This is a genomic window from Streptomyces sp. NPDC015171 (genome assembly GCF_043079545.1).
Classification (GTDB): Bacteria; Actinomycetota; Actinomycetes; order Streptomycetales; family Streptomycetaceae; genus Streptomyces.
The window spans coordinates 1-115,343 of sequence record NZ_JBIBUO010000011.1 but is presented as its reverse complement, the minus strand read 5'-3'; the positions used below and the strand labels follow the sequence as shown (position 1 = coordinate 115,343).

Genomic DNA, 115,343 nt, shown 5'->3' with positions numbered 1-115,343 from the left:
AGGCCGGTACGGCCGAACGGCGCAGTGTCTTCGAGGTCTTCACCCGGCGGCTGCCGGACGGGCGCCGCTACGGCGTGGTGGCCGGCACCGGACGCGTCCTGGACGCGGTGGAGAACTTCCGCTTCGACCCCGCCGTCCTCGGCTTCCTGCGCGAGCGGAAGATCGTCAACGAGGAGACCCTCCAGTGGCTCGCCGACTACCGCTTCGGCGGGGACATCTGGGGCTACCCGGAGGGCGAGGTGTACTTCCCCGGCTCGCCGATCATGCGCGTCGAGGGCAGCTTCGCCGAGTGCGTCCTGCTGGAGACGGTGATCCTCTCCATCCTCAACCACGACTCCGCGATCGCCGCCGCGGCCTCCCGGATGTCCTCGGCGGCCGGCGACCGCCCGCTGATCGAGATGGGCGCCCGGCGCACCCATGAGCTGGCCGCCGTGGCCGCCGCCCGCGCCGCCTACGTGGGCGGCTTCGCGACCACCTCCGACCTGGCCGCCGGCTTCCGCTACGGCATCCCGACCGTCGGCACCTCGGCGCACGCCTTCACCCTGCTCCACGACCACGAGCGGGACGCCTTCCAGGCCCAGGTGGACACCCTCGGCCGGGGCACGACCCTGCTGGTGGACACCTACGACGTCGCCGAGGCCGTCCGCACGGCGGTGGAGGTGGCGGGCCCCGAGCTCGGCGCCGTCCGCATCGACTCGGGCGACCTGCTGCTGGTGGCCCACCGGGTGCGCCAGCAGCTGGACGAGCTGGGCGCGACGCGGACGAGGATCGTCGTCACCTCCGACCTGGACGAGTACGCCATCGCCTCGCTGGCCGCCGCGCCGGTGGACGCGTACGGCGTCGGCACCCAGCTGGTCACCGGCTCCGGGCATCCGACCGCCTCGATGGTGTACAAGCTGGTCGCCCGTGCCGAGTCCGCCGACCCGGACGCACCGCTGGTGCCGGTCGCGAAGAAGTCCAGCGGCGGCAAGACCTCCGTCGGCGGGCGCAAGTGGGCCGCGCGCCGGCTGGACGCGGAGGGGGTCGCGGAGGCCGAGGTCGTCGGCACCGGGCCGGTCCCGGCCGGGCTGGCCGACCGGCAGCTGCTGGTCGAGCTGGTCAAGGGCGGCGAGGTGGTCGCCCGCGAGCCGCTGGACGTGACCCGGGACCGGCACAGCGCGGCCCGCGCCAGTCTGCCGCTCTCCGCCATCCAGCTCTCCCGGGGGGAACCCGTCATTCCGACGGAGTACGTCCACGGGCGCTCGGGTAGCTAGAGCGGGACCGCCGTCCGCCCCCTCGACCGCCCCCTCCCGCACGGGCCCGGAAGTCTCTAGGCTCGGTTACTCGGACTCTCAGCCGAAGGACATCCACCATGCGCCGCGCGTTGATCGTCGTAGATGTGCAGAACGACTTCTGCGAGGGAGGCAGCCTCGCGGTGGCCGGGGGCGCCGATGTGGCCGCCGCCGTCACCGAGCTGATCGGCCAGGCGGCGGGCACCGGGTACCGGCACGTGGTGGCCACGCGCGACCGCCACATCGCGCCCGGCGGTCACTTCGCGGACAACCCCGACTTCGTCCGCTCCTGGCCCGCGCACTGCGTCGCGGGCACCGAGGGCGTCGGCTTCCATCCGAACTTCGCCCCGGCCGTCGCCTCCGGAGCGGTCGACGCGGTGTTCGACAAGGGGGCCTACTCGGCGGCCTACAGCGGCTTCGAGGGCACCGACGAGAACGGGGTGCCGCTCGCCGACTGGCTGCGGGAGCGGGAGATCACCGAGGTGGACGTCGTCGGCATCGCCACGGACCACTGCGTGCGGGCCACGGCCCTGGACGCGGCGCGCGAGGGCTTCCGTACGCAGGTCCTCCTGGACCTCACCGCCGGGGTGGCCGCGGAGACCACCGAGCGGGCCCTGGAGGAGCTGCGGGAGGCCGGTGTGGAACTGGCGGGCAAGCCGGTCGTCTCCTCCTGAGCGCACGGGGCTGAGCTGGGGTTCTCCCGTACTCCTCCGCACACACACAAGATCACCGCATTTCGACCACACCTCTTACATCCTGTGGATCACCTGGGTAATGTCCGCGTCGGGGGGCGGTAAAGAGACTGCCAGTCGCGCAGCGGTCTGCTTTGTCATGTCCGGGCCATAGCACTGCTCCCGTCGTCGAATTCCTTCTTCGCACAGGAGCCGCATCGATGTCCGAACCGCTGCCTCGGCGCAGACTCAGAGCCCTGCCCAGACTGCTCCAGGTGTTCCTGCTCTGCGCCTCGTTCGTCGCGATCCACTTCAGCACCGCCGCCCCGGCCCAGGCCTACCACCACCTGTGCGGCAAGTTCTACGGGGTCGATGGCAACGACCCCATCTCGTACCGGTACTACAAGATCACCACCACGTACTACAACGCCTTCAACGGCGCCCAGGGCCGCTGGGACGCCACCAGCGCCCCCGGCTACTTCCGGTACGAGAAGAACAACGGCGACCCGGAGGTCGAGGTCCGCGACGAGGCGCACGCCTGGGACGCCTGGGCGCAGACCCGCTGGCAGGGCTGCACCTTCGGCTACTGGAGCTATGACGAGACGTACATCGTCTTCAACACCAACACCATGCGCGGCCTGAGCGCCCGGGAGAAGAAGCTGGTCGCCGAGCACGAGCTGGGCCACGCCTACGGCCTCGACCACGAGTACTACACCTGCGCGAACCCGGGACCGGCCGTGATGCGTCAGGGCGAGGGCAAGTTCTCCTGCGGGAGCGACGGCCCCTGGTACGACGACGTCAAGGGCGTCAAGGCGAAGTACTGAGCGGTCGAGGAGAACACGAAGCGATGAGAACCAGAACCTGTGCCGCCATGGCCGCCGCCGTGGCACTCGCCTGCCTGACGGCCTGCTCGGGACCCGGCTCCGCCGACACCGACGGGCGCATGCACGTCGAGGCGGACTACGCCTACTACAGCAGCGCGGAGGACGTCAGCGGCGTCGCCGACATCGCCATCACCGGGCCGGTGCTCAGCATCCAGACGCGGGAGTGCGACGAGGGCGGCGACACCGCCACCGAGCCCGCCATCGACCCCACGGCGGACGACAGCACCGACCCCAACCCGGACCCCTCGGCCACCGACTCCCCCGCCCCGACGGCGACTCCCTCCGGCATCGCCGGTGACGGCGCGGGCGGCGCGGAGTGCATGCCGATGGTCTTCCTGAAGGTGCGGGTCGCCGGCATGATGAAGCGCGGCTTCGGGGTCTCCGAGGGCGACGAGATCGTCATCGGCAACATCGACACGGACAAGGTGACGATGGAAGGCACCACCCCGCTCGCCGTGGGCAAGCAGTACGCGCTCTACCTGCGGCAGCTGACCGCCCCCGACCACCCCGGCATCACGTCCGTGCCGACGTTCTGGATCCCGGTCGGCGGCAACCAGGGGATCTTCCTCGTCGGCAAGGGCACCGTCCAGCCCGCCTCGGCCAACATCGTGGCCCTCACGAACACCGAGGCGAAGAAGAAGCTCAGCGCCGCCTCCGGGACGTCCCGGCCCGAGCGGCTCCGCACGACCGTGGCCGGACTGAAGGAAGCGGCGAAGGTGGCCGCCGCCAAGCAGCGCGCGGGCGCGCACAAGACCGCGAAGTAGCGCACGCGCGCAGGACCGCGAAGCGGCGGCGGCCGTCCGGCCCGCATCAGGCCCGCCCCTTTCGGGGCGGGCCTGATGTCATGCCTGCGTCATCGGCTGCCGGAGCAGCGCCCGGATCGGGTGCCACAGCTCGTTCACGGTGACACCGTTGTCCGGGGCCGTGCGCCATATGAGGCCGTCGGGATGGTGCAGCACGGCCGTGATCTCGTCCAGCGTCGGAGGCTCCGCGTTGCCCCGCAGATACACCGCCCGCAACCCCAGGTTGCGCAGCCTGGTCAGGGCACGCGCCCGGTTCTTGGCGTGCACCAGCACCCGTACCCCGCCCGCGCGCCCGGCCGGGCTCGGCAGGTTCAGGGCCACCACCACCGTGTCGTTCGGCAGCTTGCAGAAGCCTCCAGCGGCCATGCGGTCACATCCCCGTTCTGGTCGGTGTCAATAAGCGATCCACAGGACGCACCTAAACACGATCGGCGGCAGCCCGCCAAGGGGCTGCCGCCGATACGCGTCTGACCTGCGGTTTTGTGGACTACTTCACCGCGGGGCCGACCTTGAGCTGGATCGTGGAGCCGTCCTTGGCCTCCTGGACGATCGTTATCTTGGTGTTGGTGTCAGTGACCTTCACGCCACCCGTGGGGTTCGACGGGTCGTAGTAGGTGCTGGCGTGGTCGTTGAAGACCGACACCCCCTTCTGCGACTTGATCTTGGTCGCCACCCCGGCCTGGTGCAGGGTGAGCCCGTCCGTGGCCCCGAGGCTGAACGGCGAGTCGTAGGCCTGCATGCGGTTGCGCAGCAGCGTGCCGTCCGACCACTTCAGCGCCTTCGGGTGCGCGTCGACCGGCAGGATCAGACCGGTGCCCGGGTGACCGCCGGGGTTCGCGTTGGTGTTGTTGTCCGCCTGGGAGGTGTCCCACTTCCAGATCAGCAGGCCGTTCTGGTACGGGTAGTGCTCCACCCAGTCGGGGCGGTTGGTGTTGAGGTAACCGAAGTTGTACGGGCCGGTCTTCAGCGTCTTGTCGTACGAGACGTACTGCCGGTTCTCGGCGATGTAGTACTGCTTGTAGTCCTTGGTGAAGGACGCGCCGATGCGGGAGAAGCCGTTCGCGGTCCACGCGGAGTCCGCGGTCTCGGCGTTGTCCGAGAACAGCGGGGTGCCGTCGGCGGTCACGGTGATCTGGTCGGCCGTGAAGCCGTTCTCCGCGACACCGCCGTCGGTGGCGTAGCGGAAGCGCAGGTCGATCTTCTTGCCCGCGTAGGCGTCGAGCGGGAACGACAGCTTCTTGTGCGTCTGCGAGAAGCCGCTCAGCGCCGGCTTGCCGCTGGCGTCACGCGGGAGGGCCTGGCCGTCCGCCGTGCCGTCCAGGGCGGTCCAGTTGGCGCCGCCGTCGGTCGACACCTCGGTGTAGACGTAGTCGTAGCCGTCCTCGGTGGCCCACCAGCCGTCCAGGTCCAGCTTCGCCGACGACTTGCCGGTCAGGTCGACCGAGCGGGTCAGCGTGTTCTTGAGGTCGTTGCCGCTGCCGCTCCACCACTGGGCCGAACCCTCGGCGGGCTGGGTGATCGTGGTGGTGACCGCCTTGGCGGGCAGGTTCACCACGAGGGCCTGCTTGTCCCAGGTGTTGTACTCGGCGAGACCCAGCTTGTGGGTGGACTGCTTGCCGGCCGCGGCGGTGTCGAAGTTCAGCCAGCCCAGCTGGAGCTTGTCCCAGGCGTTCATGTCGCCGGGCAGGTCGCCGATGGACTCCTTGCCCGTGCCGAGCCAGGAGCCGGAGGACATCAGGGTCCAGAAACCGGTGGAGTTGTCGCCGCCGGCGGTGTCGTACTCGTCCGGCAGACCGAGGTCGTGGCCGTACTCGTGGGCGTAGACGCCGAGGCCGCCGTTCTCCGGCTGGATGGTGTAGTCGCCGACCCAGACACCGGTGTCGCCGACCTGCGTGCCGCCGAGCTTGTTGTTCGACGGGCCGGTGGCGCCGGCGTCGGTGCCGAAGGCGTACCAGCGGTGGGCCCAGATCGCGTCCTCGCCCTGGGCGCCGCCGCCCGCGGACTCGTCCTCACCGGCGTGCACGATCTGGAAGTGGTCGACGTAGCCGTCGGGCTCGTTGAAGTTGCCGTCGCCGTCGAAGTCGTAGCGGTCCCACTGGTCGTACTTGGCCAGGTCCGCCTTGATCGCGGCGTCGGTCTTGCCGGCCGCCTTCTGCTGGGCGACCCAGGCGGTCAGACCGTCGCTGACGACGTTCCACACGCTCGGGCAGTTCTTGGAACCGCAGGCGTTGTTGCCGTAACGGGCCTCGTTGTACGGGACCTTGACCCAGTCGGTGACCTCACCGGAGACCGAGTAGCGGCCCGAGGACTGCTTCTCGTAGTACTTCTTCAGCGACTCGGTGTTCTTGCCGGTGCCGAAGTAGAGGTCCTGGAAGTGCTTCTTGTTGTAGTCCTTCTGCCAGGCCGTGGAGTTGTCCTTCTTGCGGTCCGGCTTGGCGATCTTGTTGTGCAGCGGGCCGTCGGTGCCCCCGAACTTGGGGTCCTTCTGGTTCCCGAACTCCACCAGGATGGTGAAGATCTTGTCGGTCTTCTCGCGGCTCAGCTCGACGTACTTGCTCTGGCCCTTGCGGCTCTTGAGCTTGACGACCTTGGAGCCGTTGCGCTCCTCCGCCTTGGCCTTGCCCGATATGAGCTGGTTCAGGGCCTCTTCGCGCTGGGCGTCCTGCGTCTTGCTCAGCGGGCCGTCGAGGTCGTGCTTCTGCTGCTTCACCGGGGCCGGGTCGTGCCGGTTCGCGGCGGCGGACCGAACCGGGGTGCTCGCCTCCGCGACGGCGAAGGTCGCGAATGTGGCGGAGGCCGCAGCGAGCGTCACGCCGATGGCGGCAGCTCTGAACGTCCAGGATCTGCTGGTCACTTGAGTTCCTCCCCCGCGCCGCGCACACGGACAGGGGGTTCCGGGTCATGGAGGAATCCGTGCGCGCACGATCAACGCGTGTAATCAAGTGACGACATTTGACTAGAGGTTTAGCGGAAAAGACAGACCTTGACTTGAGCAGGACAAGTGCACTATGCGGAGGTGGCGTTCGCTTTGCGAACACATGACGGCTCTCCGAACGGGCGCAGCAACCGGGCCGTTTGGCCGGACGGTGACTCCGTGCGCCCCCTGTGCAACGGTACCGTGGGTTAGGTCACGCTTACCGGGTGTCCCGCTCGGGCATGCACGCCAGGAGAGCCGCCCGCCCAGAGAGTCGCACGGCACCCCGCCCCCGAAGACTGCCGAGGACACGATTGCCATGCCTCGTCCGACCGCCGCACAGCTCGCCTACGGTTCCTGCACCGTGATCTTCTCGACGCTCGCCATGCTGCTGCTGTCCGAGACGAGTTCGGGCATCGGGATCACCGTCATCGCCCTCGCGGCGCTCGCGCTGGGCCTGCTGGTCGCCCTGACGGCTCCCGGCCCGGGGGCGCGCAGGGCACCGGCGCCCGCCGAGCCCGTCCCGGACGAGGAGCGCGTGGCCACCAGCCTGTGACCGAGGTGTGCGCCGCGCTCAGCGGGTGCTGACCACCACCGTCTTGGCCGCCTTGTCGTGCAGACCCTGCTTGTACGGCTTGTCGAAGTAGCTCCAGCCGCCGCAGATCGCCGTCCAGATGCAGGCGCAGCAGAAGGCGAACGGCACCCACAGCACCAGGGAGCGGACCAGCATGGTCTGCACCGAGGGGGTGGCCCCGTTGTCCAGGTTGGCCACCCGCAGGTTGAACAGCTTCTTGCCGAGGGTCTGCCCCGACCGGCTCATCATGACGGTGTCGTACGCGATGTAGAGCACGGCCGCGATGAGGGACTGGGCGATGGACTTGGAGACCTCGATGCGGTCGCCGTCGACGGTGTACTCGCGCACTCCGAACGCCCAGGTGAGCAGCCAGACGACGATGCCGACCAGGATCAGGTCGAAGATCCGCGCGATCGTCCGCTTGCCGCTGTCGGCGAGCGGGGGCATGCCCGCCAGCGGGTCGGCGGGATAGCCGCCGGCCCCGGCTCCGTAGGGGCTTCCGCCGTAGGGGCCGCCGCCGTACGGGGGCGGCTGCTGGCCCCCGTAGGGAGGGGGCTGCTGGCCGCCGCCGGGCGGCGGGGGCTGCTGGGCACCGCCGTACGGGGTGTCGTACGGCGAGCCCGACCCCTGGTCCGACGGGGGCCGCTTCCTGAACGGGTCGTCCTCGGGGGGCTGCTCTCCTGAGCCGGGAGGCGGTTCGCTGCTCATGGCCCGAGTGGAACCCGAAGATCGCGGCACCGCATCCGGCGAGCGGCCGTACGGAGTACCGGCCCCGCGCGGCGCGGCCCCGGGGCCGTGCCGCGGACGTCAGCCGGCGACGAAGGTGCGGGCCGCCTTGTCGTGCCAGCACTGCCGCCAGGGCCGGTCGAACAGGCACCACAGCACGCCCACGATCCCGATGGCCAGCAGCCCGGGCACGCTGAACACCAGCCAGCGGCGCAGCGCGGGGCCGAAGGCCGGCGGCTCGTGGCCCTCGATGTCCCGCACCTGGAGTCCGCAGAGCTTCTTGCCGAGGGTGCGGCCCCACTTGACGGTGGGCAGCACCTCGTACAGCACGCCGGCCAGGAGCAGCACGGCGAGGACGATGCCGAGGCTGGTGCCGGTCGTGCCGTCGAGCAGCCAGACGGTGACCTCGCGGCCGGACAGCCGGGCCGCGTCGATCTTCTCCTGGACGTGGTCGGCGGCCCGGATGCCGAGCGGGACGGCGGCGGCGGCCGTCACGGCGCCCAGGGCCAGCAGGTCGATCAGCCGTGCGGCGAGCCGCTTGCCGGGTGCGGCGGGCCGGGCGGCGGCCTGCCGGCGGGCGGCGGCCTGGAAGAGGTCCTCCACCGGCGGCTTCCAGGGCGCCACCGGCTGCTCGTCGCCGCCGGCCAGCTGGTGCACCTGCTGCGCCCAGGAGGCCTGGCCGCCCCCGGGGCCGCTGGTCAGCGGGGTGCCGGGAGCGGCGGCCTGCGGGGGGCCGGCCTGCTGCGGCACCGACGGGGGCACCGGGGCGGGCTGCGGGGTGTGGGGGGACTGGTGCGTCTGCGGGGCCTGCGGCGGCTGGGCCGCCTGGGGCGGCTGGGCGGCGGCGGCGCGGGCCGCGGCGGCCTTACCGGCGCCGAAGCCGGAGTTCGCGGGGGCGCCGACCGGCCCCTGGGTGCCGAAGCCGGCCGCACCGGACGTACCGGGCGCACCCGAAGCGCCGGCCGCACCGGCCTCGTCGGCGGACGGGCCGGACGGCACCGGGCGGAAGGTCATCGTGCCCTCGTCGGCACGGGCCGCCGCGGGCCCCGGGATCGGGCGGCGGAAGATGAAGGTGCCGGGGTCCGGGGCCTCGTCCCGCGCCGGCGGGACCGTCGCGCTGCCGTCGGAACGGCCGGTGGCCGGGCCGTCGGAGTGCCCTTGGGCCTCCGCCGGCACCCGCGGGTCGGCACCCCAGGGGCCGCCCCGGCCCGCGTCACCGCCGAACCCGGACGCCTGACCCGGCCCACCGGGCCGGGCGCCCTGCCCCGCCGCACCGGAACCGTCCCACTGCCCGGCCCCGCCGGGCTGACCGGGCTGCACCGGCTGACCCGGTGTGCCCGGCCGGCCCTGCTGGTCCGGGTGGCCCCACTGGGCGCCCTGCGCGGGCTGGGCGGGCTGGGCGGTCCGGCCCGGCTGCGCCGCCCACTGCCCGGCCTCGCCCGGGCGGCCGGTGCCGCCCTGGGGGTCCGGGTCCAGCGGGTCCTCGTCGAAGAAGTGGGGGCCCGTCTCCTCCACGGACGCGGGTGCCGGGTGGGCGCCGGGCGGCGGGGTGAGCGGTTCGCCGTCCTTCGGCGCCGGGCGGCTGGTGCCGGGCACCCAGGAGGCGCCGTTCCAGTACCGGACGTAGCCGGGGATGGACGGGTCCGGGTAGTAGCCCTCGCGGGGCCGGTCGTCACCTGGGGCCGGGGTTGGGGCGCTCATGTCCGTCGTCCCGTATCTGCTCGGGGGTGGGATGGGGGCCTCCACATCTATCAGACCCGGGCACCCCCCACCGCCAGTCCCGCCGGACCGACCCCTTTCCGGGCAACACCGCACCGGCCCGGCCCGGCTCGCGAAAAGAATTTCCCCCGACTCGCGTAATGGCCGGGCCGCCGCCCCCTCTCCCTGGTGCGGGCCCGGACCGAGCGGCCCCACGAGACCCGAAAAGACCCGACAGACCCGACAGGCCCGAAGGCCCGAAGGCCCGAAGGCCCGAAGGCCCGAAGGCCCGAAAAGAGAGGACACGCAGGTCATGCAACACACCGTGGTGGAACGGGAGCTGGAGCTGAAACTCGTCCTGTCACCGGAGCGGAGCGTCCCGGTGCCGGCACGGCTCGGCTATCGCTCCGACGACCCCTTCGCCGTCCACATCGCCTTCCACATCAACTCCGAGCACCCCGTCAACTGGACGTTCGCCCGCGACCTGCTGGTGGAGGGGGTGTTCCGGCCGTGCGGGCACGGGGACGTGCGGGTGTGGCCGACGAAGGCGGAGGGGCGCAGCGTCGTCCTGATGGCGCTGAGTTCACCGGACGGCGACGCGCTGCTGGAGGCGCCGGTCCCGCAGGTGTCCGCCTGGCTGGAGCGGACGCTGCGGGCGGTGCCGCCGGGGACGGAGGGCGGACGGCTGGGCATCGACGACGCGCTCGACCAGTTGCTCGCCCAGTGAGGTCCGTACCGGGAGGTTCACAGGACCTTGCCGGGGTTGAGGAGGCCCAGCGGGTCGAAGACCTGCTTCACGGCCCGCTGCATCTCCAGCCCGACCGGGCCGATCTCGCGGGCCAGCCACTCCTTCTTCAGCACGCCGACGCCGTGTTCGCCGGTGATGGTGCCGCCCAGCTCGAGGCCGAGGGCCATGATCTCGTCGAAGGACTCGCGGGCCCGGCGGGACTCCTCGGGGTCCTGGGCGTCGAAGCAGACGGTGGGATGGGTGTTGCCGTCGCCGGCGTGCGCGCAGAGCCCGATCGTGAGGTCGAACTTGGCGGCGATCCGCTCGACGCCCTCCAGCATGGCGCCGAGCCGCGAGCGGGGCACGCACACGTCGTCGATCATCGTCGTGCCCTTGACCGCCTCCAGCGCGGTCAGCGAGAGCCGCCGGGCCTGGAGGAGCAGCTCCGACTCCGCGGCGTCCTCGGCGGGCACCACCTGGGTGGCGCCGGCGGCCTCGCACAGGGCGCCGACGGCGGCGAGGTCGGCGGCCGGGTCGGGCGTGTCGAAGGCGGCGAGCAGCAGCGCCTCGGTCGTCTCGGGCAGCCCCATGCGGGCGAGGTCGTTGACCGCCTTGACGGTCGTACGGTCCATCAGTTCGAGGAGGGACGGGACGTGACCGCCCGTCATGATGCTGCAGACGGCGTCGCAGGCCGCGCTCGCCGAGGCGAACTCGGCGGCCAGGACCAGCTGCCGGGGCGGCTTGGGCCGCAGCGCGAGCACGGCCCGGACGACGATGCCGAGGGAGCCCTCGGAGCCGACGAAGAGGCGGGTGAGGTCGTAGCCGGCCACCCCCTTCGCGGTGCGGCGCCCCGTGGACATCAGGCGGCCGTCGGCGAGGACGACGTCGAGGCCGAGGACGTACTCGGCGGTGACCCCGTACTTGACGCAGCACAGGCCGCCGGAGGCCGTGCCGATGTTGCCGCCGATGGTGCACATCTCCCAGCTGGAGGGGTCCGGCGGGTAGTACAGGCCGTGTTCCTCGACCGCGCGGGAGAGGTTCGCGTTGATCACGCCGGGCTCGACCACGGCGATCCGGTCGACGGGGCTGATCTCCAGGATGCGGTCCATCTTGGTGAGGGACAGCACGATGCAGCCGTCGGTGGCGTTGGCGCCGCCGGACAGGCCGGTGCGGGCGCCCTGCGGGACGACCGGGACGCGCAGCTCGGTGGCGGTGCGCATGACGTGCTGCACCTGCTCGACGGTGCGCGGGAGCACGACCACGGCCGGAGTGCCGGCCGGGCAGAAGCTGGCCATGTCGTTCGCGTAGGACGCCGTGACGTCGGGGTCGGTCAGGACGGCCTCGGGCGGCAGGCCGGCCAGGAGCCGGTCGGTGAGGTTACCCGTGTGCTCGTCGCTCGGTGCTTCGATACGGCTCATGATCACAGCGTGACACTCGCGGCCATCGGTGTGAACCCCGTCCGTGCCGCCCTTGGGCCACCCGGATGTGCTCGTCGTACTGACGCACAGTGAGCGCCATGGACAACCGAGGGAGTGGGCCGGGTACGTCCCTGACCGCCGGGCCGGGCACGCCGCGCCGTCCCCGGCGGGTGCTGCGCCGGGTGCTGGTCGCCGCGCTGGCCGGCGGTGTCGTGGCGGGCACGGCGCTGACGCTGCTGCCGGAGCGGGAGCAGCGGCGGGCGGTCCGGCCGCCCGCCGCGGGTGCGCAGGCGCAGCAGCGGGCGCAGGCGCTGACGACGGTGACCTACGGCGTGCCGGCCGGGCTGCCGGGTCTGACGGCGCTCATCGGGCGGCAGGAGGGGCGGGTGCGCGCCCGGCCGCGGGACGCGGCGGCGTGGGCGGTGCTGGGGTCGGCGTACGCGGAGCGGGGGCGCCGCACGGGTGACGCGGCGGACTATCCGCGGGCCGAGCGGGCGCTGCGGACCTCGCTTGAGGTGCGCGGCACGCGCAACACGCAGGCGTGGGACGGCCTGGCCTCGCTGGCGCTCGCCCGCCGGGACTTCCCGGCGGCGAAGCAGTACGGCGAGCAGGCGGTGAAGGCGGCGCCCGGGCGGTGGTCGGCGTATCCGGCGCTGATCGACGCGTACACCGGGCTCGGCGACTACAAGAACGCCCGGTCCGCCCTGGACAAGCTGCTGGCGCTGCACGCCGGTGCGGCGGCGCGGCCCGCGGTGATGGCGCAGGCCGCCGCGGTGTACCGGGACCGGGGCTGGCGCGAGGACGCGGTGACCCAGCTGACCGAGGCGGCGGCGGCCGCCGACACCCCGGCCGCGCAGGCCGCCTGGCTGGCCGGGGTCGGTCAGCTGGCGTGGGAGCGCGGGGATCTGCCGGACGCGCTGCGGCACTTCGAGGCCGCGCTGCGCCTGGATCCCGATCAGCGGGCGGCGCAGGCCGGCCGGGCGCGGACACTGGCCGGGCAGGGGCGCACGGACGAGGCGCTGGCCGGGTACCGCGCGGCCGTCGCGAAGCGGCCCGACCCCGGCGTCCTGCTGGAGCTGGGCGAGCTGTACGACGCGCTGGGGCAGGGCGGGCTCGCCGATGAGCAGTACGCGCGGCTGAAGGAGACGGTGCGCGAGACGGTGGCCGGCGGGGTCGACGAGGAGCTGCTGATCGGGCGGTACGAGGCGGACCACGGGGACCCGTGGGAGGCCGTGGAGCGGCTGGAGGAGGAGTGGCAGCGGCAGCCGGGCATCGAGGTGGCCGATGCCCTGGGCTGGGCGCTGCACCGGACCGGCGACGACGAGGAGGCGCTGACCTACGCGTCCGCCGCGACGGACAAGACGAAGGGGGGCGGGGTGCGCAGCGCGCTGTACGCGTTCCACCTGGGGGTGATCGAGGGGGAACTGGAGAAGTACGGGCCCGCGCGGCGCCATCTTCAGGAGGCGCTGCGGATCAACCCGTACTTCTCCCCGCTCTGGGCCCCGGACGCCCGGCGGGCGCTCCAGGAGCTGGGCGACGTACCGGACGAGCCGCTGCCCGAGGACCCCTAGGGGCCCCCGGGCCGTCCGCCCGGAGGGGGCCGTCGGCCGTGACTACAGGTTGCCCCGCTTGTCCTGCTCGCGTTCGATCGCCTCGAACAGGGCCTTGAAGTTGCCCTTGCCGAAGCCCATCGAGCCGTGCCGCTCGATGATCTCGAAGAAGACGGTCGGGCGGTCCTGGACCGGCTTGGTGAAGATCTGCAGGAGGTAGCCGTCCTCGTCGCGGTCGGCGAGGATCTTCAGCTCGCGCAGGGTCTCCACGGGCACGCGGGTGTCGCCGACCCACTCGCCCAGGGTGTCGTAGTACGAGTCGGGGGTGTTGAGGAACTCGACGCCGGCCGCGCGCATGGTGCGGACGGTCTCCACGATGTCGTTGCTGTTCAGCGCGATGTGCTGGACGCCGGGGCCGCCGTAGAACTCCAGGTACTCGTCGATCTGGGACTTCTTCTTGGCGATCGCGGGCTCGTTGAGCGGGAACTTGACCTTGAGGGTGCCGTCCGCGACGACCTTCGACATCAGCGCGCTGTACTCGGTGGCGATGTCGTCGCCCACGAACTCCTTCATGTTCGTGAAGCCCATGACCTTGTTGTAGAAGGCCACCCACTCGTCCATCCTGCCCAGCTCGACGTTGCCGACGCAGTGGTCGACGGCCTGGAAGGTGCGGTGCGCGGGCGGCTCGACGATCGGCTTCGCCGCGGTGAAGCCGGGCAGGTACGGGCCGTCGTAGCCGGTGCGCTCGACGAGGGTGTGGCGGGTCTCGCCGTAGGTGGCGATCACGGCGAGGACCACCGTGCCGTGCTCGTCCTTCACCTCGTACGGCTCGGCGAGCGAGCGGGCGCCGTGCTCGACGGCGTACGCGTGGGCGGCGCGGGCGTCCGGGACCTCGATGGCCAGGTCGATGACGCCGTCGCCGTGCTCGGCGACGTGCCCGTCGAGGAAGCGGCCCCAGTCGGTGCTCGCCTTGATGACCGAGGTGAAGACGAACCGGGCCGAGCCGTTCTCCAGGACGTAGCTCGCGGTCTCGCGGCTGCCGGTCTCCGGTCCGGAGTAGGCGACCAGCCGCATGCCGAAGGCGGTGGAGTAGTAGTGCGCCGCCTGCTTGGCGTTGCCCACGGCGAAGACGACCGCGTCCATTCCCTTGACCGGGAAGGGGTCGGCCTGCCGGGTCGTCGTCTCGGGAGTGTGCTGTGTGGTCTGCGTCATAGCGGAAGGGTGGCCCCGCTCTGCAAGGTGCGCAATAGTTCGCGGATCTGCTGGGCAATCTGTTTAGCGGTAGAGCCGTATCGGCAGTCTTTCTGTACAGGATGACCATCTCAGGGGGTCCCGTGGCGATCGATCATCTGGACGGGCGGATCATCGTGCTGCTGGCCGAGGAGCCGCGCATCGGGGTGCTGGAGATGTCCCGGCGGCTGGGCGTGGCACGGGGGACCGTGCAGGCGCGGCTCGACCGGCTTCAGTCGAACGGAGTCATCCGCGGATTCGGTCCGCAGGTGGATCCCGCGGCCCTCGGCTACCCGGTCACCGCGTTCGCCACGCTGCAGATCAAACAGGGCCAAGGGCCGGACGTACGGGCGTACTTGGCGACCGTGCCGGAGGTGCTGGAGCTGCTGACCACCACCGGCACCGGGGACATGCTGTGCCGGCTGGTGGCGCGCTCGAACGCCGATCTTCAACGGGTGATCGACCGGGTCGTCGGTTTTGATGGCATCGTCCGGGCCTCCACGACGATCGTCATGGAGAACCCCGTCCCGCTGCGGGTCATCCCGCTGGTGGAGCAGGCCGCTGCGGACAGCGGGACGACCTAGCCGGAGTGGGGTGAGCGCGGGTGAGCTTCTGGGAGTTCCTGGGCAGCCAGCACCAGCAGCTGCTCACGGACGCCTATCAGCACGCGAGCGCGGTCTTCCAGTGCATGGTCCTGGCGACCCTCATCGGCGTGTTCATCGGCGTCGCCACCTATCGCAGCGAGTGGGCCGGCAACCTCGCCACCACCGCCACCTCCACCCTGCTGACCATCCCCTCGCTCGCCATGATCGGTCTGCTCATCCCGCTCGTCGGCCTGGGCGTGCCGCCCACGGTGATCTCGCTGACGCTGTACGGGCTGCTGCCGATCGTGCGGAACGCCATCGTGGGCCTGCGCGGGGTGGACCCCGCGCTGGTGGACGCGGCCCGCGGCATCGGCATGTCCGGGCCGATGCGGCTGGCGCGGGTGGAGCTGCCGCTGGCCTGGCCGCCGATCCTGACCGGCATCCGGGTCTCCACGCAGATGCTGATGGGCATCGCCGCGATCGCCGCCTACGCCTCAGGACCGGGTCTCGGCAACGAGATCTTCCGCGGGCTCGCCTCGCTGGGCAGCAAGAACGCGCTGAACCAGGTGCTGTCGGGCACGCTCGGGATCATCGTCCTCGCCCTGCTGTTCGACGCGGCGTACGTCCTGATCGGGCGGCTGACCATTCCCAGGGGGATCCGTGTCTGAGCACTCCGGGGGATCCGGGGCCGCGCCGGCCGCCGCCAAGCACGGCGCCACCATCGAGCTGGAGAACCTGACCAAGCGGTACCCGGGCAGTCCGCAGCCGGCCGTGGACAACGTGAGCATGGAGATCAAGGCCGGCGAGACGGTCATCTTCGTGGGCCCGTCCGGCTGCGGGAAGTCCACGACGCTCAAGATGATCAACCGGCTGATCGAACCGACCGGCGGGCGCATCCGCATCGACGGCGAGGACGTCACCGACATCGACCCGGTCCGGCTGCGCCGCAAGGTCGGGTACGCCATCCAGTCCTCGGGCCTGTTCCCGCACATGACCGTCGCCCAGAACATCGCCCTCGTCCCCAGGATGACCGGCTGGTCCAAGGGGCGGATCCGGGAGCGCGTCGAGGAGATGCTGGACCTGGTCGGCCTCGACCCGGGCGAGTTCCGCGGCCGGTATCCGCGCCAGCTCTCCGGCGGCCAGCAGCAGCGCGTCGGCGTGGCCCGGGCACTCGCCGCCGATCCGCCGGTGCTGCTGATGGACGAACCGTTCGGCGCGGTCGACCCGATCACCCGCGATCACCTCCAGGACGAGCTGATCAGGCTCCAGCGCGAGCTGCACAAGACGATCGTGTTCGTCACCCATGACTTCGACGAGGCGATCAAGCTGGGCGACCGGATCGCGGTGCTGCGCGAACGCTCGCACATCGCCCAGTTCGACACCCCCGAGGCGATCCTCACCAATCCCGCCGACGACTTCGTCTCCGGTTTCGTCGGCGCCGGGGCGGCCCTGAAGCGGCTCAACCTGACCCGGGTGCGGGACGTGGAGATGCGGGACTACCCGGCGGTGACCGTGGACACCCCGCTCCAGCAGATCTTCGGGTACCTGCGGTCCAGCGGCACCAGCGAGATCCTGCTCCTCGACAAGCGACGCCGGCCCTACAAGTGGCTGCGGCGCGGCGATCTGATGCGGGCCCGCGGCTCGCTCGCCCGCGCGGGCACGCTGGTGCACGACACGGTGACCCGGGACGGCACCCTCCGGGACGCCCTGGAGGCCGTGCTGACCGACAACGCGGGCCGGGTCGCGGTGACCGGGCGGCGCGGCGAGTACCTCGGAGTGGTCGACATGGAGACCCTGATGAACTCCGTGCACGAGCTGCTGGAGGCCGACCGGCTCGAGGCCATGGAGGCCCAGCACGAGCTGGAGGAGACGCGCTCCCAGCAGACCCACTTCGAGCAGGAGGGCCACGGAGGGGAGCGGAAGGCGTGAACACCGCCCGGCGCCCCGAGGGCGAGCACGAGGTCAAGGGCCTCGCCTTCCGCGACGAGGGCGAGGCGGAGCAGGAGGCCCCGCCGCCGCCCCCGCGCCCGCCCGGCCGCCGGCTGTCCTGGCCGCGGCTGACCGTGCTGCCCGGCTTCCTGATCGCCGTGCTGCTCGCGACCTGGCTGTGGTTCCGGCAGGCCGACCTGGACACGATCTCCCGGAACGCGCTGTCGAACGGCCAGGTCTCGAAGGCGCTGTGGCAGCACGTGCAGCTGACGGTGATCTCCACCTTCTTCGTGCTGGTCATCGCCATCCCGCTGGGCATCCTGCTGACCCGGCGCGCGTTCCGCAGGGCCACCCCGGCGGCCATGGTGTTCGCCAACATGGGCCAGGCGACCCCGGCGATCGGCCTGCTGGCCCTCCTCGTCATCTGGCTCGGCACCGGCATGAAGGCGGCCCTGATCGGCATCATCGTCTACGCCGTCCTGCCGGTCCTGTCCAACACGATCGCCGGGCTGAAGGCCAACGACCCGACGCTGCTGGAGGCCGCCCGCGGCATCGGCATGTCCCCGCTCGGCCTGCTCGCCCGGGTCGAACTCCCCCTCGCCGTCCCGCTGATCCTCGCGGGGGTGCGCACCGCGCTGGTCCTCAACGTCGGTACGGCGACCCTCGCCACCTTCGGCGGGGGCGGCGGGCTCGGCACGCTGATCACCACCGGCATCACCACCCAGCGCATGCCGGTGCTGGTACTGGGCTCGGTGCTGACCGTGGCGCTCGCCCTGCTGGTGGACTGGCTGGCCTCGCTGGCGGAAGTGCTGCTGCGACCGCGGGGACTGGAGGCCGGCACATGAGACGCCGTACCGGCCCGCTGTCGGCCGCGCTGCTCGTCCTGGCCGCCGGCTGCGGGCTGACCAGCGGCTCCCCCATGGTCGACGATGTCGCACCCGGCACGATCGGGCGCGGCCGGCCGCTCGCCGGCGCCCGTCTCACCGTCACCTCCAAGGAGTTCACCGAGCAGCTGATCCTCGGCGCGATCATGGGGATCGCCTTCCAGGCGGCCGGCGCGGACGTCCTGGACCGGACCGGGATCCAGGGGTCCATCGGCTCCCGGGAGGCGGTCAAGAACGGCGACGCGGACGCGCAGTTCGAGTACACGGGCACCGGCTGGATCACCTACCTCGGCAACAGCAGGCCGATCGCCGATCCGCAGCGGCAGTGGGAGGCCGTACGGGACGCCGATCTGAAGAACGGGCTGACCTGGCTGGCGCCGTCCCGGCTCGACAACACCTACGCGCTCGCCATGAACCGGGCCGGCTTCGGGAAGTACCGCACGAAGACCCTGTCCGAGGTGGCCGCGCTGGCGAAGAGGGACCCGGGCGCGGTCACCCTGTGCGTGGAGAGCGAGTTCGCCAACCGCGCCGACGGGCTGCCCGGCATGGAGAAGGCGTACGGCATGAGCGTGCCGGCGCGGAACATCACGCAGATGGACACCGGGATCATCTACACCCAGGTGGCGAAGGGCAGCTGCACCTACGGCGAGGTGTTCACCACCGACGGCCGCATCCGGTCGATGCACCTGGTGGTGATGGCCGACGACAAGAAGTTCTTCCCCAACTACAACGCCACCCCCGTGATCAACACGAAGGTCCTGAAGAAGTGGCCGGCCATCGCGGGCGTCATCGGGCCCGTCACGAAGAAGCTGGACAACACGGTCGCGCAGACGCTGAACGCCAAGGTGGACGTGGACGGCGAGGATCCGCACCAGGTGGCGCTGGACTGGATGAAGCAGGAGGGGTTCGTGAAATAGCCCCCGCCCCGGCTCCGGACACAGCCCCGGATCCGGCCCCGCCCCGGCTCAGCAGCTCGGGACCGGGCCCTTCCCCCGCTCCAGGGCCACCAGGGAGTCGACCGCGCCCTTGAGCGTGGTCACCGGGACCAGCCGGAGGCCCTTGGGCAGCTCCGTCTTCGCGTCGCCGCACTCCGCCTTCGGGACCAGGAAGACGGTGGCCCCGTCCCGGTGCGCGGCCCGCGTCTTCAGGGCCACCCCGCCGACCGCCCCGACCTTGCCCGCCGCGTCGATCGTGCCCGTACCGGCGATGGTGCGCCCGCCCGTGAGGTCGCCGCCGCTGCCGTCGCCGTCCAGCTTGTCGATGATCCCCAGGGTGAACAGCAGCCCCGCGCTTGGCCCGCCGACATCGGCGAGCTTCAGCGAGACCTTGACCTTGTCGGCGCTGAGCCCGAGGTACTTCAGCGCCGCCTGGGCCGCCGCGTCCTGGGACTCCTGCATCTGCGCCTCGTTGTGCTTCTCGATCTCCTTGACGGTGTCGCCGCTCGGGTAGACCGCGTCGCGCGGCATGACCGCCCGGTCGGTGCGGAACCAGTTGCCGGCCACGTCACCGAGGAAGACCCGGGCATCCGGGCCGGTCGCCGCGATCGTGGTCATCCGCAGCTGCCCGCTGGTCCTCCGGGTGGCCGCGCCGGAGACGGTGATCACCTGGGTGCCCTGGTTCTCGCCGAGCACGTTCGCCGTCATGCCCGGCTGCGCGACCGAGAACGGCAGCGGTGCGAACACCGCCGTGGCGAGGAGGGCCACGACGGGCAGTCCGCAGACGGCGAGGGCCTGGGGGCGTGAGAGACGTGAGAGCACGGGGTCAATCTAACCCGGCCCCTCCTTCCGGCCACGGGCAGCCGGGGCCGGCGGCCGGTGCGCAGCGGCCTCGGGGGCGTGGCTCAGCGCAGCGCTTCCGCGACCTCCCGCGCCGCCTCCACCACTCGCGGCCCCACCCGTTCCGGCACGGAGTCCACCAGCATCACCACACCCACGCTGCCCTCCACCCCGGTGACTCCGACCAGTGGCGCCGCGGCCCCGCTCGCCCCCGTCTCCAGCTCGCCGTGGGTGAGCGTGTACCCGGGGTCGGCGGACTGCGACTGGCGGGCCGAGAGGATCGCCCGGCCGGCCGCCCCCCGGTCCAGCGGATGCCGGAATCCGGCCCGGTAGGCCACGTGGTAGTCCGTCCAGGTGGGCTCCACCACGGCGACGGCCAGCGCCTCGGACCCGTCCACGAGCGTCAGGTGTGCCGTCGCCCCTATGTCCTCGGCGAGCGACCGCAGCGCGGGCAACGCGGCCTCGCGTACCAGCGGGTGCACCTGCCGTCCGAGCCGCAGCACCCCGAGTCCGACCCGGGCTCGGCCGCCCAGATCACGTCGTACGAGGGCGTGCTGCTCCAGCGTGGCGAGCAACCGGTACACCACGGTCCGGTTCACGCCCAGTTTGGCGGACAACTCGGTGACGGTCAGCCCGTGATCCGTGTCGGCCAGCAGCTTGAGGACGCGCAGTCCCCGGTCGAGCGTCTGAGAGGTCTCCGCGGTCACGACGCCCACTCCTTCGGCGGTGAGGTCGGCGGCCCCCTGAGCGGCGGATGCGTCGCCGAGTCCCGTCGGCGACGCGCGTCAGAGGCCGCCGATCGGCAGAACGGCCCGGCGGCTGCGGGCCGAGTCGCTTCACGGCTGCGCTCCGCGGCGGCGCTGCCACGGGGCGTGTGCGTAGCCGGACAGTAGCGAAGCCGGTTCGCTGAGCGGAAGTCTTAGTCCAGAATCCGGGCAAGGCCAGATCCGGCCTGCCTGCATTCGTCCGGATACGCACACCGCCACGGCCCCGGCATCTCGCAAAATCGTTCGACTCGCACGCGGAAGCGCCCGGCGGGGACGCCGTCCGGCGGGACCTTCGCCGGGACCCGGCCGGGCGTCACCGCATCCGGGTGGCCCACTCCTGGACCTTCTCGATCCGCTGCCGCAGCTGCCCCGCCGTCGCCTCCGCGCTCGGCGGCCCCCCGCACACCCGCCGCAGCTCGGTGTGGATCACCCCGTGCGGCTTGCCGCTCTGGTGGACGTACGCGCTGACCAGGGTGTTGAGCCGCTTGCGCAGCTCCATCATCTCCTTGTGCGAGACCACCGGACGCCGCTCGGCGGGCAGTTCGAGGAGGTCGGCCTCCTCGTCCGGCTTCTTGCGGCTGTGCGCGATCTGCCGGGCCTGCCGCTTCTGCAGCAGCATCTGCACCTGGTCGGGTTCGAGCAGACCCGGGATGCCGAGGTAGTCCTGCTCCTCCTCGCTGCCCGGGTGGGCCTGCATGCCGAACTCGGCGCCGTCGTAGAGCACCCGGTCGAAGACGGCCTCGGACTCCAGCGCCTCGAAGGAGAACTGCTCCTGCTCGCCGGTGTCCTCGTCCTGCTCCTTGTTCGCCTCCTCCATCTCCTTCTCGGACTCGGCGTACGGGTCCTCCTCGCCCTCCTTCTTCGGCTTGTCGAGGGCGTGGTCCCGCTCCACCTCCATCTCGTTGGCGAAGGTGAGCAGGTCGGGCACGGTCGGCAGGAAGACGGACGCGGTCTCGCCGCGCCGCCGGGACCGGACGAAACGGCCGACGGCCTGGGCGAAGAAGAGCGGGGTGGAGATGGTGGTGGCGTACACGCCGACCGCGAGGCGAGGCACGTCGACGCCCTCGGACACCATGCGGACGGCGACCATCCACCGGTCGGCGCTCGCGCTGAACTCGTCGATCCGCTTCGAGGCACCGACGTCGTCGGAGAGGACGAGGGTGGCCTTCGTCCCCGTGATCTCACGGATGAGCTTGGCGTAGGCGCGGGCCGAGTCCTGGTCGGAGGCGATGACGAGGGCGCCCGCGTCCGGGATGCCCTTCCTGACCTCGGTCAGCCGCTGGTCGGCGGCGCGCAGCACGCTGGGCATCCACTCGCCGCGCGGGTCGAGGGCGGTGCGCCAGGCCTGGCTGACCGCGTCCTTGGTCATGGGCTCGCCGAGCCGGGCGGCGATCTCGTCGCCGGCCTTCGTCCGCCAGCGCATGTTGCCGCTGTAGGAGAGGAAGATGACCGGCCGGACCACGTGGTCGGCGAGCGCGTTGCCGTAGCCGTAGGTGTAGTCGGCGGCGGAGCGCCGGATGCCCGCGTTGTCCTCCTCGTACGTCACGAAGGGGATCGGGTTGGTGTCGGACCGGAACGGCGTACCGGTCAGCGCGAGCCGCCGGGTGGCCGGTTCGAAGGCTTCGAGGCAGGCCTCGCCCCAGGACTTGGAGTCACCGGCGTGGTGGATCTCGTCGAGGATGACGAGGGTCTTGCGCTGCTCGACCCGGTTGCGGTGGAGCATGGGCCGCACGCCGACACCGGCGTACGTCACGGCGACCCCGTCGTACTCCTTGCCGAGCGGGCCCGCGCTGTACTCGGGGTCGAGCTTGATCCCGATCCGCGCGGCCGCCTCCGCCCACTGCTTCTTCAGATGCTCGGTGGGCGCGACCACGGTCACCTGCTGCACGACGTGGTGGTGCAGCAGCCAGGAGGCCAGCGTCAGCGCGAAGGTCGTCTTGCCCGCGCCGGGTGTCGCGACGGCGAGGAAGTCACGTGGCTGCTCCTGGACGTACTTCTCCATCGCCCCCTGCTGCCAGGCACGCAGCTTGTTCGCGGTACCCCAGGGGGCCCGGCCGGGGAAGGCGGGCGAGAGGTGGTGGGAGTGAGCGGAGGAGGCGGCGGTGGTAGTCACGGTCTCCGTGGATCGGTCGAGTCGAGGGGCTGGGTATGACAACCGGGCCACCCTACCGGCGCCGCCCCCGGGTCAGCCCTCGAACAAGGCCGGGTCGCCCGTGGGTGGGAGCCACGTCACAACTGCCGCAGCCGTCCCGCGATCACGGCCACCTCGCTCTCCTCGCCGGAGGCCACGTCGATGACCAGGTCGTACGCCGTGTCCTGGTCGACGCCGGCGAGATCGACGCCGTTGACGGCGAGGAAAGCGGCGGTGGCCAGCCAGGCGGTGCGCTTGTTGCCGTCGACGAGGGGGTGGTTCGCGGCGAGGGCGTGCAGCAGGGCGGCCGCCTGCTCGTACAGGTCCTCGTAGGCGGCCGTGCCGAACATACGGGCGCGGGGCCGGAGCACGGCGGAGGCCAGCAGCCCGGGCTCGCGCGCCTCGGGCGCCCGGCCGCCGAAGGCGATCTCGGCGAGACCGGTGACGTCGGCGACGGTGAGATACCTGCGGCCCCGGGTCACTGTCCCAGCCTCCTCAGCAGGTCGGCGTGGGCGCGGGCGAGCCGCTCGGCGGCCTCGCGCACGCTGCGCTCCTCCTCCCGCAGATACCGGCGTACGGCCTCGGCGACCACCTCCTCGACCGTCCGCCCCTGGGCGTCGGCGAGGTCGGCGAGCGCGTGGCGGGTCGCGGGGTCGAGCGGAGGACCGTTCGGCGAAAGATCGTTCACCCGGATCACCGTAGACCGGTGGCCCGCCCGCGACCAGCGCGTTTACTCGGGCCGCCGGTCCAGTCGGCGGGTCACCCAGATACCGGCGAGCGCCACGGCCGCCATCGGCAGGAAGACGGCCGCGTAGGCGGCGGGACGACCGGCTCCGGCCGCGGTGGCCGGGCCGGCCGCCGTGCTGCCGCCGCCGAGGGCGGCGAAGGCGGCACCGGCCACCGCCAGCAGGACGACGTTGGAGAGCCCGTCGGAGATCTGCAGGGCGGCGGAGTTGGCGCCGGCCTCCTCCGGGGCGGACAGCTTCAGCAGCAGCACGCTGGTGGAGGAGAGCACCAGGCCCATCCCGAAGCAGCCGACGCCCCAGGCGACGGCGACGATCCACACCGGCACCGCGTGCACGAGCACGCTCGGCGCCGCCACGATCGCGACGGCGACCAGCACCATCCCGGCGGTCATCAGCCGCTCCCGGTACGGCGCCAGGCCCGGCCTCGACTGCGCGTACGACCCCAGCGCCCAGGTCCCGCCGCCGGCCGCGAGCGAGAACCCGGCGAGCGTCGGCGACAGTCCGCGCTGGGTGACCAGCATCAGCGGCACGAAGGACTCGGAGGCGATGAAGGAACCGGCGGCCAGTCCGCGCAGCAGCACCACGGAGGGCAGGCCGCGGGCCGCCCGGTAGGTGCCGCGCGGCAGCAGACCGAGCACGGCGGGCACGAGCAGGGCGGCGCCGGCCAGCGCCGGGAGCAGGGAGAGGGGGCGCAGGTCCTGGGCGGCGTACTGGAGCAGCCCGGCCCCGAGGGAGATCCCGAAGGCGAGCCGGATCCGCCGCCGGTCGAAGGAGCCGGCGCCGGCCTCCTCGTCCACCGGGCCCGACGCCCGGCGCCGTATCTGCGGCAGGGCGAGGGCCAGCGGGAACACGACGAGGACCGGGATGCCGAGGAACACCCAGCGCCACCCGAGGTGCTCGGTGACGGCACCGGAGGCGAGCGGGCCGACTATGGACGGTACGACCCAGCCGGCCGCGAACGCCGCCATGATCGCGGGCCGCAGCCGCTCCGGGTAGGCACGGCCGACGACGACGTACAGCGCCACGATGACCAGTCCGCCGCCCAGTCCCTGCACGGCCCGCCCGAGGATGAAGACCCACATGGCCTGGGCGGTCCCGGCGACGACGAGCCCCGCGGCGAACGCGCCGATGCCGGTGGTGAGCGCCCCCAGGGGGCCCCGGCGGTCGGACCACTGCCCGGCCAGCACCATCCCGAACAGACTGGTCGTGAAGTACCCGGAGAAGGCGAACGCGTACAGCGCCACACCGTCCAGTTCGCGCGCGGCCACCGGCATGGCGGTCCCGACGGCGGTCGCCTCGAAGGCGATCAGCACCACGACGGACACGATCCCGACACTGAGCGCCCGGTAGGTCCGGCTCAGCACACCGCCGTCCTGCTCGGCGGGCGGATCGAGGACGGCGGGATCGCGGGATTCGAGGGCACTCATGCTCGTCAGAGTAAGGTCCGCAACCGAGTTTGACCCCTGTCAGGAGTCCGACGTTCCCTCCGCCCTTGGTCGTACGCCCGCTCCCCCCGCTTCATGAACGCCGTATGGCAGTCCCGTTGCACCCGGGCCCGATCCCTTGAGCCCCGCCCCCGCCGCCCCCTACCTTCATCTCACGAACACGGCCGTGTGCCCGAGTGGTTCAGGGGCTCGCCCGCGCTGCATCCATCAGCGAGCTCCGCTCGCGGGGAGTCACGCGGGTCCGATCCCCGCCACGGCCGAGAACAACAACTGGACACGGCCGTGTGCCCGAGTGGTTTAGGGGCTCGCCTGCAAAGCGAGTTACGTGGGTTCGATTCCCGCCACGGCCTCTGCGTCTTCGCCGCGCCAAGCCCGAGATGCGCGAGTTTCGCGGCAGTGGGAATCTGGTGTCACGGACTTCCAATCCCCTTGCGTGCAGAGCCGTTTCCCCGGGAGCGGGCTGCTGGACTGCGAGGTTTCGAGATGAAACTCGGGTACGCGCTCGCCACCGCTGCCCTGCTCGCCCCCATCGTGTCCACGGGTACGGCGGGCCCCGCGGCGGCGGCTGATCTCAACACCGTCGTCCTCGCCGGAACGCTGGAAGTGCACAATTACGAGACCTTCGGCACCAGCGAAAAGGTGATCCGCAAATTCAACCGGTCCGTGACCCTCAGCACCGGCCACCCCACGGAGCTGGTCAAGGTGACGCAGTGCGCCGGCGGTGAGTCAAGGGGCGAACTGCGCATCGCTTTGACGCGCCGGGGCTCCGAGGCCGTTTCGGTCCGCTCCACGCTGAGGCTCTTCGAGGGGAGCGACTGCGACAACGGAGACCTCGACGGATCCGATGAGGAAGCAGGCCGGCTCGTATTCGCCGGCAAGAGCAGCGACTTCTTCCTGGGGGCGATCAGCAAGGAGGAGATAAAGGTCGACCTGGCCCTCGCGTCCTTCAACGCGGCCCACTCGACACCCGAGACCGACGCACCCGCGGAGCCGTCACACGTGGTCGCGAGCCGGCCGGTGGATTCCCGGCACGTCTCGGTGACATGGGAGGACGAAGCCGACGACGAAACGGGTTACGAGGTCACCGAAACCTTCACCCACAACACCAAGACCCTCCCGCCGAACAGGACGGGATTCGTCTACACCATCCCCGGCGTCACGGGGGCCAAGCAGTGCTTCCAGGTCCGGGCGCTCGGTGCCCGAGGGCCGTCGGCCTGGACACCGGTGAACCCCAGAGGAGAGTGCGGGTGACAGCACCGCTCCCGGGGAGGCCTCAGAACACGCCGCCCGCCTCGTCCTGGAAGAGCTCCGTCCAGTAGTGCCAGGTCGTGTCGGGCAGGGTGGCGGTCGGGTCCAGGGTGTTCAGGGTGTGGATCATGGCGGCCACCAGCTGGTCGTAGGCGCGGGTCGCCAGTTCGTGGCCCAGGTGGCCGTCGATCGTCCGCTCGTGGTGGACGAGCCACAGGGTGAAGGCCAGGGTGGAGACGTCGGTGTTCAGGGAGTGGAGCGTCGCGTCCGGCTCGCTGAAGGTGAGCACTCTGCCCGTTCTGCCGTCGACCACCAGGCTGTTCTCCTCCGGCAGGCAGCCCAGGCGGATCAAGTGGTCGCAGTGGGCCGGGAGTTGCTGAACGGGGTGGTCGGGGCGCTCCTGGGTGAAGTACTCCCGCAGGGTCGGCAGGGGCACGTCCGTGTCGGTGCGGAAGAAGACCGCCTCCTCCGGCAGCCCCGTCTCGCGCAGGAAGCGGCGGGTCGGCTCGTGGGTGAGCGTCGCCGGGAAGTCGACCTCCTCGAAGCGGGCCACCCTGCCGTGCCCGAACTCCTGGTCCAGGACGCGGGCCGGGACGTCGAGGGCCAGGCCGAGCGCCGCACCGGGACCGGCGACCAGGGCGAGGGGGCGGATCAGGGCCGCCGCCTTCCAGTACGGCGGGACCTGCCCGCCCGCGCCCTCCTCGAAGAGCGCGAGGAGCCGGCGGGACGCCTCGGCGGCGGTCCTGGGGCCGTACTGACCCGCGAGGGAGGCGAACCGGCCGCGCAGGCCCGCCAGTTCCTCGGTGACCGCGGCGAAGCGCAGCAGGGTGGTCAGGGAGGGCGCGAAGGGGCGGGGGTCGGACGGGTCGAAGAGGTAGGCCGTCGTGATCTCGCCCGTGTCGCCGTCGAGCAGGATCGACTCGCGCTCCATCCCGGCCGGGGTGAGGAGTTCCCCTATCACCAGGCGGCTCCGCAGGTCCTCCGCCACCTGGAACGGGCTGCCGGTGGCGTCGGCGAGGGTGCGCAGGCCGTGCGTGCGCAGCGGGGAGAAGGTCAGCAGGTCGGTCTCCGCCGGCAGCCCCGCACCCGCGAGCAGACCGCGCGTCGGCGCGTGCGTGACGTAGCGGTCGAGTTCCGCCTCGGTCAGCGTGATCGCCGGAACTTCGGCGTCCGTCGTGCTCATCGCTCCCCCGCGATCTTCCCCGTGCGTGACGGACGTGCGTACGCCCTCGTACGCCGCCCCTGGGCAGGTGCTCCCACTGCTCAGCACACTACGCGGCCCCACTGACAACGGCCCGCACGGGAAAAGACGCCCGGCACCGGCGGATCGTTGCGCACGCGTTCGCGAGGATCGCCCCCGCCCGGCTCAGGTGAGGTAGATCCCGCCGAGCACGACGGCCAGCGCCGCCACCGCGAACAGCAGGATCCACAGGAACAGCTTGCCCACGCTGGGCGGAGCCTCGTAACGCGGCTCCCCGTGGCGCGGTTCTCCGGCAGGCGTGCTCATCGGTCCGTGACCACCGCCGCCTGCGGGCGGATCGGGAGCCGGTTGACGGGGCGTCCGGTCGCGGCGCGGACGGCGGAGGCGATCGCGGCCGGAGACGTCACCACCGGGACCGCGCTGACCGACTTGGCGCCGAAGGGGGCCACCACGTCCCGTTCCTCGACCAGCTTCACGATCCGGATGTCGGGGGCGTCGAGCGCGGTCGGGAGGGCGTAGCCGGTCAGATCGGGGTGGCGGACCAGACCGCGCGGCGCACGGAGGTTCTCGGTGAGGGCGATGCCCACGCCCTGGGTGAGACCCGCCTCGATCCGGGCGGCCAGCTGGGCCGGGTTGAGGATCCGGCCGACGTCCTGGGCGACCGCCAGCTCCACCACCCGGACCGAGCCCAGCTCGACGTCGACGTCCACCACCGCGCGGATCGCGCAGAACGCGAGGCCCACGAAGGCGTCGCCCTGGCCGGCGGCGTTCAGCGGCTCGGTGGGGTGCGGACGGCACTGGGCCGTGGCCCACAGCTCCTTGCCCTCCATCGCCTCCATGACGGTCGTCGACAGCACACCGTCGTAGGAGGTGATCTTGCCGTCGGTGATCTGGAGCAGCTCCGTCGACATGCCGAACTTGTGCGCCAGGGGCTGCAGCAGTTGCGCGCGGACCATCTTCGCCGCCCGCTCCACCGCGCCGCCGGACACCCAGGTGTGCCGGCCGCGGCAGCCCGGTCCCGCCGACGGCTGGTCGGTGTCGACGGGGGCGACATGGACTTCCTCGACGCCGAGGGTCTCCTGGACGATCTGCCGGGCCAGCGTGGTGAAGCCCTGACCGGTCTCCACGGCCGCGCACAGCACGGTCGCGACCCCGTCGTTGATCTTGACCGTCGCCGTCGACACCTCGTCGGCGCCCTCGGCGCCGAGCATGTGCACCATGCCGAGGCCGTAGCCGACGCCCCGGCGCACCGCACCCGGTTCGCCCGCACCCTCGGGTCCGCCGGGCAGCAGCCACTCCTCCTCGGGCGTGTCCTTGGGCAGCGCGGGCAGCGGGTGGTCGCGTACCGCCTGGAGGAGTTCGGCGACCGGGGCCGGGCAGGTCACGGTCTGGCCGATCGGCAGGACGTCGCCCGTGGCCAGGACGTTGCGCAGGCGCAGTTCGGCCGGGTCGAGGCCCAGCTTCTTCGCCAGCTTGTCCATCTGCGCCTCGTAGGCGGCGCACACCTGCATGGCGCCCTCGCCGCGCACATGGCCGGAGGGCGGGTTGTTGGTGCGCACGGCCCAGCCCTCGATGAAGGCGTTCGGGACGACGTAGGGGCCGCACGCGAAGGAGACGGCGGCGGCCAGCACCTCGGCGGAGGTTTCGGCGTACGCGCCCGCGTCCAGCAGGATCTGCGCCTCCACCTTCACCAGCGTGCCCTCGGCGTCGGCGTGGTGGCGGTAGCGCAGCAGCGTGGGGTGGCGGTGGGCGTGGCCGAGGAAGGACTCCTCGCGGGTCGCCGTCAGCTTCACCGGGCAGCCGGTCTTGAGCGCGAGCAGGCCGAGCGGGAGCTGGAAGCCCTGGTCCTCGCGGTCGGCGGTGGCGCCGGGCACCCCCGTGACGACGATCTTCACCCGATCCGGGGAGAGGCCGTAGCAGGCGGCGGCCGTGTTGCGGTCGGTGTGCGGGTCGGTGGAGGCGAGGTACAGCTCCACCCCGCCGTCGGGGCGCGGTACGGCGAGGCCGGCCTCGGCGCCGATCGGGGCCGGGTCCTGGCGGCCGATGCGGTACAGGCCCTCGACCACCACCTCGCCGGCCGCCTCCGGGTCGCCGTGGTGCAGCGGGATGTGCCGGATCAGGTTGCCGTCGGGGTGCAGGGGTTCCGCCTCGAAGGCGTGCTCCGGGTCGGTGACCGGTTCGAGCACCTCGTACTCGACGATGACGGCGGCGGCGGCCATCCGCGCGGTGTCCGGGTGGTCGGCCGCGACCGCGGCGATGGGCTCGCCGTGGTGGCGTACGACCTCGGCGGCGAACACCGGCCGGTCGGGTGTGCCCCGGCCGTGGCGGGGCGTGCCGGGCACGTCCTCGTGGGTGATGACGGCGCGGACGCCGGGCATCTCGCGCGCGTGGGTGGTGTCGATGGAGACGATGCGCGCGTGCGCGTGCGGGGAGCGCAGCACGGCCGCCCACAGCAGGCCCTCGGCCCACAGGTCGGCCGCGTACGGGAAGGTGCCCTCGGTCTTGGCGCGTGCGTCGGCGTGCGGCAGGGAGGCGCCGAGGCCGTGCGGCAACGGCTCGGCCGCGGGGGCGGGTTCCGCCGCGGTGGTCGCGATGCCGGCTTCGTTGCTCACGCCTGGCCTCCGTCCTGGCCGTAGTGCTGGTCCTGCGGTCCGGGCTGTGCGCCGTACGGGTCCGGCGGGTCGCCGTACGGGCCGGACGGATCGCCGTACGCGCCGCCCGGCGTGTCGTACGCGTCGCCCGGTGCCTCGTACGCGCCGCCCCGGGTGTCCGGGTAGCCGTCGGGGGCGGCCCGCGGGGTGTCGAACGCGCCCGGCGCCTCGAACGCCGACGGGTGGACCCCGCCGGAGCCGGGGCCCGCCTGGTGCGGGATGCGTGCCTCGTCCGCGTCCGTCCCGGGGTCCTCCTGGGGCGCCTCGCGCTCGGCGACGACCTCCTTGACGGCCTCCAGTACGCCCCGGTAGCCGGAGCACCGGCACAGGTTGCCGCACAGCGCCTGCCGGGTCTCCAGCTCGGTCGGCGCCGGGTTGCCCTCCAGCAGGTCGTGCAGGGTCATCGCCATGCCGGGCACGCAGAAACCGCACTGCACGGCGCCGCACCGGGCGAGCGCGCGCTGGACGTCGGAGGGCTGCCCGTCCTCGGCGAGGCCCTCGACCGTGCGCACCTCGCTGCCGGCCGCGGTGACCGCAGGCACCAGGCAGGAGGCCACCAGGCGGCCGTCGACCTGCACGTTGCAGGCCCCGCACTCGCCCTGCGAGCAGCCGTCCTTGGCGCCCGCGAGGCCGAGTCGCTCCCGCAGGACGTACAGCAGGGACTCGCCGATCCAGGCGTCGGTGACCGGGCGGTCGGTGCCGTTGACGCGCAGGACGTAGGAGGCGAGGGGGTGGTCGTCGTGCGGCGGGAGGGGCGCGGCGGCCGGCTCCTCGGTGCCCTCGGGGGCGGCGGCCGCCGGCGCGGGGTCCCCGGGGGCAACCGCGCCCTCGGGGCCTTCAGGACCTTCGGAGGACGCGTCCGGGTCGGCCGGGTCGTCGGGGTCCGCCGGGTCGCCGTGCGGGTCGTCGGGGTCCGCCGGGGCCTCGGCGCCCGCCGGGCCGGCCGTGGCCGCCGTCGTGGCGGCCCGGGTCGCGGCGGCCGGGTCCCCGGGCTGTTCGTGGCCCGCGGGGGCGCCAGCGGGGCGTTCAGGGGCCTCGGCGAGGCCGTGGGCGTCCGCCTCCGGCGCCGTACCGGGAGCCGCGGGCGGGAACGCGTCGTCGGGCGCGGCCGGGCCGCCGGGCGTGTCGCCGTCACCGTCGCCGGTGTGCCCCGCCTGGCCGTGACCGGACTCCGGATGGCCGTCGCCGGTGTGCCCCGCCTGGCCGTGACCGGACTCCGGATGGCCGTCGCCGGCGTGTCCGTGTTCCGCGAACCCGTCCGGCTCGTCCGGCGCGTCCGGCGCGTACGTGTCCGGGGCGCCGCCCGCCGGGTGGGCACCGGTGTGGTCGGGCAGCGTGCCGTGCCCGGGCAGGGCGGTGTGCCCGGGGGCGGCCGGCTCGGCCGGTGCCTGGTCCCAGACGTGGCCCGCGCCGTCCGTCGCCCAGGGCGCTGCGGCGCCGCCGGGCAGGGTGGCCGGCGGGGTGCCGCCCCACTGCTCGACCAGCGAGGACGTGGTGAACTCGCCCGATTCATCCGGAAGGTCGCCCCCGGCGACGGGGATGGACCACTGCCCGGTGACGTCGTGGCCCGGCACGGCCGGGGACCCGGGCGCGGCAGGCTCGTCGAAGGTCCACTGCTGGGTGGTACCGGGCTGGTACGTGAACCGGTCGTCCGCGGCCGGCGGCGGCACCTGTGCGGCGTTCGGGTCGGGCCACTGGCCGCTGTCCGGCGCGGGCCAGCTGCCCGGGCCGCCGTCGCCGTGCGCGCCCGTTATCGGCGGCGGCACATAGCCGTGTCCGGGCGCGGCCAGCGGGCTGTCGCCGGACAGCAGGGCGTCGATGCCGCCCTCGGGGAGTTTGACGAAGGCGGTGGCGCCGTCGTCGTAGTCGCCCTGGGGCAGCGGGTTCCAGCGTCCGCCGCCGGGGGGCGTGCCCTCTCCGTGCTGGTCGTCGGTCACGACAGCGCCCTCCCCAGTGCTCGTCGGGCCAGCGCGGCGACGGTGCGCCGCAGGTGCAGTACGGCGGGCGGAAGCGGGGTCACCGAGCCGTCGGGCTCGGCGGCCGGGTCCGGGATGCAGGCCGCCGCGACGTACTCCCCGAAGGCGTGCAGGGCCTCCGGGACGAGGGCGCGGTCGTTGTCCCAGTCGATGAGCCCGGCCACCCACTGCTCGGCCTCCAGGGGCCTGAGCGGCATCGGCGCTATGGCCCCGACGGCGCAGCGCACACCGCGCCGGGCGGGGTCGAGGACGAGCGCCACGGAGGCCAGCGCGCGGCCCGGCCCGGTGCGTCCGGTCGCCTTCAGGAAGACCTGCGGCGCGTGCAGCAGCGGCACGCGCACGAAGCCGATGAGTTCGCCGCCGCGCAGCAGCTCCATGCCGGCCAGCAGGTGCGACACCGGGATCTCCCGGCGGGCTCCGCCCGGGCCCACGATGATCAGTGTCGCTTCCAGGGCGGCCAGCACCGGCAGCGCGTCCCCGGTGGGGGCGGCCGAGGCGATGTTGCCGCCCAGGGTGCCGGCGTTGCGGATGTGCGGCGGGCCCGCCGCGCGCGCGGCGGCGGCGAGCGCCGGGATCAGGGCGGCGAAGTCGGGGCGGCCCATGCGCGCGTGCGTGAGGCCGGCGCCGAGCAGCGCGTGGCCGTCCTGGTACTGCCAGCCGCGGATCTCGCTGATCCGGCCGAGTCCCACCAGCGCGGCGGGCCTGAGCTGGCCGGAGTTGACGGCGGCCATCAGGTCGGTGCCGCCCGCCACGGGGACGGCGGCGGGCATGGCGGCGAGGGCTGCCACGGCCTCGTCCAGTGTCGTGGGCAACGTGACGGACTGCGCCGCCTGCGGTGCGTGCGTGGTCAAACCGGCTGCCCCTTCCCGCTGCCCCACCTGGTCCCGCCTGTGCTGCCGTACGGTACGTGCTGACAGGGCGGACGACGCAACTCTGGCACATCTTCGCAAGGCCCGAACGCGGGGGTCCGCTAGGAGGCATTCGCCCACCTCATCGGGGAGATGGTCCGTTTTCGTACGGCATCACCGGTGCGCGCCGATTGCCACTCTTCGGTGATCCTGGAGGGGTTTTCCCGTTACCTGTTCGAGGGTTCGGGCGGGCGGCTCACCGGTGACAGGGCCGAAGACAGTCGGGCGATCACATGAACCGGGGGCGGCGGGCGGGTTACCGGTTCGGGGGCGGCCCCTCGATCGGGCGGCCGAGCACGCCGGGGCGGCGCTGCCACGGGCGGGGCCCGGCGGGCGGCCGGTAGGCGACGCCGAGGGCGTCGAGCCGCCGGTAGTGGGCGGTCATCCGGCGCTCGAAGTCCGCGAAGTCCCGTTCCCCGGGGGCGGGCAGCGGGCTCCAGGCGACCTCGGCGAAGGCGGCGAGGCGCGGGAAGGCCTGGTAGTCCACGCGCGCGCTGTCCTCCATCGCCTCGGTCCACAGATTGGCCTGGGTGCCCAGCACCCGCCCCGCCTCCTCCTCGGTGAGCCCGGCGGGCACCGGCTCGAACCGGTAGACGTCCTCCAGGGTGCGCACGAAGCCGATCGGCACGGGCTCGTCCTCGCCCGGGGCCTGACGGTGGTCCAGGTACACGTACTGCTCGGGGCACATGACGACGTCGTGGCCGGCCCGCGCGGCGGCGATGCCGCCCCCGTAGCCGCGCCAGGAGGAGACGGCCGCGCCCGGCGCGAGCCCGCCCTCCAGGATCTCGTCCCAGCCGATCAGGCGGCGTCCGCGCGCGGCGAGCCAGGCGTCGAAGTGCCCGATGAACCAGGACTGCAGCTCCTCCTCGTCGGTGAGGCCGAGGTCCGCGATCCGCGTCTTGGCCGTCACCGACTCCGTCCACTGCTCCTTGCGGCATTCGTCGCCGCCGATGTGGACGAACCCCGAGAACCCCGGGGATCCCGGGGACTCGACCGCGTCCGCCGGGAACAGCTCCAGGACCTCCTCGAACACCCCTTCGTAGAAACGCAGGGTGGTGTCGGTGGGGGCCAGTACATTGGCGGAGATGCCCCAGGTGTCCCAGACGGAGAGGTCGGTGGTGTCGATGACGTCGGTGTTGCCGAGTTCGGGGTACGCGGCGATGGCGGCCTGCGAATGCCCGGGTACGTCGATCTCCGGGACGACGCTGATATGCCGCTCGGCGGCGTACGCGACGATCTCCCGGATGTCGTCCTGGGTGTAGTAACCGCCGTGCGGTTTCTCGTCCCACAGCGGTGAGGCCCGGTGACCGAATTTCGACCGCGTCCGCCAGGAGGCGATCTCGGTCAGTTTCGGATACCGCTCGATCTCGATCCGCCAGCCCTGGTCGTCCGTCAGATGGAAGTGCAGGACGTTGAGTTTGTGCGCGGCCATCAGGTCCAGATAGCGCAGCACGCCTTCCTTGGGCATGAAGTGCCGGGCGACGTCGAGGAGAAGGCCGCGCCAGCGGAACCGGGGGGCGTCCTCGATGGCCTGACAGGGCACGGCGAGCGCGGTGTCCCGCCGTACGGGGGCCCGGCGGAAGGCGTCGGGGCCGAGCAGCTGACGCAGGGTCTGCGCACCCCAGAACACTCCGGCGGGCCCGCCGCCGCGGATCTCGACACCCCGGCCCGCGGCGGCGTCGAGCCGGTACGCCTCGGGCTCCAGCGTGTCGTCCAGGAGCAGCCGCACGGAGTCGGGGGCGTCGCGCGGTCCGGGGCGCAGCGGCAGGCCGAGGGAGGCGCCGAGGGTGGCGCGCAGCCAGCGCTCGGTGCGGTCCGTGCCCGGGCCGGCCCACAGCGTGGTGCCCTGGCCGAGCGGCACGGCGGACCCTTGCGGCTTCCCTACGGCGCGCGGCGCCGGAATCAGTTCCACGACATCAGCCCCTCACCCATGGCGCGTTGCGCAGTGCGCAACGCGCTTTGCTTCATGCACAACGCATGCGCGACGTCTCGAAGGCTAGGCACCGCACCCGGGCGCCCACAAGAGGTCTGGACCACTTGGCGGCCGGAAAACACAGAGATCCCCGGGACGCGTCCAGAACGCGCCCCGGGGATCTCACCGCCGGGAGGGGGGACGGACCGGGGACCTACTTGCCGCCGCCCTTGCCGCCCTTGTCGCCGCCCTTGCCGTCGCCGCCGCTGCCCATGGATTCGTAGATCTCCTTGCACATCGGGCACACGGGGTACTTCTTCGGGTCGCGGCCCGGCACCCAGACCTTGCCGCACAGCGCCACGACGGGGGTGCCGTCGAGGGCGCTCGCCATGATCTTGTCCTTCTGGACGTAGTGGGCGAAGCGCTCGTGGTCACCGTCGCCGTGGGACACCTGCGGCGTCGGCTCTACGAGGGTCCCCGTACCAGTCCCGCGCTCGGGCTCGAGAGTGCTCATATCAGCAAGAGTAATCAACCGCCCGGAGGTCCGGGCTCCAGGCGTGCACAACGGTTCGCACCGGACGGCGGCCATTGTCCGCACCCGCGCCGCACCCGCGCTCGCGCTCGCGCCCGGCGGCGGTCGACCGGCATCAGTTGAGCGACGGGTCGTCCGGATACGTGGCCACCATCGCCAGTTCGTTGCGCTGGCGGCGCAGCACCTCGCGCCAGAGTCGCTCCGGGGCCGGCGAGGAGACGTCGCCCGGCTCGGACTCGACGACGTACCAGGCGCCCTCCACCAGCTCGTCCTCCAGCTGGCCCGGCCCCCAGCCGGCGTACCCGGCGAAGATCCGCAGGCTGCCGAGGGCGGAGGCGAGCAGTTCCGGCGGCGCCTCCAGGTCGACGAGGCCGATCGCGCCGTGCACCCGCCGCCAGCCGAGCGGCGCCCCGTCCTCGCTCGCGCCCCCGGGTATGACGGCGACGCCGAGCGCCGAGTCCAGCGAGACGGGTCCGCCCTGGAAGACGACGCCGGGCTCGCCGGCGAGATCGGCCCAGCCCTCCAGGATGTCTCCGACGACCACCGGGGTGGGGCGGTTGAGGACGACACCGAGGGAGCCCTCCTCGTCGTGGTCGAGAAGGAGCACCACCGCGCGGTCGAAGTTCGGGTCCGCCAGGGCGGGGGTGGCCACGAGCAGCCGCCCTGTGAGCGAGGACACCTCGGTCATGCCAGACATGATCCCGCATCTTCGCCCGGTGTGGGGACCCCATCGGAGGCGCGGGAGTGAACGCAGCTCAGGACGTACCGAGGCGGGACGGGCGCACGCCCCCGCGCCGGTGACCCCACGTGCCCGACAGGGAACGGTTCGTGTTGTGACACAGCTATGACGCGACTGGGTGGTCCTCGGGCTTACGGGCGGGGGGTGAACGGCGATTACCCTGTCTTCCCGGCCCCTGCGCACAGTGATCGGCCGGCCCCTGACCAACTCATCGGAACGCGAGATTCATGACCGTCAACGGCTCTGACGACGTACTGCTTGTCCACGGCGGAACCCCGCTGGAGGGCGAGATCCGTGTCCGCGGTGCGAAGAACCTCGTACCGAAGGCCATGGTCGCCGCCCTGCTGGGCAGCGGCCCCAGCCGACTGCGCAACGTTCCGGACATCCGTGACGTCCGGGTCGTCCGCGGCCTGCTCCAGCTGCACGGGGTGACGGTCCGTCCGGGCGAGGAGCCCGGCGAACTGGTGATGGACCCGACGCACGTCGAGAGCGCCAACGTGGCTGACATCGATGCCCACGCGGGTTCCAGCCGTATCCCGATCCTCTTCTGCGGTCCGCTGCTGCACCGTCTCGGCCACGCGTTCATCCCGGGCCTGGGCGGCTGCGACATCGGCGGCCGGCCCATCGACTTCCACTTCGACGTGCTGCGGCAGTTCGGCGCGACCATCGAGAAGCGGGCCGACGGCCAGTACCTGGAAGCGCCCCAGCGGCTGCGCGGCACGAAGATCCGGCTGCCCTACCCGTCCGTCGGCGCGACCGAGCAGGTGCTGCTGACGGCCGTACTGGCCGAGGGCGTCACCGAGTTGTCCAACGCGGCCGTGGAGCCGGAGATCGAGGACCTCATCTGCGTGCTGCAGAAGATGGGCGCGATCATCGCGATGGACACCGACCGCACGATCCGCATCACCGGTGTGGACAAGCTCGGCGGCTACACCCACCGCGCCCTCTCGGACCGGCTCGAGGCCGCGTCCTGGGCGTCGGCGGCCCTCGCGACCAGCGGCAACATCTATGTGCGCGGCGCCCAGCAGCGCTCGATGATGACGTTCCTGAACACCTATCGGAAGGTGGGCGGTGCGTTCGAGATCGACGACGAGGGCATCCGCTTCTGGCACCCCGGCGGCCAGCTGAAGTCCATCGCCCTGGAGACGGACGTGCACCCCGGCTTCCAGACGGACTGGCAGCAGCCGCTCGTGGTGGCCCTGACCCAGGCCACGGGCCTGTCCATCATCCACGAGACGGTGTACGAGTCCCGGCTCGGCTTCACCTCGGCGCTGAACCAGATGGGCGCGCACATCCAGCTCTACCGCGAGTGCCTGGGCGGCTCGGACTGCCGTTTCGGCCAGCGCAACTTCCTGCACTCCGCGGTCGTCTCCGGCCCGACCAAGCTGCAGGGTGCCGATCTGGTCATCCCCGACCTGCGCGGCGGCTTCTCGTACCTCATCGCGGCCCTCGCCGCGGAGGGCACGTCCCGTGTCCACGGCATCGAGCTCATCAACCGCGGCTACGAGAACTTCATGGAGAAGCTCGTGGAACTCGGCGCGAAGGTGGAACTCCCGGGCAAGGCCCTCGGCTGACCACCGCCCCGGCCCCTCCCCGGCCGGCCGGCACCACCGCCTGACCGCCGTTCCCCCGGCCGGAGCAACACCGCTCCCGGCCGGGGTCCGGTGCCGGAAGGGCGGGGAAACGGGCGGGGAACCCGGTGTGAAGGCCGCGCCGCCGGGGGCCGGGTCCGGCCGGCGGGGCCGAAAGGCCGCAGAACGCCGTACGACGAAGGGGCGGCCCTCCGGTGAAGGAGGGCCGCCCCTTTGGCGTCATCGCGCGTCAGAGCGCCTCGTACGCCGTCCCGTGGCGTACGAGCGGCAAGATCACTTGCCCTTGGCGGCTTCCTTGAGCTTGCTGCCCGCGGTGACCTTCACGCTGAAGCCGGCGGGGATGTTGATCGGCTCGCCGGTCTGCGGGTTGCGCGCGGTGCGAGCGGCACGGTGGGTGCGCTCGAAGGTCAGGAAGCCGGGGATGGTGACCTTCTCGTCGCCCTTGGCGACGATCTCGCCGACGGTCTCGGCGAACGCGGCCAGCACGGCGTCGGCGTCCTTGCGGGTCACCTCGGCGCGGTCGGCCAGCGCGGCCACCAGCTCACTGCGGTTCATGTTGTTACTCCCGTGTTTTTCTTGCCGTTGGGGTGTGCCACGCGGCGGAGCCGCCCGAGGCACTGCGATGCCGATGCGCTCGCGCCCAGGGACGCATCCTGCCCCTACCTGCGGCGGGAAAGCCAATCCGGCACCCGTAGGAGTCGTGAGAACACCCTGGGGAGTCACACGAAAAGCGCCGCTCGGCCGTCACCCTAGAGCGCACCGGGCATCTGGTGGTTCCACGACGCGCCGGTGCCAGGGGCCGCCGTGGTGATGCTCACAGCCCCTCGCACACTACGACACGCGTCGCTCAGGCCGTCGCGCCGGCCGCCTTGGCGGCCTCGCGGACCGCCCCGGCCACGGCGCCCGCGACCTTGTCGTTGAAGACGCTCGGGATGATGTAGTTCGGGTTCAGCTCGTCCTCGCTGACCACATCGGCGAGTGCCTTCGCGGCAGCGAGCATCATCTCGGTGTTCACCGTCCGGGACTGCGCGTCCAGCAGGCCGCGGAAGACACCCGGGAAGACCAGCACGTTGTTGATCTGGTTCGGGAAGTCGGAACGGCCCGTGGCCACGACGGCGGCCGTCTGCCGGGCGACCGCCGGGTCGACCTCGGGGTCCGGGTTCGCGAGCGCGAACACGATGGCGTCGTCGGCCATGGCGGCCACGTCGTCGCCGTCCAGCACGTTCGGGGCGGAGACGCCGATGAAGACGTCGGCGCCGCGCACGGCCTCCTTCAGGGTGCCGGTCAGCCCCTCGGGGTTGGTGTTGTCGGCGATCCAGCGCAGCGGCGAGTCGGCCGGGGCGTCCACCAGGTCCTCGCGGCCCGCGTGCACCACGCCGTGGATGTCGGCGACGACGGCGTTCTTCACACCGGCGGCCAGCAGCAGCTTGAGGATGGCCGTGCCCGCGGCGCCCGCGCCGGACATGACGACCCGGATGTTCTCGATCGCCTTGTTCGTGACGCGCAGGGCGTTCGTCAGCGCGGCGAGCACGACGATGGCCGTGCCGTGCTGGTCGTCGTGGAAGACCGGGATGTCGAGCGCCTCGCGCAGGCGGGCCTCGATCTCGAAGCAGCGCGGGGCGGAGATGTCCTCCAGGTTGATGCCCGCGAAGCCCGGGGCGATCGCCTTGACGATCTCCACGATCGCGTCGGTGTCCTGGGTGTCGAGGCAGAGCGGCCAGGCGTCGATGCCGGCGAACCGCTTGAAGAGGGCCGCCTTGCCCTCCATGACGGGCAGCGCGGCCTTGGGGCCGATGTTGCCGAGGCCCAGCACGGCGGAACCGTCGGTCACGACCGCGACCGAGTTGCGCTTGATGGTGAGGCGGCGGGCGTCCTCGGGGTTCTGCGCGATCGCCATGCAGACGCGGGCCACGCCCGGCGTGTAGATCATGGACAGGTCGTCACGGTTGCGGATGGGGTGCTTGGACTGCATCTCGATCTTGCCGCCGAGGTGCATGAGGAACGTACGGTCGGAGACCTTGCCGAGCGTGACGCCCTCGATGCCGCGCAGCTTCTCCACGATCTCGTCGGCGTGCGCGGTCGAGGAGGCCGCGATGGTGACGTCGATCCGGAGCTTCTCGTGGCCGGAGGCGGTGACGTCGAGGCCCGTCACCGAGCCCCCGGAGGACTCCACGGCGGTGGTGAGCTGCGAGACGGCGGTTCCGCTCGCGGGCACCTCCAGCCGGATCGTCATCGAGTAGGAGACGCTGGGCGCCGTTGCCATGGCCGACTTCCTCTGCTTTCACCGTGTCGCGAGTTGTGCCGTCCGATCGTCGCACCTACCGCCGAGTACGCGGTAGCCGCCCCGGATTGCGGACGTTTTGTTCACACCGGGTGCCCGCCAGGTGCGCAGTTTCGGAAAACTACTTCCACCATACGAGAATCGATCAGACGGGGGAAGGGGCCCGGGACACAAAGAAGGAGGCCCACGTCACATCCGTGACGTGGGCCTCCCACACGTTCATGACACCGACCCGCCATGCTCGCCTCGCGGCAAGTGGTCGCTCGTAGCGACGAAGGTTGGGCCCGGGGGCTTGGATCGGGCCGGTGCCACACCCAGGCTAACAAACGGATGCCGCAAGCCCATTCCCCCGGCGGGAGTTCCCGGGGTGTCAGTCCCTCAGCAGGTCCGCGACCCCCGCCGCGTCGGGGTCGTCCCGCTCCCCCGACACCACCGTCAGCTGCTGGGTGGCCCGGGTCAGCGCCACGTACAGCACGCGCAGGCCGGCCGGCGACTCGTCGGCGATCTCCGCGGGCGAGACGACGACCGTCGCGTCGTACTCCAGGCCCTTGGCCTCCAGGCTGCCGAGGGCCACCACCCGGTCGCCGAGCCCGGCCAGCCAGCGCCGGGCCTCCTCGCGCCGGTTCATCGCGACGACCACGCCGACCGTGCCGTCCACCAGGCCGAGCAGCCGCTCGGCCTCCGCCCGCACGGTCCGCTCCAGGGATTCCCGCACGACGGTGAACCGCGGCTCGACCCCGGTGGACCGTACGGCGGACGGCGCCTCGGAGCCGGGCATGGCGAGCGCGAGCACCTTGGCGGCCAGATCGGCGATCTCGGCCGGGTTGCGGTAGTTCACGGTGAGCTGGAAGCGGCGCCGGGGCCGGGTGCCGAGGGCCTCGTCGCGGGCCTCGGCCGCCTCGTCCGGGTCGGACCAGGAGGACTGGGCCGGGTCGCCGACCACCGTCCAGGTGGCGTGCCGGCCGCGGCGGCCCACCATGCGCCACTGCATCGGCGTGAGGTCCTGCGCCTCGTCCACGATGACGTGCGCGTACTCGGTGCGCTCCTGGGCCAGCCGCTCGGCCCGCTCCCGCTGCGACTCCTCGCGCACCGGCATCAGCTCCTCCAGACCGGTGAGGTGGTCCAGCGGGTCGAGTTCGCGCTTCTTGCGGGGCCGGGCGGGGGCACCGAGGATCGCCTGGAGCTCGTCGAGCATGGCGATGTCGTGCACCGAGTGGCCGTCCCGCCGCAGCGCGCGGGCGACCTTGCGGACCTCGCCGGGGTTGAGGATCCGCCGGGCCCAGCGGCCGAGCCGCCGCTCGTCCGCCATCGCGGTGAGCACGGCCTTCGGGGTCAGCTCGGGCCACCAGGCGTCGAGGAAGCCGATGAACGCGTCCTCGCCGGTGACGTCCTCGTCGAAGGACGAGCGCAGCTCGGCGGCCAGCTCCGGGTCGGTGTGCCGGGCGGTGGCGCCGGACTTCGCCCACAGGGCGTCCAGCAGCAGCTTGCGGGCGCGCGGGCGGAGCAGGTTGACGGGCGCGGTGCCGCCGAGGGCGGTACGGCGGACCCGTTCCAGCTCGCCCGCCTCCAGCTCGATCCGGCGCCCGAAGGCGACGACCCGGAGCCGGGAGGGCGGCCCGTCGAAGGCCGGCCGCTCGCTGTCCTCGTCCAGCGCGAGCTGCCCCGCCGGAGCGGCCGAGCCCATTTCCAGGGCGCCCCTCGCGGCCTTCCGCAGCACCTTCAGCATGCGGTACGAGCCCTTGGCGCGGGCCACGGCCGGGGAGTCGTACAGGGTGGCCTCGGCGCCGTCGACCAGCGAGCCGATCGCGCGGATGGCGACCTGGCCCTCCTCGCCGAGCGAGGGCAGCACGCCCTCGGTGTAGGCGACGAGCAGCGGGGTCGGCGAGACGATCAGGATGCCGCCCGCGTAGCGTCTGCGGTCCTGGTAGAGCAGGTAGGCGGCGCGGTGCAGGGCGACGGCGGTCTTGCCGGTGCCCGGCCCGCCCTCCACGTAGGTGATGGAGGCGGCGGGCGCCCGGATGACCATGTCCTGCTCGGCCTGGATGGACGAGACGATGTCCCGCATGGTGTGGCCGCGGGCCTGGCCGAGGGCGGCCATCAGGGCGCCGTCGCCGATGACCGGCAGCTCGCGGCCGTCGAGGAGGGCGGTCAGCTCGGGCCGCATCAGGTCGTCCTCGACGCCGAGCACGCGGCGCCCCTTGGAGCGGATGACCCGGCGCCGCACCACCCGTCCGGGCTCCACCGGGGTGGCCCGGTAGAACGGCGCGGCGGCGGGCGCGCGCCAGTCGATGACCAGCGGGGAGTAGTCCTCGTCGAGGACGCCGATCCGGCCGATGTGCAGGGTCTCGGCGATGTCGGCGGTGTTGTCCGCGCGCACCGAGCCCTCGGCGGGCTCCACCGCGGTGTAGGCCCCGTCGGGGCCCTTCTTCCCGTCCTTGCCGAGGAGCAGGTCGATCCGCCCGAAGAGGAAGTCCTCGAACTCGTTGTTGAGCCGATTGAGGTGGACACCGGCCCGGAAGACCTGGGCGTCCCGCTCGGCCAGCGCGCCCGGAGTACCGACCTGACCGCGCTGGGCCGCGTCGTGCATCAGGAACTCGGCCTCGTGGATCTTCTCCTCGAGTCGCCGGTACACCCGGTCCAGGTGTTCCTGTTCGACGCTGATCTCCCGGTCACGGACGGAATCGTGTGCGTCCTGTACCGAGCCGACCGCGGACTGCTGAACCTGAGCGGCCACCGGGCCCCCTTCTGACGTGCTGGGCAGCCGTCAACCGTACGCGAAGGGGGCCTCGCGAGGCTACGCGTCGACCTGCACCAGCTTCTTGCCCTCGAACGTCACCACCTCGAAGTGATCGATCTCGTCCGGCTGGAAGGCGGCGGCTCCGCCGATGTAGAGGGGGTTCTTCGCCCGCTCGGTCCTGGCGTCCGGGACGCCGTAGCCCCAGTCCGGCACGGACCACGAGGACATGGTCACGCGCTGGCCGTTCTTGGCGACGAGCACCAGGGAGCACTTGAGCGGGCCCTTGACGTTCTTCAGCTCCAGGACCGCCTGGGTGCCCCAGTCCTTCTGCGCCATGGCGACGGTCGCGCTGACCCGGGTCGACGCGTCGGTGGCGGACTTCTTGTCGGACATGGTCCGGAACGTCTCCTGGACCGGCGAGGCGGCGACCTGCTTGCCGCCGTCCGAGCCGCCGCTGACCGCCACCGCGGCCAGCGGGCCCGCGATGATCAGCGCGGCCGCCGCCGCGATCATGTAGAAGCTGCGCCGGCGCTTGAGGGCACGCCGGTCGGCGACCTCGTCCACCAGCTTCTCCGCCAGCCGCGGACTGGGCCTGGCGGAGAGCGACTCGCCGATCGCGGGCGTGCTGCCGGAGCCCGGCAGGTCCGCGAGCGCGGCCAGCATCGGCTCCATCCCGGCCAGTTCGTCCAGTTGCTGGGCGCACCACTCGCAGCCGGCCAGATGCGCCTCGAAAGCGGTCGCCTCGGCGTCGTCGAGGATCCCGAGGGCGTAGGCGCCGACGGTCTCGTGCTCGCTCGGCACCGAAGATCCCTGACTGGGGCTCATGGGCCCAGACATACCCGGACCCCCCTGTCCGAATCCCTGCATTCCCCCGTACCCGTTGCTCATCACGCCGTCACCCCCCGCTCCTCCAGTGCCAGCTTCATCGACCGCAGGGCGTAGAACACCCGGGAACGAACGGTTCCGCTCGGTATGCCCAGTGTTTCGGCCGCCTCGTTGACGGTACGCCCCTTGAAGTACGTCTCGACGAGCACCTCCCGGTGGGCCGGGGTCAGGTCGTCGAGCGCGTCCGACAGCGTCATCAGCCACAGCGCCTTGTCGATCTCGTCCTCCGCGGGGATGACCTCCAGCGGCGACGGATCGACCTCCTGCGGCCGGGCCTGCCGGCTGCGGTGGCCGTCGATGACGATGCGGCGTGCGACCGTCACCAGCCAGGGGCGTACCGATCCGGTCGCCCGATTGAGCTGACCGGCGTTCTTCCAGGCACGGATGAGCGTTTCCTGTACGACGTCCTCGGCGCGCTGCCGGTCACCGGCGACCAGGCGCAGGACATACGCGAGCAAAGGTCCGGCGTGCTCCCGATAGAGCGCACGCATCAACTCCTCATCAGGTTCCGAGGGCTGTTGTTGTGAGGACATGCGATGTCGGGCCCTCGCTCCACGTTCATTGGCCACGGCCGCATCCTTGCGCACGCCCACCTCCGGTGTCCGGGGGTTCCCCCAGTCGGTCGCTCGCCCACCCGTACGCAGCGGGGCCGCCCGGCGTTCAAACCGGAGTGACAGATTTCTTGGGAGTGACGTGACGAGCGGGACATGCGAGCACATTCCCACCGTGTGATCTTTACATTTCCGACACATCGCCGGAGGGGTCGCTCAATTCCCGTGTACGGGGCATCCAAACGCGGTGTTACGGAAATCACGCCCGCGACAGCGCGGCCCGCCGCCGGTGCCGGGCGACCCGCTCCCGGTTGCCGCACACCTCGCTGGAGCACCAGCGCCTGCGCCGCCCGCGGGACGTGTCGAGGTACACCAGGGGGCAGTTGTCCCCTTCGCACTCCCGCACGGCGGCCCGCGCGACGGGATCGGTGAGCAGCTCGACCGCGTCCCGGGCGACGAGGGCGAGCAGCGCGGCACGGTCCGGCGGGCCGGCCAACTCCCGTACGAGCAAGCCGTCGGCGCCGGGCACGGCGCGCGGCACCGGTGTCGCGCCGCGCGCCATCTCGTTGACCCGCTCCAGCGCCCGCCCGTACGCCGGTGCCGCCGCGCCCCGCATACCGCGCACCAACAGCCCGACGCACCCCCGCAGTTCCCGGAAGCCGGCCGGCCAGGACCCGTCGGCGTGGTCCAGCGGCGCACCGGCGGGGACGAGCCCGGCACCGCCGATCCACGCGCGCAACGCCGGGAGGCCGTCGAGCCGTTCGTCCGGATGCGCCGTGGCGAGCAGGTCGAGACACACCCGCCCGGCATCGAATCGCAGCTCGTACGGGGGCGTGGCGCTACCGAGTGCCATGTGCGAGTCACCGCCTGGGCAGGAAGCGAGCGAAAGCGTGCAGGGAGCCGTGCCGTCCCTCTCCTCCCACAGTGCCCGCCCGGAGGGGGCGCCGGAACCCCTCGTACCGGCTGCTGTTGGCGAACCGCAGTACGGCGAAGAGGAGAGCGGCACGATCCGCAGGGCGGGCGCGTGCAGGACGGCGGCGCCGCGCCGCCGGAGCAGGGCGCCCGGTTCGCCGGCCCGGCGCGCGGCGGTGACGCCCACGGTGAACCCGGCCAGCGGCCCGTGCCCGGACTGCCGCTCTTCGTCCTCCATGGGCTCTCCTGGCTGACCGGCACGCCGGTCGAGCCTGTCGACGGGCCGTGACGCGCTCGGTTCGGCCCGATGTCACCGGTGTGACGTCACCCTCGGCACGGCTGGTCCGGGCCTTCTCCCCGGAAGCGGATTCCCCGTCCGGAGGCCGCCCCGGCCGGCGGCGAAGGTGTACGACCGTCCGGCCGGTGAGCAGGCGGTGCGCGGCCCGGACCGGGCGCCTCAGCCGCGCAGCGCGGAGTCCAGGGCGCGGATGATCTCCCCCACGCGCCCGCCCCCGGACGGCGCCGCGGGGAGCCGGCCGAGCACGGCGGGGACCGCGGCGGGCGCGTGCCGCCCCGCCCAGTCGAGCGTCCGCGCACCGGCGTCCCGGTCGTCCCCCGCCGCCAGCTCCTCGGCGCGGGCCGCGTGCGCCGCCGCGCCGAGGATGTGTTTCACCTGGTGAGCGCTGGCCTTGGGATGCAGAAACGCGGCGGCTGCGGCGTGGCTCGCCGCGCGGGCCGCGTCGGCCGCGGCGGGGACGGCGGCTTCCCCCGCCGCCTTGTACGCCGCCCAGGCGCTCTGCCGCAGCGCCCCCGTGCGCCGGCCGCCCGCCGCGAAGGCGCGGGCCGCTTCGACGGCGTCGCGCGGGCGCGGATCGGCGGGCAGGCTCCGCTCGAAGAGCGCCAGCACCCTGCTCGCGCAGGCGGCCGCGTACCCCGTGATCTCCCGCAGCTCGTGCTCGTTCAGCTCGATCTGGTCCGGCTCGGTCGGCATGGCCCGATCCTGCCGGAGCCGGCTGGCGGACGCGAGGCCGTTTCCCTCGCCGCCGAGCGCGCGCCGGGCAAGACGAAGGCCCCGCGACTCGAAAGTCACAGGGCCTTTGCCCACATGGGTGAAGGAGGCCCGGGAGCCTCCCGATCGTGGAGATGGCGGGAATCGAACCCGCGTCCACCGGTGCAGAATCAGGGCTTCTCCGTGTGCAGTCCGCTGTGATTTTCTCGGCCCCGGCGATCACGCGAACAAGTCGCCGACGGGCCCAGTCACTGTTAGATTTCCCTCTTCACCCCGTGACCGGGATCAAGGTTTAGTTCCCTAGCTGATGCCAGGATCCGGGTCGGGAACAGCCCCGGGCTGACACTTCGCAAGTCGCTACTTAGGCAGCGAGGGCGAAGGAATCGCGCTTGGTGTTGGCGATTATTTTTTGCGACATATGGTTTACGAGATCATTGCCGCTTCCTCGACACGCTTCCCCTGCTTCGACAGCCGCTGTCGAAACCGATCATCCCCATGTTGTTTTTTCAATCCCCTCCGAGGAGGGGGCGCGCACCCGCTGTGGGGTGCAGTGCCATCGTACGTGACCAACGCACGACCGTGCCAGCTTATTCCCGGCGGCTCCGTCAGACGCCGCGCTGCCGGCGCTTGGCCGCCGCGATCGCGCGGTCCGAATCCCGCCGGTCCTGCTTCTCCCGCAGGGTCTGCCGCTTGTCGTACTCCTTCTTGCCCCGGGCCAGGGCGATCTCCGCCTTCGCGCGGCCGTCCTTGAAGTACAGGGCGAGGGGCACGATCGTGTGACCCGTCTCCTGCGACTTCGACTCCAGCTTGTCGATCTCCTCGCGGTGCAGGAGCAGCTTGCGCTTGCGGCGCACGGTGTGGTTGGTCCAGGTGCCCTGGCTGTACTCGGGGATGTGGGCGTTGTGCAGCCACGCCTCGTTCCCGTCGATCTGGACGAAGCCGTCCGTCAGCGAGGCACGCCCCTGGCGCAGCGACTTCACCTCCGTGCCGGTGAGCACCAGACCGGCCTCGTAGGTGTCGATGATCGCGTAGTCGTGCCGTGCCTTCTTGTTCTGCGCGACGATCTTGCGCTTGCCGTCCTTGGCCGCCTTCGCGGCCCCTCCGCCCTGCTTGGGCTGGGACTCCTTCGGTACGTACATTCCCTTGCTCATAGTGCCGACCATTTTCGCACCATGGAGGGGGTGGGAGGGAAGCGTATTAACCGGTCCTACGAGGGGTCGCCGAGGCCCGTGAGGACCGTCTCCGCCCGCTGCAGGGCGCTGGACCCCGCCTCCAGGTCGGGGGTGATGCCCCGGCCGTCGACCGTGTGCCCGGACGGGGTGCGGTAGTGGCCGACGGTCAGCTCGGCCACCGAGCCGTCGGGCAGCTTCGTCGGCATCTGGACGGAGCCCTTGCCGAAGGTGCGGGAGCCGATCACCACCGCGCGGCCCCGGTCCTGCAGGGCGCCGGTGAGCAGTTCGGCCGCGCTCATCGTGCCGCCGTCGACGAGGACGACCAGGGGGCGGGCGGTGTCGCCGCCCGGTGCGGCGTGCAGGGCGCGCTCGGCGCCGTCGACGTCGTAGGTGGCGACCAGGCCGCCGTCCAGGAAGGCGGAGGCGGTGTCCACCGCCTCGGTGACCAGGCCGCCGGAGTTGCCCCGCAGATCGAGGACGGTGCGGCCGTCGGCCGGGGCGGCACGCAGGGCCTCGCGGACCACGGCGGCGGAGCCCTTGGTGAACGCGGCGATCTTCAGGACGGTGAGGCCGTCGGGCTGCCGGCGCACGGTCACCGAGTCGGTGGAGAGCCGGGCCCGGTGCAGGGTCTCGGTCCACGCGCGCGTGCCGCGCTGCAGGCCGAGGGTGACCGGCGTACCGGCCCGGGCGTCGTCGGCGTCGCCGCGGAGCAGCGCGACCACCTCGGTGACCGGCCGGCCGTCGACCTCGCGCCCGTCGACGCTGCGCAGCCGGTCGCCGGTGCGGATCCCGGCGTCGGCGGCGGGCGAGCCCGGCTGCACCCGCGTGGCCTCGATCCGGCCGTCCGCGCTCTGCCGCGCCCAGAGTCCGACGCCGGTGTACCGGCCGTCGAGGGCGTCCTGGAACTCCTCGTACTCGCCCTCGGAGTAGACCGCGGCCCAGCGGTCCCCGCTGCGGCTGACGGCCCGCTCGGCGGCCTCCACCGGGGACTTGCCGTCGGCCATCGCCTCGGCGGCGGCCTTCTCGACGGCCTCGTGCCGGCTGACCGGGCCCACCGGTCGCGCGCCGGCCTTCGGCGCGGGCCCGTCGGCCTCCGGGAAGGAGCCGGTGGCGGCGCCGGCGATCAGTAAGCCGGCGAAGACCAATGTCAGGGCGGCCCCGTGGCGGATGCGGCGGGGCTGACAGAACAGGTCGCGGCCTGACATGGCGGTGAGTCTAGGGGAACGCGAAGGGCCGTACGGGCGGATGTCCGTACGGCCCTCTTGGCATGCGTCACACCTTCAGGTACTTGCGCAGCGCGAAGAACGCGGCCAGGGACGGCATCAGCACACTGGTGGCGAGGATCAGCGGCAGCTTGGTCAACACGGCGTCCCAGCCGACGAAGTTGATGAGCGTGAGCTTGTGGGAGAGGTCCATGCCGTGGTCGATGGTGAAGTACCGGCCGACCACGAGGGCCACGCAGGCGAGGCCGCCGCCGATCAGTCCGGCGACCGCGGCCTCGGCGATGAACGGCGCCTGGATGTAGAAGCCCGAGGCACCGACCAGGCGCATGATGCCGGTCTCGCGCCTGCGGCTGAAGGCGGAGACCCGCACGGTGTTGACGATCAGCAGCAGGGCGACGATCAGCATCATCGCCATCACGCCGAGCGCGCCGCGGTTCATCAGGTTCAGCAGCTGGAAGAGGTTGTCCAGGATGCCCTTCTGGTCCTGCACCGACTGCACGCCGTCCCGCCCGTTGAAGGCGGTCGCGATCACCTGGTACTTCTGCGGGTCCTTGAGCTTGATCCGGTACGACTCCTGCATCTGGTCGGGCGTCAGCGAGCCGGCCAGCGGGGAGTTGCCGAACTGCTCCTTGTAGTGCTTGTACGCCTCGTCCTGCGACTCGTAGGTCACGTTCTCGACGACCGGCATGTTCTTCAGGTCCGCGCGGATCTGCTTCTTCTGGTCCTCGGTGACCGCGCCCTTGGCGCAGTGCACATCGTTCTCCGCGTCGTGCTTGTTGCACAGGAAGATCGAGACGTTGACCTTGTCGTACCAGTAGCCCTTCATGGTGCTCACCTGGTCACTCATCAGCAGTGAGCCGCCGAACAGGGCCAGGGACAGGGCGACGGAGACGATGACGGCGAAGGTCATCGTCAGGTTGCGGCGGAGACCGACACCGATCTCCGACAGGACGAACTGGGCGCGCATGGCGGGTTCTTCAGGCCTTTCGGGAACTGAGAGCGGTCAGTGCTGGTAGCCGTAGACGCCGCGGGCCTGGTCGCGGACGAGGCGGCCCTTCTCCAGCTCGATGACGCGCTTGCGCATCTGGTCCACGATGTTCTGGTCGTGCGTCGCCATGATCACGGTGGTGCCCGTCCGGTTGATGCGGTCGAGCAGCTTCATGATGCCGACGGAGGTCTGCGGGTCGAGGTTGCCGGTGGGCTCGTCGGCGATCAGCAGCTTGGGACGGTTGACGAACGCGCGCGCGATGGCGACGCGCTGCTGCTCACCGCCGGACAGCTCGCCGGGCCTGCGGTCCTCCTTGCCGCCGAGTCCGACGAGGTCGAGCACCTGCGGCACGGACTTGCGGATCTCCCCGCGGGACTTGCCGATCACCTCCTGCGCGAAGGCCACGTTCTCCGCGACCGTCTTGTTCGGCAGCAGCCGGAAGTCCTGGAAGACCGTGCCCAGCTGGCGGCGCATCTGCGGCACCTTCCAGTTGGAGAGACGGGCGAGATCCTTGCCCAGCACGTGCACCTGGCCGTGGCTGCACCGCTCCTCGCGGAGGACGAGCCGCAGGAAGGTGGACTTTCCGGAACCGGAGGATCCCACGAGGAAGACGAACTCGCCCTTCTCCACCTCTAGGGAGACATCCCTGAGTGCGGGGCGGGTCTGCTTGGGGTAGACCTTGGAGACGTTGTCGAATCGGATCACGGATGCACCACGGGTCGCCGGGGGTAGATGTGCGTGACCATACGCGAACCGGGTGTGCAAGTGCAGTCGCAGGTTGAGGTTGGGCAAGACTTGTACGTTTTTGTACCGGCCCCCCGTCCTGCGTCTCCTCTGCGGAGGCCCCGCGCACGCTCGGCGGGAACCTGGCACAGTGGAAGGGGAACGCAGGGGAACGTTCTCGTTCCCATGAGCGTTGTAGGTGTGATGGCCGGTGCAAGGAGGGCGAGCGCATGACGTACGACCGGTTGGTGTGCGCGAACTGCGCGGCGCCCGTGAGCGAGGGCCGGTGCCCGGTGTGCCGTGCCAACCGTGCTCGGCTGCAGCAGGAGGGCCTTTTCGGCGGCCTGAACGGGCTGAACCCGATGGCGCTGATCGCGCTGCTGGCGGTACTGATCGCCGCGGTCGCGCTGCTGGCGCACCAGGCCGCGTAGCAACCCGCGAAGACGCCACAAGGGCCCGGAGCGTGAGGCTCCGGGCCCTTGTGCGCGCACGGTGCGTACGGTGCGTGAGCGCAGGGCTACGCTCAGGCGGCCGCGCCGCCGCGGCCGTTCGCGAGGCGCGGCAGCACGCGGAAGCCGATGCCGCCGGCGATCATCGTCGCGGCACCGACGAGCAGGAACGCGGTCTGGCCGGCACCGGTCTCGGCGAGCTGCTTGTCGCCGCCCTGGGCCGTGGTGTCGGAGCCGGTGTCCGTCAGCTGCGAGGAGCCCTCGTCCTGCGGAACGTTGTTGTTGCCGCCGTCGGGGGTGGTGTTGTTGCCGCCGGAGGTGGAGCCGCCGTCGGCGGAACCGCCCGTGCCGCCCGAGCCGCCGGTGGAGCCGCCGCCGCCGCCGGAACCACCGGAGGTGGAGCCGCCGTCGCTGGAGCCGCCGGAGCCGCTGTCGCCACCGTTGCCGCCGGAGGTGCCGTTGCCGCCGTCGGTGGAACCGCCGGAGGTGCCGTTGCCACCGTCCGTGGTGCCACCGTCGGTGCCGTTGCCACCGTCGGTGCCGTTGCCACCGTCGGTGCCGTTACCGCCGTCAGTGGTCCCGCCGTCGGTGGTGCCACCGTCCGTGGTGCCACCGTCCGTGGTGCCACCGTCCGTGGTGCCGCCATCGGTGGTGCCACCGTCCGTGGTCCCGCCATCGGTGGTCCCGCCGTCGGTGGTCCCGCCGTCCGTGGTGCCACCGTCGGTGGAGCCGCCGTCCGTGGAGCCGCCGTCGGTGGTGCCCAGGGTGGTGCCCTCGGTCACGCCGATGGTGGCGCCGCCGTCCGTCGTGCCCTCCGTCGTGCCGGGGCTGTCGGGACCGTCCGTGGTGACACCGAGGCTGATCGGGCCCGCCTGGACGCCGAGGTCCAGGGCGGAGGCCGCGCCGGCCGCGGTCAGCGACGCACCGGCCGCGATCACGGCGCCGGCGGCTATCCGCGCGACCCGGATCCGCGTCTTCTTCGTCATATGGTTGCTACCCCCAGTAGCTGTTCGTCAATGAGGCGGCGTGTGGGGCGTGCCGTGATCGACGGAGGCAGCTGGTGACGAAGTCCGCGTCAACTCGATTCCCCCGGTTCACATGCGGCCCTCGAATACGCATGCCGCGCTTGACTCTTCCGATTTTTCAAAGCAACGTCAAGGGCGTTGCGGGCGCAATGTCCGGCGGGGTGATGTTTGCGCGGAAATGAAGCCTGTGAGTGTGATGTAAAACCCAGACAAATGACAACTGCCGCCCCTGGGGCGGCAGTTGTCATGTCGATAAAGTTACTTCTCCTGCTGCTTGCGCCAGCGAATGCCGGCCTCCAGGAACCCGTCGATCTCGCCGTTGAACACGGCCTCCGGGTTGCCCACCTCGAACTCGGTGCGCAGGTCCTTGACCATCTGGTACGGGTGCAGCACGTAGGAACGCATCTGGTTGCCCCAGGAGTTGCCGCCGTCGCCCTTGAGGGCGTCCATCTTGGCCTGCTCCTCCTGGCGGCGCCGCTCCAGCAGCTTGGCCTGGAGGACGTTCATCGCGGTGGCCTTGTTCTGGATCTGCGAGCGCTCGTTCTGGCAGGAGACCACGATGCCGGTGGGCAGGTGCGTGATGCGGACCGCGGAGTCGGTCGTGTTCACGCCCTGGCCGCCGGGGCCGGACGAACGGTAGACGTCGATCCGCAGCTCGGACTCGTCGATCTCGACGTGGTCGGACTGCTCGACGACCGGCAGCACCTCGACGCCCGCGAAGGAGGTCTGGCGGCGGCCCTGGTTGTCGAAGGGCGAGATGCGCACCAGGCGGTGCGTGCCCTGCTCGACGGAGAGGGTGCCGTAGGCGTAGGGCACCTGGACGGAGAAGGTGGTCGACTTGATGCCGGCCTCTTCGGCGTACGACGTCTCGATCAGCTCGGTCTTGTAGCCGCGCTGCTCGGCCCAGCGCAGGTACATGCGCTGGAGCTTCTCGGCGAAGTCGGCCGCGTCGACGCCGCCGGCCTCGGCGCGGATGTTGACGAGCGCCTCGCGGGAGTCGTACTCACCGGACAGGAGGGTGCGGACCTCCATCTCGTCCAGCGCCTTCTTCACGGCCGTCAGCTCGGACTCGGCCTCGGCACGGGTGTCCGGGTCGTCCTCCTCCTCGGCCATCTCGAAGAGGACGGCGAGATCGTCGATCCGGCCGCGCAGCGCCTCCGCCTTCCTGACCTCGGCCTGGAGGTGGGAGAGCTTGCTGGTGATCTTCTGCGCCTCGTCCGGGTTGTCCCAGAGGGACGGCGCGGCCGCCTGCTCCTCGAGCACGGCGATGTCTGCCCTCAACTTGTCGAGGTCCAGGACGGCCTCGATCGACTCCATGGTCGAGGAGAGGGACTTCAGCTCTTCGGATACATCGACGACTGCCACGCCTCCAGCGTAACGGCTGCGGCAAGCGACCTCCGCCGGGCTGTCCGGGCGGCCCGGGCGGACGGCCGGGAGAGCCCGCCGGCCGGCCCCTACGGCGCCGAGGTGCTGTGGGTCTCCTGCGGCGGCTGCTCGTCCCCGTCGCCGGAGGCCAGCCAGGCGCCGACGCCCACGGCGGCCGCCACCGCCACCCCGGCCACGCCCAGCGTGATCCGGCGGCGCCGCACGGTCGCCCGGTGCCGGGCGGAGCCGGGCCGCGGCGCACCGGACGCCCGCGGTGCCCGCGCCGTCCCGTGGGCCCCGCCGGCCAGCTCGTCGGGGCCCGGCACCCGCATCGAGGTGTGCGTGTCGCGGTTGGAGTCCGGCTTGGCCCCGGGCACCAGGGGCACCGCTCCCCGCCGCCGCACCGGCTCGCCCCCCGGCTCCGCCGCCGGGGCCGGTTCCGCGCCCTCCTCCTCGGCGGGCTCCGGCTCGTCCACGTCCAGCGGCGGCAGCCCGGTCAGCGTGGGCAGCTGCTCGCGCAGCCGCGCCGCCAGCTCCGAGGCGCGCAGCCGGGAGGCGGGCGCCTTGGCCAGGCACTGCACCAGCAGCTGCCACAGCTCCTCGGGGATGCCGGGCAGCGGTACGACGGTCTCGGTGACGTGCCGGCGCAGGACGGCACCGGGGTGGCCGCCGCCGAAGGGGGTGAAGCCGGCCAGCAGCTCGTACAGGAGCGTCGCCAGCGCGTAGATGTCCACGGCGGCCCGGGGCGGCAGGCCCTCCACGATCTCCGGGGCCAGGTAGTCCGGCGTGCCGATGATCTTCGTGGCCCGGGTGCGCTTCGGCGAGTCGATCAGCTTGGCGACGCCGAAGTCGGTGAGCAGCGCGGGGTGGGACCCGCCGGGTCCGAGCGGGCCCTGCATGTCGAGCAGGACGTTCTCGGGCTTGACGTCCCGGTGGACGACCCCGGCCGCGTGGGCCGCCGCGAGCGCGTCGGCGACGTCGGCGGCGATCGCCACGGCCGCCTCGGGGGCGAGCCGCCGCTCCCGCTCCAGCCGGGTGCGCAGGTCGGTGCCGCGCACGAGGTCCATGACCAGGGCCAGGTCGTTGCCGTCGACGACCAGGTCGCGCACCGTGACGATGTGCGGGTGCTCCAGGCCGAGCAGCGCCGTGCGCTCCTGCACGAAGCGTCCGACGAGCTCCTGGTCGGAGGCGAGGTCCTCGCGCAGCAGCTTGATCGCGACGGGGCCGTCCGGCCCCTCGCCCAGCCACACCGTGCCGGCGCTCCCCCGCCCCAGGATCTGATGGGCGGTGTACCGGCTGCCGATCTTCCGTGCCAAGACTGCTCCTACAGACGCGTGTTGTCGCTAAAACTACGCGTCGGAGGAGCCAAGCTTCACCGCGGAGACGGAAATCACCCGGCAGACGTCGACAAATCCCTAAACCAGTGATCAGTTTCCGGCAGCGGCTGGGCCGGTGATCAGTTGCCGGACGAGCCGCCCAGGTCCTTGATCCAGCGGCCCGCCGTGCCCACCCAGTCGCTCAGCTGGTCCCAGTAGCCCTTGCCGGTGCCGATCCAGTCCTGCAGCGGGGTCAGCTCCCAGATCAGCCAGCTCGCCACGACCAGGATGACGATCGTGAAGAGGCAGCCCTTCAGGCAGCCGAGGCCGGGGATCTTCATCCGGTTGGCGCTGCGCTGCCGGGGCTCGCGCGCGGGCCGCTGCGGCTGCTGGGGCGGCGCGTACTGCTGGGGCTGCTGCGGCGGGGCGTACTGCTGCGGCTGCTGCTGGGGATAGCCGTAGCCGGGGGCCTGCTGCGGGTGCTGCCTGCCGCGCGGCTGGGGCTGCTGCGGGCGGGGCTGCGGGGCCTGGCGCGGCTGCTGCTGGGGCCGGGCGACCTGCCGCTGGGGGCGGCGGCGCAGCGGGTCCTCCGCCGGGTCCAGGTACTGGATCTGGGTCTGTTCGTTGCGGTCGCGGGCGGCGCGCAGCTGGCTCTGCCAGGGGTGCGGCTGGTCGGGCTGCTGGCCCTGCTGGCCGTACTGCCCCTGCTGGCCGGGCGGGACCGGCGGCAGGACGGCCGTCGGGTCCGCCGCGCCGGTGTTCGGCAGGACGGCGGTGGGGTCGGCGGCGCCGGCCGGGCCGCCGGTGTGCGGCAGGAAGCTGGTCGCCGCGTTGGGATCGTGCTGGCCGTACGTGCCCTGGGGCGCGTTCGTCGGCAGCACCTGGGTGGGGTCGGCGGCACCGGGCACGCCCGGGACGGCGGCCGGGTCCGGGTCGGGGGCGAGCAGCGCGCCCACCCCCTCGGCGGCGGCGATCTGCGCGGCGTTCGCGTGCACGCCGACGCCCTCGGCGACGACCCGCAGGCCGCGCGCGAGGTTCTCGGCGCTCGGCCGCTCGTCCGGGTTCTTGCGCAGGCAGCGCTCTATGACCGTCCACAGCGGGTCGGGGACGGTGGAGGGGCGGCGCGGCTCGGCGCTCAGGTGCTGGTGCAGGACTTCGAGGGCGCTGCCGCCGGAGAACGGCGGGCGGCCGGTGACCAGCTCGTAGAGCAGGATGCCGGCGCCGTAGATGTCGACGGCGGAGGTCTGCGGGCGGCCCTCGGCGGACTCCGGCGCGACGTACGCGGGCGTGCCGACGAACTCGTGGGTGCGGGTCAGGCCCGGGGAGTCGGCGAGGCGGGCGATGCCGAAGTCGGTCAGCATCGGGTGCATCCGGCCCTCGTGCTGCATGAGCAGCACGTTGGCGGGCTTCAGGTCGCGGTGGACGACGCCGTCGGCGTGGCTCGCGGCGAGGGCGTCGGCGATCTGCGCGGTCAGCAGGGCCGCGGCCACCGGGGTGAGGGAGCCGTTCTCGCGCAGGTAGCGGTGCAGGTCGGGGCCCTCGACGAGATCCATGACCAGGGCCAGCAGATCACCCTCCACGACCAGGTCGCGGACCCGGACGATGTTCGGGTGGGTGAGCCGGAGCAGGACCGAGCGCTCGCGCAGGAAGCGCATCACGATGTCCGGGTCGCTCGCCAGCTCCTCCTTGAGGACCTTGATCGCGACCGTCTCCCCGGGCTGGCCGGCCACGGCCGCCTCGGCGCCCGCGGTCTCGCGCTGGCGGGCACGCCAGACGGTGCCTGTGGCGCCGCGTCCGAGCGGCTCCTCAAGCAGGTACTTGCTGCCGACTGGCCGCACGTCACGCGCTCCCTGCTGGTTGCTGTTGCTTGCTTCGCTGCATTCTGCCGTTCCGACCCACTGTAGTGCCGTGCCTCAGGGCACTACGTAAGCGTTCCTGAGCATGTTCGAAGGAAAGACGCTTCGTCCGGTCCGCCGGTTGCCGGGGGGTGGACGTGACCGATCTCAACTGATCACGCCGACGGCACCTGTCAGGCATTTTTGGGGGCAGAGCCGACCAATCAAGATCACTTCTCTCCGGGTCCGGGGCGCGTTGTCAGCGGCAGGTGCGAGGATGCCTCCAGCAGCTCGTCCGGGACGGCTCCGGCGGCTGCTGGCCGACGTGCTCGTGGGGGTGGGGGGAAGTCCGCGCCCGCGCAGACCCGCGCAGAAGGGACCGCTGACGCCGATGCAGATCCGGCTGACCGTCGTAGACCCGCTCGGCCCGGCCCCGGAGCGGGGCCGCGCCGTGAGCCGCGACGTGCTGGTCACGGCGCCCGCGGGCACGGAGCTCGCCGCGGTCGCGTCGGCGCTGGCCGGGGCGGTCACCGGCGAGGGCGGCGCGGTCCGGGAGACCGGCGGCGCGGCCGTGGTGCTGTACGCGGGCGCCGAGCGGCTCGATCCGCGCCGCCGCACCCTGGGCGAGCCCCCGCTGGTCGACGGCGCCGTGCTGTCCCTCGGCGCCCCCGCCGCCCCCGAGCCGCACCCCGAGCTGGACGACGCCCCGACCCGGCTGCACGTGGTCGCGGGCCCGGACGCGGGCGGGGTCCATCTGCTGCACGGCGGCCGGATCACCGTAGGCCGCTCCGCCGACGCCGACGTCCCGCTGGACGACCCCGACGTCTCCCGTCTGCACTGCGCGGTCACCGTCGGCGCGGACGGCCGGGTCTCGGTCGCCGACCTCGGCTCCACCAACGGCACGACCCTCGACGGCACGCGCGTGACGGACCGGCCGGTGCGGGTCCCCGCCGGGGGCCTGCTGAGGATCGGCGAGTCCGCCCTGCGCGTCACGCCGTCCGGCGGACCCGGGACCCGGGTGCCGACGGCGGCCGACGGGGAGGGGTGCGTGCGGGTCGCGGTGGGCTCCGGCCCGGGGGCCCCGGCCGGGGCGGCCCCGGCGTCCGCGGGCGCGGGGGCGCCGGGAGCCGGGCAGCCGCCTTCGGCGGGCGCCGGCGGCTCCCGCGGGGTGGCCGCCTCCCCGCACTCCCCGCAGGGCGCGGGACGCCTCGGCGGGGCCGGTGCGGCTGCCGGCGGTGCTCCTCAGGGCGCCCCGGGGGGTCCGCATCACGCCTATGACTCCTACGACTCCGCCGGCTGGGGTTCCGCCGGTGCCGGCGCGGGCGCCCAGGAGCACCGGCGCGGGCACTCCCCGGTGGTGCCGGGGCAGGCCGGGGCGCCGGGCGTGGAGAGCCGGGGCGGCACGGCCGGCGGGGACACCCACGCGGGGCGCTTCGGCGCCGGCGGCCCGGGCGGGCTGCCCGAGGACCCGTACGCCGGTGCGGCGGACGGCCGTAGGCACACCCCGCCGAGCGGAGCCGACGCCCCGCAGGGCGCCCGGCGGCGCGGGCTCGGGGCCTGGGCCCGCCGGCTGGCCGGCGGGCGCGGGGAGCAGCCGGCCGGCCCGGAGTCGTTCGACGGCACGGCCGCCCGCGCCGACGCCCCGGCGGCCGGCACCTCGCTCCAGCCGGAGACCTGGCCGGATCCGGCCGCCCTGCTGCTGACCGCGCTGGGGCCCGGGCCCCGGCTGTGGGAGCGCGGTCCCGGCCACCCCGAGGCGCTGGCCATACGGCTCGGCACGGCCGACCGGAGCGCACCGGACGGCTCGCGCCTGCTGCCCGCCGTGCCGGTGACCGCCGCGCTGCGGGAGGCGGGCGCGCTGGGCCTGGCCGGTCCGCGCCCCCGGCTGGCCGGGCTGGCCCGTGCGGTGCTGGCCCAGCTCGCCGCGCTGCACTCCCCCGACCTGCTGGAGATCGTGCTGATCAGCGCGGACCGCTCGCGTCCGGTGGCGGAGCGTACGGCGGAGTGGGCCTGGCTCGGCTGGCTGCCCCATGTGCGGCCCGGCCACGGCCAGGACTGCCGCCTGCTGCTGGCCTACGACCGCGAACAGGCGGCGGCGCGTACGGAGGAACTGCTGCGCCGGGTGGACGACCACGCGGCGACGGGGCGGACCGCGGCCCACCCCCACCCGGCACGCGCCGCGGACGCCGCGGCGGCCCCCGGCGCCCACGGGCCGACCGCGTCCTCCGGTGCGCCCGCGCCGGGCGCCCCCTCGCAGGGCCACGGCCTCCCCGCCTCCGTCCCTCCGCACGCCTCCGGCACCCCCGGGTACGCGGCGCGCTACGACACCCCTGGCACGCCCTCCCCGGACACCGCCTCGCAAGGACCGGGCTCCGCCGGTCCCGGCGGCGCCGCGCACGCTCCGTACCCGGGCGCCGCGGGCATGCCCGCCCGGACGCCGGGTCCGCCCGGCCCCGACGGCCGCCCCGGCGCTCCCGGGCAGCCCGCCTCCCGGCACGCCGGGACCGGCGCCCGCCGCCCCGCCTGGGCCCAGGACGGGGCCGGGGCCTTCGGGACGGGTGGCTTCGCGGGGCCCTACACCGTGGTCGTCGTGGACGGCGACCCCGGCGGTTCCGCGCTGCGGGACGCCCTCGCGCGGCTGGCCGTGACCGGACCGCGAGCCGGCATCCATGTGGTGTGCCTCGCCGAGACCGAGCCCGTCCCGGCCGCTCCGACCGCTCCGGCCGCTCCGGCCGCTCCGGCCGCCCACGGCACGGCCCCCGCCGCCCCCGCTCCCGCGGCCCCTTCCGTGGCCCGGACGTACGAGGCCGCCTGCGCGGTGACGCCGACGTTCCGGCACTGCGGTGCCGTGGCGCTGCTCAGCGGCGACGTCGCCGCCGCGCTGCGACTGCTGCGGATCGCGCCGAGCGGCCCCGTCGGCCCGGGTGCGCACGCCGCCGTCGACGCCGTCTCCGCCGCCTGGGCGGAGCGGTTCGCGCGGGCCCTGGCGCCGCTGCGCCCGGACGGCCCGGCGGGCGAGCCGCAGCCGCGCGTGGCCCTGCCGCTGCCCCAGTCGGCGCGGCTGCTGGACGAGTTGGGGCTGGCCCGGGCCACCCCCGCCTCGCTGATGGCACGCTGGGCGGACGCGGCCGACGACACGGAGTCGCCGGGCGGCCGGGCGCGCGCGGTGCTGGGCGCCGGGCCGCGCGGGCCGGTCACCGTCGACCTCGTGGCCGACGGGCCGCATCTGCTGATCGAGGGGCCGGCCGGCAGCGGCCGTACCGAGCTGCTGCGGACCGTGGTCGCCTCGCTGGCCGCCGCCGAGCGGCCGGACCGGCTGGCCGTGGCGCTGCTCGACGGCCGGGACGGGGTCGGCGCGGGCGCGGGCCTCGGCGAGGGGCTGCGCGTCTGCACGGACATACCGCATGTGACCACGCATCTCATCGCCAACGACCCCGTGCGCATGCGGGAGTTCGCGCAGTCGCTGGCCGCCGAGCTGAAGCGCCGGGCGGAGCTGCTGGGCCGGACCGACTTCGCCCAGTGGCACACCGGACGGGAGGTGTCCGGCCGGATGGTGGCCCCCCGCGCCTCCGCCGCCGGCTCCGTCTCCGCCGCCGCGTCCGCCTCCGGTGACATCGAGACGCCCCCCAGCTCCACGCTGCGCCTGCGGCCGGGCGCTGCGGCCCGCCGGAGCGCCGCGGCGGCACCCCCGCTGCCCCGCCTCGTGGTCGTCGTCGACGACCTGGACGCGCTGGTCTCCCCGGCGCTCGGTTCACCGGGCCGGCCCGCCGCCGGATCGGTGATACGGGCGCTGGAGGCGGTGGCCCGGGACGGCGAGCGGCTCGGCGTGCACCTGGTGGCGGCGACCGGGACCGGCGGCCGTACGGCGGAGGCGGAACCGGCCCGCCTGGCCGCGCCGCGGGTGGCGCTCGACGCCCCGCAGCCGGGGCCCGACCAGCCGGCGCCGGGACGCGGGACGCTGGCGTACGCGGACGGGCGGACCACCGGCTTCCAGGGCGGCCGGGTGACCGGCCGCATCCCGCGCACCGCGACCCAGCGGCCCACCGTCGTCCCGCTGGACTGGCAGCGGATGGGCGACCCGCCGGCCCGCCGGCCGGTGCGGGAGCTGGGCAACGGCCCGACCGACCTGGCCCTGCTGGCGAGCGCGGTGGAGCGGGCGGCCCGGGAGGTCTCGGCGGCGGAGGTGCCGTCCCTCCTCTAGCCCGACGGCCCGAAGCTCCGTAACCCCATGACCGCGAAGCCCCGGAACCGACAACCCCGCGGCCCCGTAGCCCGATACCCCCGCGCCCCCGCCGAAGTCATCCCGCCTTCCCCCGGGATCCCGGAAATCGGCGTGCATACACCCCTGGTCACGAGCCGGTCACGATGAGCCGCTCGGCACCGCAGGCGCTCTTGCCCGCCCCAAGCGGCCCGGCGTACACCGGACCGCACGGGACTGAATCCGACGCACAGCGACGCTCAACGACGTTCAACGGAGAACGACGAACGGGGAAGTGATGCGCAGCAAGAGCAGCACGTTCCGGACACACAAGGCCGTCGCCCCACTCGCCGCACTGCTCGCGGGAGCCCTCGCGCTCACCGCCTGCTCCAGCGGTGACGACGGCAAGAAGGACGGCGGGAAGAAGAGCGGCGGGCCCACCGGGTCCACCGTCGCCCTGCCGAAACTGGACGGCGCCCGTCTGGAGGTCGCCGCCGTCTGGACCGGCGCGGAGCAGGCCAACTTCAAGAAGGTCCTCGCCGAGTTCGAGAAGCGCACCGGCGCGAGCGTCACGTTCGTGCCCGCCCAGGACCCGATCATCAACTTCCTCGGTTCGAAGATCGCGGGCGGCCAGCCGCCGGACGTCGCGCTGCTGCCGCAGCCCGGCGCCATCAAGCAGGCCGTGCGGAAGGGCTGGGCCAAGCCCGTGGGGCCGGAGGGCCGCAAGGAGCTGGCGAAGAACTACTCGCAGGGCTGGCAGGACATCGGCAAGGTCGACGGCAAGCAGTACGGCGTCTACTACAAGGCCGCCAACAAGTCGCTGATCTGGTACAACGCCAAGGTCTTCGAGAACGCGGGCGCCCAGGAGCCGAAGTCCTGGCAGGACCTGCTGACCGCCTCGCGGGCGGTGTACGACTCGGGTGTCACCCCGTTCTCGGTGGCCGGTGCGGACGGCTGGCCACTGACCGACTGGTTCGAGAACGTCTATCTCTCCCAGGCGGGCCCGGAGAAGTACGACCAGCTCGCCCAGCACAAGATCAAGTGGACCGATCCGTCGGTGCGGCAGGCGCTGGCCACGCTCGCCCAGCTCTGGGGCAAGAAGGACTATCTGGCGGGCGGCCAGGACGGCGCGCTGCAGACGGAGTTCCCGCAGTCGGTCACCCAGACCTTCACCGGCGGCGAGCAGCCGAAGTCCGCGATGGTCTACGAGGGCGACTTCGTGCAGGTCAACATCGGTGAGACCAAGGCGAAGGTGGGCACGGACGCGAAGGTGTTCCCGTTCCCGGCGGTCGGCTCGGCCGCGCCGGTGGTCTCCGGCGGCGACGCGGCCGTGATCCTGAAGGACTCCAAGGCGGCGCAGGCCCTCGCGGCCTTCCTCGCCTCCCCGGACGCGGCGACGATCCAGGCGAAGCTCGGCGGCTACCTCTCCCCGAACAAGAACGTGCCGGTCTCGGCGTATCCGAACGCGGTGCAGCGAAAGATCGCCGAGGCGCTGGTCGCGTCCGGCGACGACTTCCGCTTCGACATGTCCGACCAGGCCCCGCAGGCCTTCGGCGGGACACCGGGCAAGGGCGAGTGGAAGGACCTCCAGGACTTCCTGAAGAACCCGAAGGACATCGCGGGGGCGCAGGCGAAACTGGAGAAGGACGCGGCGGCGGCGTACGGGAACGGGGGCTGATCCGGCCATGGCGTCGGCAGCGGCGGCCGGGGCCGCACCGGGCCCCGCCGCACCCCGCGGTCGCAAGAGCGTGACCGGCACCCGCAAGACCGTGGCAGCCCTGTTCCTGCTGCCCGCGCTGGTGCTGCTCGGCGCGCTCGTGGTCTACCCGATCGGGTACTCGCTCGTCCGCAGCTTCTCCAACGCCTCGGGCGACGGGTTCGCCGGGCTCGACAACTACAGGACGCTCTTCACGGACGACGGCATCCGGACGGCCCTGAAGAACAACGTCATCTGGGTGGTGTTCGCGCCGACGGTCTCCACCGCGCTCGGCCTCGTCTTCGCGGTGCTGACCGAACGGGTGCGCTGGGGAACGGCGTTCAAGCTGGTCGTCTTCATGCCGATGGCGATCTCCATGCTGGCCGCCGGGATCATCTTCCGGCTGGTGTACGACCAGGACCCGGACAAGGGCGTGGCGAACGCGGTGTGGACGGGCGTGCACGACACGTTCGCGCAGTCGTCGGCGTTCCCCAAGGCGCACCCGGGCCGCCGGTCGCCGCTGGTCGCCGAGGGCGGCGGCTTCATCACCCGGACCGTCGTGCACGCCGGGCAGCCGGTCGCCCTGCCGCTCGTCGGCGTCGCCCCCGACCAGCTGCCCGACGGTGTGCGCAAGGCGGTCGCGGCGGCGCCGGAACCGGGCGAGGTCACCGGTACCGCCTGGCAGGACTTCACCCGCGGCAAGGGCGTCGGAAGGCTCGCCATGCCCGACCCGTCCGAGGTGGGCTACGCCGGGATGCGGATCGAGGCGGTGAAGGACGGCAGGGTCGTCGCCTCGGCGAAGGCGGCGGGCGACGGCACGTTCACGCTGCCGGCGGCGGCCGACGGGGCCCGGCTGCGGCTGCCCGCGAGCAACTTCAAGGCGCCGTACAACGGCGTGGAGTGGCTCGGCCCGGCGCTGGTCACCCCCTCGATCATCGGGGCGTACGTGTGGATGTGGGCGGGCTTCGCGATGGTGCTGATCGCGGCCGGGCTCGCGGGCGTGCCCCGGGAGCTGCTGGAGGCGGCCCGGGTGGACGGCGCCTCCGAGTGGCAGGTGTTCCGCAAGGTCACCGTGCCGCTGCTGGCGCCGGTGCTCGCGGTCGTCGTCGTCACGCTGATGATCAATGTGCTGAAGGTGTTCGACCTGGTGTTCATCATCGCGCCGGGATCGTCCCAGGACGACGCGAACGTGCTGGCGCTGGAGCTGTACCGCAAGGGCTTCGCGGAGGGCCGGCCGGGCGTCGCGAGCGCGATCTCGGTGTTCCTGCTGCTCCTGGTGATCCCGGTGATGCTGTTCAACATCCGCAGGCTGCGGCGGGAGGTGCGGCGATGACCACGACCGCCGAGGGCGTCGGGAAGGCCGAGCCGGTCCGGACGGCCCGGGCCCGGCAGTCGGTCGGCTCCCGGGTGGCCGGGAAGCTGAGCGGCGGCCTGGTCCGCGTGTTCCTGACCGTGGTGGGCCTGTTCTGGCTGGTGCCGACCATCGGTCTGCTGGTCTCCTCGCTGCGCGCACCGCAGGAGATGAGCGCGAGCGGCTGGTGGACGGTGTTCACCGAGCCGTCCCAGCTGACCGTGGACAGCTACCAGAAACTGCTGGAGAACTCCGACATCACCAACTCCCTGCTGAACACCGTGCTGATCACGGTCCCGGCCACCGTCCTCGTCGTCGTGATCGGGGCGCTGGCCGGGTACGCGTTCGCCTGGATGGAGTTCCCCGGCCGGGACTGGTGGTTCCTGGGCGTGGTGAGCCTGCTGGTGGTGCCCGTGCAGGTGGCGCTGATCCCGATCGCCGGACTCTTCGGCGACATCGGGCTGTTCGGGACGATCTTCGGGGTGATCCTGTTCCACACCGGCTTCGGTCTGCCGTTCGCGGTGTTCCTGCTGCGGAACTTCTTCGCGGAGATCCCGCGGGAGCTGCTGGAGGCGGCCCGGCTCGACGGCGCCGGCGAACTCCGGCTGTTCGTACGGGTGGTGATGCCGCTCGGCGGTCCGGCGATCGCGAGCCTCGGCATCTTCCAGTTCCTGTGGGTGTGGAACGACATGCTGGTGGCGCTGGTGTTCACCAAGTCGGGCACGCAGCCGATCACGGTCGCCCTGCAGACGCAGGTACGGCAGTTCGGCAACAACATCGACGTGCTGGCGCCGGGCGCGTTCATCTCCATGGTGATCCCGCTGGCCGTCTTCTTCGCGTTCCAGAAGCAGTTCGTGTCCGGGGTGATGGCGGGCGCGGTCAAGTAGCCCTGGCGCACGGCGTCGTTGCGGGGGCGGGCCGGCCACGGTCCGCCCCCCGGCGTTCACCCGGACGTCCCCCGAATGCCGTACGAGCCGTAACCAAGTCACTCCATCGGCCGTTGCCGGGCAGAACGCCCGCGCCGACCGACCCATGGATGTCCCTTGCCCAGGTTCAGTGTCATTGTCCCCGCGTACAAGGTCCAGGCGTATCTCTCCGCATGCCTGGACTCGGTGCTCTCGCAGTCGTATCCCGACCTGGAACTGATCGCCGTCGACGACTGCTCGCCGGACGCCTGCGGAGCGATCATCGACGAGTACGCGGCCCGGGACGCGCGCGTGAAGCCCGTGCACCTGGCCGAGAACCAGGGGCTCGGCCGCGCCCGGAACGCGGGCATGGACGAGGCGGCCGGCGACTATCTGGTCTTCCTGGACGGCGACGACACGCTCACCCCGGAGGCGCTGCGGGCCGTCGCCGACCGGCTCAAGGAGACCGGCGACCCGGAGGTCCTGGTCTTCGACTACGCGCGCACCTACTGGGACGGCCGCGCGGTGCGCAACCAGCTCGCCGGCCAGCTCGCCGAGGAGGGCCCGGCGCCGTTCCGGCTGGAGGACCGGCCGGGGCTGCTGCGGGTGCTGATGGTCGCCTGGAACAAGGCGTACCGGCGGGAGTTCGTACAGGAGCGAGGGTTCCGGTTCCCGCCGGGCTACTACGAGGACACCCCCTGGACCTTCCCGGTACTGCTGACGGCCGAGTCGATCGCCACCCTCGACCGGGTGTGCGTGCACTACCGGCAGCGCCGCCAGGGCAGCATCCTCGGCACCACGAGCGACCGCCACTTCGACCTGTTCGAGCAGTACGACCGGGTCTTCGCCTACCTCGACGAGCGGCCCGAACTCGACTGCTGGCGGCCGGAGTTGTTCCGGCGGATGGTGGACCACTGCACCGTGGTGTTCACCCGGCGGGGCCGGCTGCCGCGCGGCAGCCACGGCGCGTTCCTGCGCCGGGCCCGGGACCGCTGCCGCCGCCACCACGTGCCGGGAACCCGGCTGCGGCTGCGGCACACCCTGGTCCGCTTCGGGCTGCACCGCACGTTCCGGGCGCTCAGGCTGGCCGCGGCCCTGCGCAGGCGGGCACTGAAGTCCGCGGTGAAGCTGGCCCGCGCGGTGCGCTCCGGCGTGCTCCAGCTGCACTACCGGATCCAGCTGCGGCTGCCGCTGCGCGCGGACCGCGCGGTGTTCGCCGCGCGCGAGGGGCACGGGGATCCGGCCGCGCTGGAGGAGGCGTTCCGGGCGCACGCCCCGCGGCTGAGCACGGCGTGGATCGTGGAACCCGGCCAGGAGCGGGCGGTGCCGCGGGGGCCGCGCCCGCTGCGGCCCGGTACGGCCGCCTACTGGACGGCGCTGGCCCGCTCCCGCTACCTGGTCAGCGACACCGGCTTCGAGCGGCGGCTGCGGAAGCGGCCCGGGCAGGTCTGCGTGCGGACCGGGCAGGGCACCCCGCTGGGCCACGCGGGCCTCGACCTCCAGGAGCGCCCGGCGGCGGCCCGGGACACGGACTTCGCCGAGCAGCTGCGCGACGTCGACCGGTGGGACTACGTCCTGTCCGGCAACCGGCACTCCACGCTGACCTGGGAGCGGGTCCATCCGGGCCGCTACACCACGCTGGAGTACGGGCAACCGCGCAACGACGTCTTCCAGCGGGCCGCCGCCGACGACGTCACCCGGCTGCGGGCCGCGCTGGGCGTCCCGGAGAAGGCGATCGCGATCCTGTACGCGCCCGCGCACCGCGACCACCGGCGCACCCAGCTCCCGCTGCTCGACCTGGAGCGGATCCTGTGCCGGCTGGGCCCGCGCTTCGTGATCCTGGCCCGCGGCCCCGGCGCCGCCCGGGACCCCCGGATCATCGACGTCTCCGGTCCGCACGATCCGGCGTCGCTGTGCCTCGCCTCGGACGCGCTGCTCACCGACTACGACTCCCTCATGTTCGACTACGCCAATCTGGACCGGCCGATCGTGGTGCACACCGAGGACTGGGCGGCGTTCGAGGCGGCCCGGGGCGCCTACTTCGACCTGCGTGCCTTCCCGCCGGGCGCGGTGGCGCGCAGCGAGGACGAGCTGATCGACATCTTCGCCACCGGGCACTGGCGGGGCTCGCGCGCGGCCCAGCTGCGGGCGGCGTTCCGGGAGCGGTTCTGCCCGTGGGACGACGGGCGGGCCGCGGAGCGGGTGGTGCGGCGGGTGGTGCTGGGCGAGCCGGAGCCGCAGCCGGTGGTGCCGGCCGGGGACCGGCACCCGGCGCCGTCGGCCTGGGCGCGCTCCCCGCTGGCCACCGTGCCGCAACCCGCCGGCCCCCTCCCCGTCACCGAGAGCCACTGAACACCGTTGTTCCACCCGGGAGTTCCCATGCCCCTCGGCTCGACGCGGCCCACCCCGAGCCGGCCGTCCACCTGGCGTCCGGCGGGACGGCCCGGCCGCGTCCGCAAGACGACAGAAAGAGCAGAATGCCCCGCTTCAGCATCATCGTCCCGTCCCACGGGGTCGCCGGCCGGCTGTCCCAGGCGCTGGACTCGGTCCTCGGCCAGTCCTTCGGCGACCTCCAGCTGATCCCGGTCTGCGACGCCCCCGACACCCCCGCCGATGGGGGTCCCCCCGCTTCGAGCGCAGCCGAGAACTCGGCGGCCGTCGCCGCCGGGTACGCGGAGCGGGACCCCCGGGTGACCCCGGTCCAGTCGCCGCCGTCCGCCGGTCCGAGCGGGGCGCGCAACGCCGGGATGCGGGCGGCCGTCGGCGCCTATCTGCTGTTCCTGGACGGCGACGACCTGCTGCTGCCGGGCGCGCTCGCGGCGCTGGACGCGCGGCTGGCCGAGACCGCCGATGTGGATGTGCTGTACGCCGAGCACGAGCGGGCCCCCTGGTGGGAGGGGGAGCCGACGAACCCGGCGGCGCCGCTGCTGGCCAAGGCCCCCGAGGGCGCGTTCGCTCCCGTGGAGATGCCCGCGCTGACCGGTGTCCAGCTGCCGGCGTGGAGCGCCGTCTACCGCCGCGCCTTCCTCGCCGAGCAGGAACTCTCCTTCCCCGACGGCCACTTCACCGATCTGGGCTGGGGCGGCCTGGTCGGTATCGCCGCCGGGCGGGTCGCGGTGCTGCGCCGGGCCGTCGTACGCCACCGGCTGCGCCGTCAGGGCAGCCGGCTCAATCTGCCGGGAGCGCACCAGCACACCCTGCTGGACCAGGTGGAGCGGGTGCTGACGCGGGCGGCCGAGTGCGCCCTGCCGGCCGAGCGGACCGGCCCCCTGTTCGACCAGCTGTTCGCGGTGGTGCTGAAGACGGCGTCCCGGCCCGAGCGGCTGTCCTCGGGGCACCGGGCGTTCTTCGCCCGTGCGGCCCGGCTCTACCGGCGGTACCGGCCGGCCGGCCACCGGGTGCCGGGCGGCAGCCTGGGGGTGCAGCACCGGCTGCTGGCGGCGGGCGCGTACAGCGCCTTCCGCGCCCTGCGCGGCGTCAACCAGGCGGCGGGCGGCGCCGCCGGGCGGCTGCCCCGCCCGCGCATGCTGCGCACCCGGCTGCGCTACGCCCGCGACCTGCGCCGCCCGCTCGATCCCGAGCTCGCGGTGTACTGCGCCTACTGGGGCCGCGGCTACGCCTGCAACCCGGCCGCGATCCACGCGAAGGCCCGGGAACTCGCGCCGCACATCCGCGCGGTGTTCCTGGTCGAGGCGGGCCAGGAGCACACCATGCCGCGGGACGTCGAGTACGCGGTGATCGGCTCCCGCCGCTACTGGGAGGTGCTGTCCCGCGCCACGTACCTGATCAACAACGCGAACTTCGCCGAGGGCGTCGTCAAACGGCCCGGCAGCGTGCATCTGCAGACCCAGCACGGCACGCCGCTGAAGACGATGGGCGTGGACCAGTCGACGTACCCGGTGGTGGCCGCGCGGTCGGGCAGCTTCACCAAGCTGCTGGGCCGGGTCGACCGCTGGGACTTCAACCTCTCGTCCAACCGCCACTCCACCCAGATGTGGGAGCGCGCCTACCCCGGCTCGTACGAGCAGCTGGAGTACGGCTATCCGCGCAACGACGTCTACTACACGGCGACCGCCGGGGACGTGGCCCGCGTCCGCGCGGAGCTGGGCGTCCCGGAGGGCAGCACGGCCGTGCTGTACGCGCCGACCCACCGCGACCACCACACCGGTTTCGAACCCGGCCTGGACCTGGCGGAGTTCTGCGCGGCGGCCGGCGAGGACGTCGTGGTGCTGCTGCGCGCCCACTACTTCTACGACCGGGGCGGCTTTCCGGGTGCGGACCGGATCATCGACGTGACCTCCCATCGCTGTGCCGAGGACGTGTGCCTCGCGGCGGACGCGCTGGTCACCGACTACTCGTCGATCATGTTCGACTACGCCAACCTGGACCGGCCGATCGTCGTGTACGCCGACGACTGGGACGTCTACCGGGAGACCCGGGGCGTCTACTTCGATCTGCCGGCCGAGCCGCCCGGGATGGTCGCCCGGACCCCGCGGGAGCTGGCCGCCGTCTTCCGCGACGGCTCGTACGCGGGCCCGCGGGCCGGTGCGCTGCGGGCCGTGTTCCGCGAGCGGTTCTGCCAGTTCGACGACGGGCGGGCCGCCGAGCGGGTGGTACGGCGGGTGCTGCTCGGCGAGCCGCACGCGGCGCTGCCGCCGGTGCTCCCGCTCGCGGAGCGCGTCCCCGCCCCCGCGCCCGCCGCCGCGACCCTCGTGAGGAGCTGACCCGCCGTGCCCCGCTTCAGTCTGATCGTGCCCTGTTTCAAGGTGCAGGGCTTTCTGCGCGAGTGCCTGGACTCGGTGCTCGGGCAGTCCTTCGGCGACTTCGAGCTGATCGCCGTGGACGACTGCTCCCCGGACGGCTGCGGCGCGATCCTGGACGAGTACGCCGAGCGTGACCCGCGCGTGCGGGTGCTGCACCTGCCGGAGAACGTGGGCCTCGGCCGGGCCCGCAACGCGGGGATGCCCGCGGCGAGCGGCGACTACCTCTTCTTCCTGGACAGCGACGACACGCTCACGCCGGGCGCGCTGGAGGCCATCGCCGACCGGCTCGCCGAGGCCGAGGACCCGGACGTGCTGGTCTTCGACTACGCGCGCACCTACTGGTGGGGCGGCACCCGGCGCAATGTGCTCGCGCACGTCCTCGCGGAGGCGGGGGCGCGGACGTTCACGGCGGCGGACCGGCCGCGGATCCTCGATCTGCTGATGGTGGTCTGGAACAAGGTCTACCGGCGGGAGTTCGTCACGGCGAACGGCTTCGCGTTCCCGCCCGGCTACTACGAGGACACCCCCTGGACCTTCCCGGTCCTGCTCACCGCCCGCCGGATCGCCGCCCTCGACCGGATCTGCCTGAACTACCGGCAGCGCCGGCAGGGCAACATCCTGTCCACCACCAGCCGCAAGCACTTCGACGTCCACGACCAGTACGAGCGGGTCTTCGCCTTCCTGGCCGAGCGTCCGGAGCTGGCGGGCTGGCTGCCGTACCTGCACCGCAAGATGGGCGAGCACTGCCTGGACATCCTCGCCAAGCCGGACCGGCTGCCGCCCGCCGACAAGGCGGAGTTCTTCCGGCGTACGGCGCGGATGTTCCGCGCCCACCGGCCGCCGGGGGCCCTGGTGGACGGCGAGGTCGCCGCGCTGACGGGTTCCTGGACGGGGTACCGGCTGCGGCGGCTGGCGGCGGGCGCCGCGCGGCGGGCGGCCCGGCGGACGGTCCGGGCGCGCGGAACGGCCGCCGCCCGGGCCCGCACCGGCTGGGCGGCGCTGCACGCGCACCGCCCGCTGGACGAGGACCTGGTGGTGTACTCGGCGTCCTCGCACCGGGGCCTGCTGGGCGACCCGGCGGCCGTCTACGCCGCGGCCCGCGAGATCGCCCCGCGGCTGCGCGGGGTGTGGGTGGTGCGGGACGCGGAGACGGCCGCGCTGCTGCCGCCCGGGGTCGAGCACGTGATCGTGGGGTCGCGGCGCTATCTGGAGGTCACCGCGCGCGCGAAGTTCTTCGTCAACGACGTCAACTGGCCCGGGGCGCTGGCCAAACGCCCGGGCAGTGTGCACATCCACACCCATCAGGGGACGCCGCTGAAGTACCTGGGCGCCGATCTGCGGGACAAGCCGGGTGCCCGGCTCGGCTTCGACGTGCCGCAGATGCTGCGCCGGGCCGACCGCTGGGACTACAGCCTGGTCGCCAACCGCCACTCGGAGCTGGTGTGGGAGCGGGCCTACCCCTGCCATTTCACCTCGGTGCGCACCGGCAGCCCGCGCAACGACGTGCTGGTGAACGGGGGCTCAGGTGACTTCCGGGAGCGGCACGGCATCCCGGCGGACCACACGGTGGTGCTGTACGCGCCGACCCGCAGGGACTACCGCAGGGCCGGGCACGCGGACCGGATCGACCTGGCCCGGTTCGCCGCGGACCTCGGCGCGGGGCACACCCTCGTGGTCCGGCTGCACCCGTCGCTGGCGAACGGTCCCGCGCGGGGCATGGGGATCGCGGAGCTCGCCCGGCGCCGGATCGTCGTCGACGCGACCGACGAGCCCCACCTCGCGGAGGTGCTGCTCGCGGCGGACGCGCTGGTCACGGACTACTCGGCCGTGATGTTCGACTACGCCGTCCTGGACCGGCCGATCGTGGTGCACGCCGACGACCAGGACGCGTTCACGGCGAGCCGGGGCACCTATCTCGACATCACCGCCGAGCCGCCCGGCCATGTCACGCGCTCCTACCGGGAGCTGGCCCGGCTGTTCGCCTCGGGCGCCTGGCGGGACGCGAAGGCACAGCGGCTGCGCGCGGACTTCCGGGCCCGGTTCTGCGAGTTCGACGACGGGCGGGCCGCCGAGCGCGTGGTGCGCACGTTGCTGCTGGGCGAGCCGATGCCCGGCCCCGACGAGGTACGGATCCCGGGGCAGACCGCGGCCCCGGATCCGTACCGCCCGGTCATCCGCTGACGGGGCCTGCTACTCGACGACGAGGTCGACCTCGATGTTGCCGCGGGTGGCGTTGGAGTACGGGCAGACCTGGTGGGCCGTCTCGACCAGCTTGCGGCCGGTCTCCTGGTCCACGGTGTCCGGCAGCTCGACGCGCAGGGTGACCTTCAGGCCGAAGCCCTCGCCCTGCTTGCCGATGCCCACCTCGGCGGTGACGGCGGCGTCGCTGACGTCGACCTTGGCCTGGCGCCCGACCAGGCCGAGGGCGCCGCCGAAGCAGGCGGCGTAACCGGCGGCGAAGAGCTGCTCCGGGTTGGTGCCCTCGCCGTTGCCGCCCAGCTCCACCGGCGGGGCCAGCTTGAGGTCGATCTTGCCGTCGGAGGAGACGGCACGGCCCTCACGGCCGTGGGTGGCGGTGGCGACGGCGGTGTAGAGCGCTTCCATGGAGACCATCCCTTTACGAAGTCGGTGTTCCGGCGGCCCTGTCCCGGCCGCCGTACGACCATAAGTAGAGCACACGATTAAGTTGTGCACAACTAAATGGCTCGCGAGCGCTATCCTGGAGCCATGACCGCCACGCCCGACACCGCCCCCGACGGCGACTGGCTCCGCCTGGACAGCCAGATCTGCTTCTCCCTGCACGCCGCGTCCCGCGCCTTCAACGGCGTCTACCGCGTGATCCTCAAGGACCTCGGGCTCACCTATCCCCAGTACCTGGTGCTGCTGGTGCTGTGGGAGCAGGACGAGCTGCCGGTCAAGCAGCTGGGCGAGCGGCTGCGGCTCGACTCCGGCACGCTGTCCCCCCTGGTCAAGCGGCTGGAGGCGGCCGGTCTCGTACGGCGTGAGCGCAGCGCCGAGGACGAGCGGTCGGTCCTGGTCCACCTCACCGAGGAGGGCGCGGCGCTGCGCGGGCGGGCCATGGAGGTGCCGCGCCGGATCATGTCCGCGACCGGCTTCGACCCGGCGGAGATCGGCGAGCTGCGCACCCGGCTCGACCAGCTCACCGCCGCACTGGACGCGGCGGCGTCGGCAGAGGCCCGGAGCGCGCGCTGACCGGGCGGACGTAGAGCCGCACGGTCACACCGTCCCGCACCATCTGCTCGCCGCCGGTGAACTGCTGCCAGAGGGCGGCGACCTTGGCCCGCTCCACGGCATTGCGCGGGGCCGAGCGGCCGGCGAGCAGCTTGCGGTCCCCGACGACCCACACCCGGTCCAGCCGGGCCAGCCTGCGGCGCAGCTCGGCCGCGCCGGTCTCCCGCCCGTACAGCGTCCCGGACTCGGCCGCCGGGGCCACCAGCGCGACGTCCCGCACCGCCGGGAACCCCCGCGGGTAGGCGAGCGCCGTGTTGCGCAGCGCCGCCGGCACGAACAGCACAGGGTCCCCGGGCCGCAGCTCCCACGCGGCGGCCCGCGCGATCGCGGCGAGGTCGTCCGGCCGCCGCCCGGGGTCCCGGTCCTTCTGCAGGACCGGGAACTGATGGACGGCGGCGAGCACCACGGCGAGCACACCGGTGAGGGTGACGGCGGGCACCCGCCGGACGGGCCGGCTCCCCCTCCCGAGCGGGCGGACGGGCGACGGGACGGCGTGTCGTTTCAGCAGGGCGGCGCGAGGGCCGGCGGTGCCGGCGGAGCATCCCGCCCGGGGCGGCGCGGGCACCCTGAGGACCGGCCACCGGCGCCCCGCCGACCCCGCCGCCCGCGCCAGCCGCTCGGCGCCCGCGGCCACCAGCAGCGGCGCCCCCGAGAGGGCGAACAGCACATAGCGGTCGACGTACAGCGGCGAGAGCTGCGAGGCCAGCATCAGGACCGCCGGCGGCACCACCGTCACCGGCAGCGCCACCCCGGCGCACGTCGGCTCGCCCCGCCGCCCCACCAGGCCCAGCAGCCCCACCACGGCCAGCCCGAGGCACACCCAGTAGACCTCGTCCGAGGGCCCGAAGAAGTGCCGCAGCAGCCCGCCCGCCGTCTGCGCCGTGGGCGCCCGCAGCCACGCAAGCTGCGCCGCCTGCGCCCGCGACACCAGCACCATCGGCAGCAGCGCGGCCACGACCGCCGCCGCCGCGCACCCCCACCCCCGCCACACCCGCGCCCCGGCCCGGGCCAGCGCGAGCGACACCGCGTGGGCGAGGAGCAGCAGCACCGCGAACTCGTGCAGCCAGCAGGCGAGACCGAGGACGGCGCCGTACGGCCACCAGGAGCCGCCCCGCACGCCCCGGACGAACAGCAGGGTCGCCCCGGTGGCGCCGGCCGCGACCAGGGCGTAGGAGCGGCCTTCCTGGGCGTAGTGGCCGGCCATCGGCGTGACGGCGTAGAGCAGGCCCGCCCACAGGCCGACGCGCGGCCGGACCAGGCGGGCGCCCAGGGCGGCCACCAGGCCCGCGGTGCAGGCCGCCGCGCACACCGAGGGCAGCCGCAGGACGACCTCGCCGGGGTGGACCGCGAGGACGGCGTGCAGCAGCAGGTAGTACAGGCCGTGCACCGCGTCCACGCCGTGCAGCAGCCGCCAGATCTGCGGCACCGTACGGCGCCCGACCTGGAAGCTGACGGCCTCGTCGCGCCACATGCCGCCCCGGTCGAGCCCCCAGAGCCCGATCGCGGCCATCACCAGCGCGGGCACGCCGACGACGGCGGCCCGGCCGAACCGCTCCCGGGCACGTCCCGGTGCCCTGTGGGGGGTGCGGCTCGTTGCACCGGTCGGCGCGGCAGTGGTCGCGCCGGCCGCCCGACGCGACCGCGGTTTCGCAGGAAGCCCGACGTTCACCATGGCCCGATCTCTTGCGATTAGCCAATGTTTGCCGTTCTTGACGGCGTATCAGCATGGATACACCATCCGCACCGCTTAGGCTCCCATGCGATGAACCGTCTCCGTGTCACCCCCGGCCCGGTCCTCACCCTCACCGCCGCGTGGTTCGCGACCCGCGCCCTGATGCTGTGGCTGCTCCTCCACAGCGGTGCGCGAGAGCTGGGCGGGGGTTCGGTGACCCGGGAGGTGTGGCGGCTGTACTTCCACTGGTACGGCGTCCTCGCGGACGGTTCCTTCCCGGTGCACGACACGCTGTGGCAGTACCCGCCGGGCGCGGGCGCGGTGCTGCTGGCGCCCGGCCTGCTGCCCGGGCTGACGTACTTCCAGGCGTTCGTGCTGCTCTCGCTGGCCGTCGACGCGCTCACCGCAGCCGTGCTGCTGCGCGCGGGCACCCGGCCGGGACGCAGCCCGCTCGGGGCCGCCGTGTGGACCGGCGGCCTGCCGCTGCTGCTGCACCTGCCGCTGGCCCGGTACGACGTCCAGGTCACCGCCCTCGCGGTGCTGTCCCTGCTGGCCTGCGCGCGCTCCCCGCGCGCGGGCGGGGTGTTCGGGGCGCTGGGCGCTCTGGTGAAGGTGTGGCCCGCGCTGGTGCTGCTGGGCACGCCCCGGGGGCGGCCGACGCGCACGGCGTGGGCCTGGGCGGCCGGTACCGGGGCCGGCTGCCTCGCCCTGTTCGCGGCCTTCTTCACCCATCCGCTGTCCTTCCTGCGGGAGCAGGGCGGCCGGGGCGTGCAGATCGAGTCGCTCGGCGGTACGGCCCTCAACCTGGCCCGGCACGCGGGCTGGCCGGGCCGGTCCCGTTACCGGTACGGGGCGATCGAGATGGTCGGGCCGCACGTGCACGCCGTCGCCACCGCCTCCCTCGCGCTGACAGCGGTCGCCTTCGGGCTGCTGGTGCTGTGGCGGGTGCGGGCGCGGCACTGGAGCGCGGCCACGCCGTACGACGCGGCGCTGAGCGCGGTGCTGCTGTTCACGGTCACCAGCCGGGTCATCAGCCCGCAGTACATGATCTGGCTGATCGGGCTGGCCGCCGTCTGCCTGACCTCACGGCACACCAGCCAGCGGCCGGTGGCCGCGCTGGTCCTCGCGGCGTGCGCGGTGACCACCGTCGCGTACCCGCTGTACTACCACGAGGTGGTGCACGGCACCTGGGCCGGCTGTCTGCTGATGCTGGTGCGCAACGGGCTGCTGACGGCCGCCGCCGTGCTGTCCCTCCGGCGGCTGTGGCGGGCCGCGCGCCCGGCGGCCGGCGCGGGCGGGCCGGCGGCGGGGCACCGGCCGGGGTCCGAGCGTCTTGCGGATCGGGCGCTGAGCGTCTCTTGACGGGACGACATCCCCGCCCGGAACCGGTGCCGGCGGCCCAGGTCGCCGTCGTCGTCATCGGGTACGACGACCGCGCTCATGTGGGCGACGCCGTGCGCTCGGCGCTGGCGCAGGGCCCCGCGGTCGCCGAGGTGGTCGCGGTGGACGACGGCTCCGGCGACGGCAGTGCCGCACTGCTCGCCCGGCTGGCCGCCGGCGAGCCGCGGCTGCGGGTGGTGCGCCGGGCCGTGAACAGCGGCGGCTGCGGCAGCCCGCGCAACACCGGGATCGACACGGTGACGGCGCCGTACGTGATGTTCCTGGACAGCGACGACGTGCTGCCGCCCGGTGCGGTGGACGCGCTGCTGACGGCGGCGACGCGGGCGCGGGCCGAGGTCGCGAGCGGTCTGTGCGTGCGCCGGGAACTGCCCTCGGGGCGCGAACAGCCCTGGCAGGCGGCCCTGTACACGGCCCGCACCGTCCTCGCGCGCCCCTCCCAGCGCCCCCGCCTCGTCCACGACACGCTGTGCGTCAACAAGCTGTACCGCACCGGCTTTCTGCGCGAGCACGGCATCCGCTTCCCCGAAGGCCGCTTCCGCTACGAGGACTTCGTCTTCACCGCGCGCGTGCTGGCCGCGAGCCCGCGCGTCGCGCTCGTGCCCGACCGGGTGTACGTGTGGCAGGTGCGCCGGTCGGCCGAGCGGCTGTCGATCTCGCTGGACCGGGGCCGCATCGACAACTGGACGGCGCGCGTGACGGCGTGCGCGCTGGTGTACGACATTCTGCTGGGCGCCGGGCAGAAGGAGCTGGCGCGGGCGGCACGCGCCAAGTTCCTCGACCACGAGGTGCGGATGTACGCGCGCGAGCTGGGGTTGCGCGATGTGCGCTACCGGCGTGCGTGGTGGACGCACACCCGGGAGTACCTCGCGCGCTACGACGCGGCCGACTGGGAGCCGAACCCCACCGCCCCCGGCCGGCTGCTCGCACGGGTCGTCCTGGCGTCCCCCGAGCCCCGCGACCTGCCCCGGCTGCGCGAACTCGCCGCCCGCCCGGCACGGCTCCTCCCGCCCTACGCCCGCGGCCCGGAAGGGGTCCCGGTCTGGTCCCCCGACCTCCCCCAGGTCTCCCTCGCCGCGCTGCTCACCCGGCCCGTCCGCGAACTCCCGCTCGCGGTGGACGCGGAACTGCGCCCCCGCGCGCGCGTGCCGGTGCTGCGCCTGCGGCTGCACGAGCTGTACGGGCGAGTGGCCGAGGCCGGCCCGTGCACGGCGGACGTGGTGTGGCACGCGCGCGGGGACGACCGTACGCGCGGGCGTACGACGGTGACGCTCGCGCCCTCCGGTGCGGACCTGCGGTCGGCCGAGGTACCGGTCGACCTGGCGGGAATGGGCTCGGGCACCTGGGACCTGCGGCTCACCCTCCGCTTCGCGGGCGGCGCGCGGCGGGAGGTCACGGCACACGCCCGCGCGGGCGCCGGCCGGCTGCGCGCGCGCCTCGTCCCGAGCGCCGTGCACGGCGTGTGTCTGGTGCGGCCGTACGCCACGCACTCCGGCGCGCTCGCGCTGCGCGTGGCGACCGGGGTGCCGGGAGTGCTGGCGGTCGTCCGCGGCCGGCTGCGGCGCCTGTTTCACTGGGACACGCGACCGGGATCCGGGGGCCGAGCCCCGGGCCGACCGACCAGCTGACGAGGAGACGCCCCGCATGACCTGGCTGATCACCGGCGGTGCCGGATACATCGGGGCGCACGTCGTACGGGCGATGGCCGAGGCGGGCGAGCGCACGGTCGTCTACGACGACCTGTCCACGGGTGTCGCCGCGCGGGTCCCGGCCGAGGTGCCGCTGGTGCGCGGCTCGGTCCTGGACGCGGACCTGCTGGCGCGCACCCTCGCCGGGCACGGGATCACCGGGGTCGTCCATCTGGCGGCGAAGAAGCAGGTGGGCGAGTCGGTGGACCGCCCGCTGCACTACTACCGGGAGAACGTGGAGGGTCTGCGCGTCCTGCTGGAGGCGGTGACCGCCGCGGAGGTACCGGCCTTCCTGTTCTCCTCCTCCGCGGCCGTCTACGGCATGCCCGACGTGGACCTGGTGACGGAGGAGACACCGTGCCTCCCGATGTCGCCCTACGGCGAGACGAAGCTGGCGGGCGAGTGGCTCGTACGGGCCACGGGCCGGGCGACGGGCCTCGCCACGGCGTCGCTGCGCTACTTCAACGTGGCAGGCGCGGCCGGCCCCGAACTGGCCGACACGGGCGTGTCCAACCTGGTCCCGATGGTCTTCGAACGGCTCACGGCGGGGGCGGCGCCGCGCATCTTCGGCGACGACTACCCGACCCCCGACGGCACCTGTGTCCGCGACTACATCCACGTGGCCGACCTGGCCGAGGCCCATGTGACCGTCGCCCGCGCGCTGCGCTCCTCCCCCGGCACCGGCCTGACCCTCGACATCGGCCGCGGCGAGGGCGTCTCCGTCCGCGAGATGATCGACCTGATCAACGCGGTCACCGGCTACGACCGCCCGCCCACCGTCACTCCGCGCCGCCCCGGCGACCCGGCCCGCGTCGTCGCCTCCGCCGCCCGCATCGGGACGGAACTGGGCTGGCGGGCGAAGTACGACGTCCAGGACATGATCACGTCGGCGTGGGAGGGGTGGGTCCGGCACCATCCGCAGGCGGCACGGTCGTGACCGCGGCCGGCAGAGCCGCATCCTGGCCGCGAGCCCGTCGCGGCTGGTCGCGCACGTTCCCCGGATGCCTTCGGGGCGCCCGGGGTCAGAGGGCCTTGAGGGCGCCCGCCGTGGCGCGGGCCAGCTTCTCCAGGTAGCCCTTGGGGGGCTTCGGGGCGCGGATGACCACCGAGCGCCAGTAGAGGGGGCCGGAGATCAGGTCCAGGGCCAGGTCGGGGTCGATGCCGGGCGCGAGTTCGCCCCGCTTCTCCGCCGCCGCCACGATCTTGCTGGCCACGCCCTCCTGGCCGTCCCGCAGCGCCTTCTGGAAGGCCTCGGCGAGGTCCGGGTTGCGGGCGGCCTCGGCCTGGAGGTCGGGGATGATCTGGGACGCGACCGGGTGGCGCAGGGCGCGGGACGTGACCTCGTACAGCAGGCGCAGATCGCCCTCGAGGGAGCCCGTGTCGGGGACCGGGAAGCCGGTCACCGCCATCGCGGAGACGACGTCCAGGACCAGATGGAGCTTCGAGCGCCAGCGCCGGTACACCGCCGTCTTGCCGACGCCGGCCCGGCGGGCGATGCCCTCGATGGACATGCGCGCGTAGCCGGCGACCGCCAGCTCCTCGAAGACGGCCGCCCGGATGGCCTCGGTCACGTCCTCCCGGAGCACGGCCGCCCCGGCGGGCGCCCGGCGGCGCGGACGCGCCGGCGGCTCGTCGGCGGGCTCGGCGGCGTTCGTCGTCATGCCGCACAGCATAGGGCGTTACGACGAAACGGTTGCGTTCCGACGTCCATTGGGCCTAGTCTCACGTTGCGACGATACGGTCCCGTCCCGACGTAAAAGAACGTGAAGAGAAGCGTAAGGAAACGCCGGACGACGGACTCGGACGCGGCGACCCCGGCGAGAGCCGGACGCGGCACCCCCTCCCCCGAGCGAAAGCAGCGGATGTGAGCCAGGTCCTCCACACACCGCCCCCGACCCAGGCCCCGGCCGCCGAAGACCTCGCGGCACTCGCGGCCCGGCACGGCCTGTCGGTCAGCGGCGCCCGCCCCTCCCTGCCGGAGTACATCGGCCAGCTGTGGGCCAGGCGTCACTTCATCACCGCCTTCGCCACCGCCAAGCTCACCGCGCAGTACAGCCAGGCGAAGCTGGGCCAGGTCTGGCAGGTCATGACCCCGCTGCTGAACGCGGCGGTCTACTACTTCATCTTCGGCGTGCTGCTCGGCACCAAGCACAACGTCCCCGACTACGTGCCCTTCCTGGTCACGGGCGTGTTCATCTGGACGTTCACCCAGAGCTCGATCATGGCGGGCACCCGCGCGATCTCCGGCAACCTCGGCCTGGTCCGCGCCCTGCACTTCCCGCGCGCCGCGCTGCCGATCTCCTTCGCGCTCCAGCAGCTCCAGCAGCTGCTCTTCTCGATGGCCGCGCTGATCGTCATCCTGCTCGTCTTCGGCGTGCCGGTCGCCCTGTCCTGGCTGCTGGCGATCCCGGCCCTGGTCCTCCAGTTCACCTTCAACGCGGGCGTGTCGATGGTCGTGGCGCGGATGGGCGCCAAGACCCCGGACATCGCGCAGCTGATGCCGTTCGTGCTGCGGACCTGGATGTACGTGTCCGGCGTGATGTGGAGCATCGACAAGCTGGCCAACAAGGACAGCATGCCGCACATCGTCACCGTGCTGCTGGAACTCAACCCGGCCGCCGTCTACATCGACCTGATGCGGTTCGCGCTGATCGACAGCTTCCACGCCAAGGCCCTGCCCCCGCACGTGTGGGCGGCGGCCACCGGCTGGGCCCTGCTCGCCGGCGTCGGCGGCTTCATCTACTTCTGGAAGGCTGAGGAGACGTACGGCCGTGGCTGAGCACACCGAGCAGAAGATCCCCACCGTCGTCGCCGACGGCGTCGACATCGTCTACCGGGTCAACGGCACCGGCGCGGGCCGCGGCACCGCCACCGCCGCCCTCAACCGCATGCTGCGCCGCAAGCAGTCCGAGAAGGCGGCGGGCGTGCGCAAGGTGCACGCGGTGAAGAAGGTGTCGTTCACCGCGTACCGGGGCGAGGCGATCGGGCTCATCGGCACCAACGGCTCGGGCAAGTCCACCCTGCTCAAGGCGGTCGCCGGGCTGCTCCCGGTGGAGCACGGGCACATCTACACCGACGGCCAGCCGTCCCTGCTGGGCGTCAACGCGGCCATGATGAACGACCTGACGGGCGAGCGGAACGTCTACCTCGGCGGGCTCGCCATGGGCATGTCCCGGGAGCAGGTCAAGGAGCGCTACCAGGACATCGTCGACTTCTCCGGGATCAACGAGAAGGGCGACTTCATCACGCTGCCGATGCGCACGTACTCCTCCGGCATGGCCGCCCGGCTCCGGTTCTCCATCGCCGCCGCCAAGGACCACGACGTCCTGCTGATCGACGAGGCACTGGCCACCGGTGACCGCTCCTTCCAGAAGCGCTCCGAGGCGCGGATCCGCGAGCTGCGGCAGCACGCGGGCACGGTCTTCCTGGTCAGCCACAACAACAAGTCGATCCGCGACACCTGCGAGCGGGTCCTGTGGCTGGAGCGCGGCGAGCTGCGCATGGACGGGCCGACCGAGGAGGTCATGAAGGAGTACGAGGCCTTCACCGGCGACAAGAAGCCGGCCCCGAAGAAGCCCGCGCCGAAAGCCGCCCTCCCTTCCTGAGTGACGTCCTCCCTTCGGCCGCAAATACCCCTTTCATATACTTAACTGCCGTATGTTGGGGGCGTGCGTCCGGAGACGACGAGCCGAAGGAGTCCGCTGCGATGCCCCAGCTGAGCGTGATCGTCTACGGGCCGAACACGCAGGGTCGGCTGGCCGAGCTGCTGGACTCCCTGGCCGCGCACCCCCTCACCGACGCCGAGGTGATCGTCGCTGCGGTCGGCGACTGGGCGCGCGAGACGGCCGAGGGCCACACCCCCGAGACGATCGTCGTACCGCTGCCGGACGGCACCGGCGACGCGGCGGCCCGGTCGGCGGGCGCCGCCCGGGCGTCCGGCCGCTGGCTGCACTTCGTCCACGCCAAGGACGGCCTGCCGGCCGGTGCGCCCCGCCTGATCGCCGAGCGGACCGCCGAACTGGACGCCACGGACGCCCCCGGCGTCCCCGGCGTCCCCGGCGTCCCCGGCCTCCCGGTGGACGTCCTCCTCTTCGACCACGTCACCACCACCTGGCGGACCTCCGCCGCCCCCTCCCGCGACGGCCGCCGGCTCGCCGCCGTCGGCCGGGCGGGCCGGCCCCTGGCCGACGCCGCCGACCTGCTGCGGCTCGCCCCGCTGCTCGGCAACCGCGCCCTGCGCGCCGACTTCTGGCGGGCCCACGAGGAGCGGTTCGGCACGGACGACGAAGCGCTCGCCGCCCACGCCGCCCTGCTGCACGCGGGCCGCGTCGCCTGCCTGAACCAGACCGCGTACGAACACCGCGTGCTGCGCCCCGAGAGCCTGCCGCCGCGCGCCCCCGAGGACCGGCTCGCGCTCGTCGACCGCTACGAGTCGCTGCTGCCGCTCACCCGGAACCGCCGCGCCCCGCACGCGGTGCTGTACGACCTGATGGTGCGTGACCTGGTCCGCACCTTCGCCCGCGAGGACCTGCCCGACCCGGTGGCCCGCGAGTTCTTCCGCCGGGCCTCCCTCGCGGCGGTCCGCTGGCGCCCCCCGGACCACCGCCGCCCGGCGGGCCTGGACGGCGTACGGCACGCGCTGCTGGAGGAGGGCGCGTACACCAGGTACCGCGCGTTCCAGGCCGCCAACCGCACCCGCCGCGCCGCCCGCAAGGCCGTACGGACGCGCAAGCGGCAGCTGGGCGCCAAGCTTCGCGACCACCAGTACCGCCGCGCCCTGGACCGCCCGCTGGACCCCGGCCTCGCCGTGTTCGCCGCCTACTGGGACCGCGGGGTGGCCTGCAACCCGGCCGCGATCGCCGCCGAACTCGCCGTACGCGCCCCGCACATCCACCCGGTGTGGGTGGTGAACCGGGCCAACGCGCCGCTGCTGCCGCCCGGCACCGACCATGTCCTCCCCGGCACCCGCCGCTACTGGGAGACCCTGGCCACCGCCACGTACCTCACCAACAACGTCAACTTCCCCGACGCGGTGGTCAAACGGCCCGGCCAGATCCACCTCCAGACCCACCACGGCACCCCGCTCAAACGCATGGGCCTGGACCAGATGGACCACCCGGCCGCCGCCAAGGGCCTGGACTTCGCCGCCCTGCTGGCGCGGATCGACAGGTGGGACTACAGCGTCAGCGCCAACAGCCACTCCACCCGCATGTGGGAGCGCGCCTACCCGTCCCGCTACACCTCGCTCGACCACGGCTACCCGCGCAACGACGTCTACTACCGGGCCACCGCCGCCGACGTCCGCGCGGCCCGCGACCGCCTCGGCATCCCGCCCGGCCGCACGGCCGTCCTGTACGCCCCCACCCACCGCGACTACGAGGCCGGCTTCACCCCCCGCCTCGACCTCGCCGCCCTCGCCGACCGCCTCGGCGAGGACACCGTCCTGCTCGTCCGCGCCCACTACTTCTACGGCGGCACCGCCTCCCCGCTGACCGGCCTGCGCCGCTCCGGCCGGATCATCGACGTCTCCTCCTACGACCCCGTCGAGGAACTGTGCCTGGCCGCCGACGCGCTGGTCACGGACTACTCGTCGATCATGTTCGACTACGCCAACCTGGACCGGCCGATCGTGATCCACGCCGACGACTGGGAGACGTACCGGACCACGCGCGGCGTCTACTTCGACCTGATGGCCGAGCACCCCGGCCAGGTCGCGCGCACCCAGGAGGAACTCACGGAGATCTTCGCCTCCGGCGCCTGGCGCGACGAGAGCGCGGCCAAGGCGCGGGCCGCGTTCCGGCGCCGGTTCTGCGAGTACGACGACGGACGCGCCGCCGAGCGGGTCGTACGGCGGGTCTTCCTGGGCGAGCCGGAGGTGTCGCTGCCGCCGGTGCTCCCGGTCGAGGACCGCACCCCCGCCCCGTCCCCCCAGGAGGCCACGGCATGACCCGCCCGGACGTCACGGTCACGGTCATCGTCCACAACGACGCGGCCCGCCTGCCCCGCGCGGTCGCCTCGGTGTGCGCGCAGACCCACCCGGACATCGAGATCGTCATCAGCGACGACCACTCGACGGACGACACACCGGCCGTGGCGCGGGCGCTGGCGGCCCGGGACCACCGCATCCGCCGCATCCGCCTGCCGGAGAACAGCGGCGGCTGCAGCGCCCCGCGCAACCGGGCCATCGAGATCGCCCGCGCGCCCTATCTGATGTTCCTGGACAGCGACGACGAACTCCCGCCGCGGGCGGTCGAGTTGCTGCTCGCCGCGCACCGGGAGCGCGAGGTGGACTTCACGATGGGCGCGGTCCGCCGGATCCGGGTGGACAACGGGCGCCGCTCGACCTGGATGCCGCACCTGGTGACCGAGCGCCGCACGCTGGAGGGCATCGAGGCGGACCCGCGGCTGCTCTTCGAGCACCTGGCGACCAGCAAGATGTACGCCCGCTCCTTCCTCGACCGCCACCGGCTGCGCTTCCCGGAGGGCATCCACTACGAGGACCAGCTGTTCTCCGCGCAGGCGTACTGCCTGGCGACGGCGTTCACGGTCATCCCGGACCCGGTGTACCACTGGTACGTCGAGCCGTTCGCCGCCGCTGCCGCCGCCTCCATCTCCAACCAGCGGCACAAGCTCTCCAACGTCCGCGACCGTGTGCACGTCCAGCGGCTGATCGACGAGTTCCTGGTGCGCAGCGGGCACGCGGGGCTGCGGGAGGACAAGGACTACAAGTTCCTCAAGCACGACTTCCGGATGTACGCCGGCGACCTGCCCTACCGGGACGCAAAGTGGCTCGCGGCCTTCGCCGACCTCATGAACCCGTATCTGGACACGCTGTCCCCGGGCGCGTACGAGCGGCTGCCGCGGGCCGAGCGGGTGGTGCTGGAGCTGCTGCGGGACGGCCGCGCGGCCGAGGCCCGGCTGGCGGCGCGCGGGCTCGGGCACGGGGTGGCGCCGCGGCAGGTGACGGCCGACGCGGCGGGCGTCCCGTACTGGGGTGGCTCCCTGCCCGCCACCGACCGGGCCCGCCGTGAACTCGACCTCTCCGAACTGGAGCTGGAGACCCGGCCGTTTTCGACCGCGCAGTTCCGGCACGAGATCACGGCGCTGACACCGGGCCCGGGGGCGTCCCTGACGCTCGCGATCCGGACCTACGACCCCGGTCTTCGGCTGCCGGTCGGCCCGCAGCGGGCCTCCCTGCTGCTGACCCCCGGCCGTCGCCGGATGACGGTCCCCTTCCGCCTCGACCCGGTCCGCCCCGGCGTCTTCGAGGGCACGGTCCGCCTCGGCCTCGCCGCCGCGCCGCTTCCGCTCCAGGGCTTCGACGGCGTACGGCACCCCGTGGTCCGCCTGGACCAGCAGGGCCTGTCCCATTCGAGCCTGCTGCTCGCCCCCCTCGACTTCCCGGTGCTGACGGCCCGCGTCGGCCACCACACGCTCACCGCCGAACCGGAGGGCCGCAACCCCGGCCGCCTGCAACTGCGCTGGCGGCCGGTGGGGGTGACGGCCCGGCTCGTCCGCCCGGCGGTCCGCCGTCTGGCCCGCCCCCGGGTGCGGAGCGCCGTGCGGCTGGTGGCGAGCGCGCTGCGGTGAACCGGCGAGGACCCAGCCCGGCTCGGACACCCCTCGGCTCAGGGCCGGCACCACCACTCGGCCCAGGACATCACTCGGCTCAGGGCACCACTCGGTACAGGACATGGCCGCCCGGCCCCGCGGCCGTCTTGCGCAGCCAGGGCTCGGCGGCGGCCCGCGACGCCACGACCCACCGCACCCCGTACTCCCGCAGGATCCCCCGCCGCTCCTCCGCCGCCGTCCCCGCCGAGAAGTACCGTTCCACCGCCGCCTCCCTGCGCCCCGCGTCCCCGAGGAACACGTCCGGATACCCGGGCGCCACGGTGTACGGCCCGTACGCCGGGATCTGCCGCGCCGCAGACGTCCGTGCCATCACCACGTCCCCGTACCGCACCCCCGCCCGCATGATCCACTGGTAGCCCGCCCACGGCGCCCGGTACTTGTCCGCCACCACCCCGGGCAGCCGGTCCCGCCCCAGCACGTACCCGAGCGTCCCGGCCTGCGTCCACGCCCCCGCCGCCAGCGCGGCGAGCAGCGCGCACGCCCACCCCCGGCGCACCGCCCGCCGTCCCGCCGACACCACTTCGAGGGCCGCCGCGAGCTGCGCCGGGATCAGTGCGGCGGGCAGGGCGCGGCCCCAGGAGTAGTGCCCGGTCAGGCCGCCAGCGGCGGACACCAGCGCGCCGAGGGCGAAGAAGAGGACCAGCGGGTCGCGGTGGTCCCGCCGCCAGCGCGCCCCCAGCGCGGCCACCCCGATCAGCACGAGCCCGAACCGCCCGGCCGGATCCCGGTACAGCGGCCGGTGGACGGCTTCGAGGCCGGTGCCCGCCGAGAACAGCGCGAAGAAGTCGTAGTACGGCCAGAGCCACAGCACCACAAGACCCAGGAGCAGTCCGGCGCCGAGCCGGAGCAGGACCGCCCCAGGCGGCCGGGCCGCGAGCAGCACGGCGAGGGCGCCGAGGGTCGCCACGACCCCGGTGAACTGGTGGCACAGCAGGATCAGCGCCCACAGCGCTCCCAGTCCCGGCCACACGCCCCACGCGGCCTCCTGGCGCACCGCCCGCGTCAGCCAGGCCCAGAAGTGGAAGGCGAGGCCGAGCGCGAACACGCTCGGGTACGACACCGTCAGCGCGAGGGAGTTCAGACCGAGGAAGCCGCTCCACTCGAACAGCGCCGGGCCCCACAGGAGGAGCAGGCTCAGCAGCGCGAGGGCGGGGGCTGCGCGGTGCGGGGTGAGGGTGCGGACGTAGCGGTGGACCCCGGTCACCAGCAGGCCGAGCCCGGCGAGCGCGGCCAGCCGCAGGACCACGAACACGGACAGGCCGGTCAGTCCGGAGACGATGCCGAGCAGCAGCGTCCACGGCGAGTAGTACGGGCTCGGTGTGCCGGCGTCGACCAGTGGATCGCCGGGGTGCGTCGGGCTGTGCCGCAGGCGCTGGAGTGTGGCCGCGTGCATACCGAGGTCGCCGGCCCATGGCAGCCGGACGACGACCAGGAGCAGCAGCACCACGAGCAGCGCGGCGGCGGCCTGCGCCAGCACCCGGCCGGCCCGCGCCACCGAGCGGCCCGGTGCCCTCGTACGGCGCTCCGGTGCGGTATCGGGCGACGCGGTGTGCATGATGCGCCGACCCTATCCGAGACCTGCCCGAATCACCCCGATAAGCGGGAAATTGCTGATTCAGGGCGTTTTCGCCATCAGGGAAGGCCGCGTGGGGGCGGAAGAGGCAGGCGGGAAGGCGGGCGGGAAACGGCAGGCGCCCCGGGCCGTCACGGCCCGGGGCGCCTCACGTGCCGTACGGCTACGAGTGCGAGCGCAGCAGCGTCCGCATCGTGCGCATCGCCACCGAAAGGTTGGCGAGGTCGAACGAGTCCGAGCCGCGGATCTCGTCCAGGGTGCTGCGGGCGCGGCCGAGGAGCGCCGCGTTCTTCTGCTCCCAGGCCTCGAACCGCTGCTCCGGCGTCGAGGTGCCGTTGCCCACCGCGAGGATGTCCGAGGTGAGGGCCGCGTGGGCCGCGTACAGGTCCTCGCGGATGGAGGCGCGGGCCATGGACTGCCAGCGGTCCTCACGGGGCAGCTCGATGATGCGGTCCATCAGCTGCGTGATGCCCAGCCGGTCGGCGAGGTCGTAGTAGACCTCGGCGACGTCCAGCGGCTCCTTGCCCGTGCGGTCGGCCACCGACACGATGTCGAGCGCCGGGAAGGCGGAGGAGAAGCCGGCCACGCGGGTGGCGACCTCGTCCGGGACGCCGGTCGCGGACAGCTCGTCGTACACGTGCTGGTACCAGTCCAGGTCCGCGCCGCGCAGCAGCTTCGGCAGCTCCTGCCAGACCCGCTCGACCCGGTCGGCGAAGAACTCGACCGTCTCGGCGAGCTGGAGCGGCTGCGGCCGGTTGTTGAGCAGCCAGCGGGTGCCGCGCTCGACCAGGCGGCGCGAGTGCAGCCGGATACGGGTCTGGACGGCCGCGTCGACCTTGTTGTCCAGCTCCTCCACCGCGTCCCACACCGGTGCCGAGCGGAAGATCGCGCGGGCCGCGGTCTGGGCCCGGACGATCTCCTCGAGGGAGGCGCCGGTCTCCTCGCGCAGCCGGTGCAGATACGTCGTACCGCCCGTGTTGACCGTGTCGTTGACCAGCACGGTCGTGGTGATCTCACGGCGCAGCGGGTGGCTGTCGACGGCCTCGGCGAAGCGCTCGCGCAGGGCCGACGGGAAGTACGCGTGCAGCAGACCGCGCAGGTACGGGTCGTCCGGCAGCGTGGTGTGCAGCAGCTCCTCGGCGACCGTGATCTTCGTGTACGCCAGGACGACGGCGGTCTCCGGGCCGGTCAGGCCCTGGCCCTGGGAGAGGCGCTCGCGGATCTGCCGGTCGGTGGGCAGGAACTCCAGCGCCCGGTCCAGATGGCCCTCGCGCACCAGGTGGCGGATGAACCGCTGCTGGGCGTGGAGCATGTCCTTGGCCTGGGACAGCGCGTTGGCCAGGGCGGTGTTCTGCGCGTAGTTGTTGCGCAGGACCAGCGCGCCGACCTCGTCGGTCATCTCGGCGAGCAGCTTGTTGCGCTGCTTGACGGTCATGTCGCCGTCCGTGACCAGGCTGTTCAGCAGGATCTTGATGTTCACCTCGTGGTCGGAGGTGTCCACACCGGCGCTGTTGTCGATCGCGTCGGTGTTGATCTTGCCGCCCTGGTGGGCGAACTCGATGCGGCCGAGCTGGGTCAGACCCAGGTTGCCGCCCTCGCCGACCACCCTGACGCGCAGGTCGGCGCCGTCGACCCGGATGGCGTCGTTGGCCTTGTCGCCGACGTCCGCGTTCGACTCCGCCGACGACTTCACGTACGTGCCGATGCCGCCGTTCCACAGCAGGTCGACCGGCGACTGGAGGATCGTCTTCATCAGGTCGGCCGGGGTCATCTTGGTGACCTTGTCCTCGATGCCGAGGGCCTCGCGGATGTGGGCGTTGACCGGGATCGACTTGGCGCTGCGCGGGAAGATCCCGCCGCCCGCCGACAGCAGCTCGGTGTTGTAGTCGGCCCAGCTGGAGCGGGGCAGCTCGAACAGACGGCGGCGCTCGGCGTAGGAGGTGGCCGCGTCCGGGGTGGGGTCGATGAAGATGTGCCGGTGGTCGAAGGCGGCGACCAGGCGGATGTGCTCGGAGAGCAGCATGCCGTTGCCGAACACGTCACCGGACATGTCACCGATGCCGACGACCGTGAAGTTCTCGGTCTGCGTGTCCACGCCCAGCTCGCGGAAGTGCCGCTTCACGGACTCCCAGGCGCCGCGCGCGGTGATGCCCATGCCCTTGTGGTCGTAGCCGGCCGAGCCGCCGGAGGCGAAGGCGTCGCCGAGCCAGAAGTTGTAGCTGTTGGCGACGTCGTTGGCGATGTCCGAGAAGGTCGCCGTGCCCTTGTCGGCGGCGACCACCAGGTAGGTGTCGTCGCCGTCGTGCCGGACCACGTCCCGCGGCGGGACGACCTCGCCGGCCACCATGTTGTCCGTGATGTCGAGCAGCGCCGAGATGAACGTCTTGTAGCTGGCGATGCCCTCGGCCAGCCACGCGTCGCGGTCCTTGGCCGGGTCGGGCAGCTGCTTGGCGACGAAGCCGCCCTTGGCGCCGACCGGCACGATGACGGTGTTCTTCACCATCTGCGCCTTGACCAGGCCGAGGATCTCCGTACGGAAGTCCTCACGCCGGTCCGACCAGCGCAGACCGCCTCGGGCGACCTTGCCGAAGCGCAGGTGCACGCCCTCGACGCGCGGCGAGTACACCCAGATCTCGTACGCGGGGCGCGGTGCGGGCAGGTCCGGGATGGCCTGCGGGTCGAACTTCATGGAGACGTAGTCGTGCGGCGTGCCGCCCGCCTGCTTCTGGAAGAAGTTCGTGCGCAGGGTCGCCTTGATGACGGTCAGGAAGGACCGCAGGATGCGGTCCTCGTCCAGGCTGGCCACCTGCTCCAGGGCCGCGTCCAGCTCCTCCAGCAGGGCGTCGGTGATCTCGAGGCCGGCCTGCTGCCGTTCCGGGGACATCCGGGCCTCGAACAGGGAGACGAGCAGCCGGGTGGTGTGGACGTTGTTGCGGAGGGTGTCCTCCATGTAGTCCTGCGAGAAGGTCGAACCGGCCTGCCGCAGGTACTTGGCGTAGGCGCGCAGCACCATCGCCTGCCGCCAGGTCAGCCCGGCGCTCAGCACGAGGGCGTTGAAGCCGTCGTTCTCGGCCTTGCCGGTCCAGGTCGCGGCGAACGTGTCCTGCACCCGCTCACGCGCGTCGTCGCCCAGGTAGTCGCCGCTGCCGGGCGCCTGCGGCATGCGCAGCCCGAAGTCGTAGATCCAGGCGGTGGTGCGGTCCGAGCAGCGCAGCTCGTACGGCCGCTCGTCGGTCACCTCGACGCCGATCCTGCTCAGCACCGGCAGCACCTTGGAGAGGGAGACCGAGCCGCCCTTCTGGTAGATCTTGAAGCGGCGCTCGTCGGGGGCGGCGCCCACCGGCTCGTACAGGCTCAGCGAGAAGGTCTTGTCCTCGCTCAGCTGCTCCAGATGGGCCAGGTCGGCGACCGCCGCGCGCGGGCTGTGGTCGGCCTTGTAGCCCTCGGGGAAGGCGTGGCCGTAGCGGCGCAGCACCTCGGCCGCGTGCTCCTCGCCGCACTCGGCGGTCAGCGCCTCGGCGAACGCGTCGGCCCAGGACCGGGCCGCCTCGACCAGGCGGGCCTCGATGCGCTCCTTGTCGGAGTCGGACAGCTCGGGCAGCTCGGTGCCCTGCGGGACCCGGACGATGATGTGCAGCCGGGACAGGACCGACTCGGTGTTCCAGGCGGTGAAGTCGACGCTGGTGCCGCCGAGCTCCTCCTTCAGGATGTCGATGATCCGGAGGCGGACGCCGGTGGTGTAGCGGTCGCGCGGGAGGTAGACGATGGCCGAGTAGTAGCGGCCGTACTCGTCCTGGCGCAGGTACAGCCGCAGCCGGCGGCGCTCCTGCAGGTAGAGGACGCTGGTGACGATCGACTGCAGTTCGGCGACGGGCGTCTGGAACAGCTCGTCGCGCGGATAGGTCTCCATGATCTGGAGCAGGTCGCGGCCGTCGTGGCTGTTGGGCGAGAACCCGGCCCGGCGCAGCACCTCGTCGACCTTGCGGCGGACCACCGGGACCCGGCGCACGGAGTCGGTGTAGGCGGCGGAGGAGAACAGCCCGAGGAAGCGGCGCTCGCCGACCACGTTGCCGTCCGCGTCGAACTTCTTGACGCCGATGTAGTCCAGGTACGACGGCCGGTGCACGGTGGCCCGGCTGTTGGCCTTGGTCAGCACGAGCAGCTTGTGCTCGCGGGCCTTGGCGCGGGCGTCGGCCGGCAGCCGCTCGAAGGAGGGGCTGACGGGGTGCTGGTCGTCCTCGGCGTGGTGCGGGTCCGCACGCAGTATCCCGAGACCGGTGCCGGCCACGGCGGCGAGGGTGTCGTCCTCCAGCAGCCGGTACTCGCGGTAGCCGAGGAAGGTGAAGTGGTCGGCGGCGAGCCAGTGCAGCAGCTCGCGGGCCTCCACGACCTCGGGCCTGGGCAGGTCGGCGGGGACCGGCTCGCTCTCCAGGTCGTCGGCGATCCGGTTCGCCGCGTCCCGCATCTTCTCCCAGTCCTCGACGGCCTCGCGGACGTCGGACAGGACGCGCAGCAGGTCGGCGGAGATCTGCTTCAGATCGGCGCGGTCGGTCTCCCGGTCGATCTCGACGTGGATCCAGGACTCGACGTGCGCGTCGTGCGGGAGTTCGCCGGTGGGCGAGGTGGGCAGCACCTCGATCAGCTTGCCGGTGAGATCGCGCCGGACGACGAACTGCGGGTGGATGACGACGTGGATGCCACGCCCCTGCCGCGTCAGCTCGTTCGTCACGGAGTCCACGAGGAAGGGCATGTCGTCGGTGACGACCTCCACCACGGTGTGGCTGCAGGTCCACCCGTTCTCTTCCACGGTCGGGGTGTGCACCCGGACGTTGGCGGTGCCCTGGGGGCGGCTCTCGGCGAGCCGGTGGTGCGAGACGGCGGCACCGAAGGCGTCGACCGGGTCGCGGTCGGCGAGGTCTTCCGGCGCGGTGTGCAGGTAGTAGCGCTGGAGGAACGCGAGCACGGTTTCGCTGTCCGGGGTGCCGGTGGTGCCCTCGCTCGTCGTCCCGGTCGGTAGATGCCCCCCGACCGGGCTGTTCTCAGCTACCCGGGCCGCCCGTTCGAGCAGCTCGGCTTTGGCTTCGTCCAGCTTGGTCTGCATTGTCCTCTGGCTCCTGTCGCGCGCCGTTGCGTGACGTAGAAGGAAGTACGGTCTCTACCCTTGCGACATAACGCCACGTGCCGGGGTGTCCGGTCGGTTCTGACGGTATGCCGCACGGAGAGCTGAACGGGGGGTATTCGGCCATTGTCGAGGCGTCCGCAGGGTGTGACGCTGCTCTCGGCATCGCCGTGCTCCGGATCGCCCGCGGCGCCCTGGGGGCTTCAGCGCCCCCGTCCCGCCCGCGAAGACCAGCGACCATCGCCCGGTCACGGAGGTGCTCCGTGCAACCCGGGCGCAGGGCGGGAGCAAGATCGCCCCCGCGAGATATCGCGCTGATCACGCCACCAGGCTATCGCCACTTACCCCGGGCCCGTCATGAGCCGTATGTGTACAAAACCAAGGGGTGAAGTTTGACGTTCTGCACAGCGGCATAGTGGGCGGGGGTGGCGTATCCCAGCGCGCATCGGTCGCGTCCCCGCTCTCCGCGACGCACTCTGAAAAGCACCGGGCCCTCTTGGCAAGGGCGCCCGGCGGGGGCACCGTGCCCAGAGTCCACCCGCAGAGCCCGGAGCCCGTCCCGGAGGAGCCGACATGTCCACGAAGATCCTCATCGTCACCGGCGACGCAGCGGAGTCCCTGGAAGTCCTCTACCCCTACCAGCGACTGCGCGAGGAGGGCTACGAGGTCCATATCGCCGCCCCCTCCCGCAAGACGCTCCGCTTCGTCGTGCACGACTTCGAACCCGGCTACGACACCTACACCGAGAAGCCCGGCTACACCTGGCCCGCCGACCTGGCCTTCTCCGAGGTGGACCCGGGCGAGTACGCGGCCGTCGTCATCCCCGGCGGCCGGGCCCCCGAGTACCTGCGCAACGATCCCGAGCTGCGCAAGATCATCAAGGCCTTCTTCGACGCGGACAAGCCGGTCGCCCAGATCTGCCACGGCCCGCTGCTCACCGCCGCGATCGACTCCCTGCGGGGCCGCCGGGTCACCGCATATCCCGCGCTCGAACCGGACATGCAGGCGGCCGGAGCGGGCTTCCAGGACGCCGAGGCGGTCGTCGACGGCACCCTGGTCTCCGCCCGTGCCTGGCCGGACCACCCGGCCTGGATGCGGGAGTTCCTGAACGTCCTGCGGGTCAAGGCGCCGGTGAGCTGACGCAGGCCCCGGGCCGGGAAGGACCCGGACGGGGGAAGGCCGAGGACGGCCGGGACCGCCGGGACGGCGGGGGCGAGGACGGCGGGGACGGCCAGGACAGCGGGGGTGAGGAAGGCGGTGCGAGGAAGGCCGCGCCGCCATCGCGTCGGTGGGTCCGGTAGCCGGTGTCCCGCCCCCGGTCGGGTTGCAGGGGCACGCGCCTGCCCCTAGGGAGCCCCGCCGGCCCCCGCACGCGTCGGCTACGCCGCTATTCTCCGCGCCTCCGCCACCGCCTCGGCCAGGCTGTCCACCACCGGCACACCCACCGTCTCCAGGCTGGCCCGGCTGTGCGACCCCCCGGTGTACAGCACAGCCCGCGCCCCCACATGCCGTGCGGCGATCGCGTCGTCGGCCGCGTCACCGATCACCACGGTGCGCTCCGGCGCCGCCGCCCCCGCCAGCGCCTCCAGATGCCGCACCATGTGCTCGGCCTTGCTGCCCCCCGACGGTCCCGTACGCCCGTCGACACGTATGAAGTGCGCCTCGATGCCGAACCCCCGCACCAGCGGCACCAGCTCCTCGTGGCCGTACATGCTCAGCAGCGACTGGCTGTGCCCCGCCGACCGCCACCCCGCGAGCAGCTCCGCCACGCCCTCGGTGAGCCGGCACCGCACCCGGTGCTGGGCGTAGTACCGGTGGAAGACCCCGTCCATCAGCTCCCACTCGGCATCGGTCGGCAGCCGGCCCAGCAGCCGCTCGTAGAACTTCGGCACCGGCACGCAGTACATCGACCGGTACTGCTCCAGCGTGATCGGCGCCAGCCCCAGCTCGGCGAAGGCCGCGTTCGTCGCCCCGATGATCGCGTCATTGTCGTGGAACAGCGTTCCGTTCCAGTCCCAGACGATGTGCGCGTTTGCCTGCATCCCCATGTCCAAGACCGTACCCGCCGCCACTGACAATCACGGCTCGGTCCGGATCAGCCCAGCGCGACCAGGTTGGGGATCTCCTGCGTGGCGAACCACAGCAGCTCGTGGTCGTCCGCCCCGTCCACGGCGGACTGCGCTTCGTCGTCCCCGCCGTCCGCCGCCTCCAGCGCCCGCGCCGCCGCGGCCACGTCCGCCGCCGCGTCCTCGGCGTCCACGTGCACGGCGGCCGCCTTCGCCAGCGGCACCGCCGCCGCCACGGTGACCTCGCCGAGCGCGGACGGCTCCCCGCCACGGTCCGGGGCGGCGCTCGCGGCGCCGTCGGGCACGTCCACGGCGACCACGACCCGGCGCGGCGGCGCGTCCGGGTCCGCCGCCAGCAGCCGCAGCGAGGCCAGCGCGGCCCGGCCCAGCGCCGCGTACTCCAGCTCCTCGACGTCCTCGGAGAGGTACCACTCGCGCAGCGCGGGCGTGACGGCGTACGCGACGAGGGGGCCGCTCCCCAGCTCACCCGTCTTGTGCGCCTCGGCGAGAGCGGGGAGGGTCAGGGGGACGTAGACGCGCATACTGGCCGCTCTTTCCTGGTCGAAGGCTCCGCTTGGGCCCCGGGGAGAGCGGTGGGGCACGCCCCTCCCGAAGGGCCTTCAGGATACGTGCGCCCGTCCCCTTTCGGGCCCCTGCCCGAGCCCGCGGAGGCGTCCACTCCGGGCCCGCGGTTCACCCGCTCCCGCCGCTTGGCCAGGGGGTCCAGGAGCCGCCGCCTCACCCGGATAGGTGAACATTGCGGGCCGCCCCGGGCCCCCGCCCGTTCCTTGCCGACCCCTCCGGCATCCCCGTACAAGATCCCCACCAGCCAGTTACCGCCCGGTATTCCGGGCCCGCCGAACGGGGACCCATGAACAAGGTGATGAGCAGCACCGGCAGGACCCGCCCGCGGCACCGCCCGCCGACCCGCCGCGACTCCCGCCGACCCGGCGGCGCACCGCCCCGCACGCCCAGCCGCCCGGCGGCAGGCACCCGCCCCGAGAGCGCCCGTACCGCGCCCGCGACGGCCGTGGGGCGGCCTCGCCCGACTGACCTCTTCGCGGACCGCCTGCTGGCCGTCCTGAGCGGTGAGCGGCCCGTCCACTGGATGCTCCGCCACACCGCCGGACCCGCCTACGACCATCTGGCCCGCCTGGCCGCGCGCAGCCCCCTGCGCACCCTCGGCACCCGCCCCGTCGTCCACGACATCGGCTACTACGTGCCCAGCGAGGGCGCCCTGGAGGTCTTCGCCCGCATCTCCGCCGGCGCGGAACTCCGCGCCATGGCCTTCCGCCTGGAACGCGGCAAGGACCTGCGCTGGCGCTGCACCGCCGTGGAGACGGGCGCACGCTAGCCCGTGGCCGCGGACGCACGCGAGCACCCCGCTAGCACCCCGCGGACCCCCTGCGGGCGTGCAGGGGCGGGCACGGGCGGCACGGGCGTGCAACGGCGGTGCCCGGCCCCGGCCTCCGCACGGGACGCGGCCCCCCGCACGGCACGGGGTCGGGCACCGCCGTACGCGGAAGGGCCGGGCCCCCGCACGGGGGACCCGGCCCTTCTCAACGGCTCAAGCGCCGCGGGCGACCGTCACTTCTTACGGCGCCGCCCGCCCTTCGCCTGCCGGCGCCGCTCGGCCCGCGTCAGACCGTCCGACTCGGACCGCACCGGCTCCTCGTCCTCCAGGTCGCGCTCCAGGATGCCGCCCTCGCCGTCCACCGTCGGAGCGGAGAAGTGCAGATCCCGGCGCTGCGGAACGTCCAGCCCCTTCGCGCGGATCTCGGGGCGGGCGCCCGCCTGCGCCGGCACCGTGTCCTGCACGCCCTCGCCGACCGGCTGGGCCTCCTCGACCGGGACCTCCTCGACCTGCTGCTCGACCTGGACCTCCAGGTTGAACAGGTAGCCGACGGACTCCTCCTTGATGCCGTCCATCATCGCGGTGAACATGTCGAAGCCCTCGCGCTGGTACTCGACCAGCGGGTCCTTCTGCGCCATCGCGCGCAGGCCGATGCCCTCCTGGAGGTAGTCCATCTCGTAGAGGTGCTCGCGCCACTTGCGGTCCAGGACCGACAGCACGACCCGGCGCTCCAGCTCACGCATGATCTCGGAGCCGAGCTGCCCCTCGCGGGAGGCGTACTGCTCGTGGATGTCCTCCTTGATGGACTCCGAGATGAACTCGGCGGTCAGACCGGCCCGGTCCCCCGCCGCCTCCTCCAGCTCGTCGATGGTGACCTTCACCGGGTACAGCTGCCGGAAGGCACCCCACAGCCGGTCCAGGTCCCAGTCCTCGGGGAAGCCCTCGGCGGTCTCCGCGGCGACATAAGCGTCGATCGTGTCGTCCATGAAGTGCTGGACCTGCTCGTGCAGATCCTCGCCCTCCAGGACGCGCCGGCGCTCGCCGTAGATGACCTCGCGCTGCCGGTTGAGCACCTCGTCGTACTTCAGAACGTTCTTACGGGTCTCGAAGTTCTGCTGCTCGACCTGCGACTGCGCGGACGCGATCGCACGCGTGACCATCTTGTTCTCGATCGGCACGTCGTCCGGCACGTTGGCCATGGCCATCACGCGCTCGACCATCTGGGCCTTGAACAGGCGCATCAGGTCGTCGCCGAGGGAGAGGTAGAAGCGGGACTCGCCCGGGTCGCCCTGACGGCCGGAACGACCGCGCAGCTGGTTGTCGATACGCCGCGACTCGTGCCGCTCGGTGCCGAGGACGTAGAGGCCGCCGAGCTCCTTGACCTCTTCGAACTCGGCCTTGACGGCCTGCTCGGCCTTCTCCAGGGCGGCGGGCAGGGCCTGCGCCCACTCCTCGATGTGCTCCTCGGGGTCGAGGCCGCGCTGGCGCAGCTCCGCCTCGGCGAGGTCGTCGGGGTTGCCGCCGAGCTTGATGTCGGTACCGCGGCCGGCCATGTTGGTGGCGACCGTCACGGCGCCCCGGCGGCCGGCCTGCGCGACGATCGACGCCTCGCGCTCGTGGTGCTTGGCGTTCAGCACCTCGTGCTGGATGCCGCGCTTGGAGAGCTGCTGCGAGAGGTATTCCGACTTCTCGACGGAGGTCGTGCCGACGAGGATCGGCTGGCCCTTCTCGTGCTTCTCGGCGATGTCGTCGACGACCGCCTCGAACTTGGCGACCTCGGTGCGGTAGATCAGGTCCGACTGGTCCATGCGGACCATCGGCCTGTTCGTCGGGATCGGGACCACGCCGAGCTTGTAGATCTGGTGGAACTCGGCGGCCTCGGTCATCGCCGTACCGGTCATGCCGGAGAGCTTGCTGTAGAGGCGGAAGAAGTTCTGGAGGGTGATCGTGGCGAGGGTCTGGTTCTCGTCCTTGATGTCCACCCCTTCCTTCGCCTCGATCGCCTGGTGCATGCCCTCGTTGTAGCGGCGGCCGGCGAGGATACGGCCGGTGTGCTCGTCGACGATCATGACTTCGCCGTCGATGACGACGTAGTCCTTGTCCTTCTTGAAGAGTTCCTTGGCCTTGATGGCGTTGTTCAGGTAACCCACGAGCGGGGTGTTCACCGACTCGTAGAGGTTGTCGATGCCCAGCCAGTCCTCGACCTTGGAGACACCGGTCTCGTGGATCGCGACCGTGCGCTTCTTCTCGTCGACGTCGTAGTCGCCGGTCTCCTCGACGCCCTTGAGCGGGTTGCCCGCCTCGCCCCTCTTCAGGCGGGTGACCAGCTTGGCGAAGTCGCCGTACCACTTGGTCGCCTGGTCGGCCGGGCCGGAGATGATCAGCGGCGTACGGGCCTCGTCGACCAGGATGGAGTCGACCTCGTCGACGATGGCGAAGTTGTGGCCGCGCTGCACCAGCTCGTCCTTCGACCACGCCATGTTGTCGCGCAGGTAGTCGAAGCCGAACTCGTTGTTCGTGCCGTACGTGATGTCGCACTCGTACTGCTCGCGGCGCTGGGCCGGCGTCATGTTGGCCAGGATGCAGCCGACGCTCAGACCCAGGAACTTGTGGACGCGGCCCATCATCTCGGAGTCGCGCTCAGCCAGGTAGTCGTTGACCGTGATCAGGTGGACGCCGTCGCCGGAGAGAGCGTTCAGGTACGCGGGCAGCGTGCCGACGAGGGTCTTGCCCTCACCGGTCTTCATCTCGGCCACGTAGCCGAGGTGGAGGGCGGCGCCGCCCATCATCTGCACGTCGTAGTGGCGCTGGCCGAGGACGCGCTTGGCCGCCTCGCGGACGGTGGCGAACGCTTCGGGAAGCAGGTCGTCCAGGCTCTCACCGTCGGCGTACCGCTGCTTGTACTCCGCGGTGAGGGCCCGCAGCTCGGCGTCGGAGAGGTCGACGAAGTCCTCTTCGATGGAGTTGACCTGGTCCGCGATGCGGTGCAGTTTGCGCAGGATCTTGCCTTCGCCTGCACGCATGATCTTCGTGAGGACGGACACTTGGTTGAGTCTCCTTGCCGGTCGGGCCTGGGACGGTCGGTTTCCACGTGACTTACTGAGCAACGGCCATCGTATGCGAGGACCCGGCCACGCCGGGAGGCCTGGCGGCGCGACGGCTGCTTCAACCGGGACAACGGCCGGGGCGGCCGGATAGTGCCGCACCGGCGCGAGGAATTGCGCGAATTGTGATCGCTCGCTCACGCATCGCGAAATTGCATGGCTCGTGCGGCGCGTCCCGAGCAGAATCGGGCGATGGAACCCGTCACGCTGACCACGGACCGCCTCCTGCTGCGCCCGGTGGGCCCCGACGACACCGACGCGGTGTACGAGGCCGTCCAGGATCCCGACATCCAGCGCTGGACGACGATCCCGTCGCCGTATCTGCCCGAGCACGCGATCGGCTTCACGGAGCAGCTCGTCCCCGACGGCTGGTCGCAGGGGGCGATGTTCACCTTCGGCGTCTTCCTCGCCGGCGGGGAGCTGGCCGGCATGCTCGCCCTGACGATGCGTTCGCTGGGGACGGCCGAGGTCGGCTTCTGGGCGGCCAGGGAGCACCGCGGGAACGGGTACGTGGTGGAGGCCACGCTGGCCGCCTGCCGGTGGATCTTCACCGAGATCGGCGTCGACCGGGTCGAATGGCGTGCTGAGGCCGGCAACCTCGCCTCCCGCGCGGTGGCCGAACGGGCGGGCTTCACCGTCGAGGGCACCCTGCGCTCCGGCATGAACAACAAGGGCGTGCGCCGCGACTGCTGGGTCGGCTCCCTGCTCCCGTCGGACCTGGGCCTGCCCTCCACGGCCCCTTACCTGCCCGCGCGCCCCTGAGCGTCCGGCGTCCGGGACTCAGCACGCCTGGAGCCCCGAAGCCCCGGAGCCGCGAGGGACGCGCGCGCCCGCCGGTCCCCGCGCGGATGCCGGGCTCGTCCGGTACGTACGCGCAGCTCGCCGCGGGTTGTCAGTGGCACCCTCTATCGTCCGAGGCATGACCACCCTCCCGCGCCCCACCACCACCCTCACCGCGGACGACGCCCGCCGGATCGCGCTGCGGGCCCAGGGCCTGCTCGGCGCCCCCGACCGGCGCGCGGGTGTCCGCGGGGTGCTGCGCCACCTCGGCGCGGTCCAGCTCGACACGATCTCGGTGCTCGCCCGCTCCCACGAGCTGGTGCCGTACGCCCGGCTGGGCGCGGTGGGCCGCAAGGCCGTGGAGGCCGCGTACTGGAGCGACGTCCACGCCTTCGAGTACTGGTCGCACGCGGCCTGCCTGCTCCCCGTCGAGGAGTGGCCGCACTTCGCCTTCCGCCGCCGCGCCTACCGCAACCGCCCGCACTGGAACCACGAACTCCCCGACGGGGCCTACGACCAGGTCATCAAGCAGCTGCGCGCGGAAGGCCCGCTGACCGCCACGGACCTGGGCGGCGCGAAGAACACGAGCGACTGGTGGGACTGGTCGGGCACCAAGATCGCCGTGGAGCGGGCGCTGATGTACGGCGAGGTGGTGTGCGTCGAGCGGCGCGGCTGGAAGCGGGTCTACGACCTCGCCGAGCGCGCGATCCCTAGCGCGCTGCTGCACGACGAGCTGGACGACACCGAGTGCCTGCGCCGTCTGGTCCGGCTGGCGGGCGAGGCTCTCGGCGTCGGCACGCGCGCGGACATCGCCGACTACCACCGCCTCAAGGGCGAGCAGGTCGACGCGGTGATCGAGGACGCGGGCCTGGTGCCGGTCGAGGTCGAGGGCTGGTCCAAGCCGGCCTGGGCCGACCCGGCGGCCCTGGCGGCGCCGCCGCGCGGCCGGCACCGCACCACCCTGCTGTCGCCGTTCGACTCGCTGATCTGGGAGCGGGCCCGCGCGGAGCGGATCTTCGGCTTCGCCTACCGGCTGGAGGTCTACGTCCCCAAGCCCAAGCGCGTGTACGGCTACTACTCGATGCCGGTGCTCGCCGGCGGCCGGCTGGTCGGGCGTGTCGACCCGGCCCGCGAGGGCGGCACGCTGGTGGCCAGGCAGGTCACGCTGGACGGCGCCAAGGCGGTCCCGGCGGTGGCCCAGGCCCTGGTCGAGGCGGCGACGTGGGTGAACTGCACGAACGTCCGTGTCGAGCGGGTGGACGCGCCCGAGCTGCGCGAGCCCCTTTCCCGGGAGCTCGCCGTCCTCCTCGGATAGGAGCTAGCGGATCTCCAGGATCTTCTCCCGCATCGCGTAGACCACGGCCTCCATCCGGGAGTGCAGCTGGAGCTTCTCCAGGATGTTGCGGACATGGTTCTTCACGGTGTTCTCGGAGATGAACAGCTCCTTGGCGATGTCCCGGTTGTTCATGCCGGTGGCGACGAGTTTGAGGACCTCGAGCTCCCGGTCGGTGAGCCGGGGCGCGGGCACCAGCCTGCGCTCGTCGGTGCGCTGGATCATCGACTTGAACTCGGTGAGGAGTTTCGACGCCATCGACGGGCTGATCTGCGACTGCCCGTCGGCCACCGCGCGAATGGCGGTGGCGACCTCGTCGGTCGAGATCTCCTTGAGGAGGTATCCGGTCGCGCCCGCCTTGATCGCGTCGTAGAGGTCGGCCTCCTCGTCGCTTATCGTCAGCATGATGATCTTGGCGCTGGGGGCGACCTCCTTGATGGAGGTGCAGGCCTCGATCCCGCCGCGCTTGGGCATGCGGACGTCCATCAGCACGATGTCGGGCAGCAGGTCGGCGGCCTTGTCGACGGCCTCGGCCCCGTCGCCCGCCTCGCCGACGACCTGGATGTCCTCCTCGGCCGCGAGCACGATCTCCAGGCCGCGCCGGAAGAGGGCGTGGTCGTCCACGACCAGGACTCTGATCGGCTCCTTGCGTGGCGAGCCCCCGTCGGGGCCCATGCCGATGAGTTCGTCGTCGGCGTCCCCGTTCCGCATCGGTCCGAAGGTGTCCGCCATCGTTCCTCCCCCTGAAGGCTGTGGCCTGTGGTCCTGTGCCATCGCCAACCCAAGGCAGCGGCCCACCGGTTGGGCCGGTGCGGTCATGATTTCATGCCTGGGCGACACCGAGGTGACGTGCGGGGCGCGAACTGGTCGCACACCGGTGCCCCTGGGGGCGCACACGCGCTCCAGGGGCACCGGCTCAGCTTCAGCCGGACGGGTCAGCCGCCCAGCGTGCCCCCGGCCCCGGGGGCCTGCGCCGCGGTGACCATCGGGTCCGTGCTGAGGTGGATCACGCCGTAGTCGTAGGCGTGACGCCGGTAGACGACGCTCGGCTCCTTCGACTCGGAGTCGACGAACAGGTAGAAGTCGTGCCCGACCAGTTCCATCTCGTACAGAGCCTGGTCGAGGGTCATCGGGGAGGCGACGTGGGTCTTCTCGCGGACGACCAGGGGGCCTTCGCCCTTGACCTCCAGCGAGCCGATCTTCTTGGTCGGCACTCCGTCCGTGTCTTCCTCCGGCACGAAGGTGCCGTCGCCGTTCAGGGTCGCTGCGCCCGGGACGTGGTCGGGGACCTCCACCGCCGAGATCCGCCGCGCGCCTCGGCGCGAGTACCGCTTGTCGTGCTGCTTGCGCAGCTGGGCGTCCAGCTTCTCCGCGGCCATGTCGAGTGCCGCGTACGGGTCGCTGGCGGCTGCCTCCGCCCGGATCACCGGACCACGGGAGCGGAGCGTGATCTCCACTCGGTCGCAGCGGTCGGCCTGTCGGGGGTTGGGCTCCTTGGACACCTCGACGTCGAGGCTGATCACCTTGCCGTCGAGCTTCTGGATCTTCTCCAGCTTCAGCTTCTCGGCCACGTGCTTGCGGAACCGCTCGGGCACCTCGGTCTTGCGGCCCTTGACGACGATGTCCACGCAGAACTCCGTTCCCGGATCGCTCCGCGCATCGGCGGAGCATCTCCCTTTTGCACCAGGCCCGGTGGTCACCGGACCTCGGACTCGGTGACTTCCACCTCCTCCCCCATGGGCGAGATCTGCACCCCGGTGACGCGGGTGATTGCGGAAAACCCGCGTCACGGCATTCGGATATGCGAGGTGTGGCCTGCGCCTTTCCTCACAACCGAACATATCTCGCCTGGACGGATGGCGTCACCCTCTACTGCGGCGTACCTCCGTTCAGGTGCTTTCCCCCTCTCACTACCTGCAACGATGCAAGTTGAGGGTCAGTTCCTGTTTATTTCAAAAGAATCGCGAGGCGCCGCGATCACGGCGGCATGGAGCACCCGTCGGGGGGCGTTCGGATCCGCCTTTCCCCGTGCACTATGCATGCACCCGCTCCTCTCCGACCGTGCAGTGATGCGTCGTTCCTCCCTACCTTCCCGGGTTATGGCCGCATACACGAGCGTTCCCCCGTCTCGACGCGATACCGCTGCTTCGCGCAGGGCCCGTGCCGCCTCCGCGAGACTGGCGCCCGTCGTCATCAGGTCGTCGACGAGCACGACGCGGCCCCCGCCCAGCAGCCGGCCGCCTCCCTCTGCCACCTCCAGCGCCCCGGCGAGGTTCACGAGGCGTTGTCGCGCGTCCAGCCCCGCCTGGTCCGCCACGGCCCGCCGTTGGCGCAGCACGGCCGCCACCCGCGCAGGCGTCCCAGTGCGCCGCAGCTCGCCGGCCGCCGCGAGCGCCATCCGCCGCACCGGATGGTGCCCGCGTGCCCGCACCGCCCAGCGTGCGGAGGGCACGGGAACCAGCAGCACAGCCCCGCGCGCCACCCGTTCGCCCGGCCGCCCCGCACCTGTGCCGACGCGGACGTCGGCACCAGCACCAGCACCAGCACCAGCACCAGCACCAGCACCAGTGCCCCTACCGCCCGCGCCGAGGCTCGACCGCACGGCCCCCGCCAGTGCCGTACCCAGCGCTCCCGCGAGCGCCAGCGCGCCCCGTTCCTTGTGCGCGAGCAGCAGCGCGCGCACCTCCGTCGCGTACGGAGCCACCGCGTGCACCACCGGCAGCCCGGCCGGCTCCGGCACCGGCCGCACCCGCCGCGGCTCGGCGCCGTCCAGCGTGGCCCGGCACCGCGGGCACAACGCCGTACGAGGTGCGCCGCAGCCCGCGCAATCGGCCGGCAGCACCAGGTCGGTCAGGTCCTGCCACCACCCCCGCATGACCTTCACTGTGCCAACGCGCGGACCGTCCGGCCACCCCTGTGGAAAACGCCCTGTGGACAACTCGCGGCACCGCGCACGGCGCACCGCTCCGCGCGCACCCCACAGCGCGCACCACGGCCGGACGAAGGACCGGGGCCGCCCGTGACGACGGCCCCGACCACGGCACCTCAGCCCGGATAGACCGGCGCCGTCCCGTCCTTGTCGACCTTCTGCCACTGCGCCCCGGACGGCAGCCGTACGATCCCGTCCTCCGAGTGGGCCACCAGCGGCACCCGCTCGTCCTCGGACGCGGCGACCGCCTTGACGCCGGTGAGCGCGCCCGGTGCCGGGCCGTCGAGCGTGGAGCCGTCGACCTGCACGTACCGCATCTGCTGCACGCCGCCGCTCTCCTGGCCGACGACGAGCAGCCTGCTGTCCCCGGCCCAGGAGATGGCGCTGACCTGCTCCAGGTCCGGTGCCGCCGAGCGCAGCCCGTCGACCGAGATGCCCTGCCCGGTCCCGTCGTCCCGCTGGATCCGGCCGATGAGCAGGGACTGCTTGCCGTCCTTCTCCACGACCAGCGCGATCCGTGCCCCGTCGGCGGCCACCCGAGCGTCCTTGATCTGGCCCGACAGATCCGGCACGGCGATCTGCTCCGGCTTGGCGACACCCTGTTCCAGAACGAACAGCCGGGGATGGTGCGGGTCGCCGTCGGCCACCCACAGGTCGCCCCGGGCGTCCCAGCTGGGGGTCGTAAGCCGGTCGGCGGGGCTCGGGCCGGCGCTGGTCACCAGCGGATCGCCGAGCGAACCGCCGGCCGCGAGCGGGGTCACGTACAGCGACCTGCCCTCGTCACCGACCCCGGCCGCGGTGTGCTCGTCGCGCGACACCGCCACCGACCGCAGCCCCTTGCCACCCGAGCCGAACGGCCCCGGCACGGGAACGGAGCCGGTACCGGTGCTCCCGGTCGGCATCCGGACCACCTGGTGCTTGCCGTCGATGAAGTACAGGTACTCGGGACGCTTGGACGCCCCGTGCCAGGCGACGGACTCGGCGCGCTCCTCGGTCAGCTCGCACAGCCGGCTGCCGCCGGTCCCGCGCAGTTCGACGGCCTGCAGCGTCGGCGCCAGGTTCCGCAGCGTGAACAGCACCTGCGTCGCCATCTCGGTGCACTTGCCCGCCGCGACCCGCGACGGCTTGAGGTTCAGCGGCACCGTCAGCTTGTTCTGGTCGTCCGGCGCCAGTCCGGCGCTGTCCTTCTGCAGCGCCGTACCGGTCGGGAAGCTGGACCTGACCACCGGGCGGAGCCAGGCGGTGGGCCCGTTCAGCAGCGAACGGACCATCTGGGTCATCGGGTCCACCTTGCCGCGCACGAACACCGGGTCGGCGACCGCCACCGGCTGCCCGCTCGCCCCGACCGCCGCGTCGGAGGCGAAGTAGTACTTGTCGACGGACGTGTAGTTCCGCTGGAAGTCCGACTTGCCCATGACGACACCGTCGGGCAGCCCGTCGATGCGCCACTGCCCGGACTTGGGGTTCTTGGTGAGGTGCAACTTCTTGCGGTAGGAGCCGTCGGCGGGCTGGTTCGCCTGGTTCGCGTCGACCGTGGCGACCCGGCTGCCCGTCAGCACGCAGGTGACGCTGTTGGTCTCCTCCCGGCCGCCCGGACCGCAGTCGGTCTCGATGCTCGGGCCGTTCGCGAGCACGGTGGTCGACCGCTCCGGCCGCCAGGTGCGCGCCGCATCCGGCGTCAGATACTTGCGAGCCGTGTCGTACTCCGGATCGTCGCTGGTCAGCGCCTCCAGAAAGCCCTGCATGATCTCGCCGGGACCGGCGCCGTCGGCCGGCGGCACGGCGAACACGCGGACCCCGGTGTCCTGCCGCGGCGTGGACTCCACATCCCGCAGGTCCCCGCTGTCGGGCATCGAGGCACAGCCGGCCAGCAGGACGACGCCCAAGGCGGCGTACACCACCGTGCGCCCCGACCGCCGCCGTGCGCCCCCCTCGCGGTCAGCGGCCACGAAATGCCTCCCCTGGCTCGGTCGAGTCCTGCGGCGCGGCGGCATCCGGCCGGCCTCCGTGCGTCTCGGGCGCCGGACGTGCGGCGGGCCCCTCGTCCGGACGCCGTGGGCCACCGGTGGGCCGCGGCACCACGCGCGCGCCGTTGCCCTTGCCGGGCAGGGCGGTCGGGTCGGTGGCGGAGGTGCCCCCGGTCAGACGCGGCGTGCGCGGCGGCAGCGCGGGCGCCTGGGTGCCGGGCTGCTGCACCGGAACGGTCGCCCGCTTCTCCTCGCCCCCGCGGGTCCGGCCGGCGTCGTCGAGGCCGCGGTTGCGGCGCGAGTCCTTGGGTTCCAGCGGTATCGGCGAGCCCCGCAGCGGCTCGTCCGCGGTCCTGGGCAGCGTCAGCCGGAACTGGGAGCCGCCGCCCGGCTCGCCCCAGGCCTGCAGCCAGCCGCCGTGCAGCCGTGCGTCCTCCAGGGCGATCGACAGCCCGAGGCCGGTACCGCCGGTGGTACGCGCGCGTGCCGGATCGGCCCGCCAGAAGCGGCTGAAGACCCGGGTCGCCTCACCGGGCTTCAGCCCGACGCCGTAGTCCCGCACCGCGACGGCCACGGCCCCGCCCGCGGCGGCGAGCTTGACGACGACGTCCCTGCCCTCGCCGTGCTCGACGGCGTTGACGACGAGATTGCGCAGGACGCGCTCGACGCGCCGGGCGTCGGCCTCGGCCACGACGGGCTGCTGGTCGCCGAGCACCCGTATGTGGGTGCCCTTGCGCTCGGCGAGCGGCTCGGCGCCGCTGACCACACGCCGTACGACCTCTCTGAGGTCTATGGGCTCGGCCTCCAGGGCCGCCGCGCCGGCGTCGAACCTGCTGATCTCCAGCAGGTCGGCGAGGAGCGACTCGAACCGGTCCAGCTGGTCGGCGAGCAGCTCCGCCGAGCGCGCGGTCACCGGGTCGAAGTCCTCGCGCGCCTCGTGGATGACGTCCGCGGCCATCCGGACGGTCGTCAGCGGGGTGCGCAGCTCGTGCGAGACGTCGGAGACGAAGCGCCGCTGCATCCGCGACAGGTCCTCCATCTGCTGGATCTTGACCTGGAGGTTCTGCGCCATCTTGTTGAAGGCCTCGCCCAGGCGTGCGATGTCGTCCTCGCCGGTGACCTTCATCCGCTCCTGCAGCCGCCCGGCGGACAGCCGCTCCGCGATCCCGGCCGCCATCCGCACCGGTGTGACGACCTGCCGCACCACCAGCCAGGCGATGGCACCGAGCAGGACGACGACGAACAGCCCGGCGGTGGCGAGGGTGCCCTTGACCAGGCTCAGCGACTTCTCCTCCTGCGTCAGCGGGAAGAGGTAGTACAGCTCGTACGGACGCCCGTTGGGGTCGTTGACCTGTTTGCCGATGACCAGCCCCGGCTGCGACTCCTTGCCGCCGAAGTAGCTGATCCGCGTGTTGCTCTGCACGGCCGTCGTACCGCTGTTGACCCGCTCGCGCAGGTCGGCGGGCACGCTGGTGGTCGGGTTGACGTTCCCGGAGCCGCGCGGGCTGCGCCCGCCGCCGCTGTCGTCGCCCACGGGCAGCGTCACCACGTCGAAGGCGCCCGCGCCGCCGCTGGACAGCGACTCCACGAGGTCGCTCATCCACTGGATGACGTTCTGCGACTGCCGCCCGTCGGCGGTCGACGTGCCGTCACCGGTGCCGGCCCCGGCCGCACCGGTTCCGCCGGCGGCCTCGTCGGCCTTCTGCTTGGCCACCGCGAACCCGCCCGTGGCCTGGCTCTGCGACGCCTTCACCTTCGCGTCCAGCAGGCCGTTGCGCACCTGCCCGATCACGACGAAGCCCAGCAGCAGCACGACACCCAGCGACATCAGCAAGGTGGTGGCGACGACCCTGAGCTGGATGTTGCGCCGCCACAGCCGCATCACCGGCAGCAGGGGACGGCGCACCCAGCGCAGGAACAACCGCAGGACCGGGCTGCCCTGCACCCCGCCCTGCAGCAGCCCGCCCTCGAACAGGCGCCTGAAGCGCGCACCTGCGGCCTTCCGGCCGACAGGCCGCCCCGGACGGGTCCCGGACCCGCCGGGAGCCGAAGCGGCGCTGTCCCCGGACATGTCAGCTCGGTCCGGCCTTGTAACCGACACCGCGGACGGTCACCACGATCTCCGGACGCTCCGGGTCCTTCTCGACCTTGGAGCGCAGCCGCTGGACGTGCACGTTGACGAGCCGCGTGTCCGCCGCGTGCCGGTAGCCCCACACCTGCTCCAGCAGCACCTCGCGCGTGAACACCTGCCACGGCTTGCGCGCGAGCGCGACCAGCAGGTCGAACTCCAGGGGGGTCAGCGCGATCGACTGCCCGTCCCGCTTCACCGAGTGCCCGGCGACATCGATGACCAGGTCACCGATGGTCAGCTGCTCCGGCGCCGGCTCCTCCGACCTCCGCAGCCGCGCCCTGATCCGGGCCACCAGCTCCTTCGGCTTGAACGGCTTGACGATGTAGTCGTCGGCGCCCGACTCCAGGCCCACGACGACATCGACGGTGTCGCTCTTCGCCGTGAGCATCACGATCGGCACCCCGGACTCGGCCCGGATCAGCCGGCACACCTCGATGCCGTCCCGCCCGGGCAGCATCAGGTCGAGGAGCACCAGATCGGGCTTGCTCTCACGGAAAGCGGCCAGCGCCTTGTCGCCGTCGGCTACGAAAGACGGCTCAAAACCTTCACCACGCAGCACGATGCCGAGCATCTCGGCCAGTGCGGTGTCGTCGTCGACGACAAGGACTCGTCCCTTCATAAACGACATCATCCCATTCTCATAACAGCGACAGGTGCCCTGGTGAGGGAGGTCACTGGCCGGTGACGATAGTCGTAGGAACCCGTCACTGTCTGCCCGGGCCCGTCGACGTCGATGTCAGCCACCGATGTCAGTTACCCAGTGCAACCAGCCGCCCACCATGCGGCAGGCCGGGGCCGGACTCCCGCCCGTGCCCCGCCGGCCGCCGCCCGCCGGGCACGCACAGGGCATACGGGGCGTTCCCCGGCCTCCACGTCTACGGACCGAGGGGCACCCTGACGACTCGCTCACCTTCGAGGATCGCAGCTCCGCGTCGGGGGAGCCCTGCTGCCGGCCGGCCGCTCGGTCGCCGTCGCGCTCGTACGGGCACACGATGGACATGACGGAGTCGGCGAGCGACTCGGCGGTGCGCCGGGACGCGCCAGCCGGAAGGAGGCGCGACGCCATGCCCCAGTTCTTGGATGTCCACCACGGGATGAAGGGCATCACGGCCGACCAGCTGATGCAGGCCCACAATGCCGACCTTGCCATCGAGGAGGAAGAAGGCGTCCACTTCGAGAAGGCCTGGGCGGATCCGGTGTCGGGCACGGTCTACTGCCTCTCCGAGGCCCCCACGGCCGAGGCGGTCCAGCGCGTCCATGAACGCGCTGGTCACCTGGCCGACGAGATCCACCCGGTCCCCCTGACCGCGTGACCGCCAAGCTCACTCACGACGCGCGGCGGCATGCACCCCCTCAGCCGGTCGTCACCTGGGGCGCCCTCGCGCACAGCTCCGCAAGGGACTCGGTCGTCACAGGCGAGACGACGCCCTCCTCGGTGACGATCGCCGTCACCAGCTCGGGCGGCGTCACGTCGAACGCCGGGTTGTACGCCTGGGTACCCAGCGGGGCCACCGGGATCCCGCCCCCCGCTCCCGTCGCCGACACCTGGGGCGCCGTCAGCTCGGTCACCTCATGACCGGGGCGCTGCTCGACCTCGATGGACGCCCCGTCGGGAGTGCCCGGATCGACGGTGGTCACCGGCGCCACCACGATGAACGGCACATGGTGGTACCGGGCGAGCACGGCGAGCGGATAGCTCCCCACCTTGTTCGCCACCGATCCGTCGGCCGCGATGCGGTCCGCCCCGATCAGCACCGCGTCCACCTCGCCCGCCGCGAACAGGGAACCCGCCGCGTTGTCCGTGAGCAAGGTGTACGCCATGCCACTGCGGGCCGCTTCATACGCCGTGAGGCGGGCGCCTTGCAGCAGCGGACGCGTCTCGTCCACCCACAGCCGCCGCAGCCGTCCCTCCCGGTGCGCGGCGAGCGCCACCGCGAAGGCCGTCCCCTCCCCGCCCGACACCAACGACCCGGTGTTGCAATGGGTCAGGATCCGGTGCCCGCCGCCGGGCAGCAGCTCGTCGAGCAACGTCAGCCCGTGGGCCGCCATCCTGGCGCTGGCCCGGGCGTCCTCCTGGTGCAGCGCCCGCGCGGCGGCCAGTGCCGCGGCGGCTGCGGCCGTGGTGTCGCCGGTCCGGGCCAGCGCCGCCTGATGCGCCTCCTGGGCCCGGCGCACCCCGACCGAGAGGTTCACCGCGGTCGGCCTGGCTTCCGCGAGCGCCAGCGCCGCCTCGGCCACGTCGAAGCCACGCACGGCGGCGAGCGCGACACCGTACGCACCCGCGATCCCGAGCACCGGCGCCCCGCGCACGGCGAGCGAACGGATCGCCTCCACCAGCGCCGACGCGTCCGTGCACACCAACTCGACCTCTTCGACCGGAAGCCTCGTCTGGTCCAGCAGGACCAGCACAGGGCCTTCTGGTGGCTCCTCCCATCGGATCACCGGTATCTCGGTCTGCCGCTTGTCCCCACCGGTTCGCGCCTGCTGATCAGCCATGCCGTCAGTCTGCCCCGGATACGACGGACAATTGAAGGTGTCCAGCCCCTACCGCGGCCGGTCTGCTGGTGACCAGCACATGGCACGATGGCTGCCAACCTGCCGCAGCGACCGCGGTCGGGCACCGAGAAGGAGCTTCGATGACAGACACTCCGGGCTGGGCCTCGCCCGGATCCGCCCCGTCGTCCGAGGGGCGGGAACCCGGTGCGTCCGGCCCCGCCGAGCCCGCCGACCGCCCCGGCCCCACCGAGCCCGCGCCCCAGCCGGACACGAACACCCAGGGCCCGGGCGGCAACGCGCAGGGCCCGGGCGGCAAATGGTCCAAGGAGCAGCCGCCACCCGGCCAGTGGTCGGCACCCACCGGAGCCCCGAGCCCGCACCAGGCCCCACCGCCCCCGCCACCCGGCCCGGGCTGGGGCGGCCAGCACCCCGGCGGCCAGGGCCCCGCCGGATGGGGCGGCGGGTACGGAGGCCCTCCCCCCGGCTACGGCGGCCACGGCACCCCGGGCGGCTACCCCGGCTGGGGCGGCCCGCCGCCCGCTGCCAAGCCCGGTGTCATCCCGCTGCGCCCGCTCGGCGTCGGCGAAATACTCGACGGCGCCGTGTCCACCATGCGCACCTACTGGCGCACGGTCCTCGGCATCGCGCTGACCGTCGCCGTGGTCACGGAGACCTGCCTCGTCCTCGTACAGGGCCTCTTCCTCAACGACGTCCTGGCCCGCACCTCTCTCGACAGCCGGACCGCCACCCCCGACGACGTGTACCGCGCCCTGCGCGACTCGATGCTCGGCACCGGCATCGTCACGGTGATCTCCGCGGCCGCCGTCATCGTCTCGACCGCCCTGCTCACGACCATCACCAGCCGTGCCGTGCTCGGCAAGCCGGTCAGCACCGCTGAGGCCTGGCGCGAGGCCCGCCCGCAGATCCCCAGGATGGCCGGGCTGCTCATCCTGCTCGGCCTGATCACCGGCGGTGTGATCGTCGTCGGCTCGCTGCCGGGCCTCCTGGTCCTGGTCGCCGGCGGCAGCGACGGCGGCGGTGCCGCGCTGTTCGCCCTGGGCATCCTCGCGGCCGTCGTCGTCGCGGTGTGGCTGGCGGTCCGCTTCAGCCTGTCCGCGCCCGCCCTGATGCTGGAACGCCAGGGCATCACGAAGTCCATGGGCCGCTCCGCCAAGCTGGTGCGCGGCGCCTGGTGGCGCGTCCTCGGCATCCAGCTGCTCGCCTGGCTCATCGCCAACATCGTGTCGGCGATCGTCACCATCCCGTTCGCCCTTGTCGGCGCCGCCGTGAGCGGCGACAGCATGGACAACTTCCTCGGCACCAACGAGGCCCATGTCGGCTGGGCGTTCCTGATCATCCGCGGGATCGGCACCCTGATCGGCACCACGCTCACCCTTCCGATCAGCGCCGGCGTGACCGTGCTTCTCTACATCGACCAGCGCATCCGCCGCGAGGCCCTCGACCTCGAACTGGCCCGCGCCGCCGGCGTCCAGGACCACGGCACCGGCACCCCCGGCCCCGTCCCCGGAGGCTGACGCGGTGAGCCTCACGGGGGGAGTTCTGATGGCGGCGGTCCCCTCGGGGACCGCCGCCACGGCCGTACGACGGCTGCTGCGCGCGACGGACCGGGCCGTCCTGGCGGCCGGCGGCTCGGGCGACGAACCGCCGGTGACCATCCCGCGCGATCCCGCGCGCGAGGCGGCCCGGCGCGAGCTGTCGAAGGGGATGTACCACGAGAACGACCCCGGCCTCCTCCAGCGCGCCCTGAACGCGTTCTGGGACTGGGTCGACCGGCTGTTCGGCACGGCGGCCTCGGCGACCCCCGGCGGCACGCTCGGCCTGGTCGTCGTGATCCTGTTCGTCATCGCCGTCCTGGCCGCCCTGTGGTGGCGCCTCGGCACCCCCCGCCGCCGGCCCGTCTCCGCGGCCATCCTGTTCGACGAGCGCCCCCGCAGCGCCGCCGAACACCGTGCGGCCAGCGAGGCGCACGCGGCCCAGGGCCACTGGAACCAGGCCGTCCAGGAGCGCATGCGGGCCGTCGTCCGCTCGCTGGAGGAACGCGCGCTGCTCGACGCCCGCCCCGGCCGCACCGCCGACGAGGCGGCCGCCGAGGCCGGCCGCGCCCTTCCCGCGCACGCGGACCGGCTCCGCGCCGCGGCAGGCGAGTTCGACGACGTCACATACGGCGGGCGCAGGGCGAGCGAGCAGTCGTACCACCGCCTCGCCGAACTCGACCGGGACCTGCGGGGCACCAGGCCGGCCTTCGCCGACAGCACCAGCAACACGGCCCACAGCACCCGCCAGGGGGCAGCCGAGTGACCACCGAGGCCCCGACGGCCACCACCACCTCCGCCGCGCCCACCGGCCGCCAGGTGTGGACCCGCACCCGCGGCATCGCCCTCGCCGTCGTACTCCTGCTGGCCGCGGCCGTCGCCATGGCCGCCGTACGCTCGACCGCCCGGCACGGCGACCTGGACCCGCGCTCCGCCGACCCCTACGGCAGCCGCGCCGTCGCCGAACTCCTCGCCGAACGGGGCGTCTCCACCCGGGTGGTCACCACGCTCGACGCGGCACGCACCGCCGCCGGCCCGGACACCACCCTGCTCGTCGCCGTACCCGACCTGCTGACCCACCGTCAACAGACCGAGCTGCACACGGCGACGGCGTCCTCCGGCGGCCGGACCGTGCTGGTCGCGGCCGGCAGCTGGTCGGTCGAACGGCTCGCGCCCGGGGTCACCGCGGACCCCGCCACCAGCGACGATTCCACCCTCGCCCCGGACTGTGCCCTTCCTGAGGCCCGGCGTGCCGGCCCCGCCGACACCGGCGGCACCCGCTACACCACCACGCGCCTCGATGCCGCCACCTGCTACCCCAGCGAACGCCTCGCCACCCTGCTGCGCGTCCCCGCCTCCCGGGACGGCGACACCATCGTGCTCGGCTCGCCCGACATCCTCGTCAACGACCGCCTCGACGAGCAGGGCAACGCCTCGCTCGCGCTCCAACTCCTCGGCTCGCGCCCCCATCTGGTCTGGTACCTCCCCTCGCTGTCCGACGCCTCCGCCACCGAATCCGGTCAGCGGAGGAGCTTCTTGGACCTGCTCCCCTCGGGATGGCTCTGGGCCACCCTTCAGCTGTTCATCGCGGCGGCGCTCGCCGCCTTCTGGCGGGCACGCCGCTTCGGCCCCCTGGTGCCCGAGAGACTCCCCGTCGCGATCCGCGCCTCCGAGGCCGCCGAAGGCCGCGCACGCCTCTACCACAAGGCCAACGCCCGCGACCGCGCGGCCACCGCTCTCCGCGCCGCGACCCGCACCCGCCTCGCCCCCCTCGTCGGCGTCCCCGTCGCCCAGGCGCACACGCCCGAGACCCTGCTTCCCGCCCTGTCCGCGCATCTCGCGGGCGACGGACAGGCCCTGCACTCCCTCCTCTTCGGACCGCCGCCCGGCGACGACGCGGCCCTCATCGCACTCACCGATCGACTCGACGCCCTCGAAAGAGAGGTACGCCGTTCATGACGGACCCGACCACTGACAACGCCGGGCAGAGCGGGGACGCGGGTATCCCCGCTCGGGCCGCCCTGGAAGCCCTGCGCACCGAGATCGCCAAAGCCGTGGTCGGCCAGGACCCCGCCGTGACCGGCCTCGTCGTCGCCCTCCTCTGCCGCGGACACGTACTCCTTGAAGGAGTCCCTGGGGTCGCCAAAACGTTGCTCGTCCGCACCCTCGCATCCGCACTCGAACTCGACACCAAGCGCGTCCAGTTCACCCCGGACCTGATGCCGAGCGATGTCACCGGTTCTCTCGTCTACGACGCCCGCACCGCGGAGTTCTCCTTCCAGCCAGGACCGGTCTTCACCAACCTCCTCCTCGCCGACGAGATCAACCGCACCCCTCCCAAGACCCAGTCGTCACTCCTGGAGGCCATGGAGGAGCGCCAGGTCACGGTGGACGGCACCCCGCGCCCGCTCCCCGAGCCCTTCCTGGTCGCCGCGACCCAGAACCCGGTCGAGTACGAGGGCACCTACCCCCTGCCCGAAGCCCAACTGGATCGCTTCCTCCTCAAACTGACGATCCCTCTGCCCTCCCGCGAGGACGAGATCGACGTCCTGACCCGGCACGCCTCGGGCTTCGACCCGCGCGACCTGCGCGCCGCCGGCGTACGCCCGGTCGCCGGCCCCGCCGAGCTGGCGGCGGCCCGCGCCGCGGTCGCCAGGACGACCGTGTCTCCCGAGATCACCGCCTATGTCGTCGACATCTGCCGCGCCACCCGCGAGTCGCCCTCGCTCACCCTGGGCGTCTCCCCGCGCGGCGCCACCGCCCTGCTCGCCACCGCCCGCGCCTGGGCATGGCTGACGGGCCGTGACTACGTCATCCCCGACGATGTGAAGGCCCTCGCCCTGCCGACGCTGCGCCACCGCGTGCAGCTGCGCCCCGAGGCCGAGATGGAAGGTGTGACGACCGACTCGGTCATCAACGCCATCCTCACCCACGTCCCGGTCCCCCGCTGATGGCACTCACCGGACGCGCCGCTCTCCTCGCGGCCCTCGGCTCGATCCCCGTCGGCGTCCTGGAACCGAGCTGGACGGGCGTCCTCGCCGTCAACGGCCCCCTGGCCCTGGCCTGCGCCTGCGACTACGCACTGGCCGCGCCGGTACGCCGTCTGCTGCTGACCCGCTCCGGCGACACCTCCACCCGTCTGGGTGACACCGCCGACATCACACTCACGATCACGAATCCGTCCGGCCGCCGCCCGCTGCGGGCCCGGCTGCGGGACGCCTGGCCTCCCAGCAGCTGGCAACCGGGCACGGAGATCGAGGCCTCCCGGCACCGGCTGACCGTGCCCCCGGGGGAACGCCGGCGCGTGACGACCCGATTGCGCCCCACCCGCCGCGGCGATCACCGAGCGGCCCGCGTGACCATCCGCTCCTACGGCCCCCTGGGCCTGTTCGCCCGCCAGGGCGCCCATACGGTGCCTTGGACGGTACGAGTCCTGCCCCCGTTCACCAGCCGCAAGCATCTGCCGTCGAAGCTGGCCCGGTTGCGTGAACTCGACGGCCGCACCAGCGTGCTGACACGTGGTGAGGGAACGGAGTTCGACAGTCTGCGCGAGTACGTCCCCGGCGACGACACTCGCTCGATCGACTGGCGTGCCACGGCCCGCCAGTCCGCCGTGGCCGTCCGCACCTGGCGTCCCGAACGCGACCGGCACATCCTGCTGGTCCTGGACACGGGCCGTACCTCGGCCGGCCGCGTGGGCGACGCCCCGCGCCTCGACGCCTCCATGGACGCGGCCCTGCTGCTGGCGGCGCTAGCCTCCCGGGCCGGCGACCGCGTGGCCCTGCTGGCCTACGACCGCCGGGTACGCGCCCTGGTCCAGGGCCGCTCGGCCGGCGACGTACTCCCTTCCCTGGTGAACGCGATGGCGACACTGGAACCGGAACTCGTCGAGACCGACGCCCGTGGCCTCACCGCCACCGCGCTTCGTACCGCACCGCGTCGTTCGTTGATCGTGCTCCTCACGACGCTGGACGCGGCACCGGTGGAACAGGGTCTGCTCCCCGTGCTGCCACAGCTCACGCGCCGCCACACTGTTCTTGTCGCCTCGGTGGCGGATCCGCATATTGCCCGCATGGCGCAGGCCCGGGGCAACGCGGAGGCCGTGTACGAGGCGGCGGCAGCGGCTCAGGCGCAGGGCGAGCGACGGCGCACCGCGGAGCAGCTCCGTCGTCATGGGGTGACGGTCGTGGGCGCGACTCCGGAAGATCTGGCGCCGGCATTGGCGGACGCCTATCTGGCCCTGAAAGCGGCGGGTCGGCTCTGACAGCGCCGCGATTTCGCCGCTGCCCCTTCGGGGAAGCCAAAAGTCCCCCGGAACGCAGAAAACCCCTGTACCGATACCGGTACAGGGGTTTTCTCAAAATTTGTTCGGCGGCGTCCTACTCTCCCACAGGGTCCCCCCTGCAGTACCATCGGCGCTGTGAGG

90 protein-coding genes, 2 tRNA genes and 1 other RNA gene (1 of these 93 running past the window's edge) are annotated in these 115,343 nt (G+C 72.7%); 42 read left to right on the top strand and 51 right to left on the bottom strand.

Annotation, left to right across the window (positions count from 1 at the left end):
* From ACF073_RS27720 to ACF073_RS27705, 4 genes are all read left to right on the top strand, one after another.
* Window positions 1-1,253: the 3' portion of a nicotinate phosphoribosyltransferase gene (locus ACF073_RS27720; protein ID WP_392074106.1), read on the top strand. 94 nt of this gene lie to the left of the window's left edge; only the last 1,253 of its 1,347 coding nucleotides appear in the window; its start codon lies off the left edge, out of view; it ends in the stop codon at window positions 1,251-1,253.
* A 98-nt stretch (window positions 1,254-1,351) separates the two neighbouring features.
* Entirely contained in the window at window positions 1,352-1,945 is a 594-nt protein-coding gene (locus ACF073_RS27715; RefSeq protein ID WP_392074105.1) for an isochorismatase family protein, read from the top strand.
* A gap of 218 nt (window positions 1,946-2,163) precedes the next feature.
* On the top strand, window positions 2,164-2,766 hold the full coding sequence (locus ACF073_RS27710) for a hypothetical protein (protein ID WP_392074104.1): 603 nt from the start codon (window positions 2,164-2,166) through the stop codon (window positions 2,764-2,766).
* Window positions 2,767-2,789: 23 nt separating this feature from the next.
* On the top strand, window positions 2,790-3,590 hold the full coding sequence (locus ACF073_RS27705) for a hypothetical protein (RefSeq protein WP_392074103.1): 801 nt from the start codon (window positions 2,790-2,792) through the stop codon (window positions 3,588-3,590).
* A gap of 78 nt (window positions 3,591-3,668) precedes the next feature.
* Here ACF073_RS27705 and ACF073_RS27700 read toward each other — a convergent pair whose 3' ends face one another.
* A complete protein-coding gene (locus ACF073_RS27700; RefSeq protein WP_392074102.1) occupies window positions 3,669-3,995 on the bottom strand; it encodes a hypothetical protein in 327 nt (108 codons plus the stop codon).
* A 121-nt stretch (window positions 3,996-4,116) separates the two neighbouring features.
* Window positions 4,117-6,483, bottom strand: a complete 2,367-nt coding sequence (locus ACF073_RS27695) for an immune inhibitor A domain-containing protein (protein WP_392074101.1) — start codon at window positions 6,481-6,483, stop codon at window positions 4,117-4,119.
* Window positions 6,484-6,862: 379 nt separating this feature from the next.
* Between ACF073_RS27695 and ACF073_RS27690 the strand changes: the two genes are divergently transcribed.
* On the top strand, window positions 6,863-7,099 hold the full coding sequence (locus ACF073_RS27690) for a hypothetical protein (RefSeq protein WP_392074100.1): 237 nt from the start codon (window positions 6,863-6,865) through the stop codon (window positions 7,097-7,099).
* 18 nt (window positions 7,100-7,117) lie between these two features.
* Here the strand turns inward: ACF073_RS27690 and ACF073_RS27685 are convergent, their stop codons facing one another.
* Complete coding sequence (locus tag ACF073_RS27685; RefSeq protein ID WP_392074099.1) at window positions 7,118-7,825, bottom strand: RDD family protein; 708 nt, start codon at window positions 7,823-7,825, stop codon at window positions 7,118-7,120.
* 99 nt (window positions 7,826-7,924) lie between these two features.
* Window positions 7,925-9,544: an RDD family protein gene (locus ACF073_RS27680; RefSeq protein WP_392074098.1), complete on the bottom strand. Its 1,620-nt coding sequence runs from the start codon at window positions 9,542-9,544 to the stop codon at window positions 7,925-7,927.
* A 310-nt stretch (window positions 9,545-9,854) separates the two neighbouring features.
* Between ACF073_RS27680 and ACF073_RS27675 the strand changes: the two genes are divergently transcribed.
* A complete protein-coding gene (locus ACF073_RS27675; RefSeq protein WP_392074097.1) occupies window positions 9,855-10,268 on the top strand; it encodes an SsgA family sporulation/cell division regulator in 414 nt (137 codons plus the stop codon).
* Window positions 10,269-10,285: 17 nt separating this feature from the next.
* Here ACF073_RS27675 and ACF073_RS27670 read toward each other — a convergent pair whose 3' ends face one another.
* Entirely contained in the window at window positions 10,286-11,692 is a 1,407-nt protein-coding gene (locus ACF073_RS27670) for an FAD-binding oxidoreductase (RefSeq protein WP_392074096.1), read from the bottom strand.
* 92 nt (window positions 11,693-11,784) lie between these two features.
* Here ACF073_RS27670 and ACF073_RS27665 point away from each other — a divergent pair, with 92 nt between their 5' ends.
* Entirely contained in the window at window positions 11,785-13,257 is a 1,473-nt protein-coding gene (locus ACF073_RS27665; protein ID WP_392074095.1) for a tetratricopeptide repeat protein, read from the top strand.
* Between the two features lie 42 nt (window positions 13,258-13,299).
* Here the strand turns inward: ACF073_RS27665 and hppD are convergent, their stop codons facing one another.
* Window positions 13,300-14,448, bottom strand: coding sequence for a 4-hydroxyphenylpyruvate dioxygenase (gene hppD / locus ACF073_RS27660; protein WP_392074094.1), 1,149 nt, complete (start codon window positions 14,446-14,448; stop codon window positions 13,300-13,302).
* 122 nt (window positions 14,449-14,570) lie between these two features.
* On the opposite strand from hppD, the gene ACF073_RS27655 reads away from it, so the two are divergent.
* Genes ACF073_RS27655 through ACF073_RS27635 form a run of 5 tightly spaced genes read left to right on the top strand, consistent with a single transcriptional unit; the run spans window position 14,571 to window position 18,780 of the window.
* The gene (locus ACF073_RS27655; RefSeq protein ID WP_392074093.1) at window positions 14,571-15,050 is read left to right on the top strand and encodes an Lrp/AsnC family transcriptional regulator; all 480 of its coding nucleotides are present in this window, start codon (window positions 14,571-14,573) and stop codon (window positions 15,048-15,050) included.
* 20 nt (window positions 15,051-15,070) lie between these two features.
* The gene (locus ACF073_RS27650) at window positions 15,071-15,718 is read left to right on the top strand and encodes an ABC transporter permease (protein ID WP_392074092.1); all 648 of its coding nucleotides are present in this window, start codon (window positions 15,071-15,073) and stop codon (window positions 15,716-15,718) included.
* Window positions 15,711-16,979 (top strand): betaine/proline/choline family ABC transporter ATP-binding protein, encoded by a 1,269-nt coding sequence (locus ACF073_RS27645; protein ID WP_392074091.1) that lies wholly within the window; start codon window positions 15,711-15,713, stop codon window positions 16,977-16,979. The genes ACF073_RS27650 and ACF073_RS27645 overlap by 8 nt, the downstream gene beginning before the upstream one ends.
* Window positions 16,976-17,824: an ABC transporter permease gene (locus ACF073_RS27640; RefSeq protein WP_392074090.1), complete on the top strand. Its 849-nt coding sequence runs from the start codon at window positions 16,976-16,978 to the stop codon at window positions 17,822-17,824. The genes ACF073_RS27645 and ACF073_RS27640 overlap by 4 nt, the downstream gene beginning before the upstream one ends.
* A complete protein-coding gene (locus tag ACF073_RS27635) occupies window positions 17,821-18,780 on the top strand; it encodes a glycine betaine ABC transporter substrate-binding protein (RefSeq protein WP_392074089.1) in 960 nt (319 codons plus the stop codon). Before ACF073_RS27640 ends, ACF073_RS27635 begins: the two co-directional genes overlap by 4 nt.
* A gap of 48 nt (window positions 18,781-18,828) precedes the next feature.
* Here ACF073_RS27635 and ACF073_RS27630 read toward each other — a convergent pair whose 3' ends face one another.
* The 6 genes from ACF073_RS27630 to ACF073_RS27605 all read right to left on the bottom strand — a co-directional run bounded on the left by ACF073_RS27630 (window position 18,829) and on the right by ACF073_RS27605 (window position 24,709).
* Window positions 18,829-19,620, bottom strand: coding sequence for a S16 family serine protease (locus ACF073_RS27630; protein WP_392074088.1), 792 nt, complete (start codon window positions 19,618-19,620; stop codon window positions 18,829-18,831).
* Window positions 19,621-19,703: 83 nt separating this feature from the next.
* Window positions 19,704-20,345 carry an IclR family transcriptional regulator gene (locus ACF073_RS27625; protein ID WP_392074087.1) on the bottom strand — a complete coding sequence of 214 codons (642 nt, stop codon included), beginning with the start codon at window positions 20,343-20,345 and terminating at the stop codon, window positions 19,704-19,706.
* 373 nt (window positions 20,346-20,718) lie between these two features.
* The gene (locus tag ACF073_RS27620; protein WP_392074086.1) at window positions 20,719-22,518 is read right to left on the bottom strand and encodes a DEAD/DEAH box helicase; all 1,800 of its coding nucleotides are present in this window, start codon (window positions 22,516-22,518) and stop codon (window positions 20,719-20,721) included.
* A 116-nt stretch (window positions 22,519-22,634) separates the two neighbouring features.
* Entirely contained in the window at window positions 22,635-23,018 is a 384-nt protein-coding gene (locus ACF073_RS27615; RefSeq protein ID WP_392074085.1) for a type II toxin-antitoxin system death-on-curing family toxin, read from the bottom strand.
* Window positions 23,015-23,224, bottom strand: coding sequence for a hypothetical protein (locus tag ACF073_RS27610; RefSeq protein WP_392074084.1), 210 nt, complete (start codon window positions 23,222-23,224; stop codon window positions 23,015-23,017). Before ACF073_RS27610 ends, ACF073_RS27615 begins: the two co-directional genes overlap by 4 nt.
* A 42-nt stretch (window positions 23,225-23,266) precedes the next feature.
* On the bottom strand, window positions 23,267-24,709 hold the full coding sequence (locus ACF073_RS27605) for an MFS transporter (RefSeq protein ID WP_392074083.1): 1,443 nt from the start codon (window positions 24,707-24,709) through the stop codon (window positions 23,267-23,269).
* Window positions 24,710-24,889: 180 nt separating this feature from the next.
* Here ACF073_RS27605 and ACF073_RS27600 point away from each other — a divergent pair.
* From ACF073_RS27600 to ACF073_RS27590, 3 genes are all read left to right on the top strand, one after another.
* A tRNA-OTHER gene (locus ACF073_RS27600) sits at window positions 24,890-24,987 on the top strand.
* An 18-nt stretch (window positions 24,988-25,005) separates the two neighbouring features.
* Window positions 25,006-25,077: transfer RNA gene (locus ACF073_RS27595), tRNA-Cys, on the top strand.
* Window positions 25,078-25,210: 133 nt separating this feature from the next.
* A complete protein-coding gene (locus tag ACF073_RS27590) occupies window positions 25,211-25,978 on the top strand; it encodes a fibronectin type III domain-containing protein (protein ID WP_392074082.1) in 768 nt (255 codons plus the stop codon).
* 22 nt (window positions 25,979-26,000) lie between these two features.
* Here ACF073_RS27590 and ACF073_RS27585 read toward each other — a convergent pair whose 3' ends face one another.
* From ACF073_RS27585 to ACF073_RS27550, 8 genes are all read right to left on the bottom strand, one after another.
* Window positions 26,001-27,158: an SUKH-4 family immunity protein gene (locus tag ACF073_RS27585; RefSeq protein ID WP_392074081.1), complete on the bottom strand. Its 1,158-nt coding sequence runs from the start codon at window positions 27,156-27,158 to the stop codon at window positions 26,001-26,003.
* A 183-nt stretch (window positions 27,159-27,341) separates the two neighbouring features.
* Window positions 27,342-27,482 (bottom strand): hypothetical protein, encoded by a 141-nt coding sequence (locus ACF073_RS27580; RefSeq protein ID WP_392074080.1) that lies wholly within the window; start codon window positions 27,480-27,482, stop codon window positions 27,342-27,344.
* The gene (locus tag ACF073_RS27575) at window positions 27,479-29,788 is read right to left on the bottom strand and encodes a xanthine dehydrogenase family protein molybdopterin-binding subunit (RefSeq protein ID WP_392074079.1); all 2,310 of its coding nucleotides are present in this window, start codon (window positions 29,786-29,788) and stop codon (window positions 27,479-27,481) included. Before ACF073_RS27575 ends, ACF073_RS27580 begins: the two co-directional genes overlap by 4 nt.
* Window positions 29,785-31,764: a 2Fe-2S iron-sulfur cluster-binding protein gene (locus tag ACF073_RS27570; RefSeq protein WP_392074078.1), complete on the bottom strand. Its 1,980-nt coding sequence runs from the start codon at window positions 31,762-31,764 to the stop codon at window positions 29,785-29,787. Before ACF073_RS27570 ends, ACF073_RS27575 begins: the two co-directional genes overlap by 4 nt.
* Window positions 31,761-32,654, bottom strand: coding sequence for an FAD binding domain-containing protein (locus ACF073_RS27565; RefSeq protein ID WP_392074077.1), 894 nt, complete (start codon window positions 32,652-32,654; stop codon window positions 31,761-31,763). Before ACF073_RS27565 ends, ACF073_RS27570 begins: the two co-directional genes overlap by 4 nt.
* Window positions 32,655-32,967: 313 nt before the next feature.
* Window positions 32,968-34,623 carry a beta-N-acetylhexosaminidase gene (locus tag ACF073_RS27560; RefSeq protein WP_392074076.1) on the bottom strand — a complete coding sequence of 552 codons (1,656 nt, stop codon included), beginning with the start codon at window positions 34,621-34,623 and terminating at the stop codon, window positions 32,968-32,970.
* A gap of 214 nt (window positions 34,624-34,837) precedes the next feature.
* Entirely contained in the window at window positions 34,838-35,137 is a 300-nt protein-coding gene (locus ACF073_RS27555; protein WP_392074075.1) for a DUF3039 domain-containing protein, read from the bottom strand.
* A gap of 133 nt (window positions 35,138-35,270) precedes the next feature.
* Window positions 35,271-35,843 carry a YqgE/AlgH family protein gene (locus ACF073_RS27550; RefSeq protein WP_392074074.1) on the bottom strand — a complete coding sequence of 191 codons (573 nt, stop codon included), beginning with the start codon at window positions 35,841-35,843 and terminating at the stop codon, window positions 35,271-35,273.
* A gap of 278 nt (window positions 35,844-36,121) precedes the next feature.
* Between ACF073_RS27550 and murA the strand changes: the two genes are divergently transcribed.
* A complete protein-coding gene (murA, locus tag ACF073_RS27545) occupies window positions 36,122-37,468 on the top strand; it encodes a UDP-N-acetylglucosamine 1-carboxyvinyltransferase (RefSeq protein ID WP_392074073.1) in 1,347 nt (448 codons plus the stop codon).
* Between the two features lie 291 nt (window positions 37,469-37,759).
* Here murA and ACF073_RS27540 read toward each other — a convergent pair whose 3' ends face one another.
* The 12 genes from ACF073_RS27540 to ftsE all read right to left on the bottom strand — a co-directional run bounded on the left by ACF073_RS27540 (window position 37,760) and on the right by ftsE (window position 49,949).
* Entirely contained in the window at window positions 37,760-38,041 is a 282-nt protein-coding gene (locus tag ACF073_RS27540; RefSeq protein WP_014673024.1) for an HU family DNA-binding protein, read from the bottom strand.
* 292 nt (window positions 38,042-38,333) lie between these two features.
* Complete coding sequence (locus tag ACF073_RS27535) at window positions 38,334-39,749, bottom strand: NAD-dependent malic enzyme (RefSeq protein ID WP_392074072.1); 1,416 nt, start codon at window positions 39,747-39,749, stop codon at window positions 38,334-38,336.
* Between the two features lie 388 nt (window positions 39,750-40,137).
* Window positions 40,138-42,501 (bottom strand): HelD family protein, encoded by a 2,364-nt coding sequence (locus tag ACF073_RS27530; protein WP_392074071.1) that lies wholly within the window; start codon window positions 42,499-42,501, stop codon window positions 40,138-40,140.
* A gap of 60 nt (window positions 42,502-42,561) precedes the next feature.
* Window positions 42,562-43,329, bottom strand: coding sequence for an anti-sigma factor family protein (locus ACF073_RS27525; protein WP_392074070.1), 768 nt, complete (start codon window positions 43,327-43,329; stop codon window positions 42,562-42,564).
* Between the two features lie 62 nt (window positions 43,330-43,391).
* Complete coding sequence (locus ACF073_RS27520) at window positions 43,392-43,982, bottom strand: sigma-70 family RNA polymerase sigma factor (RefSeq protein ID WP_392074069.1); 591 nt, start codon at window positions 43,980-43,982, stop codon at window positions 43,392-43,394.
* A 217-nt stretch (window positions 43,983-44,199) separates the two neighbouring features.
* Window positions 44,200-44,793 (bottom strand): CGNR zinc finger domain-containing protein, encoded by a 594-nt coding sequence (locus tag ACF073_RS27515; RefSeq protein ID WP_392074299.1) that lies wholly within the window; start codon window positions 44,791-44,793, stop codon window positions 44,200-44,202.
* 516 nt (window positions 44,794-45,309) lie between these two features.
* Window positions 45,310-45,843, bottom strand: coding sequence for a putative immunity protein (locus tag ACF073_RS27510; protein WP_392074068.1), 534 nt, complete (start codon window positions 45,841-45,843; stop codon window positions 45,310-45,312).
* 144 nt (window positions 45,844-45,987) lie between these two features.
* Window positions 45,988-46,356, bottom strand: a transfer-messenger RNA (tmRNA) gene (gene ssrA, locus ACF073_RS27505).
* A 110-nt stretch (window positions 46,357-46,466) separates the two neighbouring features.
* Window positions 46,467-47,012, bottom strand: a complete 546-nt coding sequence (smpB, locus tag ACF073_RS27500) for an SsrA-binding protein SmpB (protein ID WP_392074067.1) — start codon at window positions 47,010-47,012, stop codon at window positions 46,467-46,469.
* Between the two features lie 56 nt (window positions 47,013-47,068).
* Window positions 47,069-48,238 carry a S41 family peptidase gene (locus tag ACF073_RS27495; protein ID WP_392074066.1) on the bottom strand — a complete coding sequence of 390 codons (1,170 nt, stop codon included), beginning with the start codon at window positions 48,236-48,238 and terminating at the stop codon, window positions 47,069-47,071.
* 67 nt (window positions 48,239-48,305) lie between these two features.
* A complete protein-coding gene (ftsX, locus tag ACF073_RS27490) occupies window positions 48,306-49,223 on the bottom strand; it encodes a permease-like cell division protein FtsX (RefSeq protein ID WP_392074065.1) in 918 nt (305 codons plus the stop codon).
* Window positions 49,224-49,259: 36 nt separating this feature from the next.
* On the bottom strand, window positions 49,260-49,949 hold the full coding sequence (gene ftsE / locus ACF073_RS27485) for a cell division ATP-binding protein FtsE (RefSeq protein WP_020940379.1): 690 nt from the start codon (window positions 49,947-49,949) through the stop codon (window positions 49,260-49,262).
* A gap of 248 nt (window positions 49,950-50,197) precedes the next feature.
* Here ftsE and ACF073_RS27480 point away from each other — a divergent pair, with 248 nt between their 5' ends.
* The gene (locus tag ACF073_RS27480; protein WP_392074064.1) at window positions 50,198-50,398 is read left to right on the top strand and encodes a hypothetical protein; all 201 of its coding nucleotides are present in this window, start codon (window positions 50,198-50,200) and stop codon (window positions 50,396-50,398) included.
* A gap of 92 nt (window positions 50,399-50,490) precedes the next feature.
* Here ACF073_RS27480 and ACF073_RS27475 read toward each other — a convergent pair whose 3' ends face one another.
* From ACF073_RS27475 to ACF073_RS27460, 4 genes are all read right to left on the bottom strand, one after another.
* Window positions 50,491-51,402 carry a hypothetical protein gene (locus tag ACF073_RS27475; protein WP_392074063.1) on the bottom strand — a complete coding sequence of 304 codons (912 nt, stop codon included), beginning with the start codon at window positions 51,400-51,402 and terminating at the stop codon, window positions 50,491-50,493.
* Between the two features lie 297 nt (window positions 51,403-51,699).
* A complete protein-coding gene (prfB, locus tag ACF073_RS27470) occupies window positions 51,700-52,806 on the bottom strand; it encodes a peptide chain release factor 2 (RefSeq protein WP_392074062.1) in 1,107 nt (368 codons plus the stop codon).
* A gap of 89 nt (window positions 52,807-52,895) precedes the next feature.
* On the bottom strand, window positions 52,896-54,122 hold the full coding sequence (locus ACF073_RS27465; protein ID WP_392074061.1) for a serine/threonine-protein kinase: 1,227 nt from the start codon (window positions 54,120-54,122) through the stop codon (window positions 52,896-52,898).
* A 140-nt stretch (window positions 54,123-54,262) separates the two neighbouring features.
* Window positions 54,263-55,960, bottom strand: a complete 1,698-nt coding sequence (locus ACF073_RS27460) for a serine/threonine-protein kinase (protein WP_392074060.1) — start codon at window positions 55,958-55,960, stop codon at window positions 54,263-54,265.
* A gap of 388 nt (window positions 55,961-56,348) precedes the next feature.
* Between ACF073_RS27460 and ACF073_RS27455 the strand changes: the two genes are divergently transcribed.
* The 7 genes from ACF073_RS27455 (at window position 56,349) to ACF073_RS27425 (ending at window position 71,051) form a co-directional block, all read left to right on the top strand.
* The gene (locus tag ACF073_RS27455; RefSeq protein ID WP_392074298.1) at window positions 56,349-60,158 is read left to right on the top strand and encodes an FtsK/SpoIIIE domain-containing protein; all 3,810 of its coding nucleotides are present in this window, start codon (window positions 56,349-56,351) and stop codon (window positions 60,156-60,158) included.
* Window positions 60,159-60,453: 295 nt separating this feature from the next.
* Window positions 60,454-61,833 (top strand): ABC transporter substrate-binding protein, encoded by a 1,380-nt coding sequence (locus tag ACF073_RS27450; RefSeq protein ID WP_392074059.1) that lies wholly within the window; start codon window positions 60,454-60,456, stop codon window positions 61,831-61,833.
* A 7-nt stretch (window positions 61,834-61,840) separates the two neighbouring features.
* A complete protein-coding gene (locus tag ACF073_RS27445; protein ID WP_392074058.1) occupies window positions 61,841-63,184 on the top strand; it encodes a carbohydrate ABC transporter permease in 1,344 nt (447 codons plus the stop codon).
* The gene (locus ACF073_RS27440) at window positions 63,181-64,089 is read left to right on the top strand and encodes a carbohydrate ABC transporter permease (RefSeq protein ID WP_392074057.1); all 909 of its coding nucleotides are present in this window, start codon (window positions 63,181-63,183) and stop codon (window positions 64,087-64,089) included. The genes ACF073_RS27445 and ACF073_RS27440 overlap by 4 nt, the downstream gene beginning before the upstream one ends.
* Before the next feature lie 156 nt (window positions 64,090-64,245).
* Window positions 64,246-66,459, top strand: coding sequence for a CDP-glycerol glycerophosphotransferase family protein (locus tag ACF073_RS27435; RefSeq protein WP_392074056.1), 2,214 nt, complete (start codon window positions 64,246-64,248; stop codon window positions 66,457-66,459).
* 125 nt (window positions 66,460-66,584) lie between these two features.
* The gene (locus ACF073_RS27430) at window positions 66,585-68,831 is read left to right on the top strand and encodes a CDP-glycerol glycerophosphotransferase family protein (RefSeq protein ID WP_392074055.1); all 2,247 of its coding nucleotides are present in this window, start codon (window positions 66,585-66,587) and stop codon (window positions 68,829-68,831) included.
* A gap of 6 nt (window positions 68,832-68,837) precedes the next feature.
* Window positions 68,838-71,051 (top strand): CDP-glycerol glycerophosphotransferase family protein, encoded by a 2,214-nt coding sequence (locus tag ACF073_RS27425; RefSeq protein WP_392074054.1) that lies wholly within the window; start codon window positions 68,838-68,840, stop codon window positions 71,049-71,051.
* A gap of 9 nt (window positions 71,052-71,060) precedes the next feature.
* Here ACF073_RS27425 and ACF073_RS27420 read toward each other — a convergent pair whose 3' ends face one another.
* Window positions 71,061-71,474, bottom strand: coding sequence for an organic hydroperoxide resistance protein (locus ACF073_RS27420; protein ID WP_392074053.1), 414 nt, complete (start codon window positions 71,472-71,474; stop codon window positions 71,061-71,063).
* Between the two features lie 96 nt (window positions 71,475-71,570).
* On the opposite strand from ACF073_RS27420, the gene ACF073_RS27415 reads away from it, so the two are divergent.
* Window positions 71,571-72,083, top strand: a complete 513-nt coding sequence (locus ACF073_RS27415; protein WP_392074052.1) for a MarR family winged helix-turn-helix transcriptional regulator — start codon at window positions 71,571-71,573, stop codon at window positions 72,081-72,083.
* Here ACF073_RS27415 and ACF073_RS27410 read toward each other — a convergent pair.
* Window positions 72,031-73,632 carry a glycosyltransferase family 39 protein gene (locus ACF073_RS27410; RefSeq protein ID WP_392074297.1) on the bottom strand — a complete coding sequence of 534 codons (1,602 nt, stop codon included), beginning with the start codon at window positions 73,630-73,632 and terminating at the stop codon, window positions 72,031-72,033. The genes ACF073_RS27415 and ACF073_RS27410 overlap by 53 nt on opposite strands.
* A gap of 252 nt (window positions 73,633-73,884) precedes the next feature.
* Here ACF073_RS27410 and ACF073_RS27405 point away from each other — a divergent pair, with 252 nt between their 5' ends.
* Genes ACF073_RS27405 through galE form a run of 3 tightly spaced genes read left to right on the top strand, consistent with a single transcriptional unit; the run spans window position 73,885 to window position 77,817 of the window.
* On the top strand, window positions 73,885-75,156 hold the full coding sequence (locus tag ACF073_RS27405) for a glycosyltransferase 87 family protein (RefSeq protein WP_392074051.1): 1,272 nt from the start codon (window positions 73,885-73,887) through the stop codon (window positions 75,154-75,156).
* The gene (locus ACF073_RS27400) at window positions 75,153-76,820 is read left to right on the top strand and encodes a glycosyltransferase family 2 protein (RefSeq protein WP_392074050.1); all 1,668 of its coding nucleotides are present in this window, start codon (window positions 75,153-75,155) and stop codon (window positions 76,818-76,820) included. Before ACF073_RS27405 ends, ACF073_RS27400 begins: the two co-directional genes overlap by 4 nt.
* Before the next feature lie 16 nt (window positions 76,821-76,836).
* The gene (gene galE, locus ACF073_RS27395; protein ID WP_392074049.1) at window positions 76,837-77,817 is read left to right on the top strand and encodes a UDP-glucose 4-epimerase GalE; all 981 of its coding nucleotides are present in this window, start codon (window positions 76,837-76,839) and stop codon (window positions 77,815-77,817) included.
* An 85-nt stretch (window positions 77,818-77,902) separates the two neighbouring features.
* Here galE and ACF073_RS27390 read toward each other — a convergent pair whose 3' ends face one another.
* Window positions 77,903-78,541 (bottom strand): TetR/AcrR family transcriptional regulator, encoded by a 639-nt coding sequence (locus tag ACF073_RS27390; RefSeq protein WP_392074048.1) that lies wholly within the window; start codon window positions 78,539-78,541, stop codon window positions 77,903-77,905.
* 203 nt (window positions 78,542-78,744) lie between these two features.
* Here ACF073_RS27390 and ACF073_RS27385 point away from each other — a divergent pair, with 203 nt between their 5' ends.
* The 4 genes from ACF073_RS27385 to ACF073_RS27370 all read left to right on the top strand — a co-directional run bounded on the left by ACF073_RS27385 (window position 78,745) and on the right by ACF073_RS27370 (window position 84,470).
* Window positions 78,745-79,659, top strand: coding sequence for an ABC transporter permease (locus ACF073_RS27385; RefSeq protein WP_392074047.1), 915 nt, complete (start codon window positions 78,745-78,747; stop codon window positions 79,657-79,659).
* Entirely contained in the window at window positions 79,652-80,485 is an 834-nt protein-coding gene (locus ACF073_RS27380; RefSeq protein ID WP_392074046.1) for an ABC transporter ATP-binding protein, read from the top strand. Before ACF073_RS27385 ends, ACF073_RS27380 begins: the two co-directional genes overlap by 8 nt.
* Before the next feature lie 101 nt (window positions 80,486-80,586).
* Window positions 80,587-82,827, top strand: a complete 2,241-nt coding sequence (locus ACF073_RS27375) for a CDP-glycerol glycerophosphotransferase family protein (protein ID WP_392074045.1) — start codon at window positions 80,587-80,589, stop codon at window positions 82,825-82,827.
* Window positions 82,824-84,470, top strand: coding sequence for a glycosyltransferase family 2 protein (locus ACF073_RS27370; RefSeq protein WP_392074044.1), 1,647 nt, complete (start codon window positions 82,824-82,826; stop codon window positions 84,468-84,470). Before ACF073_RS27375 ends, ACF073_RS27370 begins: the two co-directional genes overlap by 4 nt.
* A gap of 79 nt (window positions 84,471-84,549) precedes the next feature.
* On the opposite strand, the gene ACF073_RS27365 is transcribed toward ACF073_RS27370, so the two are convergent.
* Together ACF073_RS27365 and ACF073_RS27360 are read right to left on the bottom strand one after the other, a co-directional pair.
* Entirely contained in the window at window positions 84,550-86,067 is a 1,518-nt protein-coding gene (locus tag ACF073_RS27365; RefSeq protein WP_392074043.1) for a hypothetical protein, read from the bottom strand.
* Between the two features lie 181 nt (window positions 86,068-86,248).
* Window positions 86,249-91,186, bottom strand: a complete 4,938-nt coding sequence (locus tag ACF073_RS27360; RefSeq protein WP_392074042.1) for an NAD-glutamate dehydrogenase — start codon at window positions 91,184-91,186, stop codon at window positions 86,249-86,251.
* Window positions 91,187-91,777: 591 nt separating this feature from the next.
* On the opposite strand from ACF073_RS27360, the gene ACF073_RS27355 reads away from it, so the two are divergent.
* Complete coding sequence (locus ACF073_RS27355; RefSeq protein WP_392074041.1) at window positions 91,778-92,344, top strand: DJ-1/PfpI family protein; 567 nt, start codon at window positions 91,778-91,780, stop codon at window positions 92,342-92,344.
* Between the two features lie 239 nt (window positions 92,345-92,583).
* Here the strand turns inward: ACF073_RS27355 and ACF073_RS27350 are convergent, their stop codons facing one another.
* Both ACF073_RS27350 and ACF073_RS27345 read right to left on the bottom strand, forming a co-directional pair.
* Window positions 92,584-93,252, bottom strand: a complete 669-nt coding sequence (locus tag ACF073_RS27350) for an HAD family hydrolase (protein ID WP_392074040.1) — start codon at window positions 93,250-93,252, stop codon at window positions 92,584-92,586.
* 47 nt (window positions 93,253-93,299) lie between these two features.
* On the bottom strand, window positions 93,300-93,812 hold the full coding sequence (locus tag ACF073_RS27345) for a DUF6912 family protein (protein WP_392074039.1): 513 nt from the start codon (window positions 93,810-93,812) through the stop codon (window positions 93,300-93,302).
* Window positions 93,813-94,141: 329 nt separating this feature from the next.
* On the opposite strand from ACF073_RS27345, the gene ACF073_RS27340 reads away from it, so the two are divergent.
* Complete coding sequence (locus ACF073_RS27340) at window positions 94,142-94,624, top strand: Rv3235 family protein (RefSeq protein WP_392074038.1); 483 nt, start codon at window positions 94,142-94,144, stop codon at window positions 94,622-94,624.
* Between the two features lie 233 nt (window positions 94,625-94,857).
* On the opposite strand, the gene secA is transcribed toward ACF073_RS27340, so the two are convergent.
* Window positions 94,858-97,668, bottom strand: a complete 2,811-nt coding sequence (gene secA, locus ACF073_RS27335; RefSeq protein WP_392074037.1) for a preprotein translocase subunit SecA — start codon at window positions 97,666-97,668, stop codon at window positions 94,858-94,860.
* Window positions 97,669-97,920: 252 nt separating this feature from the next.
* Between secA and ACF073_RS27330 the strand changes: the two genes are divergently transcribed.
* The gene (locus ACF073_RS27330) at window positions 97,921-98,490 is read left to right on the top strand and encodes a GNAT family N-acetyltransferase (RefSeq protein WP_392074036.1); all 570 of its coding nucleotides are present in this window, start codon (window positions 97,921-97,923) and stop codon (window positions 98,488-98,490) included.
* Window positions 98,491-98,647: 157 nt separating this feature from the next.
* Window positions 98,648-99,823, top strand: coding sequence for a winged helix-turn-helix domain-containing protein (locus ACF073_RS27325; protein ID WP_392074035.1), 1,176 nt, complete (start codon window positions 98,648-98,650; stop codon window positions 99,821-99,823).
* A 3-nt stretch (window positions 99,824-99,826) separates the two neighbouring features.
* Here the strand turns inward: ACF073_RS27325 and ACF073_RS27320 are convergent, their stop codons facing one another.
* The 6 genes from ACF073_RS27320 to mtrA form a co-directional block, all read right to left on the bottom strand.
* Window positions 99,827-100,573, bottom strand: a complete 747-nt coding sequence (locus ACF073_RS27320) for a response regulator (protein ID WP_392074034.1) — start codon at window positions 100,571-100,573, stop codon at window positions 99,827-99,829.
* Between the two features lie 203 nt (window positions 100,574-100,776).
* On the bottom strand, window positions 100,777-101,469 hold the full coding sequence (gene hpf, locus ACF073_RS27315) for a ribosome hibernation-promoting factor, HPF/YfiA family (RefSeq protein ID WP_392074033.1): 693 nt from the start codon (window positions 101,467-101,469) through the stop codon (window positions 100,777-100,779).
* Window positions 101,470-101,777: 308 nt separating this feature from the next.
* Window positions 101,778-102,716: a ComF family protein gene (locus ACF073_RS27310; RefSeq protein ID WP_392074032.1), complete on the bottom strand. Its 939-nt coding sequence runs from the start codon at window positions 102,714-102,716 to the stop codon at window positions 101,778-101,780.
* A gap of 170 nt (window positions 102,717-102,886) precedes the next feature.
* Window positions 102,887-104,719: an LpqB family beta-propeller domain-containing protein gene (locus ACF073_RS27305; protein WP_392074031.1), complete on the bottom strand. Its 1,833-nt coding sequence runs from the start codon at window positions 104,717-104,719 to the stop codon at window positions 102,887-102,889.
* Window positions 104,709-106,808 carry an MtrAB system histidine kinase MtrB gene (gene mtrB / locus ACF073_RS27300; protein ID WP_392074030.1) on the bottom strand — a complete coding sequence of 700 codons (2,100 nt, stop codon included), beginning with the start codon at window positions 106,806-106,808 and terminating at the stop codon, window positions 104,709-104,711. The genes ACF073_RS27305 and mtrB overlap by 11 nt, the downstream gene beginning before the upstream one ends.
* 1 nt (window position 106,809) lies before the next feature.
* The gene (gene mtrA, locus ACF073_RS27295; RefSeq protein ID WP_187279108.1) at window positions 106,810-107,499 is read right to left on the bottom strand and encodes a two-component system response regulator MtrA; all 690 of its coding nucleotides are present in this window, start codon (window positions 107,497-107,499) and stop codon (window positions 106,810-106,812) included.
* Between the two features lie 433 nt (window positions 107,500-107,932).
* On the opposite strand from mtrA, the gene ACF073_RS27290 reads away from it, so the two are divergent.
* The gene (locus ACF073_RS27290; protein ID WP_392074029.1) at window positions 107,933-108,181 is read left to right on the top strand and encodes an SCO4226 family nickel-binding protein; all 249 of its coding nucleotides are present in this window, start codon (window positions 107,933-107,935) and stop codon (window positions 108,179-108,181) included.
* 40 nt (window positions 108,182-108,221) lie between these two features.
* On the opposite strand, the gene mtnA is transcribed toward ACF073_RS27290, so the two are convergent.
* Window positions 108,222-109,364 carry an S-methyl-5-thioribose-1-phosphate isomerase gene (mtnA, locus tag ACF073_RS27285; RefSeq protein ID WP_392074028.1) on the bottom strand — a complete coding sequence of 381 codons (1,143 nt, stop codon included), beginning with the start codon at window positions 109,362-109,364 and terminating at the stop codon, window positions 108,222-108,224.
* Between the two features lie 140 nt (window positions 109,365-109,504).
* Between mtnA and ACF073_RS27280 the strand changes: the two genes are divergently transcribed.
* The 5 genes from ACF073_RS27280 to ACF073_RS27260 are packed head-to-tail and all read left to right on the top strand — an operon-like array spanning window position 109,505 to window position 115,181.
* Window positions 109,505-110,899: a glycerophosphoryl diester phosphodiesterase membrane domain-containing protein gene (locus ACF073_RS27280; RefSeq protein WP_392074027.1), complete on the top strand. Its 1,395-nt coding sequence runs from the start codon at window positions 109,505-109,507 to the stop codon at window positions 110,897-110,899.
* Between the two features lie 28 nt (window positions 110,900-110,927).
* On the top strand, window positions 110,928-111,683 hold the full coding sequence (locus ACF073_RS27275) for a DUF4129 domain-containing protein (protein WP_392074026.1): 756 nt from the start codon (window positions 110,928-110,930) through the stop codon (window positions 111,681-111,683).
* On the top strand, window positions 111,680-112,876 hold the full coding sequence (locus ACF073_RS27270; RefSeq protein ID WP_392074025.1) for a DUF4350 domain-containing protein: 1,197 nt from the start codon (window positions 111,680-111,682) through the stop codon (window positions 112,874-112,876). The genes ACF073_RS27275 and ACF073_RS27270 overlap by 4 nt, the downstream gene beginning before the upstream one ends.
* On the top strand, window positions 112,873-113,868 hold the full coding sequence (locus ACF073_RS27265; RefSeq protein WP_392074024.1) for an AAA family ATPase: 996 nt from the start codon (window positions 112,873-112,875) through the stop codon (window positions 113,866-113,868). Before ACF073_RS27270 ends, ACF073_RS27265 begins: the two co-directional genes overlap by 4 nt.
* On the top strand, window positions 113,868-115,181 hold the full coding sequence (locus tag ACF073_RS27260) for a DUF58 domain-containing protein (protein ID WP_392074023.1): 1,314 nt from the start codon (window positions 113,868-113,870) through the stop codon (window positions 115,179-115,181). The genes ACF073_RS27265 and ACF073_RS27260 overlap by 1 nt, the downstream gene beginning before the upstream one ends.
* Window positions 115,182-115,343: the final 162 nt, after the last annotated feature.

What these genes read in the sequence shown, in the direction of transcription:
- ACF073_RS27715 (WP_392074105.1), top strand. Translation starts at nt 1,352, where the DNA reads ATGCGCCGCGCGTTGATCGTCGTAGATGTGCAGAACGACTTCTGCGAG.
- ACF073_RS27710 (WP_392074104.1), top strand. Translation starts at nt 2,164, where the DNA reads ATGTCCGAACCGCTGCCTCGGCGCAGACTCAGAGCCCTGCCCAGACTG.
- ACF073_RS27705 (WP_392074103.1), top strand. Translation starts at nt 2,790, where the DNA reads ATGAGAACCAGAACCTGTGCCGCCATGGCCGCCGCCGTGGCACTCGCC.
- ACF073_RS27700 (WP_392074102.1), bottom strand. Translation starts at nt 3,995, where the DNA reads ATGGCCGCTGGAGGCTTCTGCAAGCTGCCGAACGACACGGTGGTGGTG.
- ACF073_RS27690 (WP_392074100.1), top strand. Translation starts at nt 6,863, where the DNA reads ATGCCTCGTCCGACCGCCGCACAGCTCGCCTACGGTTCCTGCACCGTG.
- ACF073_RS27685 (WP_392074099.1), bottom strand. Translation starts at nt 7,825, where the DNA reads ATGAGCAGCGAACCGCCTCCCGGCTCAGGAGAGCAGCCCCCCGAGGAC.
- ACF073_RS27680 (WP_392074098.1), bottom strand. Translation starts at nt 9,544, where the DNA reads ATGAGCGCCCCAACCCCGGCCCCAGGTGACGACCGGCCCCGCGAGGGC.
- ACF073_RS27675 (WP_392074097.1), top strand. Translation starts at nt 9,855, where the DNA reads ATGCAACACACCGTGGTGGAACGGGAGCTGGAGCTGAAACTCGTCCTG.
- ACF073_RS27665 (WP_392074095.1), top strand. Translation starts at nt 11,785, where the DNA reads ATGGACAACCGAGGGAGTGGGCCGGGTACGTCCCTGACCGCCGGGCCG.
- hppD (WP_392074094.1), bottom strand. Translation starts at nt 14,448, where the DNA reads ATGACGCAGACCACACAGCACACTCCCGAGACGACGACCCGGCAGGCC.
- ACF073_RS27635 (WP_392074089.1), top strand. Translation starts at nt 17,821, where the DNA reads ATGAGACGCCGTACCGGCCCGCTGTCGGCCGCGCTGCTCGTCCTGGCC.
- ACF073_RS27605 (WP_392074083.1), bottom strand. Translation starts at nt 24,709, where the DNA reads ATGAGTGCCCTCGAATCCCGCGATCCCGCCGTCCTCGATCCGCCCGCC.
- ACF073_RS27590 (WP_392074082.1), top strand. Translation starts at nt 25,211, where the DNA reads ATGAAACTCGGGTACGCGCTCGCCACCGCTGCCCTGCTCGCCCCCATC.
- ACF073_RS27585 (WP_392074081.1), bottom strand. Translation starts at nt 27,158, where the DNA reads ATGAGCACGACGGACGCCGAAGTTCCGGCGATCACGCTGACCGAGGCG.
- ACF073_RS27580 (WP_392074080.1), bottom strand. Translation starts at nt 27,482, where the DNA reads ATGAGCACGCCTGCCGGAGAACCGCGCCACGGGGAGCCGCGTTACGAG.
- ACF073_RS27555 (WP_392074075.1), bottom strand. Translation starts at nt 35,137, where the DNA reads ATGAGCACTCTCGAGCCCGAGCGCGGGACTGGTACGGGGACCCTCGTA.
- ACF073_RS27550 (WP_392074074.1), bottom strand. Translation starts at nt 35,843, where the DNA reads ATGACCGAGGTGTCCTCGCTCACAGGGCGGCTGCTCGTGGCCACCCCC.
- murA (WP_392074073.1), top strand. Translation starts at nt 36,122, where the DNA reads ATGACCGTCAACGGCTCTGACGACGTACTGCTTGTCCACGGCGGAACC.
- ACF073_RS27540 (WP_014673024.1), bottom strand. Translation starts at nt 38,041, where the DNA reads ATGAACCGCAGTGAGCTGGTGGCCGCGCTGGCCGACCGCGCCGAGGTG.
- ACF073_RS27535 (WP_392074072.1), bottom strand. Translation starts at nt 39,749, where the DNA reads ATGGCAACGGCGCCCAGCGTCTCCTACTCGATGACGATCCGGCTGGAG.
- ACF073_RS27525 (WP_392074070.1), bottom strand. Translation starts at nt 43,329, where the DNA reads ATGAGCCCCAGTCAGGGATCTTCGGTGCCGAGCGAGCACGAGACCGTC.
- ACF073_RS27515 (WP_392074299.1), bottom strand. Translation starts at nt 44,793, where the DNA reads ATGGCACTCGGTAGCGCCACGCCCCCGTACGAGCTGCGATTCGATGCC.
- ACF073_RS27510 (WP_392074068.1), bottom strand. Translation starts at nt 45,843, where the DNA reads ATGCCGACCGAGCCGGACCAGATCGAGCTGAACGAGCACGAGCTGCGG.
- smpB (WP_392074067.1), bottom strand. Translation starts at nt 47,012, where the DNA reads ATGAGCAAGGGAATGTACGTACCGAAGGAGTCCCAGCCCAAGCAGGGC.
- ACF073_RS27495 (WP_392074066.1), bottom strand. Translation starts at nt 48,238, where the DNA reads ATGTCAGGCCGCGACCTGTTCTGTCAGCCCCGCCGCATCCGCCACGGG.
- ftsX (WP_392074065.1), bottom strand. Translation starts at nt 49,223, where the DNA reads ATGCGCGCCCAGTTCGTCCTGTCGGAGATCGGTGTCGGTCTCCGCCGC.
- ACF073_RS27480 (WP_392074064.1), top strand. Translation starts at nt 50,198, where the DNA reads ATGACGTACGACCGGTTGGTGTGCGCGAACTGCGCGGCGCCCGTGAGC.
- ACF073_RS27475 (WP_392074063.1), bottom strand. Translation starts at nt 51,402, where the DNA reads ATGACGAAGAAGACGCGGATCCGGGTCGCGCGGATAGCCGCCGGCGCC.
- ACF073_RS27455 (WP_392074298.1), top strand. Translation starts at nt 56,349, where the DNA reads ATGCAGATCCGGCTGACCGTCGTAGACCCGCTCGGCCCGGCCCCGGAG.
- ACF073_RS27450 (WP_392074059.1), top strand. Translation starts at nt 60,454, where the DNA reads ATGCGCAGCAAGAGCAGCACGTTCCGGACACACAAGGCCGTCGCCCCA.
- ACF073_RS27445 (WP_392074058.1), top strand. Translation starts at nt 61,841, where the DNA reads ATGGCGTCGGCAGCGGCGGCCGGGGCCGCACCGGGCCCCGCCGCACCC.
- ACF073_RS27440 (WP_392074057.1), top strand. Translation starts at nt 63,181, where the DNA reads ATGACCACGACCGCCGAGGGCGTCGGGAAGGCCGAGCCGGTCCGGACG.
- ACF073_RS27430 (WP_392074055.1), top strand. Translation starts at nt 66,585, where the DNA reads ATGCCCCGCTTCAGCATCATCGTCCCGTCCCACGGGGTCGCCGGCCGG.
- ACF073_RS27420 (WP_392074053.1), bottom strand. Translation starts at nt 71,474, where the DNA reads ATGGAAGCGCTCTACACCGCCGTCGCCACCGCCACCCACGGCCGTGAG.
- ACF073_RS27415 (WP_392074052.1), top strand. Translation starts at nt 71,571, where the DNA reads ATGGCTCGCGAGCGCTATCCTGGAGCCATGACCGCCACGCCCGACACC.
- ACF073_RS27410 (WP_392074297.1), bottom strand. Translation starts at nt 73,632, where the DNA reads ATGGCCGCGATCGGGCTCTGGGGGCTCGACCGGGGCGGCATGTGGCGC.
- ACF073_RS27405 (WP_392074051.1), top strand. Translation starts at nt 73,885, where the DNA reads ATGAACCGTCTCCGTGTCACCCCCGGCCCGGTCCTCACCCTCACCGCC.
- galE (WP_392074049.1), top strand. Translation starts at nt 76,837, where the DNA reads ATGACCTGGCTGATCACCGGCGGTGCCGGATACATCGGGGCGCACGTC.
- ACF073_RS27390 (WP_392074048.1), bottom strand. Translation starts at nt 78,541, where the DNA reads ATGACGACGAACGCCGCCGAGCCCGCCGACGAGCCGCCGGCGCGTCCG.
- ACF073_RS27375 (WP_392074045.1), top strand. Translation starts at nt 80,587, where the DNA reads ATGCCCCAGCTGAGCGTGATCGTCTACGGGCCGAACACGCAGGGTCGG.
- ACF073_RS27370 (WP_392074044.1), top strand. Translation starts at nt 82,824, where the DNA reads ATGACCCGCCCGGACGTCACGGTCACGGTCATCGTCCACAACGACGCG.
- ACF073_RS27365 (WP_392074043.1), bottom strand. Translation starts at nt 86,067, where the DNA reads ATGCACACCGCGTCGCCCGATACCGCACCGGAGCGCCGTACGAGGGCA.
- ACF073_RS27360 (WP_392074042.1), bottom strand. Translation starts at nt 91,186, where the DNA reads ATGCAGACCAAGCTGGACGAAGCCAAAGCCGAGCTGCTCGAACGGGCG.
- ACF073_RS27355 (WP_392074041.1), top strand. Translation starts at nt 91,778, where the DNA reads ATGTCCACGAAGATCCTCATCGTCACCGGCGACGCAGCGGAGTCCCTG.
- ACF073_RS27350 (WP_392074040.1), bottom strand. Translation starts at nt 93,252, where the DNA reads ATGGGGATGCAGGCAAACGCGCACATCGTCTGGGACTGGAACGGAACG.
- ACF073_RS27345 (WP_392074039.1), bottom strand. Translation starts at nt 93,812, where the DNA reads ATGCGCGTCTACGTCCCCCTGACCCTCCCCGCTCTCGCCGAGGCGCAC.
- ACF073_RS27340 (WP_392074038.1), top strand. Translation starts at nt 94,142, where the DNA reads ATGAACAAGGTGATGAGCAGCACCGGCAGGACCCGCCCGCGGCACCGC.
- ACF073_RS27330 (WP_392074036.1), top strand. Translation starts at nt 97,921, where the DNA reads ATGGAACCCGTCACGCTGACCACGGACCGCCTCCTGCTGCGCCCGGTG.
- ACF073_RS27325 (WP_392074035.1), top strand. Translation starts at nt 98,648, where the DNA reads ATGACCACCCTCCCGCGCCCCACCACCACCCTCACCGCGGACGACGCC.
- ACF073_RS27320 (WP_392074034.1), bottom strand. Translation starts at nt 100,573, where the DNA reads ATGGCGGACACCTTCGGACCGATGCGGAACGGGGACGCCGACGACGAA.
- ACF073_RS27310 (WP_392074032.1), bottom strand. Translation starts at nt 102,716, where the DNA reads ATGCGGGGGTGGTGGCAGGACCTGACCGACCTGGTGCTGCCGGCCGAT.
- mtrB (WP_392074030.1), bottom strand. Translation starts at nt 106,808, where the DNA reads ATGTCCGGGGACAGCGCCGCTTCGGCTCCCGGCGGGTCCGGGACCCGT.
- mtrA (WP_187279108.1), bottom strand. Translation starts at nt 107,499, where the DNA reads ATGATGTCGTTTATGAAGGGACGAGTCCTTGTCGTCGACGACGACACC.
- ACF073_RS27290 (WP_392074029.1), top strand. Translation starts at nt 107,933, where the DNA reads ATGCCCCAGTTCTTGGATGTCCACCACGGGATGAAGGGCATCACGGCC.
- mtnA (WP_392074028.1), bottom strand. Translation starts at nt 109,364, where the DNA reads ATGGCTGATCAGCAGGCGCGAACCGGTGGGGACAAGCGGCAGACCGAG.
- ACF073_RS27280 (WP_392074027.1), top strand. Translation starts at nt 109,505, where the DNA reads ATGACAGACACTCCGGGCTGGGCCTCGCCCGGATCCGCCCCGTCGTCC.
- ACF073_RS27275 (WP_392074026.1), top strand. Translation starts at nt 110,928, where the DNA reads ATGGCGGCGGTCCCCTCGGGGACCGCCGCCACGGCCGTACGACGGCTG.
- ACF073_RS27265 (WP_392074024.1), top strand. Translation starts at nt 112,873, where the DNA reads ATGACGGACCCGACCACTGACAACGCCGGGCAGAGCGGGGACGCGGGT.
- ACF073_RS27260 (WP_392074023.1), top strand. Translation starts at nt 113,868, where the DNA reads ATGGCACTCACCGGACGCGCCGCTCTCCTCGCGGCCCTCGGCTCGATC.